Here is a 115,343-nt window from a genome sequence, read left to right as displayed (position 1 = left end):
GGCAACTTTACATGACGGCGACCTACAAGTTCGGCATCCGCGAGGCAGCCATCCGCCAGCCGCAGGATACGATCGCATTCGGTGAGAAGGAGACAGATTCTCCGCATTTTTACATGGATTTCTATGAGGGGAACGGGAATGACATCGAAGAATCCGAGCAGAGCCGACATATGACCGGGGGCACGGTGAAAAACCGGAACGGCGGATCAAACTACGCGATGGTGGATGGCAGTGTGCAATATATGAAATACGGTCAAGCACTGTCTCCCGTGAACCAGTGGGCGGTGATGGCAAGCTGGCGGACGAATGCGGCGAATCTGGCTCCGTGAGGAGACAGGTCAAAGACTCAATTCCACGGTGTTAGTAAGTCCTTCGATCTCCAGTATCACGCTGCGGTCTTCGATCTTCAGGCACTTGACCTGATAAATGATGCCTTCCGCCTTGATGGAGGTGGCTTGGCCTTCACCCAAGACGGCGTTGTTAATCAACGCAGTGCGCCGATTGCTCGCACCAATTACGGATTTAAGAACCAGACCGGACGTAGTGGCGTTTGTGTGGGCGATTTCGGCAAATGACTGGATGGCGGGAATTTCTTTGACGGGTTCAGTAGCTGTTTTTTCTATCCCTTTAACCACTTTCACGGCGTGTTTACCTTCAGCCAAAGCTTCATTGGCTTCGTCTTCCGCCTTCTGCTGATCCGCATTATCGATCGCAAAAATACCACCCGTCGCGAGGCCGCTGATCATCGAGACTGAAACGATGAGAATGATGACATAGGCGGAGTAGCCTTTACGCAACGTCTCGAGATATTCATCCTCGTTGTGTTCTTCCAAGGCGCGGAAATGACCTCGTATGGCGATGCCGCCACCGATCAAAAGAGGGATAGCCAAAGCATCAACCCAACTTAAGGCAGGTGTGTAATAGATAGCGGTCACCACCGCATGGCCGATGATGACCCCGGCGATGACCGTGATGGCGAAAAGGTAGATCGCCGGCAGTATGCGTGCCGTCAATGCTCCTGAATTTGCTGAAGGTTGGCCCTCCATTCACCGCAGATTTAACCGCCAGACGGCTCTGGGTCAAATGGAAGGATAACTCAATTTTTGTCCTGATAGACTCCAACCACCTTGGCATCCCACACATTTTGAGTTGCAGAAGTCTGGAGGGAGAACTCAACGGAGGCGCCGGGAGCGAGGTTGCTGACAGATGTGGAAACCTTGCCCGATGAAGCTCCAGAGTTGTCCAAAGTCTCGAATTCTATCCGGGCTTTTTCAATCGCTTTGGAAGTGCTGTTGGAGACTACGCCAGTAAGAAAGAAGGTGCGATATTCGCCTGGCTCCAGTTTCCAATCCATCACTTGCACGCCATCCAAGGCTTTGCCGGATGAGCTTCCCGAACGGAAAAGATAGGCGACGCCAATGATTGCATTGATCCCGATCAGGATTGCGACAGCGTAGATGATGTTCCATCTGGCTTTATGGCCCTTGGCGACATCTTCCGGGGTGAAGGTGGACGGATCAGGGTATTCGTAAGTATTCGCTGTAGGGTCGGCTGGCGGAGCCTTTAACTCCACCAATGTCTGGCAATGCGGACAGGGGATGGTTTGCCCGGCGTATTCTGCCGGGAACTCAATCTTTCCGGCGCATTTGCTGCACAGGATTTTATGGAACGTCTGGCCGCTCATCAGCTTACTTCATTTGGAACGACCATAGCTCCTGGATAGGAGCATGACGGGTGAACTTGAAGATCACCCATCCCAATACGATCAACGTCAGGATGAGGCACACCTTCAAAACTTCTATGATCCGTTCGCGCTTTTTGACGAGCCTGGCCAGTTCTTCATTCGAATGTTCCAGCCATTGCTTGTCGGTGCCCCGCTGATATTCATCTGCCATGACCGCATCCTAGCACGTTCACAGAACCGGTTTCCACGCATTTAGCAGCACGCCCAGTTCCTTGACTTCCTCTGGAGTGAGGTCAGGCAAGGGCGGACGGCAGGGCCCCCCGTTCAAGCCGATGATGTCCATGGCGCACTTCATGGCGGAGACTTCGTAGCCTTTACGGCGGGAACGGAAAGCGTAGAGCGGAGTGACGTATTTGCTCATCAACTCGGCCAGTTCTTCACGGCGTCCAGCAGCGGCGGCCTCGTGGAGCATGATGGAGAGCTTCGGCGAGATGGTCGCGATGCTGGAGGTGTAGGTACGCACACCGATGGAGTAGTAGGCGGGGACGGCGTCATCACCAGCGCCACCGATCCACAGCAGGCGATCACCGACACGCTGTTGGATCATCTGATACTTGCGAATGTCTGCCGTGCCGTCTTTCCAAGCGATAAGGTTCGGAACGTCTTTCGCGAGTTGCTCGACAAACTTCGGGCCGGGGTTAACCCAGTCACGGCTGTAAACGAGGAAACCGAGCTTCGTCGCCTTGCCGATGGCCTTGTAATAGTCCAAGAGCGATGCTTCATCTGCATGCGGGAAATAAGGCGGCAACGCGAGGATGCCATCCACACCGGCAGCGGCAGATTGCTTCGTGAGCTGCAGCGCGATGGGGTAATTGAAACCCACACCGGTCAGCACCGGCACGCGACCGTTCACTTCCTCCAACGTGGCTTTCACCACTTCCAGATGTTCTTCCGGCGAGAGCGAATACATCTCGCCAGTACCAGCAGGTGCCACCACGGCGGCCACCTTGTGCTTCATGATGAAGCGCACATTTTTACGGTGACCGGCGATATCGAGGCCAAGGTTCTTCTTGAACGGGGTAACGGGGAAAGAGATGACGCCGCTAGAAAGTTTCTCGCGGAGTTCAGCAGGCTTAAGAGACATATGATTTCTTAAAAAGGTTAAAATTGATTACCAGCGCGGCAGTTGGCGAGTCCACGTCGGATCCACGTGCTTGCGCATTTCGGCTTCGTCATCGCGTTTGCGATACGGGCATTTCTTGTAGCGTTCTTCACCACGGGCGAGTGCGTCGTAATCGAGTTCCACGCCGAGGCCGGGTTTGTTCGGGATCTTCACGCAGCCGTTCACGATCGGCACGCGTCCACCCACGACGATCTCGTCCTTTAACTGCGACCACGGATAATGCGTATCGCAAGCATAAGTGAGATGTGGTGTGGCGGCGGCCACATGAGTCATCGCCAGCATGGAAATGCCGAGATGGCTGTTCGAGTGCATCGAGAGGCCGATGTTAAAAGTCTTCGAGATCTTCGCCAAATGCTGCACCTGGCGCATGCCGCCCCAGTAATGGTGATCGCAGAGGATGATCTGCACGGCGTCGTGCTTCACGGATTCCGGGATGTCGGCGAAACTCGTCACAGCGACGTTGCTGGCGAGCGGCGTATCCACACCTGCTGCGAGCAAGCGCTTGCGCACTTCACCCATGCCTGCGATGGAAGCAGTCGGGTCTTCGAGATAACCACCACGACCTAATTCCTCAGCGAGAGCCAAGCCGACTTTCACAGAAGTGTCCACAGACCATGCGCAGTTCGGGTCTATGCGCAGAGGGACGGTCGGGCCGAGGTCGCGGTAGAGAGCCTTGATGGTCTCGATCTCCACTTCCGGTGGCAACACGCCGGCTTTGAACTTGATGGAGCCGAAGCCGTATTGGGCGCGCATCTGGCGCACTTGCTTCACGATGCCTTCAGGGGAAAGCGCTTCGCCGTATTCGTCTTCGCGGGCGTCATCACCTTCACCACCACCACCCTTGTGCTTGTAGAAGGGATAGGCAGAGAAGGGGACTTCGTCGCGAACACGGCCACCGATGAGATCGCACACTGGTTGCCCTACGGTCTTGCCGATGAGGTCCAAGCACGCAGTTTCAATAGCGGCGAAAGTGCGGGCGGTAGCGTCGAGAGGGTTCTCGCCGGGGACCAAATATGTCTGTGAGCGTTCGAGGCTGCTATCGCTCTTCGGTTGGCCCTCGATCATCGGATTGAGGAAGCCGAGCAGGCGATAAGGATTCGCTCCGATGATCTGGGCGCGAACTTCTTCGAGCGCTTTGGCCGGGGCTTCGCCACCGTAAGTTTCAGCGATGCCCGTGATGCCATCATCACTTTTCAATACCAGAACGTTGCGGAGGGCATAGGGGGCGTGGAGACCATACGAACTGCGGATCGGCGGATCGGCGATCGCGATCGAGTGGACCTTCATTTCAACAATACGCATAGGCAAAAATCAGACAATGCTTAGACCGGGATGTTCATCTCCCGCAGACTTAGCAGGTTGAGATGTTCAGGATAAAGATGAGTGATGTTGAGTCAACAGGCTTTGCAGCCACTGCTCAATGTCCCGGAGGACCTTGGTGTTCTTGGATGTATTCCTGCTTCAAGCCGAGTTTCTCCGGAGCGTGCAGCACCAGCATCTTCATGCGGATGTCCGCCGGGATGTCCTTGGCGGTGGCCTTGGAGATGATGATCATCAGGATGATGGCCAACGGCACAGCCCAGATGGCCGGTTGCTCGCAGAGAATGCGGATGAGCGGATTGGCCAACCAGAATTCGTTCAAGCCTTTAAAGGCAGAGAACAGTTCACCAGTCTTGCCGGGAGCTAAGGCCAAGGCGCTGAAGCTGGTGAGCGAGATGGCGATCATGGCGGTGCAGCCACCGATCAGCATGCCCGCAGCCGCGCCCTTCATTGTCAAGCCACGCCACCAGACGCTCATGAACAGCAACGGGAAGTAGCTGGCGGCAGCGATAGCGAAGGCCTGGCCGACCATGAAGTTGATCTCCAAGGGTTCGACGAAGCAACCAAGGATGACGGCCACACCACCGATGAGGACGGCGCAATATTTGAACATCTTCATGCGCTCATCCGCCGTGGATTGCGGGCGCAAGATGCGGCCATAGACATCGTGAGCGAGCGCACCAGTCATGGAAACCAGCAGTCCGGAGAAGGTGGACATGAAAGCCGCGAACGCACCAGCGCAGGTGATGCCGCTGAGGATGGAGCCTACGACGCCATACTTGGCCGAGATGATCATGGGGAGTTCCAAGACGATCTTGTCCGTGCCCTTGGAACCGATGCCTTCATAGAGTTCAGGCAATAGATTTCGGCCCATGGCACCGAACACAGGAGGGAACACGTAGAAGACGCCGATGAGGATCATGACCCACATAGTGGTCTTCTTGGCAGCAACGCCGTCCGGGTTCGTATAGAAACGCACCAAGATGTGCGGCAGACCAGCAGTGCCGCAGACGATGGCGATGATGAGGGAGTAGGTGTAGAGCAGGGAGAAAGGTTTCTGGTTCTTCTCGAGATACGCTTTCTTTTCCTCTTCTGGCATCTTGGCCGCCGTGGCTTTTACAGCCTTGGTCGTCAGCGGACCGAAAGGAGCGATCCATTCGCTATCCACGGGAGCTTTGGCGGGAAGTGTTTTGCGCTCGGCTTCAGTGATGAATGGCACGATAGCATTCGTCGCTGCACCGACTTTTTGATAGAGCGCGCCAGGGGGCATTTGAGCGACATCATTGCTGGCGACATGACGACCATAATGTCCGTAAACCGCCATGAGCACGAAGATCGGCACAGAGATGGCGAACATCTTGGCCCAATATTGAAAGGCTTGCACGAGCGTGATACCTTTCATGCCGCCCAAGGCGACGTTCAAGGTGATCACAGCACCGACAACAGCTACACCGACCCAATAAGGCAGGCCCGGGAAGATGTAAGAGAGAGTCACGCCGGCACCTTTCATCTGCGGCATGGTGTAGAAGAAACCTATGAAGAGCACGAAAACCACGGCGATCTTGCGGAACAGCGGTGAATCAAAACGTCCTTCAGCGAAGTCAGGGATCGTGTAAGCACCGAAGCGACGCAACGGTCCAGCGATGAACAATAGCAGAAACAGATAACCGCACGCGTAACAGACCGGATACCAGAGTGCATCGTAACCGGAGGACATCACCATGCCCGCGATGCCCATGAAGCTGGCGGCGCTGAGATATTCACCGGAAATGGCAGATGCATTCCAGCCAACACTCACCGAGCGACCGGCAACGAAGAAGTCAGAGGCCGTCTTGGAAGTCTTCGCGGAACGGAACCCCATCCAGATGGTAACAGCGACCGTGATGGCGCTGAATGCGAGGATCCAAGGATTGACTCCACCTTCGGCCGCCGCGAGGAAAAGAGAGTAGAACATTACTTCTCTCCTTTCACCGATTTGACTTCATCTTCTTCTAGGGACATGGAGCGTTTGATGAAATAAAACGAGATGACCCAGACATAGGGGAAGAAGGCGATGCCCAAGATGAACCAGCTCAGGGTAAAGCCAAAGATGCGCTTGGCCATGAATTCCGGTGCGAAATAGTTCAAAAGCGGCATGCCCAGAAGCGCGATCATAAAAGTCGCAGCGCAGGCGATGGACAGCTTCAACTGCTTGCGCATCAACGAGTGCAAAAATGACTCGCTATGCATATCAAATTTTTCACCGGGCTTTTCACCAGACGGGGATGACATGCCGAGGGTTTTACCCGCTTGGCTGACTAAGGGCAACGGTGGAATGACGCAAACAGCCAGTTTTTCTGCCGGGAGAAATAGACTGCCAAAGAGATTGTCACCTAGGATTCATAGCCTAGATTGGCGGCGTGAAATTCTCGGTGAAGAGCGATTATGCGATGCGGGCTGTCTTCGGCCTGGCGCGGCACTATGCGTCCGGTAAGGCGCAGCGCGTGGAATCGCTGGCGGCGGAGCAGGGCATCCCGGCGAACTTCCTCACGCAAATTCTCATCGAGCTGAAATCCCAGCAGATCGTGAAAAGTGTGCGCGGCAAGATGGGCGGTTACTTGCTGGCGAAGGCGCCTTCCGAGATCACGGTGGGCGATGTGTTGCGTTGCATCCATGGAACACTGCTGGACACCCCGGCGATGAGTGATCCGCAGTGCGCCCCGGAGCTGCGTGGCGTGTGGCAGGAACTGGGCAAGGTGATGAACGATACGGTGAACCGGATCACTTTCCAGAAGCTGACCGAAAGTGGATCGGAGTATTCCATCTGATCTCATTGTGAACAGTTGGCCGCAGATACTGTGGTGGGTGGCCTTCGGGTTGGTGGCTTTTGTCTTCTTGGGCTGGCGGCTTTCGCGAGGTTTCTTCTCCGAACTTCAAGGATGGCGCAGGCTTTTCTTGCGAGGGACAATAGCTTTGGTGGTGGGCGGATTGCTCACGACAGGGGTGACGCTGGGTTGGTATTACCTGCGCCCGCAACCGGCATCGGTGATGCAGGAGCTGTTTCCTGGTGTTACGTATGTGAGGGAAGCGAGGAGGGGGCCACGCCCTGTGGTAATTCATGTGGTGACGATAGATTTGAAGGCGAACGGGGTGGGCTTTCTGGTGACGCCGGGAAAGCCTGGTGAGAAGCATCCGTTGACGGCGCGGACGACGGGTGAGTTCGCGCGTGAGTTCAAGACGCAGATCGCGCTGAACGGGGATTTTTTCTCGCCATGGTTCTCGAATGCGCCGTGGGATTATTACCCCCGCTCGGGCGATCCGGTCACGGTGCATGGCATCGCGGCATCGCAGGGGACAATCTATACCGAAGGGGAGCGTAAGTGGGACGCGCCGACTTTGTATATCAGCAGGGATAACAAGCTGTCACTTATCCGTCCTCCAGCGAGCGAGGTTTACAATGCCATCTCTGGAAATATTTTTCTCGTGCGTGAGGGAAAGAGGGGGCCGGAGCCGGTGCCGACAAGCAATACGCTGGAGCCGCGCACGGCGATTGGTTTCGATAAAGAGGGAACGAAGCTGATTCTCGTGGCAGTGGATGGGCGGCAGCCAAGGTATAGTGAAGGGATGAATTACGATGAGTTGATCCAGGTGATGGTGGATCAGGGGGCGCATTCGGCGATCAATCTCGATGGGGGTGGTTCAACGGCGTTGGTGGTGGAGCGTAGTCCGGGGAAGTGGGAGTTGCTGAATTGCCCGATCCATACACGGATACCGGGAAGGGAGAGGCCGTCAGGAAATCATCTAGGGGTGTTTGTGGAAAAACGCTAGGTTTTATTGTAGAGCCGTTGGCGCTCTCACTCCTCACCCCGGCCCTCTCCTCATTGAGAAGAGAGGGAGAACGTTTGTGGCCTGCTAATGCAGTTTATCCCTTTTTACGGTCGATCCATTTGTAGCCTTTGCTCAAGGCACCGAGAGTTTCTTTAAGGCGTTTTGCTTGAGTTTCAGGACGCTTGGCAGTGGCGAGCCAGACGATGTATTCTCGCTGGCAGGAGGGGGCGAGCTTTTGAAAATGGTCGTTCGCCTTTTTGTTTTTCTTTAAACCGGCGGCGAAGTAATCGGGTATGGGCCATGGAGCGCGCGTGCCGGGTTTGAGCTTGGGAACCGGGACAGCTTCAGGATCAGCATCCAGGGCGACGGCGGCGTGGACGAGTTCACGGAAGGCCTCGCGATTGAAGCCTTCCAGTGTGGTCACGCGGATGCTGCGGATGTTCGTATTGTTCGCTTCTGGAGTGAAGAGCTTGGCGGGGTCAGGTAATTCGGTGCCGCGAAAGAAAGTGATGCCGAGATGTTTCTTGCACGCGCTGATGCCGCAGACGAGTTTGCGTCCGGTGAAACAGAGCATGTTCCACTTGATGGATTCGGTGAGGTCCGGTTCCCACGTGAGGATCCATTCGTGAATCTTTTCTGCGAGTGGCCAGGAGAATTCCGGGCATGTCTCGAGCCATTCAGCGGGGTCGTGAGTGCGGGCGCGGCTGCAGTCCATGGGGTTAAGCGTTAAACATCAATCGTCGCCGGCAATTTCAACGTGCCGATCGGTTCATCGTAGTAATGCAGCCAGGCAGTGGTGGTGGCGGGTTTCACAGCGAAGGTGATCAGGAGGCGTTGTGTGCCCGGATACTTGCCTTCGTCATCGGGACCGAAGGCGGTTTCTTTCCAGATCTGCACTTCATGGGTGGTGCCGAGTTCCTTGCTGCCGTCTTCGAGTTCCTCAAGGCTTTTGATTTTATCGGAAGTGAGGATGAATTCGCCGGGTTCCCACACGCGGTCCTCGCCTTTCGGCGTGATGGTCATGTCCACTTGGTAATAGAGCTGCGGATCTTCGGGTTCATCGTCGTGATCGTCATCTTCTTCGGCATGTTCATGATCGTCTGCGGGTTCCATTTTTGGCATGGGAACGGCGGTGACGGAATGAACGGTCATGGTGGCCTCGCGCAATACGCGAGACTTCATAGAAAACATGCTGAGCAGGAATTTTTTGAACAGCTTGCCCGCTATGATTTTGCCAATCCAGAGCAAGGCGATGAGCAGAAACGGAAAAGCGACGAGCCCTTTCCAGCCGAAGTAATGGTGCAGTGCAACGGCGGTGCCGCCCACAAGTGCCAAGCCTAGCAATAGAACGATCAAGATGAGCCGGATCATAGAATTCCCTTTTTTGTTATCTCCCGAACGGCTAAAGGGATATTGGCAGGGGCAGGGGAAATGTCGAGAGCGGGGAGGGCTAGGCTTTGCGCCGCAGCCGTAAGAACTCTCGGATATGCAGGATGTGCAATTCATCCTTATCGCGCCGGATGGTTTCTTTGCTTTTCAATATCCGTTCCAGCTTAAGCACAGGCAGGGCATGGCCATGCAGAGAAGTTTTAACGGTATGTTTCCATTCGCTGGAAAATTTGCCCAATCCGGTGACTTCATAGACAAAGTTCACAGGAACGCCGTCTTCGAGATAGACCACTGTTTTGGCTGCGGGTGTGGCACCGAGTTTTTGGGCGAGATTGATCAGCCGCATGTATTGTCGGGTGGGAAGGTCAACCCACAGATCGATATCGAGGGTATTTGCCATCACCCCTTGGGCAACGGCGGCAGACATGCCGATCAGGATGTAGCGGATTTTTTCCGCTTCAAGGGCTTCCAATAACCGAACGAGCGGACGTTTTGTTCCCAAATGTCCCAACGTTCCTGCGGAGTTGCCGCGAGTCCGAGGGCGTGCAGCGACTTTTGTCCTTCGTCCAGCCAGCGAACGTTTTCCAGACGCTTTAACATCCGGGCGGCGCGAACGGGTAGCGGTAACTGTTTTCTTTTTGCTTCCTTCATGCGGCACACCCCTAAAGTAACAGACCGCACGTGAAAGTCACGTGCGGTCTGTGCAGAGGGAATTTTAGCAAGGGCTCGACAGAGTCTCGCCCTACCAAGTTAGACCAGCAGCGTCTTCACCTTCTCCAATGCCTCGTTGATCTTGCTGCCGTCTTTGCCGCCGCCGCGGGCATTGTCGGGTTTACCGCCGCCTTTGCCGCCGACGATGGGGGCGATGGTCTGGATGATCTTACCGGCTTGCACCTTGGCGGTGAAGTCAGGGGTCACGGCGGCGATGAGGGCCACGGCGCCGTTGTTCACGCCGCCGAGGACGATCACGCCTTTGAACTCGCTCTTGAGCGAGTCCACGATGGTCTGGACGGTGTCGCCGTCCGCATTGCCGACGTTCGCGGCGATGAGCGGGGTGCCGTTGATGGTTTCTACCTTGGCAAGCAGACTCTTGGCGGTCTGTGCGGCTTCGCGTTGGGCGGCGGCTTTCAGGGCTTTCTCCAAGTCCTTCTGATGCGCGAGCAGGGCGTCGAGCTTCTTCTCGATCTCGCCGAGCGGGGCGTTCATTTTGCCAGCAAGAGTCTTGAGGAGTTCGGCCTGTTCTCGGGCGATCTGGTAGGCGCTGAGACCGGCGACGGCTTCGATACGGCGTACGCCAGCGGAGACGGCGGATTCGCTGTTGATGCGGAACAAACCGATCTCGCCGGTGCCGCGCACGTGGGTGCCGCCACAGAGTTCCATGGAGTAACCGTTCAAAGCTTTCGCTTCGCCGCCGATCTGCACTACGCGCACGATGTCGCCATACTTGTCACCGAAGAACTGCATGATGCCCGCGTTCTTCTTCACCTCGGCGTAAGGCACTTCCGTCCAAGAGACGGCGGCGTTTTCGAGGATGCGTTCATTCACCAGCTTCTCGATGTCTGTGACTTGCTGCGCAGTGAGCGGGGCGCTGTTGAAGTCGAAGGTCAGCTTGTCTGGTCCCACGGCGGAACCTTTCTGCGAGGCTTCTTTGCTGGCGACTTCGTGCAAGGCCCAGTGGAGCAAGTGTGTGACGCTGTGATGACGCTCGACAGCGTGACGACGCGCGGGATCCACGGACAAGGTCACGCTCGCACCGACGGCGGGAGCATCACCTTGTTCGAGGAAATGCAAGAACGTGTTGCCGGTCTTCTTCGTATCCGATACGCGCCAGAGCTGGCCGGAGCCGGTGAGTTCACCGGTGTCACCGACCTGACCACCCATCTCGGCGTAGCAGGAAGTGGTGTCCAAAACGACCGCCGTCTTGTCCTTCAACTCGACGACTTCGACGACCTTTGCTTCGGTGTTCAAGGCGTCGAAGCCGATGAACTTCGTGGGTGTTTGCGTTTCGATCTGGGAAAGCTCGATGACGGTTTTCTTTTGAGCAGCACGGGCCATTGCCTTCTGCTCTTCCATGAACTTGTCGAAGCCAGCCTTATCGACAGACAACCCGCGTTCGCGAGCCATAAGCTCAGTGAGGTCGAGCGGAAAACCGTAAGTGTCATACAGAGTGAAAGCGAAGTTGCCTGACACTTGGCCTGAGATTTTTGCCGTGTTCTCGTTGAAGAGAGCGATACCACGATCCAATGTCTTGTTGAATGCTTCCTCTTCACGTTTTAGCACTTCCTGCACGTGTGCTTTGCGGGTGCGGATTTCCGGGAAGACATCGCCGAAGTGAACGGCTAGGACATCCACGAGCTTGTAGAAGAACGGTTCGTGGAAGCCGAGGGTGCGGCCATAGCGCACGGCGCGGCGTAGGATGCGGCGGAGGACGTAGTTGCGGTCGTTGTTGCCCGGTTGGATACCGTCGGCAATCGCGAAGCTGAGCGTGCGGATGTGATCGGCGATGACGCGGAAGGCCACGTCGATCTTCTCCTGCTCGGTGTCGCCGGTGGAGCCAGCTTTCGGGAGCGTGGAGCCATATTTCTTGCCGCTCAACTTTTCGATCTCGTCGAAGATCGGGCGGAAGATGTCCGTCTCGTAGTTGGAGATCTTGGCGTTCTGGAAATCCGTGAGGAACTTCGTGCCTTGGATGATGCTGGTCACGCGTTCGAAGCCCATGCCGGTGTCCACATGCTTCGCGGGCAGCGGTGAGAACGTGCCGTCCGGGTTCGCATTGTATTGGATGAAGACGTTGTTCCAGATCTCGATGCAGCGGGCATCGGAGCCATTCACGAGCTTCGCACCGGAGATTTGAGCGTCGAGGTCCGTGGCGATGGGGCCGGGGCGGAGATCCACGTGGATCTCGGTGCAGGGACCGCAGGGACCAGTCTCGCCCATCATCCAGAAGTTATCCTTCTTGTTGCCATTGACGATGTGGATGGCGGGATCGAGGCCCACGGATTGAAACTTCTCGGCCCAATAGCCCCACGCTTCTTCATCGCGATCAGCAGGATCGTTCTTCGATTTGTCCGGTTGATAGATGGTGGCGTAGAGGCGTTGTGGCGGGAATTTCCAGACTTGCACCACAAGTTCCCACGCCCAGTCGATGGCTTCTTTCTTGAAGTAATCGCCGAAGGACCAGTTGCCGAGCATCTCGAAGAACGTGTGGTGATAGGTGTCCAAACCGACGTCATCGAGATCGTTATGCTTGCCACCGGCGCGGATGCATTTCTGCGTGTCTGCGGCGCGCGTGTCGCTACCGGGGACTGCACCAGCCCACTGGGAGACGTCGGCCTTACGTTCACCGAGGAAGATAGGCACGAACTGGTTCATGCCGGCGTTCGTGAAGAGCAGGTTCGGGCTGTCCGGCATGAGGCTGGACGAGGGGACGATGGTGTGCTGCTTCGATTTGAAGAAATCGAGGAACGACTGACGGATCTCGGTGCTCGTCTTGGGAGAGTGGCTGCTCATGGACTGAATAATTCTAAGTTTTAAATTTTAAGTTTTGAATTCCCGGAAGCTGCAATCATTTCGCTGCTTTTGACTTTTCGCGTTCAAGGGAGGCTTCGGTGATAAAGTTTACGATGGCGAGGCGGGCGGGGTCTTCGGCATTCGCAATGTTACGGGCGATGCTGCCGTGATCGCGGTCTTTCACCAGGACGCCTTGCACGCGCTTGTTTCCAGCGGCTTTCATGGTGGAGACGAAATAGACATTCTCTTCCTCGCGGGTGGCCATGTCCTTGTCCGCATAGAGAACGAGCATGGGCGGAGTTACTTTACGCACGTGATAAATGGGCGCGGCTTCATCTGCGATGACATTATATTTTTCCAAACCGCGCTCCTCACGGATGGTGTAGTGCGTCATCATCTGGCCGCTGACGGGGATGATACCGGCGACGCTCTCCAGCGGGAGGCCGAACTCTTTCAGTCGTTTGGCATCCAAGCCCACGATGGCGGCGAGGTAACCACCGGCCGAATGACCGCCCAGGAAAACTTTCTCGGGGTTACCGCCGTGTTTCGCGATGTTCGTGACAGTCCACGCGAAGGATGCAGCGGCATCTTGTAAATACGCGGGATAGGTCACTTTTGGGCTGTAACGGTAATGAACAATCACGAAGCCGATTTCGGCATCCACGAGCGATCGGGCGATCTTCTGGGTGAATTCCATGTCAGCATCGCCGGTCTTCAAGGCGCCTCCGTGGAACCAAACGAGGGTGGGGAAGCCGGGTTTGGCAGGCAGATACAGGTCCAGCTTGCAGCGTTCTTGCTCGTAAGCAGTGAGGTCGCTGCCGGGTTTGTAGGGGATGTATTTGAGGACTTTGGGTTCAGCGGCGAAAGCTGAGAGCGAGATGAAAAAGGCGAGGGCGAGGCACAGCGACAGGTAACAGCGATTCGTTGACCGGTTGAGGCCGGTGATCAGGCGCGTTGTGCGTTCGTTTTTCATATGTTCAGTCAGGGACGGGGTAATACCTGTCCTTACCGGGTAAATGGCTGAACCGTTAAGTCCGACCAATTTAGGGCGGGAAGGATAGGGAAAAGGGGGAGAAACGCTAGGGGGAAGTTTCAGGGGGAAATACGAAGGGAGAAGGGCGAAGGACGAGCGTTCTAAAGCATCGAACATCGAACGCCCAACTTTCAACATCAAGAGGAGGAAGGTTAGAGCCTCCTTTGTCGGCTAATGTGGGCTCAGCCTCCATAACTCGGCGGCTACGGGTGTTTTTTGAAGACGTAGAGTTTGGCGTTTTCGGCTATGTTGAATTTGGGGCCGGTGTAGCCGTGTTTGAGGAGTTCTTTGCGGAGGAAGGCCATCATGCCAGCGTGGCTGACGATGAGGGTGTCCTCCTGAGTCTTGGCGAGGACTTCGGTGGAGAGGAAGTTTAGACGACTCATGAAAGCGGTCTTGGCGGTGTGCTGGGATTTATGGGAGCTAAGCCAGGCGAGGCGGAGCATCAGGCGCCAGGCGAGCAGGGGCATGCGGAGTTGGCCAGTGGCGAAGGGGAGGAATTCGGCTTCGCGCAGTTCGGGCATCTGCTGGACGGTGCCGGAGAAGGCGGCTTGGGCAGTGGTGTAGGCACGCGGGAGATCGCTGGAGAGGCATTTGCGCCAAGTGATGCCGCCGAGGTCGAGTGGTTTGCGGATGACCTCAGCGCGGTTGTAATCGTCTAGCCAGCGGGACAGGTCCGCGGAAGTCAACCAGCCGGAGGGCATGGGCGTGGCGACTTCGAAATGGCGGATAAGGCCGATGCGGGCTGATTTCATCAGAGTTTCAAGTTTTCAGTGTTCAGTTTTCAGCCGGGAAGGAACCACAGAAAACGCAGAATATACGGACGAAGAAGAGGTTTAAGGTTTTCGTTTCTGAAATGTCTTTTGGTCGAGCACACGACCGTCCATAGCTTTTAAGGCGACGGTCATCTCGCCGGTTTCTTTTTTGAAGGTGAGGAGGATGTAGCTGTGTTCGCTGGCGAAGAAGGCGGATTTGGGGTCGGGGTATTTATCGCCGTTGCCTTTGAGGGCGGTGTTGTAGTAGCTGAAGCCATCCACTTCGGCACGTTCGGCGAAGTAACCGAAGCCGGTGATGGCAAGGGAGCCTTTCTGGATGAACTGGCCCCATTTGCCTTTGGCTTGGAATCGGATAGAGGAATTCTTTTCGTTGTAGATGGTGATGACGTGGCCCGCTTTGGTGGAGTTCATCGTGTCTTCATACCACTTCAATTGCTCGGAGCCTTCGGCGAGGGCGTGGCAGGTTTGCCAAGTGGTGCCGATGTCTTGGATATGATTCAGATCGAGGGCGATGAAGCGGGCATCGAAGCCGGGGATGTCGAAGGTCCATTTCCATTCATCACCGGGCAATTCGAAGAAGGTGCGGTAGGCGAGGGCGTTGGTATCGTAAACATTCTCTGCGGGTGGTTTGGGACCGCGTGGACGGATCTCGCGGTCGTGATTTCCGAGGGCGGGCAGGAAAGGTGTGCTGCGGAAAAGGTCAAGCTGGGAGTCGATTAGAGTGCTGAAAGCTTTGGTGCAGTTGGTGACGCCCGCACCGCAGAATTGATGAAGGCTGGGGACGTTATCGCCAGAGGTGAGGAGGAGGTGGATATCGTCTTTCTTCAGCGCGGTGAAGTCGGGTTTCGCGAAGCCCCAATCGGCGACGAGGGCGACGCGGAGTTCTTTGGTGGGATAGCCTTTGAACGTGGCGATCTCAGAAACTTGAGTGCCGGTTTTGACGCGGTAGTGGTAGGTGGCGTCGGTTTGCTTTAGCGGAATCTCGACGTGATGGAGGGTTTGTGAGCCGGAGACTTTTACGGTTTCACCGAGTTGGTCGGAGGTGCCGAATTCGACGATGGAGTCGCCGGGATGTTTAGTTTGCCAACTGATGACGATATGCGAAGGCGTGGCGGATTTGTGCGTCAACCAGATGCGCTCCACCTGCGCCGTGGCGGGGATGGCGAATGCCAAAAGAAAAAGGCTCAACAAGCGATGCATGATGAGCCAGTTTCAATTTTGATCAGCGGATGGTCAAGCTAGGGCTTGTATGAACCTGATCCTGGAAATGCTAAAAGGTGTGAAGTGTAGCTTCTCCTGCTAAAGGCTATAGGCAATCATATCCTGAGGATGGGTGGATAAATCTGCAGTTGAAAAACTTGACTTTATCTATAGTGTGGACTAGCCACTAGTCCACAATGACAGTTGCGCGAGAAACAGAGCTGGTAAGGGACCCGGTCTATCATCAGTTGCATGACCGGTTGCGGGTGTTGTTGAGCAAGGGTGAGTATGGGCCGGGGGCGAAGTTTCTGACGGAGCGGGAGATCTCCACGAAGTATCGGGTGAGCCGGGTGACGGCGAACAAGGCGTTATCGCATCTGGTGGTTTCAGGGGCGTTGGAGTTTCGCAAGGGTGTGGGGACCTTTGTGCGGGCCGGTGGTTTGCAGAATGATTTGAGGCAGTTGGTGAGTTTCACGGAGAAGGCGGAGGCTTGTGGATTGAAGCCGGCGACGAAGGTGTTGAGTCATCAGATCACAAAGGCGGGTGAGGTGCGGGCGGAGGTGGGTGAGGCGCTGAAGATCGAGACGGAAGAGGCGCTGCATTATTTCGAGCGGTTGCGGTTGGCGGATGAGGAGCCAGTGATCCTTGAGCGGCGGTTTGTGGTGGCGCGGTTTTGTCCACGGCTGACGAAGGCGCAGTTGAAGGGTTCGCTGTATGCATTGTTGGAGGATGAGTTGGGTATACGACTGGGTGGCGCGGAACAGACCATCCGGGCCTTGAGCTTGCCCGCAGCAGATGCGAAGCTGCTGGGCGTCTCCACTGGAACGGCTGCACTATGGGTGCGGGCCACTGGTTTCACGGCACTTGGCGAACCGCTGTGGTTAGAAGATACGCTATACCGGGCGGATCGGTATGAGTTTCAGAACGTTTTGGGGGCACGACAGCAGAGCGGGCCAGCGCGTCCGAAGCTGGGTGCGCAACCGGAATTTTTCGCTTTTGGGAAGTAACAACACATGAGCAAACCATTGCATCAACTGCGCGTGGGCGTCATCGGCACGGGATTCATCGGGCCGGTGCATATCGAGGCGCTGAAACGGCTGGGCGTGCAGGTCACGGCGATCTGCGGTTCCACGAAGAACGCGAAAGCGACGGCGGAGAAGTGGGGCATCCCGGAGGTGTATGGGGATTACGATTACGAGGCGATGTATCGTTCGCCGAATGTGGATGTCATCCATATCACATCGCCGAACAAGGTGCATGTGGAGCAATCGCTCGCGGCGTTGAAAGCGGGCAAGCATGTGGTGTGTGAGAAGCCGCTGGGCATGACAGCGAAGGAGACGGTGAAGGTGGTCAAGGCGGTGCAGAAGGCGAATGCGCCAGTGTTCGCGGTGAATTACATGTGCCGGTTTTTCCCGGCGGTATTGCAGATGCGGGCGATGGTGGCTCGGGGTGATCTGGGCGAGATCATCCATGTGCAGGGGCATTTTTTCCAGGACTGGTTGTTACAGGCGACGGATTACAACTGGCGTTTGCTGGCGAGTGAGGGTGGCAAGCTGCGCGCGGTGGGTGACATAGGCACGCACTGGATCGATGCGGTGTCGTTCATGTTGGGGACGAAGGCGGAGGCGGTGTTCGCGCATCTGGAGACGTTTCACAAGACGCGTTACCGGCCGAAGGGTGAGGTGCAGACGTTCGCAAAGATTGATCCGAAGACGATGGTGCCTTACGCTGTGGACACGGAAGATTTTGGAACGGTGCTGCTGAAGTTCGGCCAGGCGAAGCATGGTTTCGTGAATGGCACGCATGCGAATGCGAGCATCTCGCAGGTGGCGGCGGGGTGGAAGTGCAGTCTGGCGCTGGGCATCTACGGAACCAAGGGAAGTGTGCGGTGGGATTTGCAGCAGCCGAATGAGATTTTGGTGGGACGCCGCGATGAGCCGAACCAGATCCTCCAACGGGCTACGGCCGGGTTCAGTGAAGATGTTGCGGGTTTCACGGATTATCCGGGCGGGCATCCGGAAGGGTTTCCGGACAGTCACAAGATGCATTATCGCGCGGTGTATGAGCACATCGCGAGCGGGCGCAAGACGGCGGTGCTGTTTGCGACGGCGGCGGATGGGCACCATGAGGTGCAGTTGTGCGAGGCGATTCTCAAGAGCAGTGAGGGAAAAAAGTGGGTCAAATTGAAGTGAGTTTTATGAAAATCACCTGGTTACGATTACTGCTGCTGAGCTTGAGTCTTTGCGTTCTTGCGCCAAGTGAAACTATCGCGTCGGAGGTGAAGGCCAAACCCGCATTGGGAATCAATCTGGCGGGGCCGGCGGATTGGAATACGGAGTTGCCGTTTGTGGATGTATTCCGGTTATCGCGGCAGTGGATCAGCCAGAGGCAAGGAGAGGGCTGGGGCAAGGGGCCGAAGCTGGAGCTGGATGAGCGTGGGTGGATCAAGCGATTAGAGGCGGGGTGTTTTGCGGAGACGCCTTTGTGCACGATTGAGGGCGGGCATTATCCGAGTGGTGAGTGGACAGTGTTATGGGAGGGTGAAGGAAAGATCGAGCTGTCGAAGGGAAAGGTGGTTTCCAGTGCGCCGGGCAAGATGGTGGTGAACATCGACGCGAAGGGTGGCGGTTTTTTCCTGCGCTTGAAAGAGACGAAGGCGGAAAATCCGATCCGCAATATCAAGGTGTTGATGCCGGGCTTCAGCGCGGAGCAGGCGGCGAAGAATCCTTGGAATCCGAGTTTTCTGAAGCGCTGGCAGGGCATGGCGAGTTTGCGGTTCATGGATTTTCAGGAGACGAACAATTCCAAGCAGAAGAAGTGGTCGGACCGGCCCAAGCCGGAGGATGCGACTTATACGCGCGAGGGTGTTCCGGTGGAGTTGTTGTGTGATCTGGCGAACCGGTTGGAATCGGACCCGTGGTTCTGCCTGCCGCATGAGGCGGATGATGAGTATGTGCGGGAGTTCGCGAAGCTGGTGAAGGAGAGGCTGAATGCGCAGCGGCGGGTGTATGTGGAGTATTCCAATGAGGTGTGGAACGGGCAATTCCAGCAGAGCAAGTATGCGGGTGAGCAGGGTGTGAAACTGGGTTTTGCCACGAAGACGTGGGAGGGGGCATGGCGTTACACGGCGCACCGGTCGCAGGAGATATTTCGTATCTGGGAAGAGGTGTTCGGCGGAAAAGAACGATTGGTGCGAGTATTGCCATCACAAGCAGCGAACAGTCACGTGAGCAAGGAGGTGACGGGGTGGAAAGACGCGGGGAAGAACGCGGATGTGCTGGCGATCGCGCCGTATATCTCGATGAATATTCCGAAGGAGGGGAAGCGATTGACGGCGGCGGATGTAGCGGCGTGGTCCGTGGATAAATTCTTGGATTATGTGGAGACGAATGCGTTGCCGGAGTGCATCCGGTGGATGCAGGAGAATCGGAAGGTGGCGGCACAGCATGGATTGAAGCTGGTGTGTTATGAGGCGGGGCAACATTTTGTGGGCGTGGCCGGGGGCGAGAATGACGCGGCGTTGACGAAGTTGTTGCACGCGGCGAATGCGCACCCGAGGATGCAGGGTATCTATCAGAAGTATTATGCGGCGTGGGAGGCGGTGGGTGGGGATCTGCTGTGCCATTTCTCCAGCGTGAGCCAGTGGAGCAAGTGGGGAAGTTGGGGGCTGCTGCAGTATGCGGATGATGAGGTGAAGCAATCGCCGAAGTTCAAGGCGACGATGGAGTGGGGGAAGAAACTCAGGCAGAGGGTGGTGGAGCCGTGAGGCGAATTAACGATACGGGGCACCCCTCACCCCGGCCCTCTCCCCTCCGAGGGGCGAGGGTGGTGGAGCGTTTGGGTGTTTTTCACAGGTGCGGTGAGGTTGTGAGGGCAGATGCTTCGGCGGCGGCGCGGTAAGAATACCGCGCCCTACCATCCCGAGTGCGCTGAGGGTGGGTACAAATTGTACGCACCCTGTGAAAGAGTTCTTAATAATTCTTAAAATTAAAAATTTATGAAACTGGGATTTGTGTCGGCGATTTTGCCGGAATTGGATTTAGATCAGGTGCTGGCGTTTGCGGCGCAAGAGAGGTTTTCATGCGTGGAGGTGATGTGCTGGCCGCAGGGGAAGGCGGAGCGGAAATATGCGGGGATCACGCATATCGACGTAGAGGGGTTCAATAAATCCAAGGCGGAGGAGGTGCGGGCGCTGAGTGCGAAGCATGGAGTGGGTATCACGGCGTTGGGGTATTATCCGAATCCGCTGGACCCGAATGCGGAGGTGTCGCGGGTGGCGGTGAATCATCTCAAGAAGGTGATCAAGGCGGCGGCGGTGTTGGGGTTGAAGAATGTGAACACCTTTGTGGGGCGGGATTGGACGAAGAGTGTGGATGAGAATTGGCCGCGTTTCTTGAAGGTGTGGCGGCCGATCATCGAGCTGGCGGAGGATCATGATATCAAGATCGGCATCGAGAATTGTCCGATGTTTTTCACGAAGGATGAGTGGCCGGGCGGGAAGAATCTGCTGACGACGCCGGTGATCTGGCGGCGGGCTTTTAGCGACATTGATTCAAAGCATTTCGGGCTGAATTATGATCCGTCGCATTTCATTTTGCAGCAGATGGATCCGATGGGGCCGTTGAAGGAGTTTCAGGACAAGCTATTTCATCTGCATGCGAAGGATATGAAGATGAAGCGGGATCGCCTGCAACAGGTGGGGATTTTTGCGCATCCGCTGGAGTGGCATCAGCCGCGTATCCCGGGGTATGGGGATATCGATTGGGGCAGGTTCATGAGTGCGGTGATGGAGACGACGTATCGCGGGCCGGTGTGCATCGAGGTGGAGGATGACACGTTCGGGAAGACGTTGGAGGGACGGCAGGAGGCGTTGAAGGTGGCGAGGAATGTGTTGGCGCCGTATTTTGCAGATTAATTTTCAATGAGCGTTCAGAAAACAAAGAAGGCACCCCTCACCCCGGCCCTCTCCCCTCCGAGGGGAGAGGGGTGAGAGCGCTTACGTTTTCAATACGGTTTTGATGGTTCGAATATATAAATTTTTATGAAATATACTTACGAAGAATTGGCGAAGATGATTGACCACTCACTGCTGCATCCGACGATGACGGATCAGGAATTGGAAGACGGGTGCAAGCTGGCGGCGAAGTATGGGGTGGCTTCGGTGTGCATCAAACCTTACGCGGTGAAGCAGGCGGTGCAATGGTTGAAGGGCTCGGATGTGATCGTGGGGGCGGTGATCGGGTTTCCGCATGGGAATGCGTGTACGGAGTCCAAGCGGTATGAGACGGAGCTGGCGTGCAAAGATGGCGCGAAGGAGATCGACATGGTGATCAATATCGGCAAGGCGCTGAGCGGTGATTGGGCGTACGTGGAGAAGGACATCAAGGCGGTCTGTGATGAGGCGAAGAAGCACGGGGCCAGGGTGAAGGTGATCTTTGAGAATGATTATCTGACGAAGGGTGGCGCGGGCTTGAGCAGCGATGAGTTCAAGCAGAAGTTGTGTCAGCTCAGCGAGCGCGCCGGGGTGGCATGGGTGAAGACTTCGAGCGGGTATGGTTTTGTGAAGCAGGCGGATGGGAGCTACAATTATAAGGGCGCGACGGAGCATGATCTGGCGTTGATGCGGGCGAATGTGTCGGCGGCAGTGCAAGTAAAGGCCGCAGGTGGGGTGCGCGATCTGGATGGCTTGATTAAGGTGCGTGACTTGGGCGGCTCGCGTTGTGGCGCGACGGCGACGGCGGCGATGATGGATGATTATCGGAAGCGCGAAGCGGCGGAGAAGGCGGGGCAGGTGGTGGAGGGGAAGAGTGGTGGGATTGGGGCGGGTGGGTATTGAGACGTGCGAGGTGGGAATCGGTTTGGAATTCTCACGCGCTGCGGCTGGTTCCGCTAAGGCGGAACACAGCCGCGGTCCAATGAAAAGGCAGCTCCGACTGATGTCGTCGGCTACGCTGGGGTAACGCGGCAGGATGCCGCTTTAACCCATCCACAGGATGCGGGCGCTACGCTACGAGGGCGGCTATGTTATGCTATGGGCGCAGGGATTTGCCCTTCAACTTTTCGACGAAGGTGGTGAAGCCTTCGGCTTGTTGCTTGAAGCGTTCGCGGAGTTCGGGGTCTTTGAGTTTGCCGGTGGCATCGAGCTGGTTCATGACGCCGGGCACGAAGACGCGGGCGGGGTAGATGTGGGCGTTCCGATAGCCGAAGATCTGTTGCAGGTGTTCCACGGGACGGAGAGCACCGAACATTCCGGCAGCGACGCCGACGAAGCAGACGGGGCGGTGCTCGAAGGCTTCCGGGAATTTCAGCATGTCGATGAAGTATTTCAGGACGCCGGGCATGCCGCCGTTGTACTCAGGGGTGATGACGACGAGGCCATCAGAGTTCAGGATGGCATCGCTGAACTTGGTGAAGCCGACAGGCTTGATGCTGTAGGCAGCAGGGGTGAAGAGGTCAGCAGGGAGATCAACGAGATCAAGGGTTTGCGTGGGGACTTTGAGGTCGCGGTAGATGGCTTCGATCTCAGCGGTGACTTTGCGGGTGTTGCTGTCAGCGCGGTTGGTGCCGGAGATGAGGGTGATCATACTTTTAGGGGTGGATGTAAAATTTGTTTCAGGCAAATTGATGTCGCTTCGTAATATTTTAACGAAATTATTTATCCAGTGGAGCCATGGAGAATGCTTCATCCGATTCTGTAAGGTGCATTTTCATCGTGTGCCGAAACGTGCAGGAGAGTCGAAATGTTTCATGCATTGAATGTTTGGTCACTGGTTGTTACTCCACCCTATGATTCCCTAGCCAGTTCAGGCGCAGGCCTTCGAGTGTGAGAGTAGGACGGACTTCAGTGATCTCTTTCAGGCCTTTAGCCATCAATGGAGCGTAGCCACCGGTGGCGATGACGGGGAGTTTCGGAGATTTGAGTTCGCGGGTGAGTTCGTGGATAAGTTTTTGCACGAGGCCGCGATAGCCTTGCACGGCACCGATGAGCATGGCTTCCTCGGTGTTCTTGCCGACGACGCTTTTCACATCGCGAATCTTGATGCGCGGGAGGAGGGCGGTTTTTTCGTGGAGGTAATCGGTCATGGCGGAGAGGCCGGGAGCGATGATACCGCCGATGTAGTTTTTGTTCCGGTCAACAACGTCGAAGGTCACGGCGGTGCCGAAGTCCACGACGACGACGGGTGATTTGTAGAAATGGCTCGCAGCGATGGCGTTCGCGAGACGGTCGGGACCGATGGTGGCGGGGCGGGGATACTTGATGCCGACGCCGGTGACGTTTTTGTGGTTGAGGACGATGGTGGGGACTTTGCCGTAACCGGCAGCGGCTCTGAGGACATTGGCGGTGGCGCGCGGGACGACGCTGCAGACGGATACGCCGGTGATATCGCGAGTGCCGACGAAGGACTGGAGCTTTACCTGCACGGTGCGGTGCGACCATTCGGCGGTGGGGATGTTCGTTTGACGCAGGACCTTGGAATTGGTCGCGAGGCCCACGTGCGTGTGAGTGTTGCCGATGTCGAACAGGAGCAGCATGCGGGAAGGGAGCATGAGGCAGAAGGGAGTCGGAGGGAAGAGAGAAAGGTGGTGTGAAAATCGAGGACGACGACGAGAACGAGGACGACGACGAAAGGGGGCACCCCTCATCCCGGCCTTCTCCCCTGCCGAGGGGAGAAGGAGATGGGAGTTCTTAGTCGTCAGTGATAGCTGCTGAGTAAGAAAGACCAGATGCTTCGGCGACGGCCGGCTGAGGACAGCCAGCCCTACCATGGTCGGGTGCTTCGACGCTTACTTCAATGAATAGAGGAATTCTACGAGGTCGGCGGCTTCTTGGGCGGTCAATGATTGGAGGAGCATTTCGGGCATGGCGGAGAGTTTTTGTTCCTGCACTTTATCCACGTCTTTGGCGGCGAGCTTGATGATTTGGGCGTTGGCATCTTTGAGTTGAATCTCAGTCGAGGTGCGGCTGAGGAGGAAGCCGGTGTAGGCGAGGTCATCCTTGGTTTCGACGTTGTAGCTCTTGAAGGCGGGGTCGATGTTGCGTGAGGGTTCGAGGATGTTCTCGAGGATTTTGGCGCGGTCGTATTTACGTCCGATGGTGCTGAGGTCAGGGCCGAAGTTGCGACCGGTACCGTTCATCTGATGGCATTGGGTGCATTGCAGGCCGCTGGCGTTCATGAAGAGGGTACGACCGCGTTCGATGTTGCCTTTGAGTGAGAGGATGTCGCCGGGGCGGATGTTTGTGCCGAGGGTGCGGCTGCGCTTATCGGGTGGTAGGAAACGTTCGAAGAGTTCGCGGATTTCTGGACGGGTGGAGGCGAGGCCGCGTTGGATGAGGTCGTCGCGTTCTTGGGTGCTCCATTTCTTTGGCTCGCCTTCGAGAGAGCAGATGGCGGCGAGGGTTTGGGAGGTGGTGTCGAGCTTCGCCGGTTGAGTGAAAGAAACGGGAGCGAGGTTGTTTGTGGATTTGAGTTCGCGGACCCAGCGTTCGAGAAGTTTCAGAGCGGTGGTATCGACTTCTTGCGCGCCGAGGTAGGGCATGTGGCCGCGACCAAGCTTGGCGAAGCGGTAGAGCAGCACGGATTCATGCGGGCGACCGGCGGTGATGACGTGCGGATTATCGAGGCCAAAGGTGCCTTGCGAGGGGGCGGCGTCGATGGCGAGCATTTTGTCATTGGCCATTTCCCAACGGAAATCCACGGTGGAGGCGCCGCTGCCGCCGAAGCGGTGGCAGTGCGAGCAATTGACGTGCAAATAAGCGCGGGCGCGCTCATTCACAGTGGCGGTCTCGTCCTTGAGCGAGGCCATGCGCTGATATTTCGGCACGGGATATTGGAAGAGGCCGAGTTGTTTCAGCACGTCCATCTGATTGCGTTTGCTGCCAGCGTGGGTGATTTCGCGGTCCAATTGAAAAGCAGCAAAGCTGTGGATGGTGCCGGTGCGGGTGAGGTGGCAAACCATGCATTCGGTGCGATTCGAGTAGCGCCAAGTCCACGGGTGCGGTTTGGCATTCGCAGAGTCTTTGACTTGATAGGTTTCCTCTTTGCCGTCGCCATCGTAGAGCACGGCGTCTTTTTGATCTTTCGTCCAATGGTAGCTGTAGGCTTTCCAATCATCGCCGGTGTTGTGGAGGATTTGGGTTTCGAGACGGCGACGGGTGGCGGGGTTGCCTTTCTCCAGTTCCACGTAAACGGTGCGGGCGAAGACGGTGTTCGTGGGGAAGCGCCACGCATCTTTCGTTTCACCTTTGCTGAAATCACCTTTCAGGAATTTGCTGATGACGTTGGTGCCGGGCAGGGCGATGAAGCGTTCGGCGCTGGTGCCATCAGACCACATTTCGGTATTGATGTCGTAAGGCAAGACGCCTTTGGCGACTTGATGCTTGGCGGTAGAGTAGAAGAGGCCGGTGTCGCTGAGTTTCTTGGGGAAACTGGTGGCGACGGCGGTTGTTCTATTCGGAAGCAGTTCGAAGATGCCGCCATCGTAGCTGACGACGTAGAGCTCGCGGTTATGATCTTCACCGAAGCAGATGATGGGGATGGGAGAGCTGGCGATCTCCTGCACCTCGGGCTTGCCATCTTTCACTTCGCGCAAGGCCCAGATCTTGCCGGTGACCCAATCGCCGTGAATGTATTTGCCCACGAGGTCGGGATATTTCTTCCCGCGATAGACGTAGCCGCCGGTGATAGAGCGGGCGACGGAATGAGAGTGAACGTAAGTGGGCGGTGTGACGGGTGTAGGGCCGAGCGGTTCATTTGGGTGAACGAGTTGCGGGCCTTCCATGACGCTCCAGCCGTAGTTCGCGCCGCGTTGCACTTTGTAGATGAGTTCCCAAATCTCCCAACCGACATCGCCGACCCAAAGCGCGCCGGTGACGGGGTCGAAACTCATCTTCCACGGATTGCGGAAACCGTAGGCCCAGATCTCCGGGCAGGCGCCGGGTGTTTTGACGAAAGGATTATCAGCGGGGACGGAATAGAGTTTATCACCAACGGGTTTGTTGACGTCGATGCGCAGGACGCAGCACATGAGGTCGTTCAGGTTCTGGCCGGTCTTGTAGAGATCGGGAGGGCTGGCGGGGCCGCCATCGCCGGAGGAGATGTAGAGCATGCCATCGGGGCCGAACTGGAGTGAGCCGCCGTTGTGGCCGCCGGAGCGCCACGTGATGATGATGCGTTCGCTCTTGGGATCGATGCGGAGCGGTTGGGTATCGGGCAGGGTGAACTCGGAGACGTGTGTGCCGTTCTCGACGTCAGGCTTAGTGATGTAGCAGATGTAAACTTTGCGGTTCTTTTTGAAATCAGGGTGGAAAATCATCCCGTAGCTTTCGTGGTGTTGCTTCAACTCTTTTTTGAGATCGAGGATGACTTGGGTGTTCGTGGCTTGGCCGTCGTTCTTGAAGACATGGACTGGTCCACGTTGTTCGAGCAACACCATTTGATCGGTGCCGGGCAGGGCGACCATTTCCACGGGGTTCTTGAATTGGAGCTTAGGAAAGGTGCGTTCGGCGCGGTAAGGCGGTGGTGCTTCCGCAGTGCCGATGATGCGGGAGGTGGTCCAGGGCTGTCGCTTCTCGGGGAGTTCAGCGGCGCAAATGAATCGTGTAGCGAGAAATAGTAAGGGAAAAATTAGTAGCCAAGTGGATGCACGCTTGCCAAGGCTTGGGCGAATGGTGTCAGTTTGGGACATGTGTGATGGCCCAGACGATAACGAGTCTGTCGCATAAGGCAATCGCAGAGGGGCCAAATGCGGCATATCTGTAGATGCGAGGATGCGCTAGAGAAACTTTTTAGCGTGGGACCAGACTTTCAAGAATGAGATGGCGAAGTCTTGGGGGCGCGTCGCGGTCCATTCGTCGAGGTGCTTAGCGGTAAACCAATCGCCAGTTTCGATCTCTTCGGGGTGCAGGACGAAGGGACCTTCGGAGACGGTGTGATAGACCCAGACGAATTCCTGGCCGGTTTCTTTGCAAGCTGTGATGTAGCAGAGGCGGCGTGGGGTTTTTACGATGGAGATGCCGATCTCTTCGCGGAGTTCGCGGATGGAGCAGGTGTCGTAGTCTTCGCCGCTATCCACATGGCCGGCGGCGGAGGTGTCCCAGAGGCCGGGTGAGGAGTCCTTGCTCATGGAGCGTTTCTGCATGAAGACGTCGCCTTTCGCATTCGTGACGATGATGTGCACGGCACGGTGTTTCAGGCCGAGGCGATGAACTTCACGACGGGGCTTTTGATCGATCACTTCGTCGCGGTCATTGACGACATCAAAAATTTCTTCGGCCATAAAGATTAATTAAGCGAGGGCTTTGGTAAGGGCAGCGAATTGTTCCAGAGAGATTTTCTCCGCGCGAATCTGCAATGGGAGGCCAACGGTGTTGAAGGCGGCTTCAAGTTGTTCGGTGGGCCAGTTTTGTTTGAGGAGTTTGATGGCCATTTTGCGACGTTGACCGAAGGCGGTTTTCACAATGCGCTCGAACTTGGGGACAAGTTCGACGGGCAGTAAAGGTTGTTCGCGACGGATCAGGCTGATGCAGGCGGAATCGACATCGGGTGCCGGGAAGAAACAGCCGGGCGGAATCTTGAACAGCCCCATCGGGCGGTAATGCAATTGCACGAGCAAAGTCAGAATGCCGTAGTCATCGCTGTCAGTTTCGGCCATTAGGCGCTGGGCGACTTCGAGTTGCAGCGTGGCGATGAGGCGTTCGGGCTTGCGAGGATTGTGCGCGAGTTCGACGAGAATGGGTGAGGCAACGGAGTAAGGGAGATTGGCTACGAGCTTCCAGTCCTGCCAATCGCGCTCCTGATCTTCGACGACGCGCAAGGCGTCAGCGTGTAGCAGGGTAAAGTTCTTATTCTCGGCGAAGCGTGATTGGAGTAACGGGATGAGGCGTTGGTCTTTTTCGATGGCGAGGACTTCGTTGCCGTTCTCCAAAAGCAATTCGGTGAGCGGGCCGAGGCCGGGACCGATCTCCAGAAGTTTGTCCCCGGGCTTGATCTCACCGGCGCCTGCGATGCGACGGAGTTGATTGCCATCGTGCAGGAAGTTTTGCCCGAGAGATTTGGTGAGCATGATGCCGTGCTGGGTGAGCAGGGCGCGCATTTCGGTGAGGTTCACTTGGTCACCTCCGTGAGGCATTCGCCGAGGGCTTTCACTGTGCGGCGCAATCCGGCTTCGGTGATGGTGAGCGGTGGTGTCAAAGAAATGACGTCGGCGAATTCGCCTTCGGGCAACAGGATGAAGCCGCGTTGGAGCAGGCGGTTGATAGTTTTCAAAACGGTATGAGTGGCGGGCTGGTTGTCTTGCGTGCGGATTTCGAGGCCAGCCATGAGACCACTGACGCGAACTTCAAATTTCAGACCGGTGGGTGGCTTGAGGGTCTTCAGCAATTTCTCCAAGACAAGGCCGAGTTTACGGCTGCGCTCGGGTAATTTCTTTTTCTGCAATTCATCGATCTGGGCGAGGGCCATGGCGCAGCCAACGGGATGGCCTAGGAAGGTGGAGGTATGGATGGCTTCGCCGTTCGAGGGCGGCCAAGCCTTATCCATCACGGCAGCGGAGCCGACGCAGGCGGAGAGCGGGAAGCCGCCGGTGAGAGCTTTTCCGAGGCAGATGAGGTCTGGCATTACACCGCTGTGTTCGCAGGCGAACCATTGGCCGGTGCGGCCGAAGCCGGTGTAGATCTCATCGAGGATGAGCAGGGCTTGGTGCTCATCGCAGAGGCGGCGCAGGAGTTTGAGGAAACTCTCGGGTGGAAGATTGATGCCGCCACGGGCTTGCATGGGCTCCAGCAGGAGCGCGCCGATTTTTTGCTTTTTGAAGAGTGCGCGAATCTGCTGCTCGATGGATTTCAGGTCGTCATAGGTCTTGGGGAAGGAGACAAAATGGCCGAACGACTTGAGTTGTTTGCGGAAGGGGCCGTGAAAGTGTTTTCGATGCGTCGCGTTCAACGCGCCATAGCCGACGCCGTGATAGGCTCCCTGAAAGGCGATGATGCCGGGCTTGCCGGTGGCGAGGTGAGCGGTCTTCAGGGCGGTTTCCACGGCTTCGAAGCCGGAGTTGCAGAAGATGGTTTTGCCTTGGGCACTTTTCTTCCAACGACCGAAGGTGATATCGCTGAGTTTTTGGGCGAGGGCGGCTTTGAGCGGGTGCGGATGCACATCGCCCATGGCGTGCAGGAGCTTGCCCATTTGCTTTTGGCCAGCTTTGACGACTCGGGGATTCGCATGGCCGGCGGCGGCGACGCCGAAGGCGGCGGTGAGGTCGAGGTATTTGCGGCCTTCGATATCCCAGACGTAGTTGCCTTGGGCGCGTTCCCAGACGATGGGCCAGCTACCATCCGGTTCGGTGAACAGGATGTTGCGTGACTCGTAGGTCTGCAACGTGCGCAGGACGATTTGTGTTTTCGTGGGCATCAGTGGCTCAACGGTGGGGAGAGTCTAATGAAGGGCGGGCGTGGTGCCACGAGAATTGTTTTAGCCACGGATAAGGAAGAAATGACCAATGACGAAATCCAAATGACGAAGGAATGACAAAATGTCAAAATGGATCTACAAACATACAAAGAGTGATGGCTATGACATGCTTGGCGAGCGAGGTTAGGCTGATTAGAATTTAAGCATGAAACCGAAGGTTTATGTTTATCGTGGGTGTGATACTTGCCGGAAGGCGATGAAGTTTCTTGAAGGCAAGAAGGTGGAGTTTCAAGAAGTGGCGATACGGGAGCAGCCGCCGACGAAGGCGGAGTTGAAGCGGATGTTGGAGATTTATGGTGGGGATTTGCGGAAGCTCTTCAATACTTCAGGGATGGATTATAAGGCTATGAATATGAAGGAGAAGCTGCCGACGTTATCAGTGGAGGAGGCGCTGAAGTTGCTCAGTGAGAATGGGAATCTGGTGAAGCGGCCGTTTGCGTTGACGGATAAGGCGGGGTTGGTGGGGTTTAAGGAGGAGGATTGGGGGAAGGTTTTTTAGCCACTGATTAAACACAGATCACGCGGATTTGGAAACGTCGAAGGAGAAAATGGGAGAACTGACGAGGGTTAAGGGGCGGTGAGGGATGAATGACCGGTTGCGGAAAGAGTTTGGGACTGGGTGGAACTCCGATAAATAGCCGTGAGCAGGCCGGTTCTTACGAAGTTTGATTCAAGGACGACGACGAGGACGATTACAATCGGGCTATGTGAAGCGGAGGTAGATGCACTTTAGGTACATGGCTTCCGGGAAGGTGGCGGGGTGGTCGGGGGCGTGGCCGGTGCGGTCCATTTCGGTGAAGGGGCGGCGGCTCAGTTGGGCGGCTTTCAGGACGGCGTTGTAGAATTCCTGAGGGCTGACGTGAGCGGAGCAGGAGGCGGCGACGAGGATGCCGCCTCGATTCAATAAGCGGATGCCGTTGGCTGCGAGGCTCTCATAGGCAGCGATGGCACCGGTGCGTTCGGTTTCGCGTTTGGCTAGGGAAGGTGGGTCAAGGATGACGAGGTCGAAGCGTTCTCGCGTACTGGCGACCCATTTGAAGGCATCGGCTTGCACGCACTTATGTTCGCATTGCTTTACGGTGGGCAGATGTTCGTTCAGGGCGAAATTGCGATTGGCGGCATCGAGGGCGTGGGAGCTGATGTCGAGGTCGGTGACGCTTTTGGCTCCGCCACAGGCAGCGTAGAGGGAGAAGCCACCGGAAAAGCTGAAGGCGTTGAGGACGGATTTGCCTTGGGCGAGATCACCGACGCGTTGGCGGTTATCGCGCTGATCAAGGAAGAAGCCGGTTTTTTGGCCGCGCAGGACATCAGACTCGAAGCGGATGCCGTTTTCTTGGAAGACGACGATGCCTTCGAGCGGTTCGCCGCGAAGGATCTGGCCATCGGTGACGGAGAATTTTTCTTGGGCGAGTGTTTGGATGTTTCGACTCAGGCGCAGGATGATGCGCTGTGGTTTAATGGTTTGCTGTAGTCGGTCGGTGATCTCGTTCAGGCGCGGGAGCCAGACGCCGGAGTAGAGTTTAAGGACGAGGGTGTTGTCGTAACGGTCCACGACGAGGCCGGGCCAGCCATCGTTTTCGCCGGAGATGAGACGATATCCGGTGGTGTGGTTGCCGCCGAGGCCTTCGCGGAGGGCGAGAGCGGTGTGCAGGCGATTGGTCCACCAGGCGTCGTCAATGGTCGTGGGCGAACCGGCGTGAATCATGCGCAGGCGGATGGGGGAATCGGGGTCAAAGAGACCAACGCCCATGAAGGTGTTGTTGCGATCGTAAACGACGGCGAGTTCGCCGAGTTCGCCGGGGCGGTTCTGGGATTTGATGCGCTCGGCGTAAACCCATGGGTGGCCGGAACGGGCCGCTTTTTCAGCGGCGGGTGTCAGACGCAGTTTGAGTTTGCCGGGGGCGGTTGAGTTGCTCACGTCGGGGAGAGATTAAAGGAAGGCGACAGGTTGGGAAACATCGAACATCGAACGCCCAACATCCAACATCGAGAGCAGGAAGAGTTAGAGCCTCCTGCTGTCGGCTGAGATGAGGGCGGCCGGGTGAGGACACCCAGCCCTACCACTCTGATCGAGGACGAAGGACGACGACGAGAACGAGGACGATTTAAGGTGGATAAAGGCTTGACGGTGGAGGGGGTTCCGTCTTGCATAACCGGCAGAATGAAAAAGAACTGGATGATTTTGTTGGCGGCGGTCGCGATGGCGATATCTTTTACGGGCTGCGTAAGCACGGTGGATGGTCATAAGAAGGCCGGTGTACCTTTCATCAAGGACAAGATCATCAGCAGCTATGAGCGTCCGGTGGCGCAGATTTTTGCAGCTTCGAAGGAAGTTCTGGCGGCCAACGGTGTGTTGAACCGTGAAGACACGATCAACAAGACGATCGAAGCCAAGGTCAATCAGCGCACGGTCTATGTGAAGGTTTCCGAAGTGGATCCGAATGTGACGCAGGTGATCGTGCAAGTGCGCACGAAGGCTGGTGCCTCGGATATCGACCTGGCGGCGGAGATCGACAAACAAATCGCACTTCGTTTGAAGTAAGATTTTAGTAATGCATTTTAGAAGGCCGGACCTGAGAGGGTTCGGCCTTTTTGTTTACATGGTCAATGTTTGGTAAGAGAAACCGAAGGATGCAACCCGGTTGGGTAATATTCTCTTTGGACGTTTACCCAAGGTAGCTCGTTCCTCGCAATCCTGGGCTGATAGATGGAACTCCTTTGTAGTTCGGAGCAAGGCTTACGCAAGGGGTAGGAGACGGGACGGGCGGTGGCGCCTGTTCGACTATGGCAGGCGAGGCGCCTGCCCCACTAACACGTCAAGCGAATCGTTGGGTTAGGCGTTCGGGGTGGCGGGCTCGGCTCACGGCGGTGTCGTAGGTGATGAGGCACTTGCAGTAGAGCTGGTGGAGGCAGGTGTCCATGAGAACCATGCCATCGCGGGCCCCGGTCTGGATCACGTTATCCAGCATGTGCAGGTGGTTTTCGCGGATGAGATTTCTGACAGCCCCGGAGGCGACGAGCATCTCGTAGGCTAGGACGCGTTTGGCACGGTCCGCTGAGGGGACGAGTTCCTGGGCGATGATGGCCTGCAACGCATTGGCGAGTTGCATGATGACCTGACGTTGCGTGCTGCCTTCGTAGAGGCCGATGATGCGTTCCATGGCGTGGGAGACATCGGGCGAGTGCATGGTGGCAAGCACGAGGTGGCCGGTTTCAGCGGCGGTGAGTGCGGTGCTGATGGCTTCGTGATCGCGCATCTCGCCGACGACAATCACATCGGGGTCTTGGCGCAATGCGTGAATCAGGGCGCGACTGTAGGAACGGGTATCCGTCTGGACTTCTTGCTGGACGATGATGGCGCGCTGGTTCTGGTGAACGAATTCTATGGGGTCCTCGATGGTGATGATCTTGCAGCGGCGTTCGCTGTTGATGAGGTTCACCAGGTAGTTGAGCGTGGTGGTTTTGCCTGCGCCAGTCGGGCCGGTGATAAGAATGAGGCCGTGCGGGCGACGGGCGAAGTCATCTATCTTTTCCGGCAGGCCGAGTTCTTCGCGGGAGGAGACGCGGTCGCCGCAGAAGCGCACGCTTAGTTCGGGATTGCCGTTGCGTTTGTAGAAGGTGATGCGGATACGGCCAGCGTGATCGTGCAGGCGGGCGACGCATAGCTCCCATTCCTGGTCGAAGCGGTTGGCCTGTGCGGGTGTAAGGATGCTGGCGGTGATCTCGGCCAGTTCGGTTTCGGTCAAGACATCGCTGTTGGTGATGACGATCTCCCCATTGATGCGGAAAGCGGGCGAAACATTGGCGATGAGGTGAAGATCGGAGGCTTGCAACTCAACGGCCTTGGCCAGCAACCAATCAAACTTCGATTTACTCATGAGGAAAAGAGGCGTCGCATATTAAGCCAAAAACGTCCGAATAGTCCCATCTGGGCGAGCTGTTTGGTGCCTTCAAAGGCAGCGGGGCATTGAGGGTCGAGTTCGCGGGCCCGGTGAAATGATTTTTCAGCCAGATGGGCGAGGCTCAGGGCCATCTGGCAATGGCCGAGCTGGGCCCAGATCACGGCGCGGGTGGTGTCCAGTTCCAAGGCTTTCTGAGCGTGTTTCAGGGCGAGGGCGAATTTTTTATAGAATGCACAGATGCGGGCGGCAAACCAAGGAACGATCCAGTCTGCGGGAGAAAGCTGGAAGGCGCGGTCGAAGCAATCGGTAAAGCGCGGCTCTTTAGTGCTGAGGAAAACATCACCACGGGAGAGCCAGACGTAGGCGGATTCACCAGGGACGGCCATGGCGTTGTCTGAATAGGTCAGGGCACCCGAGGTATCGCCGAGCCGGGCGAGGGCGACGGCCTTGGCGGCGAGAAGATGAGCGGCAGAGGGGAGTTTTTCGAGTCCTTTGTCTGCCCAGAGATTGGCTTCGTGGTATTCACCCAGCTCGATCAGCATACGGATTTGACCGGACCATGCCTCGGTATTCATAGGGTTAAATTCGAGGACTTTGGAGAACTCACGGAGAGCGGGCTCGAAGTGTCCTTTCCCAGCGGCTTCCCAAGCGCGGTGGAGATGGCGGCTTTCGTCCGAGGCTTGGGTGATCGCAGGGCTTGCTGAGGCTTTGCGGCCCAGGCCGTCGAATTCGAGATGTTCAAATCTGCCCACGGGTAAAATCAGGTGATTTGGTCAAGGTGTTAAAGGTAGAATATATGAAAAACATAGGGAAGGAAAGGGTTTCGTGAGGTTGCAGATAGAAAATGAAAGGATATGTCTCATAAGCCTAAGGGGAATGGAAGATGACGAGAGCGCGAAGAATTTCGAAGGGAATCAAGGCGGCGAAGGATCCCCCAATCCTTCGCCGCCAGAACGTCTCGGATAATGACCCGACTGCGACGTCCGATGGTTCCCCACCTGTCCTGCGTCTGCCTAGCCGATTATACGCGCAGTCGGAACAACTCCGTCGCGCTCCCCTGGCAATCCTTAAGCGGCTATGGAGTTTTGACAGGGCTGTCGCAAAATCGTCACGGAGAATGTTTAAATAATTTTTCAACCAGCAGATGGGCGGGGAGCTGGTCGCAAAAAGGCGCTAAGGGTGATTTTTGACAGTATGAAAATGGGGGCAGGATCGGAGTGGATGCTCTTTTGGTTTCTGGTTAGCGAACCAACCCCGCTGCGCGGGGAGCAATGACGTGAGAAACAAGAATAGGGCGCTGTGTTGCATATCAATGAGTTACGCCTCTAGTTTCTCAGGAGGCTGATGGGCAACTGGGAGACGCCGCTATAACTCACAGGTGATGACGCCCGGGCTACCAGTGGGGGGAAGTTCCGCTTTATCATCTCTAACTTGGGATGGTCACGGGGTGTTTATGGTTTCTTGGGCCAGCGGCGGAGGCCGTTTTGGAAGAGGAGGCGCCAGACCATGAAGACGGCTTCGTAAACGATTTTGCGCGAGATCTTGGAGGTGCCTTGAAAGCGGTCGGTGAAGATGATGGGGACTTCGACGACGCGCATGCCTTGTCGCCAGAGTTTGTGGGTAAGCTCAATTTGGAAGCTGTAGCCGTTTGATCTGACGTTATCAAGGTCGATGGATTTCAGCGCGTGGCGGCGGAAGCATTTGAAGCCGCCGGTCGGATCGCTGAAGGGCATGCCGGTGATGATGCGGACATACATGCCAGCGCCCATGCTGAGCATGAGACGGGTGAGGGGCCAGTTGATGACGCGGATGCCGTTGCAGTAGCGGGAGCCGATGACGAGGTCGGCATCTTTCGCGGCTTCGAGGAACTTGGCGATGTCATCGGGGTTGTGCGAGAAATCGCCGTCCATCTCCATGATGTATTCGTAGCCACGTTCCAAGGCCCAGGCGAATCCGGCACAGTAAGCGCGGCCGAGGCCGTTCTTCTCGGCGCGATGGAGAACCTTCACTTGCGGGTGCTTGGCGGCGAGGTCATCGGCGATCTGGCCGGTGCCATCGGGGGAATTGTCATCGACGACGAGGAGATCAATCTGGATGGGCAGGGAAAGGAGCTTGGCTACAAGTGGCGGGAGGTTGTCCCGTTCGTTGTAGGTCGGCACGATGACTAGGGCCTTTGCTTCCATACAGAATGAATAACGGGCTCTTAGCTATCTGACATGAGGGCAGGGAGCAAGGTTCAAAAAGCGCGGTATGCTGCGTCGCATGTCTGCTAACTGCCGGCTGGAATCCGGCAGCACGTAGCATTGTGCTACGCCGCTCGGTGTGGAACATCATGAGGGCCGTGCGTTTCTGGGTGGTATGGGGGAAAAGGTTTTGGCATAAAGGGGGCGTGAGAAAACTCATTCGCTTCAGTCTGGTGTTTCTGGCGGGTATCCAATGTGTCACTGCGGCTGAGTTCGATTGGTTGATCAAGGGCGGACGTATCGCCGATGGCACGGGGAACCCGGCGTATTTCGCGGATGTGGGGATCAAGGATGGACGCATTGCGGCGATCGGGAAGGAGTTGAAGGGCGAGGCGAAGCACACGTTGGATGCGAAGGGATTGGTGGTAGCTCCGGGGTTCATCGATGTGCATACGCACGCAGAAGGGGTGGAGAAGCAGCCGTTGGCGGAGAACTTCGTGCGGATGGGGGTGACGACGATCGTGCTGGGGAATTGTGGCTCGTCACGGTTGGATGTGGGCAAGTATTTTAAAGAATTGGAGGATGCGCTGGTGTCGCCGAATGTAGCGACTCTCATCGGGCATGGAACAGTGCGTGGGCAGGTGATGGGTGGTTCTTTCAAACGTCCGCCGACGGCAGCGGAGATTGCGAAGATGCAGGGGCTGGTGAAGAAAGCGATGGAGGATGGTGCGGTGGGTATGTCCACTGGGCTCATTTATTTGCCGGGAACTTTTTCGGAGACGGAAGAGTTGGTGGAAGTGACGAAGGCGATCGCGCCGTTTGATGGCATCTATGTGAGTCATATGCGGAGTGAGAGCGGTGGGATTTTGAAAGCGCTGGATGAATTGTTTCGCATCGCTCGTGAAGCAGGGGTGAGGGCGGAGGTGTCGCACATCAAGCTGGCGGGGAAATCGGCTTGGGGACAAACGGACAAAGTATTAGCGGCGATTGAAGCGGCACGGGCTGAGGGGCTAGACATCACGCAGGATCAATACATGTATCCGGCCTCAAGCACGAGTGTCTCGACGCGTGTGCCGGAATGGGCTCGTGAAGGTGGCGATGACAAATTCCGTGAACGGATAGCAAAGCCGGAAACGAGGGCGAAGATTGTGGCGGAGATCAAAGAAGGGATCGCAAAGAGTGGCTATGAGGACATGGGCTACATATTCATCGCGGAGTATCGGAAGAACCGGAAATTGAATGGACTGACGATGGCGCAAGCGGCGCAGCAGGAAAAAGGGAACACGTCATTGGATGCGCAGATCGATCTGTTGCTGGAGATCACGGCGAATGGCGGTGCTTCGGGCGTGTTTCACAGCATCAGCGAGGATGACATGAAGAAGTATATGGCGCATCCGAACACGATGATAGCATCGGACAGCGGTGTGCGGGTGTTCGGTGAAGGTGTGCCGCATCCGCGTGGGTATGGGAACAGCGCGCGGGCGCTCAGCGAGTATGTGCGGGAGCAGAAGACGATGCGGCTGGAAGATGCGGTGCGGCGGATGACATCGCTGCCGGCGACGACGTTTCAACTGAAAGATCGCGGGCAGATCCGTGAGGGGATGTGGGCAGATATCGCGGTGTTCGATTTGGCAAAGGTGAAAGATAATGCGACCTTCACGGAGCCGCACCAGTATGCGACGGGGTATCGGTTGGTGTTGGTGAACGGCGAAGCGGTGGTGGAGAACGATCATCACACGCAGGCGAGACCAGGAAAAATGCTGCGGCATGAGGGGAAGAAATAGAATGGGAAATTGGACATGAAGAAACATCCAACACCGGTTGCACCGGCTGGCGATAACATCGAACTCCGAACGTCGATAGGGGGATGGGTGCTCATGGTTTTGATCTGCGCGCTGAATTTGAACGGGGCAGACATCAAAAGGGTGGATGAGGATATCGCGAAGGGCAGGGCGGGGGCGGTGGTGGTAAGTGGTGCGACATTGGCGCATACGGCGCAGTTGTTGCCGATGGATTTGCAGGGGAAAGTTTTGCACGTGGGTGATCCTTATAAGCAGACGGAAGCGGTGTTTGATCTGTTGGATAAGGTGCTTGCAGCAGCGCAATCGAAGCGCGAATCCGTTGTGAAGTTGAATGTGTATGTGGCGGATGATGAGGTGAGTGGTGAAGTGAGGACGGAGGTTCGCCGGAGGTTTGGAAAGAATCTGCCAGCGGTTTCCTATGTGCGCGGGCAATTATTGAAGGATGGGGCGTTGTTATCTTTGGATGCGGTGGTGGTTTCATTGAAGAATGTCGGGAAGGTAGAGTCGGTGCAGTTGACGGATGTGCACGCGGTTCCGGGAGGCAGTCATGTGACGTTCATGCCTGCGGGAAGCAAAGCGTATGTGTCAGGAATGGCGGGGAAGGGAACGATGACGACCGCTACGGATGAGACAATGAAGCAGTTGTGGGGGGTGCTGGATTTTCTGAAAGCGCAACCGGCGCAAGTGGTGCAGATCAAAGCGTTTTTGAATCCGATGACCGATCAGGGCGTGGTGATGGAGGAAATGCGAAAGCGTTATCCTCAGGGGCAGATGCCCGTGGTGAGTCTGGTGGAGTGGACTTCTACGCTGCCGGTGGAGATCGAGATGATCGTGGCGTTGCCGAAGGCGGAGAGCCAATTGCCGGTGGTGGAATATCTGACGCCGCCGGAGGTGAAAGCATCGCCAGTTTACAGCCGTATCGCGCGGGTCAATGGAGGCAAGGACGTTTACATCAGCGGACTGTATGGTGAAGTGGCGACCACGGGTGATGCGCAGTTGAAGGCAGTCTTCGGTGAATTACGGCGATTGAGTGAATCTGCGGGGAGCGATTTGCGTCATTTGGTGAAGGCGACATATTATGTGGCCAGCGATGATACGAATCGTCGCCTGAACGAAGTGCGTCCGGATTACTACGATCCGGCGCGACCGCCAGCGGCTTCCAAAGCGGCTGTGCGGGGAGCGGGAATGTCAGGGCGGACAGTGACTTTGGACATGTTAGCGGTAACGAAAGAGTAGGAAATTGGCCTTGGTGGGCTGGACAAATTTTGGCATCTTTTTATTTATGCGAGTCGTACTTAAGCAAACTGGAATTCTGCTGCTGGCATTGATGCTCGGCGGCGTGGTGAATGTGCAGGCGAAATCGGAGAAGGGCTTTGTGAGCCTGTTCGATGGGCAATCGCTCAAGGGCTGGACGCGCTTGGGTGGAAAAGAGAGCGACTACGGCGTGAAGGATGGCGTGATTTTCGCCGCCAAGGGAGTGGCGGGCAATCTCGTCACGGACAAGCAATACGAGGATTTCACGCTGCGGCTGGAGTTCAAACTGCAAGCGGCGGGTAACAATGGTGTGGGCATCCGTGCCCCTTACGCGGAGAAGAACATTTCTTATGACGGGATGGAGATACAGATATTGGATGACACGGATCCGAAGTACAAGGATTTGAAGCCTTGGCAGGTGCATGGCTCGGTTTATGGAGTGATCCCGGCGAAGCGCACGACGTTGAAGCCTCTCGGCGAGTGGAATGAGCAGGAGATCACTTGCATCGGACGCAAGATCCAGGTGAAGGTGAATGGCAAGGTGGTGGTGGATGGCGACCTGAATGATGTGACGGACACGGAGGTGATCCAGAAACATCCAGGCATCTTCCGTGAGAAAGGCCACATCGCCTTGCTAGGTCACACGGATTATGTGGAGTTCCGTAACATCCGTGTGAAGGAGTTTGTGAAGCCGGAGATCGCGAACCGTGTGCCAGCTGGTTTCAAGCGGTTGTTCAGCGGATTCGATCTCAAGGGTTGGCAGGGATTGGTGGAAGATCCGGTGAAGCGCAAGGCGTTGCCGATCGATGAATGGGCGCGCAAGCAGGTGGAAGCTGATAAGTTGATGGAGAAGAACTGGGTGGTGAATCGCGGTGTGTTGAGCTACGTGGGCGATGGCTTCGATAATCTTTGCACAGTGCGTGAGTATGGTAACTTCGAAATGGTGCTGGATTGGAAGATTCAGGAAAAAGGCGACAGCGGCGTATATGTGCGGGGAACGCCGCAAATCCAGATATGGGATGAGCCGGTGGGCTCGGGCGGACTTTTTAACAACAAGGTGAATGCGGACAAGCCGCTGAAACGGGCAGATTATTTTGTGGGTGAGTGGAATCGCATGCGCATGGTGATGATCGGGGACAAGGTGATGGTGTTCCTGAATGATGAACTGGTGACTTACGACGCGAAGAAGAAAACGGGCACTGCTGTGGAAAATTATTGGGAACGTGACAAACCTCTGTATCCATGGGGGCCGATCGAATTGCAGGCACACAAGACGCCGGTGCATTTCAAGAACGTATTCATCCGGGAGCTGCCATAGGCAATGAAGTGATCGTTCCAGCCATCTCGTGACAGGAATCAGAGGTGTGGGATGTCGGTCAATTCTGTCAAAGTGTCCTGATATAGACGGAACGCGGCGGGGCCGAAGCAGCAGAAGATAACTTTCTCAAAGTCTGGATTGACGGCGAGAAATGCGATGGCCTCGCGAATGGCGATCTTGGTGGCGCGGTCCATGGGGAAGCCGTAGGCACCGGTACTGATCGCGGGGAAGGCGATTGTCTTAAGTCCGTTTTGCAATGCGACATTCAGGCTGTTGCGGTAACAGCGGGCGAGTTTTTCATCCTCATTGCGTTCGCCGCCATTCCAGATTGGACCCACCGTGTGGATGACATGCTTTGCCGGCAGATTGTAACCTAAAGTGATTTTGGCTTCCCCTGTCGGACAGCCTTTCAGTTTTTTGCACTCCTCATAAAGTTCCGGTCCCGCACCGCGATGAATGGCTCCATCTACCCCACCACCACCCAGCAAAGAACTGTTCGCCGCATTGACGATTGCGTCAATTGCCAGCTTCGTCAAATCACCGGAAACTATTTCAATGCGCGGGTGCATCCTGGTAAAACCTTTAACCTCCAATCGCATTCAGGGCCAACGGAATTTTTGCAAGCGCATTAAATTCAAGTGATTATCCTTAGAAAGGTCGCCTTGGGGCAATTTATGCAATATTTTTCGCAATAAATGGTAACTAACCTGTTTTCAATGGGTTATAGATGTAAATGTGTTGCGTTTTACGGTGGACTCCTGTTTGTTACTTATATCGCACGTTAGGAGACACAAGTGGAGTGGAGGCAGAGAGCAAACGATTATGGTGTTTGGCTGGGCTGACTGGGTTAGCCTTGCTCACCGTTTTACTCTTGCAGGATGGAAGCCGTTGTACAGAGTGGAAGAACGGGCCGATTATAGGGCCATTCCATTCTGATCCTGACGTGGTTAAGGCGTGAGTTGTGCGGCACCGTATAGGTATGTTCAGGCGTTTGCCATTTCAATGGAAGGTGACGGCGGTCAACATGCTGACCAGTGTCATCACTTTGCTTATCGCATGTGGTGCCATCGTCGGTTATGAGGAATATACCTTCCGTCAGGCCCAGGTGCAAAAACTTACATCGCTGGCGGAGCATGCCAAGGTGAACAGCACGCTCGTGCTGTTGCAAAAAAGTGCCGACCAGAAGGTGCGTGATCCATTCGACTATTTGAAGAATGAGCCGAGTGTGATGGCCGCCTGTCTTTATGGTGAGACCAATGATCTGGTGGCAAAATATCTGCCTTTGCAAGGTGGTGAATTCATTCCCCGGGAGCCATCCAAGGTCCGTGTCCGGTTTGATGACAGGACGCTTACTCTGTTTGAGCCGGTGCTGCATAACGGCAAGCAATTGGGCACGGTTTACCTCAAGGCGGATCTCGCAGAGAAGTTCGCCGACCGTGTGGTGCAGTATGCTCAGATTGTCATCATCTCCTCCTTGATCGCATGCCTGATGGCCTTGTTGTTCTCCTTCCGGTTGCAGCGCATCATCACTGATCCGATTCTGGAGCTGGCCCGGACGGCCAAATCTGTCTCGGAAAATAATGATTACTCGGTGCGCGCACGCAAGATCAGCGAAGATGAGATCGGCCAGATGATAGAGGCGTTCAATCACATGCTGGCGGATATCCAGCAGCGGGACGCAGCATTGCAGGCTGCGAACAAACGCACGGAGGATGCAAATGCGCAGCTGGAGCAGCGCGTGGAAGAGCGCACATCCGCCTTGCGACAGGCAACCCGTGAAGCTCAGGACGCGAAGGAAGCAGCCGAGGTGGCCAACCAGACCAAGAGCGCGTTTCTGGCGAACATGAGCCATGAGCTTCGCACGCCGTTGAATGCGATCATCGGATACAGTGAAATGCTGAAGGAGGAGGCCGAGGATTTGGGTGAGCAATCGTTTGTGGAGGACCTCAACAAGGTCCACTCCGCCGGCAAACATCTGCTGGGATTGATCAATGATGTGCTGGACATCTCCAAGATCGAGTCCGGCAAAATGGATCTTTATTTGGAGACGTTTGGCATCGGCCAGCTTGTCCGCGAGGTCTCCAATACCATCACGCCGTTGGTCGCCAAGAATTCCAACCGCCTGGAGATGGTATTCCCGGATGACATCGGGACGATGTATGCGGACATGACGAAAGTCCGGCAAGGATTGTTCAATCTCTTGAGCAATGCTTCCAAATTCACGAACAATGGATTGATCAAGCTCGAGGCTGCGAGAGTGGTGGAGATCGATGGCCGGGAATGGATCCATTTCAAAGTCATTGATACAGGCATCGGCATGACGCAGGAACAAATGGACCGTTTGTTCCAGGCATTTGTGCAAGCTGATGCGGGGACGACGAAGAAGTTTGGCGGAACGGGATTGGGACTGGCCATCACACGACATTTTTCACGGATGATGGGCGGCGATACGACGGTGGCGAGCGTGTTCAAGAAAGGCTCTACGTTCACCTTCAAGATACCTTCAAAGGTGGCTTCACCCACTGCGCCGGAGGTGTCGACAATAGAACCAGCCAAAACAGCGCCTCTGACGAGTGTGGAGCCTTCTGTCGGCAGTGTGCTGGTGATCGATGATGATCCGACGATTCACGATCTGTTGAAGCGCCTGTTGCAGCGCCAGGGCTTCAAAGTAAATGGCGTGCAGTCAGGACGTGAAGGTTTGAAGAAAGCCCGGGAGATCAAACCAGATGTCATCATACTGGATGTGATGATGCCGGAGATGGACGGTTGGAATGTGCTTTCGTCCCTGAAGAATGACCCGATTCTAAGCGAAATACCGGTAGTGATGCTTTCTATGATCGAGGACAAGCACATGGGCTTTGCCTTGGGGGCGGCGGATTACCTGACGAAGCCGATCGACCGGGACAAACTTTCGAACCTGCTGCGGAAATACCGGCGAACCTCGGATGATTCTCTGGTGTTGATAGTGGAGGACGAGGAAGGCGTGCGGCAATTCATGCGCGTGCTGCTGGAACGCGACGGATGGACGGTGATGGAAGCGGGGAATGGCCAGCAAGCCTTGGCGCGGGTGAATGAAAAGCGTCCATCCCTCATCCTGTTGGATTTGATGATGCCGGAGATGGATGGGTTTGAGTTTGTAGCGCAACTGCGTGAAGTGACGGAATGGAAGGACATCCCGGTGGTGGTGATCACGGCGATGGAACTTACGGCTAAGGATTATCAACGGCTCAATGGCAACGTGACCAAGATCATGCGCAAAGGCAGTTATCAACAGGAGCAATTGATGTCGGATGTGCGGCAGTTGGTGAGTTCCTTTGTGGAATCCAGCGCCAATGGGGCTAAGAAAGATATGAAAAAGGCGACCGCGAACGAATAAATTTTATGGCGAAGATATTGCTGGTGGAAGACAACGAGATGAACCGGGACATGTTATCCCGCCGCCTGGAACGTCGCGGCTATGCGGTGGTGATGGCCGTGGATGGCAACGAAGGCGTAGCCAAGGCGCAGAGCGAGAATCCCGACCTGATCCTCATGGACATGAGCCTGCCCGTGCTGGACGGCTGGGAAGCCACGAAACTTATCAAATCGTTTCCGGTGACGAGCAAGATACCTGTCATCGCATTGACCGCGCACGCCATGGCCGGTGATCGTGAGAAGGCTTTGGAAGCCGGTTGCGATGATTACGATACGAAGCCGATCGAGCTGCCTCGCCTACTGGAAAAGGTGGAGGCACTGCTGAAGAAGCACGGAGCTGCCTGAGCCGGAATTTTAAATCCCAATCGCTATGTCCGATCCAGCATCGATACCCGGTCAGCTTGAGGTTGATCATCAGATGGGTGAGACTGATGAGCTGTCTGGTGTGCGGCATAGTTTGCGCACGCCGTTGAACCAGATCATCGGCTACTGTGAGATGTTGCAGGAGGATCTTTCCGATCTGGGACAGGAACATCTGCTGCCGGATTTGCAGAAGATCCATACGGCGGGCGGACAGTTGCTGGCGTTGATCAATGAAGGATTGGCCCCGTGGAAGATCGAGACGGGCAGGGTGGATCTCGACAGCATGCGGCTGGAGATGCGCACGCCGTTGAACCTCATCATCGGCTATGCGGAGTTGAGCCAGGAGATGATGGAAGATTCTGGCAACCAACGCATCACCTCGGATCTGCAAAAGATCACTGCGGCGGCGCACAACCTGTTGACGATGTTCAACAGCCAGAGTTTCCCTGCGCAAATCAATACCACCACCCGGAAATCCCTCCCCGGTGCTTCAGCAGCAGCCACTCTGGGAAGCGGGACCACATTCATTCGCAAAGCCGATGTGGCAGCAGCCGATGGACGTATTCTGCTGATCGATGATAATGAGATGAACCGCAACATGCTCGGGAGACGTTTGGAGCGTTTGGGGTATAAGGTCACCGAGGCGGAAAACGGTCTGGATGGCTTGACAATGCTCAAGATCAGCGAATTCGATCTCATCTTGCTTGATGTGCTCATGCCGGTGATGAACGGGTTTGAGACGCTTCAGCAGCTCAAGTCAGACATGGAGCTGCGTCATCTGCCGGTGATCATGATCTCCGCGATGGATGAGATCGATGCGGCGGTGAATTGCATCGAGGCGGGCGCGGAGGATTATTTGCCGAAGCCGTTCAATCCCGTTCTGCTCAAAGCGCGTATCTCAGCTTCACTGGAAAAGAAACGTCTGCGGGATCGTGAACAGGCTTACACAGCGGAGTTGCGGGTAGAACGTGAGAAATCAGATCGTTTGCTCCATTGCATCCTGCCGAAAGCGATCGCCGAGCGCTTGAAGAACGGCGAGACGACCATCGCGGATACGTTTGATGAGGCGACGGTGCTCTTTGCGGACATCGTGGATTTTGAGCATCTGTCCAAGCAGTATCCGCCGGAGCGCATGGTGCAGTTGCTGAACGATATTTTCTCCGGGTTCGACTGGCTGGTGGATATGCATGCGATGGAGCGCATCCGCACGGTGGGTGATTCCTACATGGCGGTGGCGGGTGTGCCTTCACCTCGCGAAGATCATGCGCAAGCGGCGGTGGAAGTGGCGATGGAGATGCTGCGCATCACGAACCGCTTCAACAGCCGCAATGGTGTGGATTTCAAGGTGCGTGTAGGTATCTGCACTGGGCCGGTGATGGCTGGTATCGTGGGCCGGAAGAAGTTCCTCTATTACCTCTGGGGCCAGACGGTCAATATCGCACGTGAGTTGGAAAATACGGCTCCGGCCACAGGCATTCAGGTGAACCAGGTGATCCATGACAGCCTGGCGGACAAGTTCGTTTTTAAGGAAGGCAAAACGCTTACGGTGGGCAAGGACAAGGTGGCCACGTACTTTGTGACGGGGCGTCCGATCAAGACGTCGTAATGCAGCAGACGGTGGTGTGATTGGGAATGGCTGATTTTATCACGGTTCCTTTCCCCTCATTCCGGCCTTCTCCCCGAGGAGAAGGAGGTAACATTTCCATCTGGTTTGATTATTTGATGTCCCTTTTTTTAGATGCTTTGATGGCAAAAAGCCCGGTCTGACGAGGTCAGACCGGGCTTTTGAATTGTTGAGCCGGACTTACTTCTGGTTCACCAGGTATTCGACCAGATCGCGGATCTCGCGCTTGGTCAGCATGTCCTTGATGGTGTCTGGCATGCCGGAGAGGCCCTTGGCGCGGGAGGCGATGTCTGCCTGCTTGAACTTCATCACCTTCATCTCGCCGTCTTCATTGACGAGCAGGCCGAGGGTTTCCTTGGTGTCTTCCTTCACCACGCCTACGAAGTTGCGACCGTCTTTCAGACTGACAGTGACGTTCTCGAAACCGGCAGCCACAACCTTGTTCGGGAAGATGACGGATTCAAGGATGTAGCGGCGGTCTTGGCGTTTGCCTATGTCGCCGAGGTTCGGACCGGCATCGCCACCTTCAGCACCTTGCACGCGATGGCAGCGGATGCAGGAGACTTCGAGTTTCTCCACGAAGATCTTGCGGCCAGCGTCCTTGTCGCCACCGCTGAAGCATTCAGCGTAAGCACCCAAGCCACCGTCATCTTGACGGGCTTTGTCGAACTTCGCCAAGCGTTCCTTCACATCCGTTTCAGGACGTTTGCTGGCAGCTTCGATGAGATCCAGTTGCAGTTCCTTGGCCACTTTGCCGGCGATGAGTTCATCCAGCCACTGATTGAGCAGGGTGGCAGCATCTTTGCCTGCAACCGTCGCAACCGTGGTGAATGCAGCCTGTTTCTCACGGGTGCCACCGCTCTTCAATACATTCGCCAGAGTAGCTACGGCACCGGTACCACCGCCGACGGAGGCAGCGAGCTTGGTGGCGGCGGTTCGGAGTTCTTCAGCCTTGTCCTGGCTGGCGACGTGCACGGCGTCAGTGAGCTTGGGTGACTTGCTGGCACCCATGTATTGCAGAGCGGCTACGCGAAGCTTTTTATCGGCCTTCTCATCGCTAACCAAGGTGAAGGCGGCATCGCTCAAGGTCTTCCAGTTAAGCTTCTGAGCGGTTTCCAGCAAGGCGATCTTGGTGGTGGCTGAGGATTGGCTGGTGATGAGTTTCACAGCCATCGGTTCGAGATGAGTAGCATCCGGGGCAGCGCGCTTTTGCAAAGGGCGCCAGAGGCCGCTGACTTGATCGCGACCGCTCGGAGCAGACCATTCACCCAGTTGCGTGAGGGCTTCCACACGGATGTTTTCCGGCACGCGTTCATCATCGGCGAGGGCGCTGACGGCGTCGGCATTGGTCGTGGTGCCGAGGCGGAAGTTCGCGTTGATAACGCGGCGCAGGATCGCATCACGGGGAGTCGGTTCGGTATTGCTGCCGCTTGGCAGGCTGGAGAATTCGCTCACACGAGCCGTGAGGCTGGCGAGGGCGGGCAGGGCGGCGACGACCGGGATGTCATTGATGGCGCGTGCGGCTTCGGCTACGACGCGAGGATCTTTATCCGCGAGGAAGCGGCTGAGTTCGGGAGATTCCAGACGACGCAAAGCGACGGTGGCTGCGAGGCGCACGGCGGCGGAGGCATCGTTCGAGAGTTTGGCCAGGTCAGCGGCCTTGGCGCAACCGGTCAGACCGACGACGCATGCATTGCGCAGCCACGGGTCTTTGTCGTCGTTATCTTTGATGACGGCGAGCAGATCGGGGACGCTGGATTTATCACCGAGTTTGCCAGCAGCGAGAGCGGCGAAGTAGCGCACGCGGACTTGATTATCCGCAAGACCGGCGAGCACTTGCTTCTGATACTTCGAGAGCTTGGCGTCCGCGATGATCTTGAGCGTCTGCGCGCGGACTTCGGTTTCTTTGTCTTTCAACAAGGCGTTGAGGTCCACAGAGCGGCCTTGGCGGGCGAGCTGGCCGAGGCCCCAGATGGCGTGCAGGCGGGAGTGAAGCGTCGGGCCAGAGGCGGCCACGTTGCTGAGTTCTTTCTCAGCCTTTTTGTCCACGAGAGCGAACTGCGCTTCCTGACGGACGCGCTGATCGGCGTGGGCGATGAGCTTCACGAGCTCCGTGGTGGAACGTTTATCGAAACCTTCTGCGAAGATTTGTTTCACTTCGGCGGCGGCTGGTTTGCTGCGCTCATCCGGATGCGAGAGGCGGTAGATGCGGCCTTTGCCCAAGCCGCTCCAGCCGTTCACCCAGTCGGTGGCGTAGATGGCGCCGTCATAGCCGAACTCGATGTCTGTCGGCAGGAAGTTCCACCAGAATTTCTTGTTATCCTTGAGAGCAAAGCCGGAACCGAGGGGTTCCACGGCGAAGCTGTAGATACCGCTGTTCGGGTTACCGCTGAAGTTCGCGAGGAAGAAACGTCCGCGCCATTCTTCCGTGAGGGCGATGCCGGGATCGTACGTCAGACCGCTGGGGCCGTTACCGACCTTGCTGGACACGGGAGGGACGGTGTAAGCGGCGCGGTCCTTGAAGTATTCGTAGCAAAGGCGTTCGCCGAGCCAAGAACCACGGCGCATGGGGCGCTCGATGAACTGCCAGCCGATGCGCCAGCCGCTGTCACCATCTTGAGCGGCATACACCACACGGGCGGGATCGCCAGCATCAGAGTTGTTATCGCAGGTCCAGAGATTGCCGAGGTCATCGAACACGAGTTCCTGCGGATTGCGCAGGCCGCGATAGAAGATCTCCAGATTGGAACCATCCTGTTCGCAGCGGTAGATAGCGCCTTCTTCGAGATTTTCCACGACTTTGCCATTGGGCAACTCAATGTGTGCGCCACGATCGCCGATGGAGTAGTAGAGGCGGCCATCGGGTCCGATGCGCAAGCCGTGGCTGTCATGGCCGAGGAAGCCGAAGCGCACGCCGTAGCCGTAGCTCAGGCTTTTCTTCACGTCGGCCTTGCCGTCGCCGTTCTTGTCTTCGAGCTGCCAGAGGTGAGGGATGTTCGTGTACCAGACCTTGCCTTTGCGCGTGAGAACGCCGGAGCCGATGCCATCGGCCTCTTCGCTAAAGGTGGAAAGCACGGAGGAGGTTTCGGCGACGCCATCGCCATTGCTGTCCCAGACGATGGAGATGCGGTCTTCGTTATCAGTGAACCAGTTCAACGGTTTCTCACCTTTTTGACCGGCATGACGGCGGGTGTAGGCGATGCGTTCGGCGACGGACTTGGAGGCGAGCTCTTCATCCAGCCAGTGCATGATGCCGCGGATATCCAACACGCCCGCGCTGAAGCGGAACGTCTCGGCTACGTAGAAGCGGCCCTGTTCGTCGATGGTGAAAGAGACGGGGTTCGCGAAGAGTGGTTCAGCAGCGGCGAGCTCCACCTTGTAACCCGTGGGAAGCTGGAAGCCTTTCATGGCGTTCACACCTTCCTCGGAGGCGGGCATGACTTTAGGACCAGAGCGGGCGGCTTGATTCTCGGCAGCACGAACGGACGTCGCGGCGGGAGCTAGCGACGCCAAAACAGCAGTTAAGGCAACGAATTTACGGAGCATGAGGGGGGAGGATAATGAGGAACCAGAGGGATTCTAGTTCAAAGTTTGCAGTTCGAAGGTCATTCAAAGTTATGGTTCGGCGAAAGCTTGGACGCTCAAGGTGCTTCCAATGCTCAAACTTTGAACATGAAACTTCGGGCTTGGATCACACCAGCTTCTTGAGCTTGGCATCTTCACTCAGCTTCTTGACCAGTTCTTTGATCTTCTGCGACTGGGATTTGTGGGCGACGAGTGTGGCGTCATCCGTTTGCACGACGATAGAATCTTTCAGGCCCACGAGGCAGATTGGGGTACGGTTTTTCGTGCGGGCATCGTAGACAACGTTACGAGCGGCATCCACGTGGATGAAGTCGCCTACGGCGCAGTTGCCTTCCGCATCCGGCTTGATGTGATGGGCCAGAGCGGGCCAGGCACCGAGGTCATCCCAAGCGAACGCGCCATCCGCCACGACGACGTTGTGCGCCTTTTCCATGAGCGCGAAGTCGATGGAGATTTTCTTGATCTCAGGATATTCCTTAGCCAGCACCTTCCTGAGTTTGGCAGGAGACTTGGCGGCATCGAACCAACGATGGCAGGCAGCGAGCATCTCCGGTTGATGCTTTTGCAACGCTTCCGTGATGGTCACAAAGGACCAGATGAACATGCCGGCATTCCAGCGATATTGACCGCTCTGGAGATATTCCAGCGCCTTCTCGTAGTAAGGCTTCTCGACGAACTTCTCGGCACGGGCGAAACCGGTCTTGTAAGACTTCACACCATGCGGTGGCGGGAGCTGCTCGCCGACATGGATGTAGCCGTAGCCGGTGGCGGGTTCAGTGGGCTTGATGCCGATGGTGACGATGGCTTGGCCGCGTGAGGCGAGATCAAAGCAATCGCTGAGCACTTGTTGAAATTTCTTTTCGTCCGGGATGACGTGATCCGCAGGCAGCACTGCCATGGTGGCGGTGGTGGAACGAGCACCCACGATGGCGGCACCTAGAGTCACAGCGGCGCAGGTATCACGGCCGACGGGTTCGGCGACGATGTTTTCTTTCGGCAGCTTGGGCAGTTGCTTCTGGACTGCCGGAGCCTGCACCTCGTTCGTGATGATGATGATGTTCTTCAGCGGCACGAGCGGAAGGACGCGGTCGACGGCTTGTTGCAGGAAGGAGCGCTTGCCGAGCAAAGTGATGAGTTGCTTCGGCGTCTTTTCACGGCTGACCGGCCAGAAACGTTCGCCGCGACCGCCCGCCATGATGATGACGTAACGGTCGGATTGAGAGGATACAGGTTTCTTCGAGGTAGCCATAAAGTTAAAGATTGGGAATCACCCCTCATCCTCAATCTTTCTCTTCTCCGAGGGGAGGAGGAAGATGGGAAATGTTGGGCGTCACTGAATCTATTGATGATTGAACATTGAAATGCTTCGGCGGCGGCCCGCTGAGGACAGCGAGCCCTACCATTAAAGCCATGTCGATGTCGTTATTTGATCGCATCTACCAAGGTCTTCACGAACCCGGCAACTTTCGGCGCAAGGTTCACCTCTTTTCCGTTTTGTGCAATCTGGTTCACGATGGCGCTTCCCACAACGATGGCTTCCGCATTGCTGGCCACGAGGCGCGCCTGATCGGGGGTGGAGATGCCGAAACCGACGGCAATAGGGAGTTTCGTGTATTTACGGATCTTCGCCGTCATGCTGGCGATGTTATCCGCCACGGTCTCTTGCATGCCGGTGACGCCTTCGCGTGAGATGTAATAGATGAAGCCTTTCGCGCGCTTGGCGATGATCTCCATACGGCTCTCAGGCGTGGTGGGTGCGATGAGGTAAATGTTGTTCAAGCCCGCGGCAGACATGAGTTGCTCGTAGTTGTCAGACTCCTCAGGCGGGAGATCGAGAACGAGCAGGCCGTCTACCCCAGCTTGCGCGCAGTCATCGATGAACTGTTTCAAGCCGCGTTTGTGGAGCAGGTTGTAATAGACGTAGAGGACGATGGGGATTTGCGATTCTTTGCGGATCGCGGCGATGGTCGTGAGAAGCTTCGCAGGAGTGGTGCCGGATTCGAGGCCGCGCTGGGCGGCCATCTGGTTCACGATGCCATCGGCCAAGGGGTCGCTGAAAGGAACGCCGAGTTCCAAGACATCCACGCCCGCCTGGTCAAAAGCGATGGCGAGCTGGCGGGTGGCCTCCAGATGAGGATCGCCTGAGCCGATGTATGCGACAAAACCTTTTTTACCGCTCTCGCGCAAACTGGCGAAGCGTGCTTCAATCCGATTCATTGGTGGGGAGTGTTGTGAGATGGCGGGGAAGTTTCAAGCCGGAGTTGTGAATCCAGATAGACCACGGCGGAACGAATAGCTGCCCTGTTCACGGTTGAAAGTTCAAAATCGGACTTCTAAAGGCGAAGTTTTTTGGAGCATGGGTGAGTGTCCTGTTCCCCTCGTTTTTATTGCAGGCGTGGAAATAAAAACGACTTGAATGCGGTATCCTGACATGGTCTTGGTCGGGTGTTGAATTGTAAAGCATGGGTGATTGCGGGGCTCGAGAGGAGGGGTTTACCTAGGAAGCGTGGAAGTCCAGATGGCTTATCCTACGCACATGTCAGGCTGCCGCTTTGCTGGTTGTGTGACGGTCCTGGTGGCGGGACTGTTGTGTGCGATGTCGAATCTGAGCCAATGTGCCGGAGCCAATCTGCCTTCGGGTTTCACGAAACAGACCGTTGGTGGTACGTGGACGGATGCGATCGGGCTAACGTTTGATGCGAATGGGCGCATGTTTGTCTGGGAGAAGGCGGGAAAGGTCTGGGTGGTGGAGAATGGAGTGAAGCTGTCCACGCCGTTGTTGGATATTAGTGATGAGGTGGGGAACTGGCGGGATCACGGTTTGATGAGTGTGGTGCTGCATCCAAACTTTCTGAACAATGGATATTTCTATCTGCTATACGTGGCAGATTTTCATCATGTCGCGCAATATGGAACGGCGAATTATGTGCCGACAGCGAGCCAATATTTCCGGGCTACAATCGGACGAGTCACCCGTTACACGGCACGGTCCAGCGATGGTTATCGTACGGCAGATCCGAACAGCCGGTTGGTCTTGATCGGCGAAAGTATCACAACGGGATTGCCGATCTTGGACGTGACACACGCGGTGGGTTCGCTGGCGTTCGGTGTGGATGGGAGTTTGCTGGTCTCTTGTGGAGATGCGGCCGGTACGACGGGCGGGGCACCAGGAGCATTGAACACCTCGGCATATGTGTCCCAAGCGGTGGCGGATGGGATCATTACGCCGGAGGAGAATGTGGATTCGTTCCGCTCGCAGATGGTGGATTCTCTAGCTGGCAAGGTGCTGCGGATCGATCCGGTGACAGGCAACGGGATGGTGGGGAATCCTTATTTCAATGCGGCCTCGCCGCGTTCCGCAAGATCGCGCGTATGGGCGTTGGGATTGAGAAATCCGTTTCGCATCTCGTTGAGACCTGGCACCGGGAGTCATGAACCAGCGGATGCAAATCCGGGTGTGATCTATATTGGTGATGTAGGTTGGGACAATTGGGAGGAGCTGGATGTGGCGAGGAGCGGCGGTGTGAATTTCGGCTGGCCGCTTTACGAGGGAATGGAGGCGATGACGGATTATCATGAGTCCGGGATACAGAATCTGAAGGCTCCGAATCCATTATCGGGTGGAAGTTGTTCCCCGTATTTCCAATTCGTGGATCTGCTGAAGCAAGATACGACGCAGCCGGTTTCATTTCCGAATCCGTGCAATATTTCGCAGCAGATTCCGCCATCGATCCCGAAGTTCGAGCACACGCGGCCGGTGCTGGATTGGGGGCGCAATGGAAATGGTCCGGCGCGAACGGGCACTTATAATGGAGCGGGTACTGCGACGGTGGTCACGGTAGGAGCGGCCGGTTCGCCGGTGGCGGGCAGCACGTTCAAAGGAAACTGTGCCATCGGCGGGGTATGGTATACGGGTACGGAGTTTCCACCACCTTATGCGAACACTTACATGATGGCAGACTACGGTGAAGGCTGGGTGAAGAGCATAGTGTTCGATGCGAATGACCGGCCTACGGCAGTGCAGGATTTCATCACAGGCGAAGAGAATATATTCAGCCTGGCGACAAATCCCAAGGACGGAAGTCTTTACTATGTGGTAAATGGTTCGACGATAGCAAAAGTGACCTACATAGGCGAAGGAAACAGGCCGCCGGTGGCGGAAGCATCGGCAAACAAGTATTACGGTTCCGGACCATTAACGGTGGTGTTTAGCAGTGTTGATTCTATCGATCCAGAAGGCCATGCGCTGACGTATCACTGGAATTTCGGTGATGGCACGCCGACGTCTGCAGCAGCAAATCCGACCCATACATTCACGGCACCGAATAGTTCACCAAAGAGTTACGTGGTGACGCTGACGGTTACGGATAACAATGGCGCGACGTCGCAAACAACGGTTTTGATCTCTGTGAATAACACGCCGCCCATAGTGAATATAACGAGTCCGAATGATGGCGGAAGCTATTCGATGACGCAGTCGACATCTTACAATCTGACGGCGGCAGTGAGTGACGGGCAGACGGCAGCGGGAAGTCTCACGTATGCGTGGCAGGTGTTCCTGCATCATAATGAGCATTACCACCCGGAGCCAGTGATGACGAGTGCCTCGGCCTCGACGGTGATCTCACCGATCGGGTGTGATGGAAATGCGTACTACTACCGCATCCGGTTGACGGTGACAGACCCGCAGGGGCTTACCGCATGGGATGAGGTGTATCTGTATCCTGAGTGTGATCTGCCGATGGCACCCAATGCGCTGACGGCAACGCCGATCACGAGCACGCGGGTGCAACTGGCATGGCACGACAACTCGAATGATGAGACAGGCTTTCATATCGAGCGTTCCCAGAATGAAGGGCCATTCCTGAACATCGGAACTGTGGGACCGAATGTCACGACGTTTGTGAACAGCGATCTGGCGGTGGGGCCAACTTATGCATATCGGGTGGCGGCATTCAGTGGAGTGGGGCAATCGCCTTACTCAAACACAGCGGAGATCAGCGGGCAATCACTGCCCGAGGTGCCGTCACCATGGATGAGTTCGGACATAGGCAGTGTGGGGTTGGGAGGTGAGGCAGGATATAGTGAGGGCACATTCATCGTGAGCGGATCAGGGGCGGATATCAGTGATCCGAACGACGCGTTTCACTTCGTTTACCGGACATGGACGGGTGATGGTGTGATCATTGCGCGTCTAAGCGGGGTGGAGAACACGGACACGTGGGCGAAGGCGGGATTGATGTTTCGCAGGTCACTTGCAGCGAATTCGGCGCACGCTCTGATGCTGCTGAGACCGTTGAATGGAGCGGCGTTTCAGACACGCGTGAGCAACGGTGGCGCATCGAGTGCGGTGGCGGGGCAGCAAGTCACGGCACCATGCTGGTTGAAGCTGGAGCGGGTGGGGAACCGTTTCACGGGGTATGTATCGCTTGATGGCGTGGAATGGTTCAGCACAGGGTTCACAGACATCACGATGGAATCCACAGCGTATGTGGGGATGGCGTTGACGAGCCATAACAATTCGGTGCTCAACACGTCCACGTTCACAAATGTGCAACTTGGTTCGCAGAATGTGCCAACCGTGAGTTTGAATCAGATGCAGAACGGCATGTGGGAACTGACGGTGGAAGGGCAGGTGGGGATGCAATACCGGAGCGAGTACTCCACGAATCTGTCAACCTGGATACCCTTTGCGACGAATATGAATTCTACAGGTGAGATCAAGGTGTATGATTCTGGCAGCGCTGGTTCGCAGAAGCGGTTCTACCGGACGGTTCCGTTGCCGTAGGCCGGCCAAGGATTCTTGAAACCGGAGGACGGATCCAGACGTCATTAAGACGTATGAAGATATCGCGCCGCAGTTTCCTGACATTGCTGTTGCTGGTGTTGCTGGTTCATCAAAGGGGGTCGGCAGCAGAAGACTTGGTGCGACGTGAATGGAAGGTGGATGAGGTGGTGCGTGAAGCGCTGGTGTATGTGCCTGAAAGGGCGAAAACGAATACTGCGCCGGTGGTGTTTGTGTTCCACGGTCACGCTGGCAGCATGCAGAATACTGTCCGCACATTTCGCATTCACACGCTTTGGCCTGAGGCTATCGTGGTATATCCGCAAGGGTTGAACACGCCGGGACGTCTGACCGATCCTGAAGGAAAGAAACCGGGTTGGCAGCATGGGGCTGGAGCCCAAGGGGATCGTGACCTGAAATTCTTTGATGCCATGCTTACGAGCCTGAAGAAGGATTACAAGGTGGATGGGAAACGGATGTATTCCACGGGACATTCCAATGGCGGCGGTTTCACCTATCTTCTCTGGGCTACGCGCGGTGAACACTTCGCGGCCTATGCTCCATCTGCTGCCGCGGCGAGTGCCATTGGGCGTGAATTGAGTCTGGATCAAAAATCAACGGCCTACTCAGTTCCCAAGGACGAAGCTGCACGTTCCAATCCAGCTGACAAAGCCTCTGCAGTTGAGAAATCTGCTAGTGCCGTAGCCAATATGGCACCCAAGCCACAACCCTTCTTGCATTTGGGTGCGGAGAATGACCCCTTGGTAAAGTTCGCCTGGCAGAAGTCCACGATTGACCGCTTGCGCGAATTCAACCAATGCGGAGATGGCAAGCCGTGGAAGGATGAAAATGGAGCCACGCAATATCTTTCCAAAATAGGTGCCCCCGTCGTCGTTTACCTACACGACGGTGGACACAAGTTTCCGGACAAGGGGCCTGAGCTCATAGTGAAATTTTTCAAAGAAAACGCACAACCGTGAGATGAGAATGGTCAGGGGGTTCTACGGAGACGGTAGAACTTCATGTCAGACTGATCACTGGTGGTGTGTTCCAGTGCGAACCCGCTGGCTTTGCCGGGCCATGAGATGGTGATTCTGCCTTGATTGACGGTCATGCCCAGTCCCTCCTTGCACGGATGGTAACTGCGCCGAATCTAGGACAAGAATTTTCTACGACATCCTATTTGCCTGCGGATTATCCCTGATTGCGCGTCGATCCGGTCGGCAGGTGGTTTTTCCGCAAAGCGGTCGGCAACGTTTTTGGTCGATCGGCTGTCGGTTTCTCTCTCGGTGCGATGGGCGGGACACCTTTATCATTCAGCAACACGGCATCCTTGATCAACCGGCAGAATTCTTTCTTGGTCAGTTTGTGGTGTGTTCCCAGATGAGTCTTGGGGGAGGGCATGTCCTTGTATTCCACGGACAGGCGCTCCAGCTTGACGATGCGGAGGTAGCTGTTGCCGAGTTTCCAGACCTGACTTTGTTTTAATTTAAGTGCCATCTATATGATTTCTTTGCGGTCTATGCTTAGCCATAGACGCGAAACTTACGAGCTAATTCCCCCCGGCCCTTCATCACTCTATATACTTGGCCATGCCGCTCTTCTTGAGTCCAGAGATGAAGAACAGTTGACCTTCCGTCCATAGATAATACTCATCCGCATACCCTACATACGCACCGTACAGGTTTTTGGCATTCACCTGTATGGGAATGATGTAGCCAAGCCGCTTCTTGCCGCCCACGGCGAAACCATCTTGAGAGAACCCACGTCGAGGGGTGCCGAATTCATACACGGCGGAATACGGGTCGTTCAGGCGGGTGCCCATGTCCTGCTTGATCAACGTCTCGATGTTGGCCGGCACCGGGTCGAAACGCGCTTGCTCGATCTCCGTTTTACTGACGCTGGCACACCCGCACAGCAGGGCGGTGGAAAGGCTTAGTAAGAGGATTAGCAGCAGATTCTTGAGGGTCATGATTCTCTTGATGTCTTAGTTCCTTTGATTTGGGAGATATCCAGGAAAACTTCGCGGACCTTCCTTGAGGGAAAACATGTCCTTCTATTCTTATACCGTCAAGTCTGTATGCTGCTTCAATACTTCTTGGTCCCTTTGAAAGCGCCGCCATTCAAGGCGGAACGCACGAAAGCACCCCAAAATGGTGTGGGGTTGTAATCCCAGTCCTGGATGACTCGTGGGGTGGCGCTTGGATGAAAACTCCAGGCCGTCCAGTGCAGCTTGTGCTCCTGTATGCACGCGAGCATGTTTGGCGCCCAGGCATAAGGATCCTTGTGTTGCTCCGGCGGGATGAAAGACATGGGCTTGCTGTCGCAACCGACCTCACCCAGCAAGACGGGATGTTTTTCAGCCACGTTGAGGAACTTCTCCTGCCAGCCGGATTTCCACGGGTAGACGTGGGTGTCGTAGATGATGCCGTGGCCGGATTTATCGGTGAGGGCGAAACCTTTCAAGATGCCGGAGAGGTCGTAAGCCCAATCGAGCCCGCCCGCGAGCAGGACGTTATTCGCACCTGTTTCACGAATGGCATCAACGAGTTTCTGCATGCCTGGTGAAGTGAAGGTGGTATGCTTCTCATTGTTCTCAGTGGGTGCGGCCGATTTGGCTTTTTCTTCCACCACCCCGCCATTCTTCCAGATTTCCCAGGAGATGCCGTGTGGTTCATTCAGGAGGCCGAAGAGAACCGTGGGACGATTCTTGTATCTGACCGCGGCATCACGCCAGAAGGCGAGGCATTCTTCCTTTGGCGCGCGGTAATGGTGCAGGTCGAGGATGAGATATGCCGAGCGTGTCTCGGCGGCTTCGATGGCTTGATCCACGAGTTCACGGTAGGCTTTGCCCTCGTCTTTTTGATCGCTGCCTTTGCCGAACCAGCGATCGGCTTTGACGGGCAGGCGGATGACATTGGCCTTCCAGTCGTCGAGGGCCACGGTGATGGAGCGCAGCACGTTCTCACCGCGCGTGGACCATTCGAGGCTGGGCACGTTCACGCCCTGAAGCTGGATGACCTTGCCGCTGACGGTCTGCACCTGATTGCCCACGACTTTCAATGGCTCGGGCGGTTTGCTGCCGCCTTGCACCTTAACTGGAGCGAGTGCAGGTGCCACCGCCGTGGTGGCGGCAACTGTGGCGATGGGGATGATCTGGATGTCATCCAAGTCAAAGACACCGCTCTGGGCTTGGAAGAGTGAGGGCATGAATTCCAGCATCTTCGCACCTTCGGGCACATCCAACTCTACTTTCACATCGCGCCAGTCTTTCGAGGTGCCGTTGAAGTAAGGGGCCTTGGCGGTGGATTTCATCTTCTTGCCGGCGGCATCCTTGAAATCGAGCAGGATGCGGGCATCGTGCCAGGAATCCTTGCCGCGTTTCACATCGGTGTAACGGGCACGGAAGGTCAGTTGCAGGCGCTTGTGCTCGGGCTTCAAATTGACCGGGCGATAGACCATGACGAGCTTGAGCGGTTCGCCCACTTTCAGGCGCAGGAAGTGATTGCCATCTTCCACCTCCCAAGTGGCTTCCTTGGATTGCGGCCAGTCATCAGGCCAGCCTTTGGATTTACGGTCGGATTCGAAATTGCCGTTGGAGAGCAGGGACGTGGTGGAGTCAGCTGCCTTGAGCTGGCTGCCCATCATCATGAGGGCGAACAACGCCGTGAAAATCGCTTTCATCGCTTTAGTGTGGATAATGAAAGTGTTGGCAGGCATTGGCGGCAGTGCAAGCTTGGATGTTGCTTGAATGAACAGCACGTGGCATCATCCTGCCATCATTCACACGATGAAAAGCCTGAAAGCCCTTTCCTTTGTGCCGCTGCTGGCGGCGATGCTTACTTTCCAATCCGGCGCGGTTGCCGCCGATAAGAACATCGGCCTCGGTGCGAAGCCGATTGAAGGTGCGGAAGTCATCATCGATGGCTCACGCAAGATGTTGGATGAGAAGTGGACGTATTGGGAAGGGCCGCGGTTTGGTTCTTCGCTGCCCATCAAATGGAAGATCGTGGATGATCCGGTGGACAAGGGTACGGTGGTGATGACGGATGACCCTGCTGCCGCTGGTGGCAAGTATGGTGCGGCAGATATCCTGACGAAGAAGGCGTATCGCGATTTCCGTCTGCACATCGAATTCCTCGTGGTGAATCCTAAAGGCAACAGCGGCGTGTATCTGCAGAATCGTTATGAGATCCAGATCCAAGAAGGCGACAAGACCAAGCATGGCATGGGCGCAGTGATCAATGAGACGGATTCGCCGTATGACAGCTTCGCCGGACTTGGCAAGTGGAACTCCTATGACATCGTGTTCCGTGCTGCCCGTTTCAAGGATGGCAAGCTGGTGGAGAAGGCGATGGTGACGATGTATTTTAACGGCAAGAAAGTGCATGACAACGTGCAGATCCAGAAAGTCTGGGGCGGAGCGAACTCGGGCGTGGATGGCGGCAATGACGGGGGCAAGGGGATCACGGACACGCCGCAGGGATTGAAGCTGCAAGCGGAGGGCCATGATGTGCGGTATAGAAATGCGTGGATCAAGGAACTGGATCTGAAGGATGCGGATACGAATTTCTAAGCTTTGATTGCATTCGTCCTTCGAAGTTCTTTGGGATGTCAGTATGTTATGGCAGCGGCCCGCTGGGGACAGCGGGCCCTACCGTTTTAACGGATTCACGCACTTAACCAATCACTGTGTTTTTAGGTTCCAATACTGAACTGCAAAAGGTCGTCATCCATTCCGATGGCGGCTGTCAGGGTAATCCGGGGCCGGGTGGTTGGGCGGCGGTGCTGGTATGGGGCAAACATACGCGTGAAGTGAGCGGGGGCGTGCCGGCCACGACGAACAATCGCATGGAGTTGACGGGAGCCATCGAAGCGTTGAATGCCTTGAACCGGCCCTGTGAGGTGGAGTTTCACACGGATTCCCAATATGTGAAGAATGGCGTGACGGCGTGGATGCATGGCTGGAAGCGCAACGGTTGGAAGACGAAGACGAAAGAGCCGGTGAAGAATGCCGATCTGTGGCGGATGCTGGATGAAGCCGTGGCCCGTCACAAGGTGAGCTGGCACTGGGTCAAAGGTCACGCCGGTCACGCAGAGAACGAACGCTGTGACCAACTGGCGACCAAGGCGATGGAGGATATCCGGAGGCGCTACACCAAGGCGCAGTTGCAAGCTTGTCTTAAGGAATTTAATGAGCAGACAAGCCCTTCGGTAGAGTTGTCAGAATTGATTTAGGAACAGTTACGAACTCTGTTGCGAGCTGGCAAAGCGTTTAGCTTCTTTCGTCCCTCCGAGTCTGGGAAACTTCCAGGCTATTAAACCACGGTTGAAAACGGTGGGCCATCTTCGGATGTCCCTGCCGTGACAAAGAGAGAATTAAGAAGACCCACAAATTTCACGCAAAGCATTGTCATGTCTGGTTGACCTCATTAGGCTTTTTGAAATTAGCCATTTGATATACACGCTTGAGCACGACTACTTCCCCGGCCGCCGAGCCGGCCATTATTCCGGAAAAGAAGCCTTGGTATAAAGTCCTGTACGTCCAAGTGCTGATCGCGGTCGCGCTGGGCATTGTGATCGGCCATTTCTGGCCTGATTTCGGTAAGAAACTAGAACCCCTCGGGCTTGGCTTCATCAAACTCATCAAGATGATGATCGCTCCCATCATCTTCTGCACCGTCGTCCATGGCATCGCTTCCATGACCGATATGAAGAAACTTGGGCGTGTGGGTTTCAAGACGCTTTTGTATTTTGAGGTGGTTTCGACATTGGCTTTGGTGATCGGTCTGGTAGTGGTCAATGTTTTGCAACCTGGTGCAGGTTTCAACGTGGACCCCAAGACGTTGGATGCCTCCAAGACACAAGACTACGTCCATCGCGCGGAAGACCAGACTACGGTGAAATTCCTGCTGAACATCATCCCGAACACGATGGTGGATGCGTTTGCGAAAGGAGATCTCCTGCAAGTCTTGCTGGTGTCCGGCCTGGTCGCTTTCGCGATTGGTGCCATGGGTGAAAAACGGATACCCGTATTAAACGCGATCGAGACGGCTTCCCATGTATTTTTTGGTGTCATGCGCATCGTGGTGAAAGCTGCGCCGATCGGCGCCTTCGGAGCGATGGCGTATACTGTGGGGCAGCATGGCGTCAAATCATTGGGCAATCTGATCGAGTTGATGATCGGTTTTTACGCTACGGCGGGCGTTTTTGTGGTGGTCGTGCTGGGTGGCATCGCAGCGATGGCGGGGTTTTCCGTATTCAAGTTTCTCACGTATATCAAAGAAGAGTTGCTCTTGGTCCTGGGCACCAGTTCTTCGGAGACCGCACTCCCGGGGATGCTGCAGAAGATGCAGAAACTCGGTTGTTCCAAATCTACCGTCGGCCTCGTCATTCCCACGGGTTACAGCTTCAACCTTGACGGCACAAACATCTATATGTCCATGGCCGCCGTGTTTCTGGCGCAAGCTACGAACACACCCTTGGATCTGAAACAGCAGATCGCCTTGCTGCTGGTCGCGATGGTTTCTTCCAAGGGTGCCAGTGGTGTGACGGGAGCGGGCTTTGTGACGCTGGCCGCGACACTCGCAGTCGTGCCCACCATACCCATCGCCTCGCTAGGACTATTGGTTGGCATTGACCGTTTCATGAGCGAATGCCGGGCGATCACGAATCTCATCGGCAACGGAGTGGCGACGGTGGTGATCAGCCGGTGGGAAGGGGAAGTGTCCGCCGAGACGTTGCGCGCCAATCTGGAGAAAGATCCGAAGCTTTGATGGCGTTATGAATTTTTGCTGGCATGTCTGTTGGCTGTTCCTCTCCGGTCTGCTGACTGGCTGGACGGCTGAATTCACCTTGCCACCGCGCGCGGCGGATGCGCTTAAAGGCAGTGAGATCGTGTCACGCATCGAAGGGCTGGACCTCGCTGCGCGCGAGCAATTCATTGAAGCCCAGGTACAGCTTGGCAATGTGCCGGATTATTGGCGGCGCTTTGCGACGGTGGAGATCGTGAAACAGTTGGGCGGTCAGGAGCGGCGCGTGGCCTATCAGGTCGCCCCGGATTACCTCGCTCTCGGGAGTGACGCGGATTATTTCCTCGCGCCCATCTCACCGCAGTTGGCGCAGACACTGGCTGATGAATTTGGCTGGATGTTACCCACGCGCCAGATGGTGAATGACATCTACACTGCCGCCCCGCTCAAACTGGTGCCCACGTCGATAGCTCCCAGTGAAGCGATGACCACGGTGCCGGTCTTTCAACAGTACAATGAAACCGTGCGCTCACAACGGCTCAAGCTCATGGTCCAGTACCCTTTGGGTTCACTCGTGGCCGGTCATAAGAAAGATGTGGTCATCACCCCGCGATTGGCGGCGTCTCCGGGCAAGGTGGCCATTTACGGTTGGCACCAAGCGGTCGGCAAACCCATCCAGCCGCTTTACCTCGGCCATGCGGATGTGTGGATTGACTACAGCCACGGCATCCGTTTCGTGCAACGCACGATGCTCTTGGATGGCGTGAAGACTATGGCGGAAAGCGTGCTGGCAGATGCTGGTTTGGCCGCTTTGCTCAGTGATGAAGGAGTGTTCAAGACGACCCGCTATGAAGTGTTGGCGAAAGTAAAAGAGGTTTCCGCCCCGCAGACTGCTGTCGCTGAGAAAAATGAGACGATCACCTTCGATCCTGGTGTTCGAGTGGTGATCAATTCACCGGCTCTTCTGGCTACGAATAAACCCGTGCGACTGATCTTCTACGCGCTGCCCAACGGCAACACCATCGAACAGACCATCGGGCGCAAACTGAAGCCGGGGGATGACTGGCATTTCGATATCCAGCACATTGGTGCGCAGATGCGGTGGTTGCGGGCGCAGGAGACCAATGTGAATTGGGTCATCGCTTACTTCGAGAATGCCGATAAATCATGGCCGACGTGGCGGAGGAAAAACGATCCAGATAACAAACGCATTCGTGGCTTTGTGGAGTCGGTGCAGGCGCGATATCCGAAGGCGCGATTGGTGCTGACTGGTCATAGCGGGGGTGGAAGTTTCATGTTTGGCTACCTGAACGGCCTTGAACGCATCCCGGATGAGGTGGAGCGGATCGCGTTTCTGGACAGTAATTACGCCTATAACGCCGCACAAGACCATGCGGGCAAACTCACGGCGTGGCTGAAGGGTGGCACCCGACGCTATCTCTGCGTGCTGGCATATCACGACAGCATCGCTTTGTTGAACGGCAAGACATTCGTGAGTGAGTCTGGCGGCACTTGGGGGCGGAGCCACGCGATGCTCAAGGATTTGGGGACGAGTCTGTCGTTCGAGAAGGAGTTGACGGCGAACTGGCAGCGGCACACGGCATTGGATGGCCGGGTGAAATTTATCCTGCGGGAGAATCCCGAGAAGGCGGTTCTGCACACCCGCCAGGTGGAGTGGAACGGGTTCATCCATGCCATGCTGATGGGCACGGCCTTGGAATCCAAAGGATACGAGTACTTTGGGCCGCGGGCGTATGGTGAGCTGATCGCGGAGGAGTGAGGCTTACTGCATGGGCAGGTTCAGTTCCACTCTTTGCGCGCCACGCAATACGGTGGCTTTGACTTTCTGGCCTTCCGTATGCCGTTGCAGGAGGTAGCCGATCAATTCGCCTTCCGTCAGGCGGGTGGTGATGCCGGCGATCTGGAGGATGACGTCTTCCGGCTGGAAACCGTTGTTTTTGGCGGCGGCGTGTTTGCCGAACTTGCCCACACTCTTGACGCGAAGTGCCATGCCGGTCTTGGGCAGACCGCGGGAGGTGCGATCCGCATCGGCCAGATCTTCCAGGACCATGCCACCGGTGGCCATGCCGCGCATGGGCCAGGTGCCGACACGACGGGCGATGTCGGTCTTGCGACGCCAGTCGACGGGCAAGGTGAGAGTGAGGGATTGTTCCGCGCCGCCTCGTTTGACCACGGCAGTGATGTTGCCCGCATCAGGTGCGCGATGCAGTGCCCAACTGAAGTCCGCGATGGAGATGAGCGGCTGGCCGGCCAGTGAAACGATTTCATCACCCGCCTTGAAACCGGCTTTCGCGGCGTAGGAACCGGCGATGACAGCTTCGACTTTGGCGGTGCTGTCCGGGGCGATGGTGAGGCCGACCGTTTCCGTCTGGGGCATCGGGTAGATGAGGTTGGTGGGCAGGGGTTGTTTTTTATCGCGATAGTAGAGGCGGTAGGAATCGCCGATCTGATGGCAATGCACACAACTGCCGACGACCTTGCCGTTCCAGTTCAGGTCCAGGGTGTATTTCTGCATGAGCGCAGGCATCTCCACGGGGGTCTTGAACGGGGTAGGAGCGCCTTGTTTGCCCGCGAGGGAAGCCTTGTTGGCAGGATAACCTTTATGGATCTCCAAGGCGGCTTCGAGAGCGCGCTGGTAACCGATGGTGGCTTTTTCCTGCGGGTTTTTCTGGTGCGTCCAGGAGCCGTAACGACCATAGACGGTGCCGTCGGCATTGAAGAAGAGGGTGGAGAAGGAGAGATCGTAGTCGAATTGGAAGCGGGCGAGGTCCAGCGCATTGGCATTGATGACGCGCACGCAGACGAACTGGCCGAGGAGCGGTTTTAATTCGGCGGATTGCAACACTTCGGCATCGAGGCCCATGCAGGAGAGGCAGGGGACGCAACGGAGCACGACGAGCAGGGGTTTGCCGGTCTTTTTGGCCTCGGCGAAGCCTTTCTCGAAATCGTTGTAGATCCAGAGCGCGTCGTTCTCCATGGTGGCCTTGTCGTTGCGGACCGCGCCTTCGCGGTCTTTGACGGTTTCGGCATGGGCGGTGGAAAGGCAGGCAGCGACGAGCAAAGGCAATGCAACGTGCAGGAGTTTCATGGCGGAAGGTATGGCAGAATTGCAGACGGCTGTAAATCTCCCGAATGGCCCTAAAGCATGGATTTTTGTGCCTGAAGCATCGGCGAAAGTGTTTGTCTGGCGGTGATGGGCAAGTAGTCTGGAGCGCGTTCTAAAAACCAGACCCATCGGCAACCCATTCAGCTTATGATCCAGCGTTACCTTGCGGTGCTGTGCCTTGGCCTGTTGTTCGCCACGGAATCCATTTTACCGGCTGCCCAAGCCCTGCCGGAAGGCGTCAAGGCGGTGCTCGACCGACCGGAGTACCGGCACGCGCATTGGGGTATCCTCTTTGCCGATGTGGCCACGGGGGAGACGGTGTATGAGGTGAATGCGGAAAAGCTCTTTGGTCCGGCGTCGGTGACCAAGGTGTTTTCCACGGCTTCGGCGTGGGAGTATTTGGGCGAAGGACATCAGTTCAAGACACATGTCCGTCGTCGGGGCGAGGTGGAGGGGGATGGGGTTTTGAAGGGGGATCTGATCCTGGTGGCGAGTGGTGATCCGACGATGGGCGGGCGCACGGATGAGCAGGGACGCATCGCGTTCAAGGACGTGGATCATATCTATTCGAACTGGACACCGGCGAATGAGTTGACGCCGCAAGACCCCTTGGCGGGATTGAAGGAATTGGCGCGGCAGATCGCGAAGGCCGGTATCAAGCGGGTGAGCGGGGATGTGGTGGTGGATGACCGTTTGTTTGACAAGGCGGAGGGGTCGGGGAGCGGGCCGAGTCTGCTCACGCCGATCGTGGTGAATGATAACGTGGTGGATTTTATCATCGCACCGGGGAAGGAGGGCGAGAAGGCCAAGGTGACGTGGCGGCCGCATTCGATGGGCATCCAGGTGGATGCGCAGGTGGAGACAATTGCGGAAGGGAAACCTGTCATCACCGTACGCAGCGAGGGAGGTGGATATTATTCATTGCGCGGGCAGATTCCGGCGACGAATGCGCCGCTGGTGCGGATTGCGGATGTGGCTGATCCGGCGGCTTACGCGCGGATGCTGTTCGTGGAGGCGCTGCAGGCGGCGGGTGTCATGGTGATGGCTTCGCCTTTGGCGACGAATAATCTGAGTGCATTGCCGCCGAGTGAGGCGGTGGCAAAGTTGGCGCCGGTGGCGACCTTGGTTTCGCCGCCGTTCCGGGAGAATGCGAAGCTTATCTTGAAAGTGAGTCATAATCAGCATGCGGGGATGCTGCCACTTTTGGTGGCGGTGCAGCAGGGGCAGCGAACAGTGAATGAGGGGTTGCAGTGGCAGCGGAAGTTTTTGCTGAAGGCGGGGGTGGAGGCGGATGCAATCTCGTTCGGTGGCGCAGCGGGCGGTTCGCGGGCGGATCTGGTGACGCCGAAGGCAACGGTGCAGTTGCTGCGTTATATGAGCACACGGAAAGATTTTGCGGAGTTTGAGGCGGCGTTGCCGGTCTTGGGGAAGGATGGTACGCTGGCGGCAATCTCTAAGAATCATGCGGCGGCGGGGAAGGTGATGGCAAAGACGGGAACGTATGTGGTGGATAATTCTCTGAACGGTACGGGGTTGCTGACGAGCAAGGCATTAGCGGGGTATATGACGACGCAGAAGGGGCGGAAACTGGCGTTTGCGGTGTTCGTGAACATGACGCATCTGCGGGAGGGGGAGAAGAGCAGCCGGGAGGGGGAGGCGTTGGGCCGCATATGCGAAGTGGTGTTTGAGATGAATTAGGGCAGAGAAAAAGTTCAAAGCGCAAAACTCAAAGTTCAAAAGAAGTTCCAATTTTTCAGCTCCAATGCTTTGGATTTGGATTCGGATCTTTCTCTGAAACCATAAAACTTTTGTATGGGAATTTTCTTTGAGTTTTGAGTTTTGAACTTTGAGCTTGGGCCTGTCATTTTATTGTGAACGGGGAGGGCCTCTGTATGGTCTGAGGGGTGGTTGTTTTTTGTTTCACGTATGAAGAATCCGGTTTCATTTTTGCGGAAGATCGCCTTGGTGGAGGCGGTGTCGTATCTGGTTTTGTTGGGGATCGCGATGCCGTTGAAGTATGCGGCGGATATGCCGATGGCGGTGCGGGTGGTGGGTTCCGTTCATGGGCTGTTATTTGTGATCTTTTGTGTGTCGCTGGCGCAGACGATGTGGGTGGCGCGGTGGCCGATGGGGCGAGGGGCGTTGGTGTTCGTGGCGTCGCTGATCCCGGTGGCGACGTTTTTGATCGATGGGAAGATGAAGGGGTATATTGAAGAATTCCAGCAGCGACGTTCCTGATGTTGCTTGCACTGTAGTCTTCTCAAGTTTCTTGGATGCTGTAGCATCTGCACATCCATGAAGCATCTTGTTCTGATTCTATCACTATTGATGACTTGGTTTACGGTCCACGCCCGGGCTGCGACAAAAGCTGAAGTATTGGAGCGCATCGTGGTGTCGCCGGAGGGGCGGGGATTCATCACGGCAAAGTCGAAGCAACCGTTCAAGCCGTGGGGAATGAATTATGGGAACAATCATCGGTTGATGGAGGATTTTTGGGATAAGGAGTGGGAGACGTTCGCCGGGGATTTTCGCGAGATGAAGGCGTTGGGGGCAAATGTGGTGCGGGTGCACTTGCAGTATGGGAAGTTCATGGAGTCGCCGGAGAAGCCGAATGCGAAGGCGATCAGGCAGTATCAACGGATGGTGAAGCTGGCGGAGGAGGTGGGCATCTATCTGGATGTGACGGGGCTGGCGTGTTACCGGCCGACGGATGTGCCGAAGTGGTATGATGCGATGGACGAGAAAGAGAGATGGGAGGCACAGGCGAAGTTCTGGAGCATCATCGCGCAGGCGGGCAAGGGGAGTGACGCGATATTCTGCTATAACTTGATCAATGAGCCATTGTCACCGGGCGGCAAGCGGGAGGCGGGCAAGTGGTCGTCTGGTTCGCTCTTTGGCGGGTTTGATTTCCTGCAATACATCGCGCTGGATCCGGCGGGTCGGAAACGTGAGGACATCGCGGCGGCTTGGATCAGGCAGTTGTCGGCAGGCATCCGCAAGCAGGATAAAAAGACGTTGATCACGGTGGGGTTGTTGCCGTGGTCGCGGGATTGGAAGCATATGTCGGGTTTCCTGCCGGGAACGGTCGGGCCTGAGTTGGATTTCATCAGTGTGCACATCTATCCGGACAGTAAGAAGCCGGGCGAGGAGATGGAGTGCTTGAAGCAGTTCGATATCGGCAAGCCGATCGTGATCGAGGAGACGTTTCCGCTGAGTTGCACGGTGGCGGAGTTGGAGATGTTTTTATTGGCTTCGCGGGAGCATGCGTGCGGCTGGGTGGGGCATTATGACGGGGCGACCATTGAGGAGATAGATGGTTTGGAAAAGGCGGGCAAGATGACGATGCCGCAGGGTGTTTATCGGGGGTGGCAGAAACTGTTCCTAAAACTGACGCCGGAGATGGTGGGCAAAAATTGAACTGGCAAGAGGTGGCGGCTGTGGCTGAAATGTATCGTCGCTTATGCGCAAAGAAGAGATGCAGGCCGCCGTGGCCGAAGTGCGGGCAGTGTATGCCGAACTGGCCAAACGGCCGATCGAGCGCCAGTGCACTGTGCGCACTGAATGCTGCCAGTTCAAACTGACAGGCCTGACGCCCATGCTCACCAAAGGGGAAGCGCTGCTGGCAGCCCGGGCATTCAAGGCAACCGGGCGAAAGGAATTGCCCGAACCAAAAGATGGTTCATGCCCGCTGCTAAAGGCGGAAACCGGCAAATGCATGATCTACGCGGACCGGCCTTTTGGCTGCCGGACACACTTTTGTGATGCCGCCGGGGGGCCGTATGCGCGCAAAGAAGTGGTGGATTTGATACGGCGTTTGGAAGCCGTGGACCAGCGACTAGGCGGTGATGGGCCGAGGAAAATCCAGGCAGCCGTCGGAAACCTGCTTTAAACCGGCTCCAAGTATTTTGAAAAAGCTGTTGAAATCAGGAAATCACGACCTACTATTTCGCCACCTCGCAGGTTTTTGACCTGAGAGAAAATGGCCGGGACGTAGCGTAGCTTGGTAGCGCGTCTGAATGGGGTTCAGAAGGTCGTGAGTTCAAATCTCACCGTCCCGACCATCTCTTCCAGTTCCGTGGTAATCCACCAAATCTCACAGTTCGGAGATGAACCATGATTCCACTTTGGCACGGGCCCAAGGCGTTTTGCGCAAGAAGGTGAGGCTGGATTTCACACTGGGATTAAACTTGAAACACCGGATCGGAATGCGCCGCGCCATCTCATCCCACCCGTGACGTTCGGCAAGTTGGGTGACGATGTGTTCCAAAGTGATCCCGTGAAGGGGGTCGCGTGGATGGTTCGTCGGGGCGGATTGCGGGTCACTCATGACGATGAGCCAAACAACGAGGATGAGTGCTGTCAACGTTCATCCGGCTACGCTGCTCCGTCGAAGCCACTTTATGGCACTGCGAGCGGCCCGCGTGCCGGTGGCGAAGCAACCTTGCATCAGGTAGCCGCCGGTCGGCGCGTCCCAGTCGATCATCTCGCCCGCCACGAATACTCCCGGTAAGCGACGTATCATGAGCGTGGCATCCAGTTCACTCCAGCGGACGCCACCTGCGGAGGAGATCGCTTCCGGCAGAGGACGCGGTCCGGTGAGTGGCAATGAGCAAGCCTTCGCAGTGGCTGCGAGTGATTCGGCGGAGGTGAATGGTTCGCGCTGGGAAAGGTCTTCCAAAATGGCAAAGGCGCCATCGCTCAAAGACCATCGGGAACGCGCCTCGTTGAGGAAATTGCGATGGCAGGTGCCAAGTTTTCGGATGAGTTGGTCTACGGTGTGGGCCGGTTTGAAATCGATCACGATAGCCGGCTGTTTCATCGCCCGTAGCGCCGGGCCGAGTTGATAGATGATCCCGCCTTCAAGTCCGTAGCGAGTCACCATCAGTTCGCCTTTGGCGGTCAGCTCGCCCACCCGGGCCGTGATGTTTTTGAGCGGCTTGCCTTCAGCCAATGCCAGTAATGCGGGAGACCAGGGAAGTTCCCAGCCGCAATTTGATGAGACTAAAGGAGCGACGGATACACCCATTTGTTCGAGCCCGGCAACCCAGCCGCCGTCAGAACCGGTCTCCGGCCACGAGCCTCCTCCCAGTGCGAGGATGACCGCATCCGCATGATAAGTTCGTTGACCGTCCGGGGTCTGAAAATCAACCTGCCAATCCGTGCCTGCCTGCAGACTTGTCCAACGGTGGCGCAACGAGAAAACTACTCCTGCAGCACGCAATCTCTCGACCCAGCGCCGCAGCAATGGAGCGGCCTTTAGTTCACGCGGATAGACGCGCCCGGTCTTTGCAGCAAAAGTTTCGATCCCTAATTCTGCCGCCCATTGCCGCAAGTCTGCCGGACTGAATTCCTCCAATAGCTCAGGCCAGAAATCTTGCGGTTGATCAACTCCCGAGTAGCGGGTCTGGAAGCGTTCTGCCGGTTCTGCATGAGTGAGATTCAAGCCGCCGCGGCCGGCTACAAGCAGTTTGCGGCCGACGGATGGCTTGGCTTCGAAGAGGGATACGGATGCGCCTTCCGCCGCTGCAACTTCTGCTGCGCGCAAGCCCGCTGGTCCACCGCCGATGATCAAGATTTTGATGCCGAATCGAAACAGAGTCTCGGGCTTGCTGCAACGATGTTTGCTGAAGAGCCCGCCAAAGGAATCAGTATGTGAATCAGCCCGCTCGGAATGAACGGACTTGGCGTTTATTGAGAAGTCTCAGGAGAGGCGGTTGACTTGCCATCCTTAGCTTCCTTTTCCTTGCGCTCCAGCGTGGCTCGCACCCGTTCCTTCAAGTCAGTGTAATTGGGATGATTGACCAGGGAGAGATGAGTGCGTGCCTCATCGAACTTGCTGGCATTGATCTTAAACCGTGCCAGATGGATCTGTACACCCTGACGCTCGAAGTCATCCCGGGCCTTGCTCAGCGTATACTCCCAGGCCTTGACCGCTTCATCATGACGTGGCGGTTTGATGCCGTAATAGGTCTGCGCGATGTCTTGGGCGAGGAGGAAATTATCTGGGTCGAGTTTGAGTGATTTCTGATAAAGCTCCAATGCCTTGGTGAAGACCTCGTTCTCTTCGATGCCGTAGTATTCTTTCGCATCCTTGCGGAAGAGGTAAACGGTGGTGCCGAAATTGTGATAATAGACCGGCTCGTTCGGATTCAGTTCGATCGCCTTGGCATAATACTCGAACGCCTTCTTCACGGGGCTTTTGTGGCCGTAGTAGTTGGCCAGATTGTTCCAGGGTGCGGGATTCGTGGGATCCAGTTCGCGCGCTTTTTCCCATTTGCCTGCTGCATCAGTTTCTTCACCGATCTCATTCAGGAAAGAGCCGTAGGCCAGCCAGCCTTTCACATGTTTGGGGTTCTTCTCGAGAAATTTGTCGTAGGCCGTTTTGACGGCAAGGAGCCGCTCCCTGATTTTTGCGTTGAGGGTGACGTTGGGCGCTGTCGCCCCGGCTTTTTCATTCATCGCCTGGGCGTCCCGGATCCACTTGTCGATCTCCTCGGTCGTGCTTTCGTCCAGTTCCAACAGTTGCCGGTATGCCTTCTCTGCCGGATCATTGGCATCTACCGCTTTTTCCACGGAGATGCCTGTGGTCTGCGTGACGAAATTGCTGACCGCCACCGGTTGATTGGTGGACATCAGCGCGCTTAAAAGACCTACGATTAACTGACTCACAAGGTTATTGTAGCATGGTTGGATGTAGTTTCACAATCGCCAATCAAGCTGTTTATTTTGCTTCCCGGATCAGCACCCAGGCCGGTCCTTTGCCCGTGAGATAAAAGTTGAGAGGCTTCAAAGCACCGCTGTCACGATCAATGCGGTAGGTAGCCAGTTGATGGGATGCCTGTCCTGCAGCGATCAGGAAATCACCACCGGGATCGATATCGAATTCACGCGGCGTCTTCTCCGTTGGAGTTTGTCCCAATGGTTTCAGTTTCCCGTTTGTTTGATCTATGGCATAAGCGGCGAGGCTGTCATGACCGCGGTTGGAGGCGTAAACAAATTTCCCGTCCGGAGTCACATGGATGTCTGCCGTAGTGTTCTTTCCGCTGAAATCAGAGGGCAGGGTGGGCTGGCGATCCAACACCTTCATGCTGCCGTGTTCGGTAGAGTATTCGTAGCTGGTCACAGTGCTGGCTTTTTCATTTACCACCAAGACCCAGGGCTTGCTCGGGTGGAACGTGAAGTGACGTGGACCTTCGTTCGCGGGCGTGGTCACCGCGGCCAGACGCAGCGGTGACAAGGCACCAGTTTTGGCATCGAAGGAATACTGCTGCACTTGATCACTGCCACAGTTAGGTATGTAAACAAACTTGTTCGAGGGATCGGTGAGGATGGAGTGCGGGTTCTTGCCGGTGGCGATGATGGTGGAAGGCGCATTCGTGACGGTGCGGTCTTCGTTCAAGCGATAAGTGGCTGCCTGGTCACCGTTGTAGGAGGCCATGAGGAGATGGCTGCCGGTGCGGTCAATCGCCAGATAGACGGGATTGTTAACCACTGGGGTGATGGCTTTCAGCTTGAGAGAGCCATCAGCCGGATTGATCTCATAGGTGGCGACGGACTTGATCGTGCGCAGGGCGGCGTAGAGATGCTTACCATCCGGATGAAATGCTAACGCGCCCGGTCCGCCTTCGGTTGCGACATTGCCTTTCTCGGTCAGTTTACCCGTCTTGGTATCGAGATGATAAAGGATGATGCGATTGTCAGTGCCCGCCGAGACGTAGACATGCGAGGTGGCCGCAGAGACTCGCGAACAGGCGATGGAAAGGCACAAGAGAAGGAGTATGCGAATCATACGGTTATTGGATGCTAATGGGATGCGATGTGTTCAAGAAATCGGGAAGCCAAGATAGGCGTGTAACGTTCTCGTTGCAATCACTGGCTGGACGCTTCAGGCGAGCGACACTATCCTGACCGCATGCAATTGGAAGATCATGCGGGAGATGTGCTGGCGAAGGCGCGCAGCTTTACCGGGACTGCTCCTGAAGCTTTGGCCCAGGCTGCTGGGCTTACCTTGGCGGAATATGCCCAGATCGAGGATTCAGGGCAGTGCGGAAAGGCTCCGAATTACGCTGCTTTGGGAAAACTTCTGCAAATCGATGCGAGCAAGCTGGAAGGTATTGCCAAAGGGTGGAAACCGGAAGCGGTGGATACATCCACATGGCGTGAGATACGGCAGATCACTTCGCCGGCCAAGAGCATGAAGGTGCATTGCTATCTGGTTTGGGATGAGGTGACACGCGATGCTGCGCTGTTTGATACGGGGACGGATGCGGAGGCGATTTTTAAGATCATCGAGGAAGAGCAACTGGCGCTGCGTTACATTTTTATCACGCATTCGCACTGGGATCATGTAGAGGTTTTAGGGGCCATTCGGGAGAAGTATCCGAAGGTGCGGGTGCGGTGCGGTTCGAAGAATGCGCCGGTGGAACAGCGCAACAAGCCGAGTGAGTGCGTGCAGATTGGCAGCTTGCGTGTGAATCATCGTGAGACGCCGGGTCATTGTGAGGATGGCGTGACGTATATCATCGGCAACTGGCCGGAGGATGCACCGTATGTGGCCATTGTGGGTGACGCTATTTTTGCGGGTTCAATGGGCGGGGCGAGACAGTTGCTGGACTTGGCGAGGCAAAAGGTGCGGGAGCAGATTTTGAGTTTGCCAGCGGATACGTTGTTGTGCCCGGGGCATGGGCCACTGACCACCGTTGCGCAGGAGAAGGCGCATAATCCCTTCTTCTGATTGGAAGCGGTTTCTACTTCCGTTTCATGCTTAACGCGAGACTGCGGCGCAGGTTCTCGCGGTTGACGGCGTCGTGGAATTCTACGGGATTGTAATTGTCTGTCAGGACAATGCCACGATCTGGGTTGGGCACATCGCGGTCATTGCCGTAGGCGTATTCTGCTTCGCTCTTCTTCCATTCGTGAACGCGAGCCAGATCTGGTTCGCGGACACGCTGCAACTCTTGGGCGTCGGAGGCTACAAAGAAGATGTTGCCGTGGCCTGAGTGATGGATTTTCACACTCTTGAAGACCGCCTTCAACGTCTTGTCGAGCGAGGCTACGAAGAAATCTTTTCCGGGGGCGAAGTCGCCGAAGCTGTTGATGACGAGGACGCCGTTTGGATTCAGGCGGTTTTTGATGGAAGCAAAGGCTTCACGGGTCATCAGATGAGAGGGAGAGGAGTCGCCGAGGAAAGCGTCGAGGATGACGGCGTCGTAGGTCTTGGAGGTGGCGTTGAGGAACTGGCGACCGTCACCGATGGTGAGGGCCATCTTTTGCGGCTCAAGATCGAAATACTGCTGTCCCAAGGGCACGACGTCAGGATTGATCTCCACGACATCGACATTGCAGCCGTCGCGTACGAACTCCATAGGAACAACTCCGACACCCAGGCCGATGCACAGGACATCTTTTAATGGATCGCGGTAGATTTGGGCGAGTCCGTGCAGCATGTAAGTGAAGAGAGAGATGCTTTTCTTTTCTTTCGGGTCGTAGGTGTTCTGCGTGAGGAAATCATTCAGGTAATAGAGATTGCCAAGATTTTTGTCGCTCATGACTTGCAACTGGCCGAAATCAGAATTCTTACGCAGCAATTCTTCCATGCCATGGAACTCACGGCGGTTGTCAGCATGAACGCCCAGTGATCCAAAGCCGATGGCTAGAACTGCGGCAACTACGGGCAGGACGGGCGCACTGGTTTTTCTGCCCCACACAAAAAAATAAGTGAGTGACAGCATGATGAGCACGACGGCGGAAGCGAGCATGGTCACTGAGTTCGGGAGCAGGGGGATAAGGACATAGCCGATCAAGACGGTGCCTGCGACGCTGCCGAAGGTGCTTACCGCGGAGAGGCGTCCGGCGAGCCCGCCGACGCCTTGCACAGATTGGCTCAAAGCACGAATGAGAAATGGGCCGACTGCGGCGAGAAGCGTCAACGGTACGAAGAACAGGAAGGCCGATGCGAGGATGGAGCCGGTGGCGAGTTTGAACTTGAGGCAGGCATAGGCCACGTCTTCGGTGAAGAGGATGGTTCCGCTCAGATAGACTGCCGCGCCGAGGATGCAGGAATAGAGGTTCTTGAGATTCTGCGAGCGCTCGACCATCCAGCCGCCGAACCAGTAGCCGGTGGCAAGGGAGAGCAAGGTGACGCCGATCTGGGCGGTCCAGACAAAGTGCGAGGTGCCCAGATAGGGTGCAAGCATCTTGGCACCCAAGATCTCCACGATGAGGATGATGGCACCGGTCATCGCTGCCGTGAAGAAAAGGTAGCGGCGCAGCCCTGCACTGGGGGCCGCAGGCGGGGCGATTGTCGATGTCGGCTTTTGAGTCACGCGGTTGTTCTAAACGTTGCGTGGCTTGGGGACAAGCGGGAGGAGAAGTTATTTCAAAGTGTCTTTGCCGGGACGGGGGCGGACCCGGTTGGGTAATGGCAATCCTGTCTCGCGATCGAATTCATCCGGTGAACGTTTTGCGGGCATGACATCGTTCGTTTCTTTGGTCCATGCATTCAAGGCGCTGCGATGTTGTCGCAACTTGCTAGTGTAACGAGGGTCGGAGGCGAGATTGCGCAGTTCATTTGGATCGTTCGTCAGATCATAGAACTCTTCGGCTGCCCTTGGTGTGAAGCAGGTCATTTTGTCTGAGGTCAGAAAACCTTTGTCGCGCAATCGCTGCATCGCTTGATAGGTCAAGCTGCGGACGCCGTCAGCGGGTGGTGTGTTCGGCAATTCTGGATAGTCATTGCGGATATACTTAAATCTCTCGGAACGCACAGCACGGGCGCGATCCGCGTAGTCATGCCAATTATCTTCCGCATAGATGAACTCGCGGAATCGGGTGTTGGGTATTTTCAGTAAAGCGCTGAAATCTTTGCCTTGGACAGTTTCTCCAGGTTTAACACCTGCCAGCGCAAGGAAAGTTGGGGCGATGTCCACGCTGCTCACCAATCGTTCGCAGGTGTTACCGGGCTTCACTCCATTGGGCCAGCGGATGAGCCATGGGGTTTTGATTCCGCCATCGTAGAGAGTCGTCTTGTCACGTGGGAAGGGACGGCCGTTGTCGGAAAGGAACAGGATGAGTGTATTGTCTGCCACGCCTTGACGGTCCAATTCTGCGAGCACTTGTCCGACAAATCCATCCAACCGGGTGATCTCGTCGTAATACTGAGTGAAGTCTTTTCTCACTTCGGCCACATCTGGCAGATAGGGCGGCACGATGACATCTTCAGGGCGGTAAGGCTTGTCTGAGATGTTCTCTTCATAGTCACGATGAGGGTCGAGTGCGGCCAGCCAGAGAAAGAAAGGTTTTTCTTTCGGGCGGGCTTGCAAGGTGGGCACCCAATCTGCGCAGCCGCTTTGGTCGCCTTTGGCTTTGATGACTGTAGCAGATTTGGCGCTCGCGCCAGTTGGCAATTGAAAGCCTGAAGGGTCTGCTTCCTTGACCAGATCGAAGCGCTCTTTCATCGCCGATCCCAAATGCCATTTGCCAGCGGCGGCAGTCCAGTAACCTGCTTTCCGCAACTCCTCAACAAACGTGATCTGTTCCTTCGGCACAGACCAATGCAACTCCTCCGCATCTGTGTTATGAGGGTAACGACCGGTGAGCATGCTGGCCCGGCTCGGGCTGCATGAGGCGGCCGTGACGAATCCGCGTGTGAATTTCATCCCTTCACGTGCCAGGCGATCGAGATTTGGTGTGCGAATGGTCGGATGACCGTAGCAGCCGACATCATTCCACGCCAAGTCATCAGCGATGATCAATACCAAGTTAGGACGTGATGCTTTCTCAGTCTGGGCTGCTTGCGCCGTTATTATTCCGGCACAAATTCCCCACAGGAGCAGAGTCCATCTTGATACCAAGCGCATCGGCATCCTCCCAATTATTGTTCGGAAATCCATGTCAGCAGTGCCAAGTCATCGAAGCGGTTGCGCTCGATGCGCAGTGATTTTGCACCGGGGCCGTAGACGAGTTCGGTGGTCTTGGTGTTGAACTGGCCGCCGGTGTTGTGGATGAGGACGGGATTGGGGGCGGCGAGGGCGATGATGCCATCGAGACCGCCGAGGCGTTGCAGATTGGGGGAGAAGAGGTCGTCGGCGAGCAGCAGGTGTTCATTCTGGGAGTTGAAGGATTGGGCATCGAGCACGACGGCATCTGCGGCGGGAGCGGCCATCATGGCCCAGAGGCCGGCGCGATCCAGTCCGCAGAGGGTCACTTTTTTTCCGAGGGAACGCGCATAGGCGATGGTGGTCACGAGGTCTTGGGCGCGTTCTTGAGCATCTGTCCGGTTGTAGGTGGTGAAGAAGTTGGTGAAGTAATTGCGTTTCTCGGCGAGGTCACGCTGATAGAGGCCGCCAGTTTGAAACAGTTCGGGAATCACCACGGTGAAGCCGCGTTGCAACAGGGCTGCTGCCAAGCCACTTGGGCGGCCTTGGGTGTCCGCGAGATTGCGTGGGCCATTGGGAGAGGCGAGCACAGCGACCTTGCCACTGGCTTTGGTATGGGGTGTGAAGACAAGAACGGGAACGCGATCGCCTTCGCCACTGCGACCGATGAGCATCTTTTTACCGAGGCCGGGGGCGTGGCCTTCTTCACTCACGATGTCCTTGGTGTCGCAGAGGTCCAATTGCAGGCTGTGTTTCCAGACCGGTTCGTAGGCTTTCTGATACACGCCTGATTTTCCGCCTGCATAGTTGGCGAGAGTGGTCTTGGCGATCTCTCGCAACTCTTCGAGGAAGTTCACATAGCTCAGGGCATTGGTTGGTCCTTTGCCTTCTGCCCAGAGGAGCAGGTCATTGGTGCCGAGTTTCTGGTAAGGTTTCTCGATGTAGGAATTCGTGTCTGGTTTCTTTAGCAGGTGTTGGCCGAGCCAGGGGTAAACGGCCTGGCGGCTGGTGAGGTTGTAGTTGTGAGGGTAATCGAAGATGACGTAGCGGATGGACTTGTCCGCACTGAGCAGTTTGTAAACGGATTCGACGGCGGGGCCTTCTACCTCCATCGTTTTCTTGGTCCAGTCACCGGTGGCGGCGACGAGTAGTTGCGGACGTGGAGCGGCACTGGCAGCAATCTCCATGTTGGAATAATCCACGCGCAGGCCGGGAGCATTCTCGCAGGTGCAGCCGCCTTGCATGGAGTGAGAGACCATCACGCAGGGGGCGGAGACTTTCACGCGGTCATCCACGGCGGTGAGCATGAACGTCTGGGTGCCGCCGCCGGATTCACCGGTGCAACCGATTCGCTTAGGATCGACATCAGGCAAGGCGCTGAGGAAGTCCACGACGCGGATGCTGTTCCAGAGTTGCAAGCCCATCATGCTGATGCCCCAGAGCTGATCCTCGGGCTTCATGCCATAGACGCGATGCTTGCCCATGTCGCCCTTGGCGGTGCTGAACTGCATGGTGTCGCAATACCCGACCATGTCGTAGGCAAAAGCGACCATGCCCATCCGCGCCTGCGTGATGCATCGTGCCTGGATGCTGCCGAGTTCCTCGTCAGCCAGGCGTCCTTGTGTCCAATGACCGTGAGGATTTAGCACGGCGGGGAAAGGGCCTTTTCCTTGGTTCAACGGTCGAAAAAGATTTCCAGCGAGAAAGAAGCCCGGATACGTCTCGATGCTGACCTTTTCGAGGATGTAGCCATCCATCTCGCGGCTGTCGGTGACTTTGGCGTTCAGCGGCGTTTTCGGGGGCAGGGGATAGAGTCCGCAGCTGACGAGAATATGGGTACGGATCTCGGCTGATTCTTTCTGCCAGTCGGCACGGGACTTCACATCGATGAAGGTGCGGAGCGTGTTCAGGGTTTTGGGTGCCTGATACCTTTGATCTTTTTCTGCCAACTGGGCGGAGGCAGTGAAAGAACTGATGCCGAGCAATGTGCTGGTCGTAAGTGCTACCAGCCCGCCGAAACGGAACACGCTATGGGTCATGCCGGGAGGGTAATGCAAATATGGGCGGTGGCAATGTTACATCAGCGGTTTATGCAATTGGGGAGCATCTTGAGGCACGGGTCACGACAGAGCAGAAGAAGAGCTAAAAGAGCAAAAGGGGGCACCCTTCACCCCTCCGAGGGGCGAGAGAGATGCGGTGTTATCTTACTAACAGTTTTGACGCTGCGCGCATTCAAATCAAACCTCCATACATCATCATCAGCCAAAGAAGTATGCTTATGACGACCACTCCTAAAGCAACTAGAGGCATGAATGCAGCGCAGCGGTTGCAGATTCCTTGATAATCGCCTGGTTCAGATGTTGCGCGTTTCCAAGTTCCTGAGGGATCTCGTAACCAGGGTACAATACCTATGATTGCGATTCCGATCATCGAACAGACCAATATCTGGATTTTGAAAATCTCGAGTTTTTCCGGGATCAAGTCTGGAGCTAAGTTGTCTGTAATCCAAAAGCCCAACATCAGGCCGAAAAATGTCTTAACCGCGAAGCGTTGAAGTTGTCCGTTCAGCCGATAGAGGTCGCGAGTGGATTTGAACTGATCCAACTCATCAAGACGGTTTTTATCCAAGGACATATCCTGTCTCTTTCCAAAGGTATTACGAGTGCATGGGGAGACTGCTCTCATATTTTGCTCGCTCCATCCCGGCTACACTTAAAGTGCCTTTCACGACATTTCCGGTCAACCGGCAAAAGGCAGGTCTTTTTGTCCCGGTAAATGCCCTTGGCATCAGGCCGCAGTTTTGTTTAGCCTCCCGGCCTGAATGAGAAAGCTCCTGTGGCTGGTTTTGACGGTTTTGGCATTGGGCATGGTCCAAGTGGGCTATGCCGCTGAATCCGCCACGACTAATTGGGAATTTGAATCACTGACGGACAAAGGCGAGTTCAGCTATGATCTCGCCAACGGCATCGCGTCCACCGAAAAGGGCGGACGGGTGAAACGTGGGCCTACGATCCTCACGGCCAACCGTCTTTCCCTCAATCAGAAAACCGGGTGGGCTACGGCTGAGGGGGCAGTGGTGCTGGAGCATGAAGGTGCCATGTGGCGTGGTGAGAAGCTGGAATACAACTTCCTCACCAAGCAGTTGAAGGCGGAGGAATTTCGCACAGGTTACAATCCGTTTTACGCGAGCGGATTCTCTCTCGCAGGTGATGGCACGAATGAAGTTTACACGGCCTACTACGGAACGCTGACCACAGACGACGTCGAAGATCCGGGATACAAGATCAAGGCCAAGTCGCTCACGATCGTTCCGGGCAAATATATCGAGGCGAAAAGCGCGACAGTTTATCTCGGAGACGTGCCGGTGTTTTACTGGCCGTACTACAAACGGCATCTGGACCGGCATCCGAACAACATCGTGCTCACTCCGGGTTACCGCAGTCTCTATGGTCCGTACATGCTGACGACTTACAACTGGTATGGTAACACGAATCTGGATGGTTCAGTCCACGTCGATTATCGCCAGAAACGCGGCGTGGGTGGCGGACCTGATTTCAAGTATAACCTCGGCAAGTTCGGTATCGGTGAATTCAAATATTACGCGACCCGTGACGAGGATGCCCGCCTCAATGCCATCAACCAGCCGCTGAGCGATTTCCGCGACCGCATCTCTTTCAATCATCAGCTCAACCTGCGGACCAATTTCTTTGCCCAGGCGAGTGTCCGTTATCAGAGCGATGAGTTCATGATCCGCGATTTCTTCGAGGAAGAATACGAGAAGAACATCCAGCCGATCACGTTCCTGGAGACGGGTTACTTCTGGCGTAACTTCAGCCTCAGCGCTTATGCCCAGCCGCAGGTGAATGATTTCTTTGATACGGTCGAGCGCCTGCCGGAGATCAAACTGGCGGGAATGCGCCAGCAACTTGGCGATCTGCCTTTGTATTATGAGACGGAGAGCACGGCGGGATATTACCGCCGTCAGTTCGGACATAATCTCTTCAACGAGTTCCAGGCCTCCCGCGCGGACACGTATCACCAAATCACCCTGCCGCAGACTTATTTCGGCTGGTTGAATTTCACGCCTCGTGCGGGCGGTCGCTTCACCCACTATAGCGAGACGGATGGTTTTGGTTCTACTTTGGAAGAGGAGAACCGTGGCGTGTTCAATACGGGGGCGGAGGTGTCCTTCAAAGTTTCCCGCTTGTGGAAGGAATCGCAGAACAAGTTTTTCCAAGTGGATGGTTTGCGTCACATCATGGAGCCATCGATCAACTATGTGTACGTGCCCACGCCTAATGCCGAACCGCGTGAGCTTCCGCAGTTCGACTATCTGCAACCGAGCTTTGAACTGACGCCGATCGATTTCCCGGATTTCAATTCTGTGGATTCAATCGATGCGCAAAATGTTTTCCGCTTTGGCTGGCGGAACAAACTGCAGACCAAGCGCGAAGGACAATTGGAGAATCTCGTGAACTGGGCGCTGTATACCGACTGGCGTTTGAATCCGCGCAACGGGCAGGGGACGTTTGCCGATCTGTTTTCTGACTTGGATCTCAAGCCGCGCAACTGGCTGGTGTTAAATTCTGAATTGCGCTACTCGCTGGATAACGGCTGGTTCCGGCAGGCGTATCACACGGCGACGTTCAAGCCCGGCAGCCGCTGGAGTTTGAGCTTGGGGCACCGCTACTTGCGTGATGATCCGGTTTTGTTCGGGCCGAACAGTGGTCACAATCTGCTGAGCAGCGTGCTCTACTATCGTTTGAACGAGAACTGGGCGGCGCGTATCTCGCATCATTTCGAGGCGCGTGATGGCCAGCTCGAAGAGCAATATTACACGCTGTATCGCGATATGCGGAGCTGGACGACGGCGCTCACGTTCCGGGTGCGCCAAGGCCGCTTCGGGCAGGAGGATGATTATACGATCGCGGTCACGTTCTCGCTAAAGGCATTTCCTCGGTTTGGTCTGGGCAGTGATGATGTGTCGCCTTCTTATCTGATCGGTGGTTGATAAAGAGAATAAGTGCCCAGTTTTCAGTGTTCAGCTTTCAGCGCGAACGGTGCAAAGTTTTAACTTAGTTTAAAACCGGAGAATTGCTGGCCGGGTAAAAACGGGGAAAAGAGGGAAATGTTTGATTGGATTTTCCTCTTATTGAACGGGTTGGGAGAAATGTCGCTGTGGGATAATAGATTTCGGTGGTTTGAGTGGTTGGGGTGGTGGATAGTGGGATTGCTGACAACTCGTTGTTGGTAAAGGAAGGGCTTGAGGTAATTTTAAGTTCTCAGTTTTAAGTTTTGAATTGGGAACAAGGAAAGAGCCAAAAATCCCCGCTGAATGGTTCGATGGAATCGTTTTGGCAATTCCTTATGGAACCGTCAGGAAAGGGGCGAGGTGAGAAGTGGGAAGTGCGAAAAGCGCTTTTAGCTTCGAAGTCTCTGCTCTGAAGTTCGGTGGGGCAGTTGTGTGAAATAGTCAGGGCTCGTCGGGAGCCTCGCCCTACCATGTTTCAGGATCTGTGGGTGTATCGGGCGTGTGGATTGGGGCTCGTAAGCTGGAGGGGGAAAGGGACGCCGGTCGAGAATGGGACCGGGGAATCCTGAAGTCGGACTGAAGTTTAGTCTGACTATCGTACTCACTGCGGAACCAGCCGGGTTTCAAGCGCTCGCTGAATTTGAACTCTCAATCGTAGAGGGGGAGAAGTCGGTATGGCACAGGGGTCGGGTGGTTTCATTGCTCTTTGACATAGGTTCTCTGTTTAACCACAGATGGACACAGATAAACACAGATGGGAAAAGAGGTGTTAAGCGCCTCCTCTCCCTGACCCTCTCCTCCATTCCGAATGGAGGAGAGGGAAATGTGAGTCTTTGTTCGTTTTGATAGGTTAACGTGAAGTGGCTGGCGAGGGTTTCGATCTGATTGGTGTGGACTGGTGGCTACAGTGCCGCAGGACAGGATGCTATCGGGGAGTGTCACATTGATCGGATCGGGCGGGAAGGCGACTTCGGGGAATGAAGAATTAAGAAGAGTGAATGAAGAAATGGTGAGCCCGTGGTAGCCGGGGTCACTTTCGGACGTTGATTGGTCCGGGGTGAAACCGGCTAGCCGGGGCGCACCCTGACATTGTCATCAAGAGGGAGACGGGCAAGAGCCGCAGCGGCGACTGAAACTGCCGGCAGGATTCCGGCAGTACATGGGGATAGTGTCAGGATGCGTCCGGTTGATCTGCTGGCAGGTTGCACTTGGCATTCGATGTCGCGTGGCGCACATTTCGAGTGTGAGTCCCAAGACATCATCGTGGGCAGTGTTGTTCGTTTTTACGATTCATCTGTTCGGTTTCAATGCGGTCAAAGCCGCCGTCTATGAAGTGGGTCCCGGCAAAACCTTGGCCGATCCAGATGCGGTGCCGTGGGAATCCTTGATGCCCGGTGATATGGTGAAGATTTACTGGCGTCCAGAGCCGTATCGGAACAAGTGGGTGATCTGCCGTCAGGGGGAGAAAGACAAGCCAATCACGGTGCAAGGAGTGCCGAATGAATATGGCAAGTTGCCGATCATTGATGGTCGGAATGCCACGACGCGCAAGGATCTGAATTTCTGGAGTGAAGGCAGATCGGTCATCAAGATCGGTGGAGCGAACATACCTAAAGACACCACGCCGCAATATATCGTGGTTGAGAATCTAGAGATACGCAGCGCCCGTCCACCCTATGAATTCACCGGAAGGGAAGGTAAAGCCGTTTACGAGAAGAAGGCTTCGCCCATTTTCATTGAGAAGGGCGAATACATCACCATCCGCAACTGCACCATGCATGATAGCGGCAATGGGTTCTTCACCAGTCATCAGTGCAAGAATATCGTGCTCGAGAAAAGCTACATCTACTACAACGGTATCGAAGGCAGCATCTATGAGCACAACAGTTACACAGCGGCGCAAGGTCTGACATTTCAATTCAATCGATTTGGTCCGTTACGGGCGGGTTGCTTGGGGAACAATCTGAAAGACCGGTCGGCTGGATTGGTCGTAAGGCACAACTGGCTGGAGGGTGGCAATCGCCAATTGGATCTCGTGGATGCTTCAGATAGCGAAATTCTGCGCAATGATCCGGCATATCGTGAAACGTGGGTGTATGGAAACATTTTGATCGAGCGCGAAGGGGATGGAAACAGCCAGATCGTTCATTATGGTGGAGATAGCGGGAAGACGGCATGGTATCGGCAAGGCACGCTCCGCTTCTACAACAACACCGTGGTTTCCAGTCGCACAAGTCCCACGATGCTATTCCGTCTTTCCTCAGGCGAAGAGACAGTCGATTGCCGCAACAACATCGTGTATGTGGCCGGTAGCGGAAATAACCTGGCGATTTTGGATGGTAGGGGGACTGCGAAGTTGCAAAATTGCTGGTTCAAGACAGGGTGGGTTCCTGCGCGTGGGTTGCTGAAGGGCGACCTGAGCGGCCAGGAAACTTGCATGACCGGAAATAATCCGGGCTTTGCAAATCTCACACGGGAGAATTATCGATTGAAGGCTGGTTCACTTTTGCTGAAAGGGGGCGCAGCGTGGTCAAAGAGTGATCAGGTGCTGGCGCACGAGTATGTGCCTCATCAGCGAAGTCGAGAGCTTTCCACCAAAGAGCCGTTATTCTTGGGAGCTTTTGGTGATCCAGAATGATTGGATGGTTTGCGGATTTCTTTTTGCTTTTTTGCAACTGGCTACTAGGTTGCCCGCGTGTCACGACTGCCCTTTGAGTTAATGCTGGCGTTGCGCTACCTGCGTCCCAAGCGGACGTATGTGTCGGCGATCACGCTGCTTTCGACGATAGGCATCACGCTCGGTGTGGCCATCCTCATCATCGTCATCAGTGTGATGAGCGGGTTCGACAAGGAGTGGCACGAGAAGATCATCGGCTTCAGTGCGCATCTCAAGGTGTTCAAATATGAGGACACGATGGAAGATTGGGCGCTGGTGCGGAGCAAGGTGGAGAAGAATCCGCACATCGCCGGGGTCGCGCCTTTTGTGATGGGCAAGGTGATGATCCGGACGGAACGACAAAGCGGCAAGCAGGCCATTGATGCGCCTTATCTGCGGGGCATCGATCCGCAGATGGAGACTTCAGTCAGCGTGCTTTCCAACAGCATCGTGCGTGGAAGCTATGATTTTAGCGGGTACGGACTGGTGATCGGCATCGATCTCGCGCGCACCTTGCAATTGGATGTAGGTGACAGGCTGGCGGTCTACTCGCCGGTGGTTTTGCAGGATGCATTTGAAAAGAGGAAGGAAGGCGATGAGCTGCCCCTGCCGGAAGACTATGAGATCAAAGGGATTTTCGATGTGGGTTTTGCAGACTTCAACTCACAATTCATCGTCTCGTCTTTGGAGAATGCTCAGGACCTGTATGCACTGAAGGACAGCATCCATGGCCTGATGATCAAGTTGAAAGATCCACTCGATGCACGTGCTGCCCAGGATGAATTGATGGCTGAATTGGGTTCCAACTATGGCGTGGTGACATGGATGGAGGAGAACGAGACGCTTTTTTCTGCGTTAGTCGTAGAGAAGAACATGATCCGCTTCTTGCTGTTCTTCATCGTGATCGTCGCATCGTTCTGCATCACGTGTTCACTCATCACCTTTGTGGTGCAGAAGACTCATGAGATCGGCATCTTAAAAGCTTTGGGTGCTTCCAGAAGCCAGATCATGAGCCTGTTTCTGATTCAGAGCACTTTTGTGGGTGCGCTCGGTGTGGGGACCGGATTTGCACTCGGATTCACGGCTCTGCATTGGCGGAATGAATTCTTGGGGCTGATGAACAAGATCACGGGTTCAAACTTGTTAGATGCCGGTATCTATCAACTCTACAACTTGCCCGTGCTTATCATCCCGAGTGACTTGGTGATCATCGGTTTTGGTTCCTTGTTGATCTCTCTAGGGGCGGGGGTTATTCCGGCATACATCGCGGCAAGAATGAAACCTGTGGAGGCCTTGCGCCATGAGTAACGCCACGCCACAGCAGTTGCTCTCCGCCGTAAATGTGCGGAAGAGCTATCAGATCGGCAAACGGCAGATCGAGGTGTTGAAAGGCGTCTCGCTGACAGTTCAACGTGGCGAGTTCGTGGCGCTGCAAGGTGCTTCCGGCGCCGGTAAGAGCACGCTCTTGCATTTGCTGGGCGGGCTGGACCAGGCTGATGCAGGTGACATCCACTTTGAAAATCTAGAACTGACGAAGATGTCCGGCAGTTCGCTGGCGAATTTGCGGGGTAAGCGGATGGGATTCATTTTTCAATCTTACCATTTGCTCCCGGAGCTGGATGCGTTGGAGAATGTTTGCGTGCCGGGGCGGCTCATGCGCATGTCAGCCGATGAAGCAGAGAAGCGTGGTCGGGCCGTGTTGACACGAGTGGGGTTGGCGCATCGTTTGGATCATCGACCTACGGAGCTTTCCGGTGGCGAACAGCAGCGGGTGGCGATTGCGCGGGCTTTGATGAATCAACCCACGCTTCTGTTGGCGGATGAACCTACGGGCAATCTGGATTCTAAGACCGGCGGCGAGATCATGGATTTGCTCCGTGAATTGCAAAAAGAGCAGGGCACCACGATGGTCATCGCCACTCATGATGACAAAGTAGCCGAACGAGCGGAGCGTGTGGTGCGGTTGGTAGATGGTCAAATCGTTGTCCAATAGGAGATTGGCAACGGAGAGGGAGGGTTTTCTTTCTTCCAATTCCTGTTGCGCATCCATGAAAATTTCCCTTAACGTCAGTTCGTTTTTGACATGAAAATATATATCGACGGCAAGTACTACAGCGAGAAGAACGCGACTGTGTCCGTGTTTGATCACGGCCTGCTCTATGGCGATGGCATTTTCGAGGGCATCCGTGCCTATCATGGCCGCGTATTCAAGCTGAAGGAACACATTGACCGTCTGTATTATTCGGCCAAGGCCATCTTGCTGGACATCCCCATCTCTCACGCCGAGATGATGAAGGCCGTCGTGGATACCTGCCGCGCGAATAAGTTGCGTGATGGTTACATCCGCCTCGTGGTGACTCGTGGTCCGGGCGGTTTGGGGCTGAACCCGAAGCGTTGCAAGAAGCCGGTCATTATCATCATCGCGGATAAGATCCAGCTTTACCCGCCGGAGTTTTATCAGAAGGGCTTGGACATCATCACGGTGCCCACGACGCGTAATCTGCACAGCGCGGTGAACCCGGCGATCAAGTCCTTGAACTATCTGAACAACATCCTGGCCAAGATCGAAGCCAACAATGGCGGCGTGGAAGAGGCCATCATGTTGAATGCTGAGGGATATGTGGCAGAGTGTACAGGCGATAATATCTTCCTCGTGAAGGGGAACAATCTGCTGACGCCGCCGCTGTCCGCTGGCGCGCTCTACGGCATCACGCGTGGCGTGGTGATGGAATTGGCGAAGGAAATGGGCCTGACCGTGTCTGAGCCGAACCTGACGCGGTATGATGTATTCAACGCTGACGAGGTCTTCCTCACGGGCACTGGCGCGGAACTCATCCCGGTGGTGAAGGTGGATGGACGCGTGATCGGCGAAGGCACACCGGGACCTGTCACAAAGCAATTGGTGGAGCGCTACCATGCTTTGACGAAAGTGTCAGGTGAGCCCATATTCAAGAAGTAGCCGAATATGCTCTGTAACATCTGTAAGCAAAACGAAGCGACCGTGCATCTGACCCAGATCGTAGGGGACAAGATGCAGAAGGTGGACTTGTGCGAAGCCTGCTCGAAGGAAAAGGGTGTCAGTGACCCGAGCACCTTCTCGCTGGCCGACCTTCTTCTTGGCTTGGGCAGCGCTCAAGAACTGGAGCAGGCGGGCGGCGGTGCGGACATCAAGTGCCCGCAATGCGGCTTCACGCAAGCTGACTTCAAGAAGAACGGCCGTTTCGGTTGTGCAGATTGTTACCAGACCTTTGCTGAAGGGCTCGATAGCATGCTCAAGTCCATGCACAAGGGCGTGCAGCATAAGGGCAAGGTTCCGAAGGCGATCGCCCAGACACGCGATGTCTCCGAGAAGCTGAAGAAGATGCAGAAGGAACTTGATAAGGCTATCACCGAGGAAGACTTCGAGCGCGCAGCGCAGTTGCGTGACGAGATCAAAGAAACCAAGAAACGTCTGGAGCAATTGGAGTCCGTATGAGCCAAGACAGCATCCACCAGTTTCTCCTGCCGCTCACCGAAGCAAGCAAGCGCAAGGGGCCGAACGACAAGATCGTTGTATCGAGCCGTGTGCGACTGGCTCGTAATGTTCGTGGTCTCGCATTTCCCGGTTGGGCCAAGAAGCCTGAACGTGTGAAGGCATTGGAGACCATTCAGCCGGCAGTCGAAAGCCTGCCGCAGATGAAGAAACATTATGCGGCTTCCATGGATCAGCTCAGTTCGCTGGACAAGCAGATCCTCATGGAGCGGCATCTCATCAGCCGTGAACATGCGGCCAAGAATGCGGGCAGCGGTCTGGTGGTGAATAAGGAAGAGTCCGTGTGTGTGATGATCAATGAAGAGGATCACATGCGCATGCAGGCGTTGCGCCCCGGATTCCAGATCAAAGAAGCGTGGGAGGATATTGATCGTGCGGATTCATTCTTGGAGACGAAGCTGGATTATGCTTTCACGCCGAAGCTTGGTTACCTTACGGCCTGCCCGACGAATCTCGGCACGGGCATTCGCGTAAGTGCCATGTTGCATCTGCCGGGCCTCGTGCTCGCGGATCAGATCAATCAGATCATCCAGGCGGTCAGCAAGTTGGGCTTGGCGGTTCGCGGTCTGCACGGTGAAGGCACGAGTGCTGATGGTAACGTGTTCCAAGTGTCGAATCAGATGACGTTGGGACAATCCGAGCCGGAGATCGTGGAGCGTCTGACGAAGGTGCTTTTCCAGATCATCGAGCATGAGGAGAACGCCCGCACGAAGTTGATGGAAGACAAACCCAAGGTGGTGCTGAACCAGATCGGTCGCGCCTACGGCGTGCTGGCGAACTCTCACAGTATCTCCTCGAAAGAGACTATGAATCTTCTCTCGCTCATGCATCTGGGTGTGGATCTGCAGCTCTTTCCGAATCTGGAACGTCCGCTGGTCGATGAGCTTTTCATCATGACGCAGCCGGGGCATTTGCAGAGCTTGGTGACGGATAAGCCATCCACTGAGAAGTTAGGTGCGGAAGAGCGCGATGTGTTGCGTGCTGACATGTTGCGCGAACGCTTGGCCAAGGTGAGCCGGCCTGTCGCTCCTCCCGCACCGCCTGCCGATAGCAAGGCCGACTAAGCGGCCTGCGCTTTATCGCTTACGATCACATCGCAACCGGCTTCGTCTGGGCTATCCAGCACGAGGCTGTCCTGTTTCATACCGTTAAGCTTATGGAAGATCAGGAGATCACCCATGCAACCGGACAATGAAAAGGCTGTCAGTATCGCGGACCAAACAGCCGGATGATGGGAGAGAAACCAAACGAACAAAGGCACGGTGAGCAGCAATGGCATGATGAGCACCCGCCGATAAGTCCGCACCGAGACGGGTTCAAGGCAGTGGCAGTAGGGCATCAGGCAGTGCCAGAAGACGCCGAACTTAAAGGACTCAAGCTTGAGTTTGCCAAAGAACATTCCAGCCAGAGCGTGAACGGCTTCATGGATCAATACCAAGACGGGAATTCCCACCGCGAAGAACAAGATGTGAAACCAGCGGAACGGAATGTAATCCGCCTGATCCTTGGCTAACCAGATGGCGATGATGCTGCCTGTGACCAAGGTGCCAATGCTGGCTAAGTTGGCTTGAGCCAAGTCCAGGCGTACCGCAATCCGTTTTGATTGCGATACGGTTGTCATCGCGTCAGATAGAATTTTGCCGCATTGCCTCCGAACACCCTGGCTTGATTGGCTTCGCTTTCCCGGGAGAAATACTTCTGCGCCATGCTGTAAACTTGCGGATAAGAACCCGCAAGCAAGCAGACCGGCCAATCGGAACCATACATCAAGCGATTTGTTCCGAAAGCTTCTGCCACCACGTCCATATAGGGAACAAAGTGGTCATAGCGCCAGCCTTGCCACTTGGCTTCCGTGATCATGCCGGAGACTTTGCACATCAAGTTCGGTGCTTTCGCCAGTTCCTGTATCTGTTCACGCCATGGTGACAGGCTGCCGTCCTTGATGTGCGGCTTGGCGATGTGATCCAGCACGAAAGGTTGCTCGGGGAATTGTTGAGTCAGCTTGATAGCCGCAGGCAATTGTTTCGGATAGATGAGGATATCGTAGCGCAAGTTGAACTGCTTTAACTTGCTGAGGCCGCGAAGAAATTCCGGTCGCAGCATGAAATCATCATCCGGTTCATCCTGTACGACATGACGGACTCCAACGAATTTCGGATGCTTGGCAAATTGTGCGAGCTGTTCCTCAACTTTGTCTGAACGCAGATCCACCCAGCCAACGACACCTTTGATGACGGGAGACTGGTCAGCGAGCTCCAGCAACCAACGAGATTCTTCCAGCGTCTGACGTGCTTGCACGGCGATACAGCCATCGAGGTTGGCTTGCGCAAGCAGTGGTGCCAAATCGTTTGGTAAGAATGTGCGCTTAATTGGCCACGACGGCTGGATCCATGGATACTGCTCGCTGCTGTAGTTCCAAAAATGCTGATGGCTATCCAAACGCATAGACGTGAGTGTTATACGGCGACAATAGCTTTGATCACACCTGTTTCAGGTTTCACCCAGCTTGGGAATGCATCAATCATGCCTTCGAAGGATGAGTTGTGTGTGATCCAAGTGTTCGTATTGATCTGGCCATCTTCAATCAACTTGATGATACGAGTGAAATCACCCGGCAGTGCATTGCGGCTCGCGAGAATGGTCAGTTCGCGGCGATGCAGGGCAGGTGCATGGAGGAAAGATATTTCCTGCTGCGTAATGCCCACGTAAACAAGTCGGCCAAGGAAAGCGCAGTAGTTCAGCGCATGAGCCATGGAATTATTGCTGCCTGTGGCATCGACCACCACATCCGCAAGTTGTCCATTGGTAAGTTCAGCAAGGCGTTTCAATTCTTCACCATCATTCTTGGTCAGAATCGTATCCGGCACGCCCATCTTCTCGCGGACAAAAGCGAGGCGTTGCTCGTTCATGTCCATGACTATGGTCTTGGCACCGGAGAGCTTGGCGAATTCGATGGCACTCAAACCAATCGGGCCAGCACCGATGACCAGAACGTGCTCGCCCGCCTTGGGATTACCACGATTCACTGCATGGCAGCCGATGGCGAGTGTCTCTACCAATGCCAATTGATCGAAAGTGAGCTTACGCGAGACATGGAGCTTTCGTGCGGGAAGAATCATGCGCTCAGTCAGGCCGCCGTCGCACATCACGCCCAACGTCTTGTTGCTCTCGCAGCAATTCGTATGGCCACGGCGGCAGGAATAGCATTGGCCGCAATTGATATACGGCTCCACGGAACAGCGATCACCAATTTTAACATTCGTGACTCCATCGCCGATCGCGATGACTTCCACGCCTAGTTCATGACCGGGAATGCGCGGGTAGCTGAAGAAAGGCATCTTGCCGAGGTAACCGGATAGATCGGTGCCACAAATGCCTACGCGATGAATGCGCACGAGCACTTCACCCGCAGCGGGCTGAGGCGCTTCAGGGATTTCGATGTGACGGAAGGAAAGAGGCTTCTCGAGTTGGATGGCTTTCATGGTATCCGGAAATTCGGCTAAGTTATTTGAGCTCTTCCGCCTTCCAAGGTGTTTCACGACCTGTGGTGGCAGCGCGAACGGCTTTGACTTCAGCAGCAGTGACTGCCTGCTGCGATTGATTGAACTCCGTACGGATGTAGGTCAATACGTCTGCAATCTGCTGATCTTCGAGGCCGGCCATGGAAGGCATAGGGATCGGATTCTGCATCACGAACGGCTGGCCATTCAGCGTGATCGGTCCTTCGAGGCCGTGCAGCACCACTTTGATAAGTCGGGATGTATCGCCCTTCAGCCAATCGCTGCTGACAAGGGATGGATAGACACCGGCCAAACCTTTGCCATCCGGTTGATGGCAGGGCAGGCAGGCCATCTCATAAATGATGCGACCCGGCGAAGGCGCAGCAACAGCAGTGGAGAGTTTTAATAGATACTCACGATGCGGCGCATCCAGTTTGAGCTGATTGGCGGCAAGAGCAGGTTCCCAAACGGGTTTGAGCGAGCGAGCGCTTTGGGCCAAGGCGTAATCCAAGAAGCGATCGCGTGGTGTATCGAGAGCCTTGGTGATGATCTCTGCGGCTGCGGCATTGGTGACGTAGCTGGCGGCAACAACTGCTTCTAGGCGAACACGTGCATTTTCGTCACGGATGCGGTCGTTCAACAGAGCTTCAGCATTGGGTAATTTCGTGGCCCAATTGCCAATCACGCGTGTGCCATAGGCGCGCACGCGCGGGTCTTTGGCGGCGAGAAGTTTACCGAGCAGTTCGCGTTGCGTCGTTTCATGAGCCTCGTAGATGCCGATGGCTTCGAGCAGCAAACGTTCATAACCGGGAGTAGCAGGAGTAAGTTTGGCAACCCAGTTATCAACTGCGCGAAGTGTTTCAGCGGTGGGTGTGTAGAAGAGCAATCGCTTGGCTTGATAACGAGTCCAGCGTTCGGGAGAAGCGAGTTGCGCCACGAGTTCCTCAGCCTTCATCGCGGCGAGGTTTGGTTGTTTCACTGTCGGGCGTCCCTTAGCAGTGATGCGCCAGATACGGCCATGCGTTTTATCACGACGAGGATCAGCATAGCTGGCTTGATAATGGCCGATAACAGGATTGAACCAATCTGCAAGATAGATGGCGCCATCTGGACCAACACTCACATCAACAGGGCGGAATGAAGTGTCCGATGACTTCATCAGCTTGGGCAACTGAGTGGTTTTAAATCCCGAGCCACTGTCCTCAAAGCGATGCAATTCCACGACGCTACCAAAGTAGCCGCCGATGACTGCGCAGCCTTGGATGTCTTCCGGCAATGCCTTCGTGCCGATGATGTCGAGCGAGGTCGTCTTGGGTGATGTATCAAAAAGATTACCCACACCATGATACTCGTCCGGCGCTGCATTCTTTGTAAGACCAGGCACGGACCAGTAGCCAACCGGACGATCGCCGGTTTTGTGGAAGAGCTGATTGAAATCATCAAAGGCAACACCCCAGCAGTTGTGACCGGCTTTGCCGCCGTTGAAGAAGCCTTGCAGTTGCAGACGTTTCGGATGGAAGCGCCAAACACCGGCTTTATCGAGCTTGGTGAGGCCCCACGGCGTCTCTACGCGTGAGAAGGCGTGCAAACCTTGCGTGAACCAGAGCGTGCCATCGGGACCGTGACTAATGGAGTTCACCAGCTGATGTGTATCCCCAATGCCGAAGCCAGAGAAGAGCACTTTACGCTCATCGGCTTTGCCGTCGTTATTGGTATCCTTCAGGAAAAGGATTTGATCAAAGTCGCAGACGTAGAGGCCACCGGGGCCAGTTTCCAAACCTTGAATCATCGTAAGGCCTTCAGCGAAGCGCCATGACTTGTCGGCCTTGCCATCGCCATCGGTGTCCTCCAACACGACGATGTAGTCAGCGGGCTTGGCAGCGGCATACGTTTGCGGGTACGTCGGTGAGCAAGCGACGTAGAGGCGACCACGTTCATCCCAGGTGAACTGTGTGGGCTTGGCAATGCCTTCAATTTCGGAAGCGAACAAATTCACCTCATAACCATCAGCCACCGTGAATGTGGCTTTCTGTGCGTCAGCGGAGAGGACGGGGATCTCAGCAGGTGCAGCAGGTTTGGGAACAACTAGAGGAGGAGCTTTTTCGCCACGAGCTAAAGCGTGTATACGGCTGTCAGCATTGGCGATGAGTGGGCGATAGCGCTCAAAGGTTTCGCGCAGAGAAGGCGAGTTGCCGCCCGCTTTGCCGAACATCTGCGAAACGCGATCGCCATATACAAAGGACCAGTTGGCTGGACGCCAGACATCGAACCAAAGCTGGTTCTTCTCGATGATGGCTTCGCGCAGGCTTGGTGGAACGCTTTGCCGTCCGGTCAAGGAGCCGAGTTCCGCCGCCATCACTTGTGCGACAATTCTCAGACCGTCGGGAGTGAGATGAATGCCGTCCTCAGTCAGGCGCTCAGCTTTATTAGGACGCTTAGATAGAGCAGTGTTGAGATCTACATAAACTGCGCCGCGTTGCTTGGCGATGGCTTGGATGGCGGCGGCGTATGCATTCACGTCAGCATTACGCAGAGAGATATCAGGTGCATGCGAAGCAAGGGGCTTCTCGAATGGCATGGGCGAGACGAGGACAAGGCGCTTGGTACGCGCGTTGAACTGGTCGAGCAGGCGGTGGTAGGCGATGGTGAATTCGGTCAGGCGATTGGTGCCATCGAGTGATTCCATCTGCCCATACTGCACAATCACGGTGGTGGCTCCGGCGGCATTGAGTTGGGCGGCCCATGAGCCGAAGTTTAGGTCACGCCACTGTTCGTAAACGGTGTCGCCCTCCCAAGACATGAAACGAAAGCGAGGAGCCTTGGTGTTGAAACCAGCAGCGAGCAGGGATTCCAACTCGGCAGCTTTCTGCTCTCGGACGAAATTTTCCTGTCCGATGAAAACGATGGTTTCGTTGGTGCCGAGTTCGAACTTGCCATTGGTCCACCCGGGCATTGGTGCGCCGGGCTGACCTTCACCAAAACGGCCAAGAATTTCGGGCTCGGACGGAACAAGCGCGTCGGGGAGGGTTTCAATGTTGATATTACGGAAGGCAATCTCCGCTTTGCAGTTACCGTGGATTTGCAGGGCAATGACGCCATCTTGCTCGATGCCGGACTCGCGTTCGGTGTAATCTGCGGTTTGTCGCCCATTGAGCAGTATGCGGACACGTTGGCCTTCGGCGATGATCTGATAGGTGTTCCAATCGTTAGTCTTTTCCAGTTTTAAAATCAGCTCTTTATCCGCCACATAGAGCATCTTTTTGCGGCGAGACTCATCGTAGAGAGAGCCGGTATGGGTGGCACCGATGTCGGCTTGGTAACCGGACATCTCATTCGGTGGAGCAGGGATACGTTTGCTGCGGAACTGGACGCCGCCATTCACGAAACCTTCGGTGCCGACCAACTTGTATTCCAGCGTGAGGTTGAAATTGCGGTAAGTTTTCTTCGTGGTTAAGAACTCGTTCTGCGGGTTGCCATTCAGTGTACCACCCACGATGGTGCCATCCTGCACACGCCAGACCTTGTTCGTTTCGCCTTCCCAGCCGTTGAAGGTCTTGCCATCGAACAAGGGAACAGGCGCAGCGGCACAAAGCGAATTGCCGGTAAAAACGGCGAGCGCCAGGACAAGGAGGAAACGCAGATGCATGAGGGGATTTTGCGTCGGCTAGTTGTTTTTCAGCAAGCCTTCTGTGTGGCCGATATTTTTGACGGGAGCAAAAATCTTCAATACTTCGGCGAGCAATTCCTCGTCAATGGGTTCAGCAGCCCACTTCGCCCAGTTGCGGATGTTCTCGGGGTTGGCACTGCCGGCGACGGTGGTGGTGATATCGGGATTGGCCAGAGAGAATTGCAAGGCGAGCTTGGCGATGTCAGAGCCTTTCTGGGCGCAGACCTCAGCAGCTTTTCGGGCGGCGGCTTTCACTTCTTCGGGTTCTTTGAGCCATTTGGGCAGCGGTGCATTCGTCAGCAAGCGAGCGCTAAAAGGACCGGCGTTCATGATACCCACGCCTTTAGCTTTCAGATAAGGAATGGATTCATCGGCGAAGCGGGTGTTTTGAAGGGTGTATTGATTGTAGCTGAGAGCGCAATCCACATCAGTTTGATCGCAGATGAATTTGAAAATCTTTTGCGGATAGCCGCTGAAGCCGATGTGCTTCACCTTGCCTTGTTGCTGGATCTTGCGGAGCGCGGGGATGGTTTCATCGACGATTTGTTGCATCTCTACGAACTCGATGTCATGGCACAGGATGATGTCAAGGTGGTCGGTGCCGAGACGATGGAGGGAGACGTCGACGCTTTCAGCAACGCGTTTGGCACTGAAATCGAAGTGCTGGAGATCGTAACGACCCAGTTTGGTGCAAAGGGTGTAGCTATCGCGAGGGACGCCACGCAAGGCGACGCCGAGCAACACCTCGCTCATGCCGCGACCGTAGAAGGGAGATGTGTCGATGAAGTTCAGTCCGCAGTCCAAGGCCACGCGCACGGATTTAAGCGCTTCATCCATGGAGACGCTCCGGAACTCCTGACCGAGCGAAGAAGCACCGAAGCTGAGGATGGGAAGGTTCAGGCCGGTTTTACCAAGGGTGCGTGTTTGCATGTGCGTCAAAATTATTGGCGACAAGCTAGTCGAGAATAGCGGAATCAGAAATGGCGCTTATTGACTGCTGCATGTCACAAATTGACTTCATTGGTGTAAGGTAATCTGATATTTTGCTCTGCATGAGCAAACGGCAGAAGCTGTTGAAGCCAGATTTTGTTTCCAATCAGGTAACAGACGCCCAGCGGTATTTCTTGGACCTGAATCCGAGCAGGACGGCGAAGCTGGTGGCGGTGTGTGGCGGGAGAGAACGGTGTCTGCCGGATTATGTAGTGCAGCGGGAGGATTTCCGATTTCACTGTGTGGAGTTTGTCGCGGAGGGAGAGGGGATGGTTTGGTTGGATGGGAGAGAGTTTGAACTTAAGCCGGGGACGGCTTTTCATTACGCACCGGGGATCAAACATCGCATCACCACCTCAACGGCACAGCCGATGCTGAAGTATTATGTCGATTTCGCGGGGACGATGGCGAAGAAGCAGATCGAGCTGGGAGCGCTTGGACAAAAGCGGCCAGTCATGGTGGCAGATGTGCCGGAAGTGTTAGAATTGTTTGAACTGCTGCAACGAAACGGAATCGGCGGGCGCAAGCATGCACATGAGGTTTGTGCGGCTTTGGTGGAGGCGTTGCTTTATCGTCTGGCAGAATCGGCTTTGCCTTCGGGTGATGCGGATACGAGGGCGTTGAACACATTCCAGAAACTTAAGCGGCATCTGGAGGAGAACTTTCTTGCGATTCGAAAGCTGACTGAGGCGACAGATTCGGTGCATGTGAATGAGGCGTATGCATGCCGGTTGTTTCAGAGGTTTCATTATTGCAGTCCGTATCAGTATTTGATGCGGCTGAAGATGAATCATGCGGCGAATCAGTTGCTGGAAGGAAATCGATTGGTGAAGGAGGTGGCGGAGGAATTAGGATTTTCGGATCCGTATAATTTTTCGCGGGCGTTTAAGACGGTGTATGGTTTGTCGCCGGAGAAGTTTTTGAGGCAGAGCAGGGGGTGAGGGAGTTGGAGAGGCTGGCTCAGCAGCTTCCTGCTGGTTGGGACAACCCGCGCTCCAAATGAAAAAGGCGGACCTTGCGGTCCGCCTTTGATTGCTGATGAAAACAGATTACTTCGCGGAGGCGACTTTACTGCCGATGTCTACGCAGACGCCTTCTTTGGTGCTGCGCAGGTAGACTTTGCCGTCTGCCAGAGCAGGGGTGCTCCAGCATTTGCCAGAGATCACTTTGGCATTCGCCACTTCGGTGTAAGCTTTCGGAGAGGCTTCGACGAGGACGAGTTGACCAGCGTCACCCAAGACCAAGAGATGTCCATCAACGAGCAGAACGTTACCGGGGCCGAAACCGGCCTTGCTCCACATCTCTTTGCCAGTGGCGAGTTCCACGCACTTGAGCGGGCCGGTGCCGTATTCTTTGAACTGGAACATGCCGTAGAGGTAGCCGTCCTTCAGAACAGGCGTACTCCAATGGTTCGGCAGTTCGTTGTTCTTGCGCCAGAGTTCAGCGGCGCTGAATGCGGAACCGTTCTTGCTGACTTTGCAAGCACCAGCACCCACGCCGTAACCGGCTGACACGTAAACGATGTCTCCGGAAACAACGGGCGAAATGGCCGTGGAGACGTTGAATTTATAATCCCAGCGCCAAAGCACGGAACCGTTTTTAACATCGCAGGAAACCAAGCCCTTCTGGGTGAAGAAAATCACCTGGCGGACACCATGGATGTCACGTACGACGGGAGTCGAGTGCGTCATCTTGTCGTCCTGAGTCTTCCAGACGGTTTTGCCGTCGTTCTTGTTGAAGGCGAGGAGCGCTTGTCCCGGGCCACCACCGGCTACAAAGATCAAATCACCATCGATCACGGGAGACGCTGCATTCTTCCAAGTGATATTGACACCGGCATGCTCCTTCATGATGTCGCGCTGCCACTTCTTGGTGCCTTTATCGGCATCGAAGCAGACGAGTACAAGATCGGCAGAGAGAGCGTAAACGTTTTTGCCGTCCACCGTGGGGGTGGTGCGAGGGCCGTCTCCGCCTTTGTTATCAGCGGTGCCAGCGTTGCCGCCATCATGACCATACTTGGCGATGCCGATGGGGACAGCCCACAGCGCATTGCCAGTGTTCACATCCAATGCGGCAACGGTTTCCTGAATCACACCACCTTCATTCTTGCCGACGATGGTGAATGCTTTTCCGCCGGAGACAGCGAAAGAACTGAAACCATCCGTCAAAGGACGCTTCCACAAAACCTTGGGACCATTGGCAGGCCACGTCTTGCTCACGAGCTTCTCGGTGGAGATGCCATCAGCACTGGGGCCGCGGTATTGAGGCCAGTCGGCTGCCTGAACGAGTGTCGCGCAGGTCAGCAATGAAGCCAGCCCGAGCGTCCAAGATTGGAATGGATTGGTGTGTTTCATGTTCGGTTATCGGATTTGGTAAATAATAGACGAATTCTATCTGCTAAACATTCGCAATACCAAGTGGAAAACTCAGGCCGAAATGTAATGCGGTTAAATGCCAAGCCGTTTGGCGACTTCCTCGGACAAAACCTCATAGGCGGCGGCACCGGCACTATATTTGTCATAGTGGATGATCGGCTTGCCGAAGCTGGGGGCTTCCGCCAGACGGGTGGCGCGAGGTATGACGGTGTCGAAAACTTTGTCACCGAAATGCTGGCGCACTTCTGTGACCACTTGATTGGAAAGATTCGTGCGACCATCGAACATGGTCATGACGACGCCGAGCAGTTCGAGGTTAGGATTGATGCCGCCATCGCGCAACTGGTTGTGCAGGCGAGTGATCATCGAGATGCCCTCGAGCGCGTAGTATTCGCATTGGAGCGGCACGAGCAGGTAATCGGCTGCAGAGAAAGCGTTCAGGGTCATGATGCCCAAGGAAGGCGGGCAATCGAGGATGATGGCCTGATAGCGGTCACTGGCGCGGATGGCTTCGGCGATGGATTTAAGGCGCAGCAGGTGACCATCCATACGGGCGAGTTCGATATCCACGCCACAGAGATCCACTTCGCTGGGGATCAGGTCGAGATTCTCGAAAGCAGTCTGCTGGATCTTTTCTTCCAACGTGCCTTCGCCAAGGACGGGGCGATAGAGGCTGGCGCCTTCGATCTTTTCAAAGCCGAGGCCGCTAGTGGCATTAGCTTGGGGGTCGATATCTACGAGCAATACGCGCTTACCACTGGCGGCAAGGCAGGCGGAGAGATTGACGGACGTCGTGGTCTTGCCGACGCCGCCCTTCTGATTGGCCACAGCTATGATCTTTGCAGGCACGCGTTGGATTAAAGAGAGGGCGAGGAGCGAGTGCAAGAACTTCAAGGCAGAAGCTTAAAATGACAAAAGGAGTTTTAAGTTTTTCAGTGTTCAGTTTTCAGAGGGGAAGGGCGCAGGCAGGACATGGGTAACACAAGTGGTTCAGCATATGGAGTGTTCCTAGTCATAAGGATAGTTACTGCCAGCGACTTTTGACAGGGGATGACTTGCGGTGGATACTGGCGCCAGTTACCTTCCGGGCAACCGAAGGGATTTTTCCAATGAGTGAAGTTTTGGTGATAGGGCATCGCAATCCGGACACGGACGCCATCTGCTCGGCAATCGGATACGCCGAGTTCAAGCGGCGGACGGGCATGCGACAGGTGGTTCCGGCACGATGCGGGGATCTGAATGACCGCATCAATTTCGTGCTGAAATCCTTCGGTGTGCCGGCACCCAAGTTCGTGGCGGATGTCTCACCCAAGGTCCGTGACGTGATGCAATCCAACGTGGTCAGCGTTTCCTCACGCACGACCGTGGCGGAAGCACTGGGGATGATGGATGACCGTAACATCCGTGTGCTGCCTATCCTGAATGAAGATCGGAGCTGCAAAGGCTTGGTGTCCGTCTTCAAAATGAGCAAATTTTTCTTCCCGGCACCGAATCGTGTTTTTGATTCACGACGAGTGCTGGCTTCTTTGCGCAATCTGGCCCGGACGGTCAATGGTCGCATGCTCCATGTGGAGGATGCGGACAAGGAAGAGGATCTCGTGCTGATGATCGGTGCGATGAGCCTGGAGGCTTTTGCACAACGTCTTCCCAATTATAAGCCGGAGCGAATCTTGGTGGTGGTGGGTGATCGTCAGGATGTGCAAGAACTGGCGATCCGCGAGAAGGTAAAGGTGATGATTGTCACGGGCGGTTTGCCAGTGGCTCCGGAAATCTTGGCTAAGGCCAAGGAGAATGGAGTGAGCATCATCGTATCTCCGCATGATTCGGCGACAACGGCGATGCTTTGCCGTGCGGCCATCAATGTGACGCACATGTCGCACGAGCATTTCCTGACGTTCCGGGAAGATGAACCGTTGCTGGGCATCCAGAAGCTGGCGGCAGAGTCGAGCTTCCTGGCATTCCCGGTGGTGAATGATGAAAATGAGGTAGTGGGTATCCTCTCCAAATCTGACTTCCTAAAGAAGGTGGAGAGACAGCTCATTCTCGTGGATCACAATGAGCTTTCTCAGGCGGTGATGGGAGCAGATCAGGTGGATATCATTGAAGTGGTGGATCATCATCGTATCGGCACGTTCACAACACAGCAGCCGATCCTTTTCCGCAATGAGCCAGTGGGTTCCACGAGTACGATCGTGGCTGATTGCTTCTTCCGCTATCAGGTGGAGATGCCAACGCAGGTCGCCGGGTTATTGTTGGCGGGCTTGGTGTCGGACACGCTGAATCTAACCTCACCGACGACGACGGAGCGGGATGCCCAGATCTTGGCGGAACTGGAAGTCATCGCCGGAGTGAATGCTGCTGAATTCACCGAAAAGCTGTTCGCTTCAGGCTCGGTGCTTATCTCGCGGACTCCGGATCAGGCTATCACCACGGATTGCAAAGAGTATGTGGAGAACGGACAGAAGTTTTCGGTGGCGCAAATCGAGGAGATCGGTTTCGACCAGTTCTGGAAACGCAAGGATGCAGTGGTGGCGGCTCTGGATAGTTACCGGCTTAAAAACGGGTACCTCTTTGCAGCACTGTTAGTCACGGATGTTGTCTGCCAAACCTCATTGCTGATGGTGGCGAGTGATAAGGGCTTCAAGGACACCATTGACTATCCTGAAGTGCAGCCTGGCATCTATGAGTTGAAGGATGTGGTGTCGCGCAAGAAGCAGTTGCTGCCGTATCTGACTGGTTGTTTGCTGCGGATACGGAATTGAGATTGGTTCGATCCGTCTAACATCCCCGTAAAAGCAGAACCCCGACACGTTGGTGCCGGGGTTTTTGTTGATCCGTTGAATGGACTGTTACTTGGTCTGAACAGCTGGTTTTTCCGGTTCGTTATTGGCCAAAGCCGTGCGGGCATTGATCAGTTTCACGAAATCCAGAAGAATGTTTTCAGCTTCAAGCAGGGCTACATCGGGAATCTCGACAGCTTCTTCTTCGTCAGCCTTTTCATCATCCAGCTTGGCGCGTTCAGGTTTTTCTTCCTTAGCTTTGGCCGGATCGAAGGGAGCAGGCAGGCCGGGTTGGGTGGCTTGCTTGAGTGAAATCTTATAAGTAGTAGGCAGCGGTGTCTTGCGATCTTTGCGCTCCTGTTTGCGAGCGGTCTCGACCTTCTTGAGATCCTCTTTTTCTTTCACACGCTGTGCTTCGTTCATGGAGACGGTCTTGTCCGCACGGATCTTGTCGAAGCGTTCGATATCTTCCTTCACGTAAGCGTAATCTTTGCTGGCTTCAATGCGGCTGGTGGATTTCTGCTTCAAATCCTCCAAGTAAGGAGCCACGCGGTTGACGGGACGGAATTCAGCGGCCTCAATGGTATCCCAAGGCAAGGCGTTCTCCAAAGCACCTTCACCGACTTCAGCGTGATTATTCACGGAAGGCAGGACGATGTCCGGCACGACGCCACGACGTTGGGTGGAAGCACCGCTTGGGCGATAGAATTTACGGATGGTAACTTTGACTGCGCCCGGATTGAACTCAGGGGTCCGCAGGAAGCGTGAGAGTTCCATCAAGGTTTGCACGGTGCCTTTGCCGTGAGTGGAGGAATCGCCCACGATCAACGAGCGGCCATAGTCCTGCAATGCACCCGCCAGAATTTCAGAAGCGGAGGCACTGAAACGGCTGGTAAGAACAATCATTGGACCATCGTATTCCACCTTGGGATCGTTATCCTTATCCACAGTCACTTCGCCGGAAGGATCTTTGACTTGCACAACAGGTCCTTGGCGGATGAAGAGGCCAGTAAGTTTGATGGCTTCTTCCAAAGAGCCGCCACCATTACGACGCAGATCCAAGATAAGACCGCTGATGTTTTCCTCTTTCAGTTTGGTGAGCAGTCGGCTGACATCGCGGGTCGTGCTCTTTCGTTCCCCGTCAGGTTTCTTGTCGTCGAGGTTGAAATCCGCATAAAATGAAGGCAGATCGATGACGCCCAGGCGGTTGGTTTTCCCTTTGCCATCCGGGAACTCGATGATCTGGGCTTTGGCTTCCTGGTCTTCCAGTTTGATCTCCTCGCGGATCAGGCTGACGACGTTACGGACGGAGGAGTCCGCTGCATCAGCCGGAATGACGGTAAGCCTGACTTCGGTGCCTTTGGTGCCGCGGATCTTTTCCACTATCTTATTGAGCGGCATATCGATCACATCCATAGCCTCGCCGTTACCTTGGGCGACAGCTACGATGCGATCGTTCGGTTTGAGCTTTTTGCTGCGGGCTGCAGGACCACCGGGAACGAGTTCCATGATCTTGCAATAACCATCATCACTGGTGAGTTGAGCCCCGATGCCGACCAGCGAGAGACGCATGCCGATGGAGAAGTTATCCAGCTCGGACTTGCTCATGTAATCCGAGTGCGGATCGTAAATGGTGCCCAAGACGGTGAGGTATTCGGAAAGAACCTGTTCGGCATCAAAGCCTTCCACCATCTTGTAAATGCGGTCGTAGCGTTTCTTGATGGATTTCACGATCTCTTCGTGAGTCTTTTTGTTTAGCTTTTCGGTGAGGTATTCAAACCGGACGCGATCGCGCCAGAGCTGCTTTGCTTCCTTCAGGTCAGCCGGACGGGGGGCATCCTTGCGGTTCAGGAGATAACGATCATCGGTGTTGAATTCAAAAGTCTCAGTATCCAGGAGGTTTTGGATGAAGGTCTGCTGCAGCCGGAGGCGTTCATAGAAGCGGTTGAAAATAAGGTAGGCAGGAGAAGTGTCACCTGAGTTGATGGTCATCTCATCCAGCTTGGTGCGCCATTTCTCGAATTCTTCCAAATCTGTCTTGAAGAAAAAGATGTGCTGCGGATCCCAGCGGTCCAGATAGTGGTCCAGAAACTTGGATGATACTTCATCGTTGAAGGCCATCTGGGAGTAGTGGGCGCGCTCCAGCATGCGAGCGGTCAGGATAGCTGTCGTGTTATCATTGGCACCGGCTTCCAAGGGCTTCCACTCTACAAGGGCGAACCCGCGGAGCGGCAGCAGAACGACGGCCAAGAGTGCCGCGATGGCAGAGAGTTTGCGAAACATCATGTTATTAAAAGCTGGGCTGACAACGTTGTTACCGTAACACAAAGGACTGTGTTTGCACGGAGAACTTTCGGCACGGTACGCATGTCATTCCGGTAATATGGACTGTTCGGGTATGTGTTGTGTTAGAAAATATTACAAGGCGTCCTGATATGCCAGCCAAAGTCCCCTAAAATACCGCATCACCCTTAGAGCGTCAGGGCTTTCCGGGATTTCTGCAAGGCAGAACCCGGCGTATTCGATATCGTTCAAGCGTTGGAAGAGGCGGCGGAAGGGGTAGGTATCCAGATATAGGTCGCGGAGATGGACGAGCTTGATGCGGTCTTTAACGAGATCGAAGTTCTTTTCGAAGCCATCGCCGTCGAGATCCGTGTCATTGGAGTTCCAGCAGACGCCGACTTGGGGGTGGTTGGCGAAATCCATCATCTTGCGGATGTTCGGAAGCAGGGAAGTGTCCTTGCCGTGAACTTCCACGCGGATCTCCTGACCATAGCCGGAGGCGAATTCGCCAAGTTCGCGGAGGGATTTACCGATCTGCTCCAAAGTCTTTTCGGGGGGGACTTCTTTGGGGAAGGCGTTCGGACGGACTTTGATGCCTTTGGCGCCGACATCGTGAGCGAGGATGATGTATTCCTTGGTGGCTTCGATGTCTTTGCGGAGCTTGGCCTGGTCGGGCGTGTGGTAATCGAAGGCGCTGCCGAGGCTGTGAAGTTCCACGGGGGAATCTTGGAAGCGCTGCATGACGTCGCCGCGTTCGGCTTTGCTCAAGGAGACTTCCACACTGTGCTTGTGCGTGGTGCGGAGTTCGACGCCTTGGAATTTTGTGTCAGTGCAATTCTTGATAATAGTAGGGACGTCCCAGTCTTTGCCGAGATTGTAAGTGACCATGCCGAGACGCATGGCGCGGAGGGGTGGTAACTTCTGCTTCGTCTCGGGCTTGGCGTCAGCAGCGGTGAGTTGGCCGGTGGTCAGGCTGGCGGCGGCTAGGACGGAGGTTTTGAGAAAGTCCCGGGTGTTCATGCGTCTTGTTCGCGAGCTTTGAGGCGTTTGGCGCGTTGACCGAGGGCATCGTAGGTCGCGTATTTATACATCTCGGAAAGGGTGGGGTAATTGAAACAGGTCTGGATAAAGAGATCGGCTCCGGACTTGGTTTGGAGGGCCATGAGGCCGATGTGGATCAATTCACTGGCTTGCTCGCCGATGACGTGGACGCCGAGGAGTTTCATATCTTCCTCAGCGAATATGAGTTTCAGGAAGCCTTCTTTGTCACCGATGATCTGGCCGCGGGCATTGTGGGCATAACGGGTGCGGCCGACGACATAGGGAATGTTCTTTTGCTGAAGAGTTTCCTCGGTTTCACCGGCCATGGAGCATTCGGGAATCGTGTAAATGCCGTATGGCAGGATGTGCGCGACGCCGGATTTGTATTTGAGATCGAAGGCGTGGACCATGGCAACGCGGGCTTGCTCCATGGAGGTGGAGGCGAGCGCGGGGAAGCCGATGACATCGCCGACGGCGTAGATGTGGGGAAGCAGGCTTTGATAGTTTGCGTTCACATCCAAGGTGCCGCGTTTGCTGGGCTGGATGCCGATGCCTTCGAGGTTCATGCCTTCCGTATTCCCAGTGCGACCAGTGGCGGCGAGGACGCTTTGGACGGCGAGGCGCTTGCTAGATTTGAGAGTGACGATGATTTCGTCTTCCGCTTGTACGGTCTCAATGGAGTCGGGCATATGGAGGTCCACGCCCATGGTGGTCATGCTGGCGGCGAAGGCGTGGGAGACTTCGGCATCGAGAAAACCGAGGAGACGATCGCGGCCTTCGACGAGAGAAACCTTCACGCCAAGGGCGGAGAAGAGGCAGGCGTATTCGCAGCCGATGACGCCGCCACCGGCGATGAGCATGGTGGCGGGGATCTCGCGGAGGTTCAGGATAGTGTCGGAGTCATAGACGCGCGCATCGTGGAAAGGGAATTGCGGCGGATGATGCGGGTGTGAACCGGTGGCGATAAGGATGATGTCGCCCCGGATGTGAGCTGCTGGTGAGTGCGCCGGTTTGACGGAGATGGTGTGGGCGTCTTCGAAGGCGGCGAAGCCTTTGTAGAGATCGACTTTGTGGCGCTTGAGATTTTCGGCGATGCGGGCGCGTTCGGTCTGGACGACTTGCTGCTCGCGGTAGAGGAAGTCGCGGGCAGTGACTTTATCTTTCAGGGAGAAATTGATGCCGTAGAGGCCGCGTTGATGGAAACCGGAGAGGTAGAGGGCGGTCTCGCGTAACGTCTTGGAGGGCAGGGTGCCGGTATTGGCGGCGGCTCCACCGAGGACGTGCTCCTTCTCGATGAGAGCGACGCGTTTACCGAAGTAGGCCGCCTGGGCGGCACCTTTTTCACCAGCCGGACCGGAGCCGATGACCACGAGGTCGTAGTGTTTGGTCTCCATGCGTGGAGCTTTCGCTTTTTGGCCGAACGGGGTTTAAATGGATAGTAGCGATAAGTAAGACAAGGGAGAAGGAAATATTTAGCCACTGATTAAACACGGAATCACACAGATCGGTATGGGAAGAAGAAAAATGCTGTGTGATTGCACCCTTAGGGTGTCTTAGCAGAGAAAATTGTGGGCTTTGGGGAAAAATTCGTTGACCCTGCGCGAATAAATCCGTTTGGTGGTGCGTCTGCCTGCCAGTCTCGTCTCACCAAGGGACGAATTGTGCCGGAATTTCAGTTTTTGCTGTATGTCTACTAAGAACGCTAAATCTAATACGGGTAAATGGATGGCACTGCTGGCTGCCATCCTTGGCTGGCTTTTCGATGGGTTTGAGATGGGCTTGTTCCCATTGATCGGCCAACCGGCGTTGAAGGAGCTTCTCGGTGAGGCGGCGGCGGGGGATGCGGGCAAGTGGTTCTCCATCATCATCGCTGTCTTTCTGATCGGTGCGGCGACGGGCGGCGTGTTGTTCGGCTGGTTGGGTGATCGCATTGGCCGGGTGAAGGCGATGTCTTTGAGCATCTTCACTTACGCGATCTTCACGGGTTTGTGCGGTTTTGCTACGGAGGCGTGGCATATCGCGGCCTTGCGTTTCATCGCTTCGTTGGGCATGGGTGGTGAGTGGTCGCTCGGTGTGGCATTGGTGAACGAGATCTGGCCGGGCAAGTCCCGGGCAATCGTGGCGGGGTTGATCGGTGCGGCAGCGAATGTCGGGTTCTTGATGGTGGCGTTTTTGAGCATGGGCTTGATAGGGATGATCGAAAGCATCCAAAGCGGCATGTTGTCTTTGGGGCTTTCGCAGAAGACGGTGGAGTATCTGCTGCATAATTCGGCATGGCGCTTTCTGATGATTTCAGGCGCATTCCCGGCACTGCTGATTTTTATGATCCGGTTGTTCGTGCCGGAATCAGAGAAGTGGGAGGAAGAGAAGGAGAAGGGTGGAACTTCGCATTGGGCGACGCAGGATCTGATCGGGGTGCTGATCGGGTGCGTGGGTGCGTTGGTCATCATTTATGTGTGGTCACCGGCAGGTCCGGGCGGATGGATCGCTGGATTGGTCACGTTAATCGGTCTGGCGATCGCCCTGGTGGGTTATCTCTATCCTGTGAAACGCTATTTGGAACGTGCGATGGCGGCGGGCTCAATGACGGAGGGAGGCAAGTCACATATCATCAAGATGATGGTTTTTGGTGCGGCTCTGGCGGGTGTAGCGCTGCTGGGGACATGGGGTGCGTTACAATGGGCACCGCGCTGGGCGATCGATCTTGCAGGACCGAATGCGAGTTTTGCCAAGGAGTGGACACAGGTGTGGAGTTCCTTGGGGGCGATCGTGGGTACGATTCTGGCGGCGGTATTGTGTGATTATTTTGGTCGTCGGCCGGTGTATGCCTTCCTGTGCGCGGCATCATTGGCGGCGGCTTATTTCCTATATCGGGATACTATGGTGTATGGGAACACGTTCCTGTTCGCCGTGTTCTTGGCAGGCAGTGTTTCGGCAGCGTTTTATGGTTGGTTCCCGCTGTATCTGCCGGAGCTTTATCCGACGAGTGTGCGCGCTACAGGGCAAGGGTTTGCATTTAACTTCGGGCGTATTTTGGCAGCTGTGGGTGGTTTGCAGACGGCCACGCTGATGAAGCATTTTGATGGCAGTTTCCCGGCGGCAGCGAAGACGATGGCACTCATCTATGTGGTGGGTGTGATCGTGGTGTGGTTCGGGCCGGAAACGAAGGGTAAGCCACTTCCTGAATAAGGATGAGATGAGAGGGGCGAAGGGCGATGTCCCCACACTCCTAATACGTCTGTTACTTTGGCGTTTACCATAGTGATTTTCTACGGTATTTGCTAAGGACATGACTTCCCTGGCGGATGTGTCGCAGGAGGATAGCCGTAGGGGGCACAGTGAAAAATGTGACGATTCGCTGATCATCTGGGCGGAATTTAGAGCGTGATTGATTACGTGCGTAAAAACCCGTCCCCTCACTTTACCAGTGGTGAGAGGGAACGGGCGTTTGTTTTTAACGTTCTATGATGCCTGATCAGGGACGGCCTTTGCCTTTATTGTCTTCGTCTTTCGGCGGTTTCTGAGGTTTCGGTTGAGACGGAGCCTTGGGTTGCGGGTTCACTTTGGGTGGAGCCGCAGGTTTTTGTACTTCGGGTGCGGGCTTTACCGGAGCCGCTTGAGGTGGTTTCGGCTTGTTCGGTGCTGGCTCGTTCGGGAACGGGCGGGGGCGTGGGGTTTCCGGTGTGGGCTTGGGCTTAGGAAGCTCGTCCACGACGGGAGGGGCGAAGGGGCGTTCTTTAGCAGGTCTCGGTTTTGGGACTTCTGAAGGAGGGATCGGCTTTGGCTTCTCCGGACCCGGAGGCTTTGGAGTTTCTGGAGGCGGCACAGGCTTAGGCACCTCAGGTGTCGGAGGCAGCGGCTTTACCGGCGGTTTGGGATCTTTAGGCTCGGAACGATCCGGTGTGTTTGGTTTTTCTGGCGCAGGACCTTTGCGGTTTGGGCCGTTTTTATCAGGATCGTTTTCCGGTGTTTTGGTCGGAGCAGGCACTGGGACGGAACCGGGGCCTTTCTTATCGGGCAAGGTCCTGGGTTCTTGCGGGCGTGCTGGTTCCGCTTTGCTGTCTGGATCAGATTTCGTTGGCTCGGTTTTTGTGGGGGGGGCGTTCTTCCCCGCGTTCGGGGCGTCTTTGGACTTTGTATTGTTTTGATCGGCTTTGGCCGGTGCAGCGGCAGCTTTGGCTTTCACTGCTTCGGGCACAGCTGTGCGGGCGGCGACTTGCTGGATGGGAACAGGTTCAGTCTTGCGGCCAGTTTCTTTTTCCACTTCCTGGGGTTGGGGGCCTTTGTTCACATATACCTGTTTTTGAGAGCCATCAACTGTGCGTGTTTCACGGGTGGGAGATTGCGCGATGACGGTGGTGTTATTGATGATCGTGGTGTTGTTCACGATGACGGTGTTGGGGCGCACAGGCTGATGGAAACTGGCCGTACGAACGAAGACGAAATCAGGACCGCCGATCGAGTGGCGATGACGGAAGCTGATCGTGGGAGCCAACGGGGCCCAGCCGATGTGGCCGCCGCCATGTCGCCAGCTCACCCATGCGGGAGCCCATTCGCGACCGGGAACCCATATCCAGTGATGCTGTGGATGATAGGTCCAGCGGCCATAATGGTAGGTGGCCCATGCCCATGGTTCATCGCTTACCCAATACCAACCGTAATCCGTCCACACCCATTCACCGGTGGTGTAAGGACGCCAACTGACCGCGACCCCTGAAGGACGCCAGCAGCGGTGAGAATCAACTTCGATCCAAGCACCATGGGGGGTGAGCGGTTCGTAAAAATCGGCTTCAGCGGAGATGTGCACCGAGGCGGAGATCTCGAGATCTGCGGAGGCGCGCGGTGGTGCGACTAAAATCAACCCCGTCACGCCGAGGACGAGGCATTTCAGCAATGTTTTCATACCCGAGTGTGTCGCACTAAGTGTGCGGGGTGCCCACAGGTGCGGCAGATGCTGATGTAAGAGGTTTAAAGAGAAAGAGTTCCCGAGATGAAGAAAATTCATTAGGGAGGTTCCGCCCTAGGCTGGATGGGGAGGTAATTCTTTGCAGAATGCGTGGAGCGCAAAGACGGGTGGGTAAAATGCAAAGTGATCAAGTATCAACTACTCATGGCAAAGCTTTCAGAGGGGAAGGCGTAAGGGACGGGTTTTAAAAACGTTTCTTGTGTGGCTTTTGAGAGAACGAAAGGTATCACTCGGGCAGAGTGCCTTTATGTTCGTTACTGTAGGGCAGTGGTAACGTTGTTCGCTTCGCGTAGTTTAGCCTGAGCGCTGTCACGACGTTTCTTCAACTCATTATCTTTTGGGTTTTGTTCGACGAGCCAGTTCAGGTGGAAGAGGGCGGCGAACCAGGATTGGGTCTGTTCGCAGAGGTCGGCTTCTTCGCTGTGCCAAGCAACAATCTCTTCAGGCTTGATGGAGAATTGTTGCGGATATTTCTGACGTAGAGTTTCCCAGTTCTCGGCGAGCTTGGTGGCGGAGACGGGGACGAGGCTGCCGGTGTTATCCAGGCGGCGACCGGAGAGGAGTTGCGCGAGGGGCGCGATGTCATCGATGGGGCGGGCATCCGGCGTGAAATCCCAGAGGCGCGTGGTGCCGTCCGCACTGGCGGTGAAGAGGATGCGGCCATCTTGGGTGAAAGAAGCGTGATCCACGCGATCACGATGGACGAGCGGCGGGGAGACAGGCGCGCCGGTGTAGGTATCCCAGATGCGCGCGGTGTTATCCCAACTGGCGGTGACGACGCGCGTGCTGTCTGGGCTGAACGCGGCGGCAACGACCCAGCCGTTGTGTTGGAGGAAGGGCGTGACGGGTTCGCCGGTGGCCGCGTTCCAGATGCGCGCGGTATTGTCCGCACTGGCGGTCACGACGAAGCGGCCATCCGGGCTGAAGGACGCGAGCGTGAGTTCGGCAGTGTGTTCGAGCGGAGGTGAGAGGGGCTTGCCGGTGGATGCATCCCAGATGCGGGCGGTGTTGTCCCAGCTTGCGGTGATGACCTTGGTGCCGTCCGGGCTGAAGGTGGCGAGGACGACGCGGTCTTGGTGTTCGAGTGGTGGCGTGAGAGCTTGGCCGGTGGCGGTGTCCCACACGCGGGCGGTGTTATCCCAACTGGCGGTCACGAGCTTGGTACTGTCTGCACTGAATTGCGCGTAAGCGATGCGGCTCTTGTGTTCGATGCCTTTGGCGTTCTCATTCATCTGACGGATGCCGCCTTGTCCCTGACCTTGGATGCGAGGAGACATTTCACCGGCGAAGGGTGGAGCATTGGTGCCATCGCGGCGTTTGCCTTTGAAATTACCAGCGCCACCTTGTGGTTGCGTTGGTTCAATGGTGGGGATGGTGCGTAACTGGCCTTTGCGATCCATGTCCGCGGTGAAGAGAATTTTGTTATCCGGGCTGAAAGCGGCAAAGCTTACGGAGAAAGGCAGACGCATGTTGCGGTTCTCCTTGCTGCTTTTGATGTCCCAGGAGCGTACGGTTTGATCGCTGCTGATGGCGTTGATCGCGGTGTCGTTGTTCACGAAACGAGCGGCAAGGATCTCGGCACTGGAGGTGAGTAATTGCGAAACGGGTTCACCGCTCATCACGTCCCAGACGCGCATGGCATTATCCGTGACGGCGAGCATGAGACGGTTGTCCTTCGAGAAAATGGTCTGGCGCAGCTCACCTTTAATGGGGAGTTCACGCGAGTTCTGCTGCGCGGCGGGCGTATCCCAAACGCGCACCGTGCGGTCCTTGCTGGCAATCATCACGCTGCGGCCATCGGGATTGAACAATGCGTGGAGGATTTCCGCGCTGTGGGCGAGCGGTGGGGTGATGGGCTTGCCGGTGGTGGCATCCCAGACGCGGGCGGATTTTTCGGCGACGGTCAGGACGCGGCGGCCATCGGGCGAGAAACGGGCGCGAGCCACGCGAGTGCTGTGGGCGAGGGGCGGGGTGACGGGCTCACCGGTATTCGCATCCCACACGCGGCCGGTGTTGTCTTTGTTCGCGGTGGCGACGCGTGAACCATCCGGACTGAACTCGGCGTAGGTCACGATGTCGTTGTGCTGCATGGGCGGCGTGATGGGTTCGCCGGTCAACACATCCCAGACACGGGCGGTACGGTCTTCACTGGCGGTGACGAGGCGCAGACCATCCGGGCTGAAGGAAACGTGACGGACGATGCCGCCGTGGCGAAGTGTCTTGCCGATGGAGTTACCGGTTTTCGTATTCCAAACGGTGGCGCTACGATCGCGGGAAGCGACGGCGAGCTTGGTGCCATCGGCGCTGAAGGCGATGGACTCGACATCGTCGGAGATACGGATGGGCTTGGAGACGGCTTCGCCGTTAGCGGTGTTCCAGACGCGGGCGGTGCCGTTCTTGTTTTGTCCACCCCCGATGGCGACGAGCGAGCCATCTGCACTGAAGGTGGCGATGTTCACGGGGAAATCGTGCGCGAGCTTGATCGGAGTGGATTGATCCTTACGCCAGTTCCAGAGGAAAGCGGTGCGATTGTCATTCAGCAGGACGAGTTGCTGGCCATCAGGACTGACGGCGGCGGAGCGGACATTATCGGGTAACGAAACGGGCTGGCCCAAGGCGACGCCGGTGGAGACATCCCAGAGGCGGGCGCGTTTGCTGGTGAAGGTAACGAGGAAACGGCCATTCACGCTGGCGGCGGAGGCGACGATGGGTTGATCTTCTGTCCAAAACTGGATGAGGCGCGGTGATTGGCGCAAGGCGGAGGCGATGCGGGTACGCTGGATCTCGGAATTTTCTTTGTTGCCTTCATCAAGGCGGAGAGCATCCACAAAACTGAGCAAGGCGCCGGAGGCATCGCCTTCATCAATTAGACGGAGGCCATCGCCGATGTTCAGGCGCACGAGGCGTTGGCGGCTTTGCTCGGCGAGGGCTTCGGCTTTGAGGCGCTCTTGGGTTGCGGTTTTTTCCAATCCGAGCGCGATGTCGCGCTCCTTCTGCAGGCGTTGCTCGTTGATGAGGATAACGCCGAACAATGTACACAAACCGAAGAAGGTGGTGATGGCGAGAAGGGCCACCGCAGGGCGACGCACGGCCCATTTGCCTGCACGATAAAAATAACCGGCGGGACGGGCACGGATGGGTTCCTTGCGCAGCCAGCGTTCGATGTCCTCGGCCACGGCTTCGGCAGAACCATAACGGCGTTGCGGGTCCTTCTCCATGCACTTGAGGCAGATGGTCTCAAGGTCGCGGTCGACACGGCGATTGATGCTGGAGGGGCGTTGCGGTTCGCGGTCGATGACGAGGCGGAGGGTCTCCAGCGGCGAATCGGCGCGGAAAGGGGGATTGCCGGTGAGCAATTGGTAGAGCACGGCACCGAGGCCATAGACATCCACGGCGGTGGTGAGCTTGAAGCCTTTGCCCTCGGCTTGCTCGGGGGACATGTAGTTCGGTGTGCCGATGATCTCGCCAGTGACGGTGAGGTTTTCACCGGCATCGACGCGCTTGGCGAGGCCGAAGTCGGTGATGTGCGGTTCGCCTTGGGCATCGAGGAGAATGTTATCTGGCTTGAGATCGCGATGGAGGATGCCGTGCTGGTGTGCGAAATGGATGGCGCGGGCGACTTTGGCCATCAAATGAGCTGAAGCGTGCGGGTCTTGCACGAAGCGCTTCATGTGGTCATCGAGGCTGCCGCCTTCGATGTAGCGCATGCTGAAGAACAACTGGCCCTCATGCTCGCCGACCTCGTAGATGGGGACGATGTTCGGGTGGTCGAGATTCGCGACGGCTTCAGCTTCGGCACGGAAGCGCTTCATCTGGTCCTCACCGGCGAGCATGCCCGCGAGAATCGTTTTGAGCGCGACGGTGCGGTTGAGTTTGAGCTGGCGGGCCTTGTAGATGGCACCCATGCCGCCTTGAGCGATGCCTTCGAGGAGTTCGTAATCACCGAAGCGGCGGACCTGATTGCTCTTCACCCCAGCTTCGGCGACGATTTCGCGCATCTTGTCGAGGTCGAGCTGGATGGTGGGATGCGGCGTGCGGGGCGGTGTGGGTGAAGACGATGATCCAGCAGCCGGATTATTCTGAGAATCCGGTGGCGTTGACTCATCGCGTTCGGCCATGGTTTTGTTGCTGCGCACTGTATTGTGTGTGTTGACCGATGTCAGCAAAAAGGACGTTTATCCCAGCGCAGGTATTCGCCCGCTCTGGAAGATAAGACGCCGGAAACGGGAGAAAGTTGCGCGGGAGGAAATAAAGAATTTTTTGGTGAACGAAAAGGGAGTGAGGGACGTCTAACTGGTGTTTAGAGAGGAGAGACTTTGGCTTTCTTTGAATGCGCTTATGTTTTCTCACTCCTCACCCTCGGTCCCTCTCCGCCGAAGCTCGGCCTGCCTATGAGAGGAGAGGGATGAACTGTGGACGCCTTAAAGTTTATTGGAGCTATTGGTGTTTGGATGTTGAAGCGACTTAAAAACCGCGCTCCTTTACCTTTAGCGGGGGAGAGGTTCAGGTGAATTGGCGAGGGACCAGACCATGATGGCGAGGGCGGCGGTGCAGTCGTTTAGGTCTTTGGGCAATACTTTGTCAACGGTGTCGGCGGCGGTGTGGTGGTAGTTGAAGTAGGGTTTGCGATCGACTTCGAGGTGCATGGCAGGGACGCCGCCGACGAGGAGTTGGAGGACATCGGTGCCGCGGCAGCCGAATTCCATCTGAGTTGCGCCAACGGGTTCGAGCAAGGGGGCGATGCCTTTTAATACGGTCATGGCTTTCTCACTGCCGGTGAGGCCGAAGCCGGTGGGCTTGTAAATGCCGCTGTCGCTTTCGATGGCGGCGACGTGTTTGGCGAGGGAGTTGGTGTGAGCGGCGACGTAGGATTTAGCACCGCGCACGCCGTTTTCTTCATTGGTCCAAAGGACGACGCGGATGGTGCGGCGGGGTTTGAGGCCGGATATCATGATGAGGCGGGCGGCTTCCCACGCGGCGATGCAACCACCGCCATCGTCTTGTGCACCTTGGCCGATGTCCCACGAATCGATGTGGCCGCTGACGAGGACGATCTCATCTGGCTTCTCTGTGCCGGGAATCTCGGCGACGACGTTGCGGGACAGGCCATCGGGGAGCGTGGTGGCTTCCATCTTCAGGCGCACGACGGGTTTCTCGCCGCGGTCTTGGAGGCGCTGGAGCAGTTCGGCGTCTTCAATGGTGATGGCGGCGTGAGGGATCTTCGGCACGGCATCATCGTAGGCCATGTTGCCAGTGTGGGGTGTCTGGAGGGAAACAGGAGTGATTGAGCGGACGAGGCTGGCGAGGGCTCCGGCGCGTCCGGCTTCGATGGCGCCTTTCGTGCGGACGGCGACGGTCTTGTGGTAGTCATCGTAAGGGACATTGAAGACGACGATTTTGCCGATGGCTTCGACTTTGCGTTGGGCGAGTTCTTCAAAGCTCTTCACAACAAAGACGGGGGCGGTGAGGCCTTCTTTCTTGGTGGCGATGCTGCCGCCGAGGCCGAGCATGGGCAGGGATTGGCGGCGCGGGCCGACGAGTTCCAATGATTCATTGCCACGAATCCAACGAGGAATGGTGACGGGTTCGCCACGGATGTTGGAGAAGCCGTCGCGCTTCATCTCGGCGAGAATCCAGTCGATGGCGTGATCGAGATTCGTGGAGCCGCTGAAGCGGGGGCCGAAGGTATCGCACAGGTAGGCGAGACGGGCGTAGGCGTTGGTGGAAGTGGTGGCGGCGGTGAGGAGAGTTTTCGCAGCGGCTTGATCGGGGTGATCAGCGGCGCGGGTGGTAAATGTGAGCGCGAGGGTGATCAGGGCGAGGAGGAGAATGCGCGCGTGTAGCATGGGGGGATTGAACAGGAGTAGGGGATGGTGGGCAAGCGGGAGATGGAAAACATTGAGCGATGAGGAAAGAAAGTTGACCGCGAGTGACGCGAAATACGCGAACAAAGGAAAGAAAGTTTCTAACAGAAGATCACGAAGGAAGCGAAGAGGGGGAAAGAATGCCCGAGGCCTTGGAGAAAAATCGGTTCTTCGCTGTTTTCAGTGGAATGGGGATTTGGTAGGAGGAGGAGATGACACCAGAGCGACTGTTTCATGAGTTATTGGGCTTGGGGATGAACTGGGAGGTGAAGGCGAGCCGGTTTGACCGGGACGACGGATTGGT

At 55.8% G+C, this 115,343-nt stretch carries 90 protein-coding genes and 1 tRNA gene (1 of these 91 running past the window's edge); 38 read left to right on the top strand and 53 right to left on the bottom strand.

Going from position 1 to position 115,343, the window contains the following annotated elements; all coding sequences use genetic code 11:
* Positions 1 to 329 carry the 3' portion of a type II secretion system protein gene (locus VGH19_19755; protein ID HEY1173610.1) on the top strand. The gene continues 490 nt to the left of window position 1, outside the view, so 329 of the gene's 819 nt are visible here — the last part of the coding sequence; its start codon lies beyond the left edge, outside the window; its stop codon occupies positions 327 to 329.
* A 9-nt stretch (positions 330 to 338) separates the two neighbouring features.
* Here VGH19_19755 and VGH19_19750 read toward each other — a convergent pair whose 3' ends face one another.
* From VGH19_19750 to VGH19_19720, 7 genes are all read right to left on the bottom strand, one after another.
* Entirely contained in the window at positions 339 to 1,013 is a 675-nt protein-coding gene (locus tag VGH19_19750; GenBank protein ID HEY1173609.1) for a hypothetical protein, read from the bottom strand.
* 83 nt (positions 1,014 to 1,096) lie between these two features.
* Entirely contained in the window at positions 1,097 to 1,684 is a 588-nt protein-coding gene (locus VGH19_19745) for an FxLYD domain-containing protein (GenBank protein HEY1173608.1), read from the bottom strand.
* 4 nt (positions 1,685 to 1,688) lie between these two features.
* Positions 1,689 to 1,895, bottom strand: a complete 207-nt coding sequence (locus VGH19_19740) for a hypothetical protein (GenBank protein HEY1173607.1) — start codon at positions 1,893 to 1,895, stop codon at positions 1,689 to 1,691.
* An 18-nt stretch (positions 1,896 to 1,913) separates the two neighbouring features.
* A complete protein-coding gene (locus VGH19_19735) occupies positions 1,914 to 2,828 on the bottom strand; it encodes a dihydrodipicolinate synthase family protein (GenBank protein HEY1173606.1) in 915 nt (304 codons plus the stop codon).
* Positions 2,829 to 2,855: 27 nt separating this feature from the next.
* Positions 2,856 to 4,169, bottom strand: coding sequence for an enolase C-terminal domain-like protein (locus VGH19_19730; protein HEY1173605.1), 1,314 nt, complete (start codon positions 4,167 to 4,169; stop codon positions 2,856 to 2,858).
* Positions 4,170 to 4,284: 115 nt separating this feature from the next.
* Positions 4,285 to 6,141, bottom strand: coding sequence for a cation acetate symporter (locus VGH19_19725; GenBank protein HEY1173604.1), 1,857 nt, complete (start codon positions 6,139 to 6,141; stop codon positions 4,285 to 4,287).
* Complete coding sequence (locus VGH19_19720; GenBank protein ID HEY1173603.1) at positions 6,141 to 6,458, bottom strand: DUF485 domain-containing protein; 318 nt, start codon at positions 6,456 to 6,458, stop codon at positions 6,141 to 6,143. The genes VGH19_19725 and VGH19_19720 overlap by 1 nt, the downstream gene beginning before the upstream one ends.
* A 128-nt stretch (positions 6,459 to 6,586) precedes the next feature.
* Here VGH19_19720 and VGH19_19715 point away from each other — a divergent pair, with 128 nt between their 5' ends.
* Positions 6,587 to 6,994: an Rrf2 family transcriptional regulator gene (locus tag VGH19_19715; GenBank protein HEY1173602.1), complete on the top strand. Its 408-nt coding sequence runs from the start codon at positions 6,587 to 6,589 to the stop codon at positions 6,992 to 6,994.
* A gap of 7 nt (positions 6,995 to 7,001) precedes the next feature.
* Positions 7,002 to 7,994, top strand: coding sequence for a phosphodiester glycosidase family protein (locus VGH19_19710; protein ID HEY1173601.1), 993 nt, complete (start codon positions 7,002 to 7,004; stop codon positions 7,992 to 7,994).
* A 94-nt stretch (positions 7,995 to 8,088) separates the two neighbouring features.
* Here VGH19_19710 and VGH19_19705 read toward each other — a convergent pair whose 3' ends face one another.
* From VGH19_19705 to VGH19_19675, 7 genes are all read right to left on the bottom strand, one after another.
* Positions 8,089 to 8,709, bottom strand: a complete 621-nt coding sequence (locus tag VGH19_19705) for a YdeI/OmpD-associated family protein (GenBank protein HEY1173600.1) — start codon at positions 8,707 to 8,709, stop codon at positions 8,089 to 8,091.
* 11 nt (positions 8,710 to 8,720) lie between these two features.
* On the bottom strand, positions 8,721 to 9,365 hold the full coding sequence (locus tag VGH19_19700) for a hypothetical protein (protein ID HEY1173599.1): 645 nt from the start codon (positions 9,363 to 9,365) through the stop codon (positions 8,721 to 8,723).
* A 79-nt stretch (positions 9,366 to 9,444) separates the two neighbouring features.
* Complete coding sequence (locus VGH19_19695; protein HEY1173598.1) at positions 9,445 to 10,041, bottom strand: hypothetical protein; 597 nt, start codon at positions 10,039 to 10,041, stop codon at positions 9,445 to 9,447.
* A gap of 92 nt (positions 10,042 to 10,133) precedes the next feature.
* Positions 10,134 to 12,893, bottom strand: coding sequence for an alanine--tRNA ligase (gene alaS, locus VGH19_19690; protein HEY1173597.1), 2,760 nt, complete (start codon positions 12,891 to 12,893; stop codon positions 10,134 to 10,136).
* A gap of 55 nt (positions 12,894 to 12,948) precedes the next feature.
* Positions 12,949 to 13,866: an alpha/beta hydrolase gene (locus tag VGH19_19685; GenBank protein ID HEY1173596.1), complete on the bottom strand. Its 918-nt coding sequence runs from the start codon at positions 13,864 to 13,866 to the stop codon at positions 12,949 to 12,951.
* Positions 13,867 to 14,129: 263 nt separating this feature from the next.
* Positions 14,130 to 14,681 (bottom strand): histidine phosphatase family protein, encoded by a 552-nt coding sequence (locus tag VGH19_19680; protein ID HEY1173595.1) that lies wholly within the window; start codon positions 14,679 to 14,681, stop codon positions 14,130 to 14,132.
* Between the two features lie 81 nt (positions 14,682 to 14,762).
* A complete protein-coding gene (locus tag VGH19_19675; GenBank protein ID HEY1173594.1) occupies positions 14,763 to 15,902 on the bottom strand; it encodes a fibronectin type III domain-containing protein in 1,140 nt (379 codons plus the stop codon).
* A gap of 197 nt (positions 15,903 to 16,099) precedes the next feature.
* Here VGH19_19675 and VGH19_19670 point away from each other — a divergent pair, with 197 nt between their 5' ends.
* The 5 genes from VGH19_19670 to deoC all read left to right on the top strand — a co-directional run bounded on the left by VGH19_19670 (position 16,100) and on the right by deoC (position 21,738).
* Complete coding sequence (locus tag VGH19_19670) at positions 16,100 to 16,909, top strand: GntR family transcriptional regulator (GenBank protein HEY1173593.1); 810 nt, start codon at positions 16,100 to 16,102, stop codon at positions 16,907 to 16,909.
* Positions 16,910 to 16,915: 6 nt separating this feature from the next.
* Positions 16,916 to 18,094 carry a Gfo/Idh/MocA family oxidoreductase gene (locus tag VGH19_19665; protein HEY1173592.1) on the top strand — a complete coding sequence of 393 codons (1,179 nt, stop codon included), beginning with the start codon at positions 16,916 to 16,918 and terminating at the stop codon, positions 18,092 to 18,094.
* Between the two features lie 5 nt (positions 18,095 to 18,099).
* Positions 18,100 to 19,668, top strand: a complete 1,569-nt coding sequence (locus tag VGH19_19660; GenBank protein HEY1173591.1) for a hypothetical protein — start codon at positions 18,100 to 18,102, stop codon at positions 19,666 to 19,668.
* A gap of 231 nt (positions 19,669 to 19,899) precedes the next feature.
* Positions 19,900 to 20,817 (top strand): sugar phosphate isomerase/epimerase, encoded by a 918-nt coding sequence (locus tag VGH19_19655; protein HEY1173590.1) that lies wholly within the window; start codon positions 19,900 to 19,902, stop codon positions 20,815 to 20,817.
* A 126-nt stretch (positions 20,818 to 20,943) separates the two neighbouring features.
* Complete coding sequence (gene deoC / locus VGH19_19650) at positions 20,944 to 21,738, top strand: deoxyribose-phosphate aldolase (protein HEY1173589.1); 795 nt, start codon at positions 20,944 to 20,946, stop codon at positions 21,736 to 21,738.
* Between the two features lie 193 nt (positions 21,739 to 21,931).
* On the opposite strand, the gene VGH19_19645 is transcribed toward deoC, so the two are convergent.
* From VGH19_19645 to VGH19_19620, 6 genes are all read right to left on the bottom strand, one after another.
* Positions 21,932 to 22,486, bottom strand: a complete 555-nt coding sequence (locus VGH19_19645; protein ID HEY1173588.1) for an NADPH-dependent FMN reductase — start codon at positions 22,484 to 22,486, stop codon at positions 21,932 to 21,934.
* 190 nt (positions 22,487 to 22,676) lie between these two features.
* Entirely contained in the window at positions 22,677 to 23,435 is a 759-nt protein-coding gene (locus tag VGH19_19640) for a type III pantothenate kinase (protein HEY1173587.1), read from the bottom strand.
* A 252-nt stretch (positions 23,436 to 23,687) separates the two neighbouring features.
* Entirely contained in the window at positions 23,688 to 26,588 is a 2,901-nt protein-coding gene (locus tag VGH19_19635) for a PQQ-dependent sugar dehydrogenase (protein ID HEY1173586.1), read from the bottom strand.
* Between the two features lie 87 nt (positions 26,589 to 26,675).
* The gene (locus VGH19_19630; protein ID HEY1173585.1) at positions 26,676 to 27,179 is read right to left on the bottom strand and encodes an NUDIX domain-containing protein; all 504 of its coding nucleotides are present in this window, start codon (positions 27,177 to 27,179) and stop codon (positions 26,676 to 26,678) included.
* Between the two features lie 9 nt (positions 27,180 to 27,188).
* Positions 27,189 to 28,010 carry a 16S rRNA (adenine(1518)-N(6)/adenine(1519)-N(6))-dimethyltransferase RsmA gene (gene rsmA, locus VGH19_19625; GenBank protein ID HEY1173584.1) on the bottom strand — a complete coding sequence of 274 codons (822 nt, stop codon included), beginning with the start codon at positions 28,008 to 28,010 and terminating at the stop codon, positions 27,189 to 27,191.
* Entirely contained in the window at positions 28,007 to 29,308 is a 1,302-nt protein-coding gene (locus VGH19_19620; protein ID HEY1173583.1) for an aspartate aminotransferase family protein, read from the bottom strand. The genes rsmA and VGH19_19620 overlap by 4 nt, the downstream gene beginning before the upstream one ends.
* Before the next feature lie 205 nt (positions 29,309 to 29,513).
* Here VGH19_19620 and VGH19_19615 point away from each other — a divergent pair, with 205 nt between their 5' ends.
* On the top strand, positions 29,514 to 29,867 hold the full coding sequence (locus tag VGH19_19615) for an arsenate reductase family protein (GenBank protein ID HEY1173582.1): 354 nt from the start codon (positions 29,514 to 29,516) through the stop codon (positions 29,865 to 29,867).
* Positions 29,868 to 30,071: 204 nt separating this feature from the next.
* On the opposite strand, the gene VGH19_19610 is transcribed toward VGH19_19615, so the two are convergent.
* On the bottom strand, positions 30,072 to 31,286 hold the full coding sequence (locus tag VGH19_19610) for a class I SAM-dependent methyltransferase (protein HEY1173581.1): 1,215 nt from the start codon (positions 31,284 to 31,286) through the stop codon (positions 30,072 to 30,074).
* Positions 31,287 to 31,529: 243 nt separating this feature from the next.
* Between VGH19_19610 and VGH19_19605 the strand changes: the two genes are divergently transcribed.
* Positions 31,530 to 31,910 (top strand): DUF3568 family protein, encoded by a 381-nt coding sequence (locus VGH19_19605; GenBank protein ID HEY1173580.1) that lies wholly within the window; start codon positions 31,530 to 31,532, stop codon positions 31,908 to 31,910.
* A 274-nt stretch (positions 31,911 to 32,184) separates the two neighbouring features.
* Here VGH19_19605 and VGH19_19600 read toward each other — a convergent pair whose 3' ends face one another.
* The 3 genes from VGH19_19600 to VGH19_19590 all read right to left on the bottom strand — a co-directional run bounded on the left by VGH19_19600 (position 32,185) and on the right by VGH19_19590 (position 35,453).
* Positions 32,185 to 33,246 carry a PilT/PilU family type 4a pilus ATPase gene (locus tag VGH19_19600; protein HEY1173579.1) on the bottom strand — a complete coding sequence of 354 codons (1,062 nt, stop codon included), beginning with the start codon at positions 33,244 to 33,246 and terminating at the stop codon, positions 32,185 to 32,187.
* On the bottom strand, positions 33,243 to 34,022 hold the full coding sequence (locus VGH19_19595) for a hypothetical protein (protein HEY1173578.1): 780 nt from the start codon (positions 34,020 to 34,022) through the stop codon (positions 33,243 to 33,245). The genes VGH19_19600 and VGH19_19595 overlap by 4 nt, the downstream gene beginning before the upstream one ends.
* 699 nt (positions 34,023 to 34,721) lie before the next feature.
* Positions 34,722 to 35,453: a polyprenol monophosphomannose synthase gene (locus VGH19_19590; GenBank protein ID HEY1173577.1), complete on the bottom strand. Its 732-nt coding sequence runs from the start codon at positions 35,451 to 35,453 to the stop codon at positions 34,722 to 34,724.
* A gap of 206 nt (positions 35,454 to 35,659) precedes the next feature.
* Here VGH19_19590 and VGH19_19585 point away from each other — a divergent pair, with 206 nt between their 5' ends.
* Genes VGH19_19585 through VGH19_19575 form a run of 3 tightly spaced genes read left to right on the top strand, consistent with a single transcriptional unit; the run spans position 35,660 to position 39,827 of the window.
* The gene (locus VGH19_19585) at positions 35,660 to 37,237 is read left to right on the top strand and encodes a D-aminoacylase (protein ID HEY1173576.1); all 1,578 of its coding nucleotides are present in this window, start codon (positions 35,660 to 35,662) and stop codon (positions 37,235 to 37,237) included.
* Positions 37,238 to 37,252: 15 nt separating this feature from the next.
* Positions 37,253 to 38,491 (top strand): RidA family protein, encoded by a 1,239-nt coding sequence (locus VGH19_19580; GenBank protein HEY1173575.1) that lies wholly within the window; start codon positions 37,253 to 37,255, stop codon positions 38,489 to 38,491.
* 46 nt (positions 38,492 to 38,537) lie between these two features.
* Positions 38,538 to 39,827: a DUF1080 domain-containing protein gene (locus tag VGH19_19575; GenBank protein ID HEY1173574.1), complete on the top strand. Its 1,290-nt coding sequence runs from the start codon at positions 38,538 to 38,540 to the stop codon at positions 39,825 to 39,827.
* A gap of 38 nt (positions 39,828 to 39,865) precedes the next feature.
* On the opposite strand, the gene VGH19_19570 is transcribed toward VGH19_19575, so the two are convergent.
* Positions 39,866 to 40,396, bottom strand: a complete 531-nt coding sequence (locus VGH19_19570; GenBank protein ID HEY1173573.1) for an O-acetyl-ADP-ribose deacetylase — start codon at positions 40,394 to 40,396, stop codon at positions 39,866 to 39,868.
* A gap of 392 nt (positions 40,397 to 40,788) precedes the next feature.
* Here VGH19_19570 and VGH19_19565 point away from each other — a divergent pair, with 392 nt between their 5' ends.
* Genes VGH19_19565 through VGH19_19555 form a run of 3 tightly spaced genes read left to right on the top strand, consistent with a single transcriptional unit; the run spans position 40,789 to position 45,210 of the window.
* Complete coding sequence (locus VGH19_19565; protein HEY1173572.1) at positions 40,789 to 43,203, top strand: response regulator; 2,415 nt, start codon at positions 40,789 to 40,791, stop codon at positions 43,201 to 43,203.
* Positions 43,204 to 43,208: 5 nt separating this feature from the next.
* A complete protein-coding gene (locus VGH19_19560) occupies positions 43,209 to 43,586 on the top strand; it encodes a response regulator (GenBank protein ID HEY1173571.1) in 378 nt (125 codons plus the stop codon).
* Positions 43,587 to 43,611: 25 nt separating this feature from the next.
* Positions 43,612 to 45,210 carry an adenylate/guanylate cyclase domain-containing protein gene (locus tag VGH19_19555; GenBank protein ID HEY1173570.1) on the top strand — a complete coding sequence of 533 codons (1,599 nt, stop codon included), beginning with the start codon at positions 43,612 to 43,614 and terminating at the stop codon, positions 45,208 to 45,210.
* Positions 45,211 to 45,408: 198 nt separating this feature from the next.
* Here the strand turns inward: VGH19_19555 and VGH19_19550 are convergent, their stop codons facing one another.
* The 3 genes from VGH19_19550 to trpA all read right to left on the bottom strand — a co-directional run bounded on the left by VGH19_19550 (position 45,409) and on the right by trpA (position 51,030).
* Positions 45,409 to 48,741 carry a HEAT repeat domain-containing protein gene (locus VGH19_19550; GenBank protein ID HEY1173569.1) on the bottom strand — a complete coding sequence of 1,111 codons (3,333 nt, stop codon included), beginning with the start codon at positions 48,739 to 48,741 and terminating at the stop codon, positions 45,409 to 45,411.
* 178 nt (positions 48,742 to 48,919) lie between these two features.
* Positions 48,920 to 50,062: a sugar phosphate nucleotidyltransferase gene (locus tag VGH19_19545; protein HEY1173568.1), complete on the bottom strand. Its 1,143-nt coding sequence runs from the start codon at positions 50,060 to 50,062 to the stop codon at positions 48,920 to 48,922.
* A gap of 173 nt (positions 50,063 to 50,235) precedes the next feature.
* Positions 50,236 to 51,030, bottom strand: coding sequence for a tryptophan synthase subunit alpha (gene trpA / locus VGH19_19540; GenBank protein HEY1173567.1), 795 nt, complete (start codon positions 51,028 to 51,030; stop codon positions 50,236 to 50,238).
* A 289-nt stretch (positions 51,031 to 51,319) separates the two neighbouring features.
* On the opposite strand from trpA, the gene VGH19_19535 reads away from it, so the two are divergent.
* On the top strand, positions 51,320 to 54,601 hold the full coding sequence (locus tag VGH19_19535; protein HEY1173566.1) for a PQQ-dependent sugar dehydrogenase: 3,282 nt from the start codon (positions 51,320 to 51,322) through the stop codon (positions 54,599 to 54,601).
* Positions 54,602 to 54,654: 53 nt separating this feature from the next.
* A complete protein-coding gene (locus VGH19_19530) occupies positions 54,655 to 55,578 on the top strand; it encodes a prolyl oligopeptidase family serine peptidase (protein HEY1173565.1) in 924 nt (307 codons plus the stop codon).
* Positions 55,579 to 55,792: 214 nt separating this feature from the next.
* On the opposite strand, the gene VGH19_19525 is transcribed toward VGH19_19530, so the two are convergent.
* From VGH19_19525 to VGH19_19515, 3 genes are all read right to left on the bottom strand, one after another.
* Positions 55,793 to 56,098 (bottom strand): hypothetical protein, encoded by a 306-nt coding sequence (locus VGH19_19525; GenBank protein ID HEY1173564.1) that lies wholly within the window; start codon positions 56,096 to 56,098, stop codon positions 55,793 to 55,795.
* Positions 56,099 to 56,171: 73 nt separating this feature from the next.
* Entirely contained in the window at positions 56,172 to 56,570 is a 399-nt protein-coding gene (locus tag VGH19_19520; GenBank protein HEY1173563.1) for a hypothetical protein, read from the bottom strand.
* 116 nt (positions 56,571 to 56,686) lie between these two features.
* The gene (locus tag VGH19_19515) at positions 56,687 to 58,282 is read right to left on the bottom strand and encodes a cellulase family glycosylhydrolase (protein ID HEY1173562.1); all 1,596 of its coding nucleotides are present in this window, start codon (positions 58,280 to 58,282) and stop codon (positions 56,687 to 56,689) included.
* Between the two features lie 151 nt (positions 58,283 to 58,433).
* On the opposite strand from VGH19_19515, the gene VGH19_19510 reads away from it, so the two are divergent.
* From VGH19_19510 to VGH19_19495, 4 genes are all read left to right on the top strand, one after another.
* Complete coding sequence (locus VGH19_19510; protein ID HEY1173561.1) at positions 58,434 to 59,174, top strand: DUF1080 domain-containing protein; 741 nt, start codon at positions 58,434 to 58,436, stop codon at positions 59,172 to 59,174.
* A 116-nt stretch (positions 59,175 to 59,290) separates the two neighbouring features.
* Entirely contained in the window at positions 59,291 to 59,836 is a 546-nt protein-coding gene (gene rnhA, locus VGH19_19505; protein HEY1173560.1) for a ribonuclease HI, read from the top strand.
* A 230-nt stretch (positions 59,837 to 60,066) separates the two neighbouring features.
* Positions 60,067 to 61,374 carry a dicarboxylate/amino acid:cation symporter gene (locus tag VGH19_19500; GenBank protein HEY1173559.1) on the top strand — a complete coding sequence of 436 codons (1,308 nt, stop codon included), beginning with the start codon at positions 60,067 to 60,069 and terminating at the stop codon, positions 61,372 to 61,374.
* Positions 61,375 to 61,381: 7 nt separating this feature from the next.
* Complete coding sequence (locus VGH19_19495; protein HEY1173558.1) at positions 61,382 to 63,130, top strand: hypothetical protein; 1,749 nt, start codon at positions 61,382 to 61,384, stop codon at positions 63,128 to 63,130.
* Between the two features lie 3 nt (positions 63,131 to 63,133).
* Here the strand turns inward: VGH19_19495 and VGH19_19490 are convergent, their stop codons facing one another.
* Complete coding sequence (locus VGH19_19490; protein ID HEY1173557.1) at positions 63,134 to 64,459, bottom strand: Trx7/PDZ domain-containing (seleno)protein; 1,326 nt, start codon at positions 64,457 to 64,459, stop codon at positions 63,134 to 63,136.
* Between the two features lie 165 nt (positions 64,460 to 64,624).
* Here VGH19_19490 and dacB point away from each other — a divergent pair, with 165 nt between their 5' ends.
* The 5 genes from dacB (at position 64,625) to VGH19_19465 (ending at position 68,538) form a co-directional block, all read left to right on the top strand.
* Entirely contained in the window at positions 64,625 to 66,175 is a 1,551-nt protein-coding gene (gene dacB / locus VGH19_19485; GenBank protein ID HEY1173556.1) for a D-alanyl-D-alanine carboxypeptidase/D-alanyl-D-alanine-endopeptidase, read from the top strand.
* Positions 66,176 to 66,403: 228 nt separating this feature from the next.
* Positions 66,404 to 66,715, top strand: coding sequence for a DUF3817 domain-containing protein (locus VGH19_19480; protein HEY1173555.1), 312 nt, complete (start codon positions 66,404 to 66,406; stop codon positions 66,713 to 66,715).
* A 57-nt stretch (positions 66,716 to 66,772) separates the two neighbouring features.
* On the top strand, positions 66,773 to 67,894 hold the full coding sequence (locus VGH19_19475; protein ID HEY1173554.1) for a cellulase family glycosylhydrolase: 1,122 nt from the start codon (positions 66,773 to 66,775) through the stop codon (positions 67,892 to 67,894).
* Positions 67,895 to 67,937: 43 nt separating this feature from the next.
* A complete protein-coding gene (locus VGH19_19470) occupies positions 67,938 to 68,366 on the top strand; it encodes a YkgJ family cysteine cluster protein (GenBank protein ID HEY1173553.1) in 429 nt (142 codons plus the stop codon).
* 95 nt (positions 68,367 to 68,461) lie between these two features.
* Positions 68,462 to 68,538 (top strand) — tRNA-Pro (locus VGH19_19465).
* A gap of 32 nt (positions 68,539 to 68,570) precedes the next feature.
* Here VGH19_19465 and VGH19_19460 read toward each other — a convergent pair.
* The 4 genes from VGH19_19460 to VGH19_19445 all read right to left on the bottom strand — a co-directional run bounded on the left by VGH19_19460 (position 68,571) and on the right by VGH19_19445 (position 72,266).
* A complete protein-coding gene (locus VGH19_19460) occupies positions 68,571 to 68,804 on the bottom strand; it encodes a VF530 family protein (GenBank protein ID HEY1173552.1) in 234 nt (77 codons plus the stop codon).
* 39 nt (positions 68,805 to 68,843) lie between these two features.
* On the bottom strand, positions 68,844 to 70,049 hold the full coding sequence (locus VGH19_19455) for a TIGR03862 family flavoprotein (protein ID HEY1173551.1): 1,206 nt from the start codon (positions 70,047 to 70,049) through the stop codon (positions 68,844 to 68,846).
* Positions 70,050 to 70,165: 116 nt separating this feature from the next.
* The gene (locus VGH19_19450) at positions 70,166 to 71,146 is read right to left on the bottom strand and encodes a hypothetical protein (protein HEY1173550.1); all 981 of its coding nucleotides are present in this window, start codon (positions 71,144 to 71,146) and stop codon (positions 70,166 to 70,168) included.
* Positions 71,147 to 71,198: 52 nt separating this feature from the next.
* Positions 71,199 to 72,266 carry a lactonase family protein gene (locus VGH19_19445; protein ID HEY1173549.1) on the bottom strand — a complete coding sequence of 356 codons (1,068 nt, stop codon included), beginning with the start codon at positions 72,264 to 72,266 and terminating at the stop codon, positions 71,199 to 71,201.
* Positions 72,267 to 72,389: 123 nt separating this feature from the next.
* Here VGH19_19445 and VGH19_19440 point away from each other — a divergent pair, with 123 nt between their 5' ends.
* Positions 72,390 to 73,211 (top strand): MBL fold metallo-hydrolase, encoded by an 822-nt coding sequence (locus VGH19_19440; protein HEY1173548.1) that lies wholly within the window; start codon positions 72,390 to 72,392, stop codon positions 73,209 to 73,211.
* Between the two features lie 13 nt (positions 73,212 to 73,224).
* Here VGH19_19440 and VGH19_19435 read toward each other — a convergent pair whose 3' ends face one another.
* The 4 genes from VGH19_19435 to VGH19_19420 all read right to left on the bottom strand — a co-directional run bounded on the left by VGH19_19435 (position 73,225) and on the right by VGH19_19420 (position 78,987).
* Positions 73,225 to 74,802 (bottom strand): fused MFS/spermidine synthase, encoded by a 1,578-nt coding sequence (locus VGH19_19435; protein ID HEY1173547.1) that lies wholly within the window; start codon positions 74,800 to 74,802, stop codon positions 73,225 to 73,227.
* Positions 74,803 to 74,850: 48 nt separating this feature from the next.
* Positions 74,851 to 76,335, bottom strand: coding sequence for a sulfatase (locus VGH19_19430; protein HEY1173546.1), 1,485 nt, complete (start codon positions 76,333 to 76,335; stop codon positions 74,851 to 74,853).
* 14 nt (positions 76,336 to 76,349) lie between these two features.
* Positions 76,350 to 78,392, bottom strand: coding sequence for a dienelactone hydrolase family protein (locus VGH19_19425; GenBank protein ID HEY1173545.1), 2,043 nt, complete (start codon positions 78,390 to 78,392; stop codon positions 76,350 to 76,352).
* A 193-nt stretch (positions 78,393 to 78,585) separates the two neighbouring features.
* A complete protein-coding gene (locus VGH19_19420; protein HEY1173544.1) occupies positions 78,586 to 78,987 on the bottom strand; it encodes a hypothetical protein in 402 nt (133 codons plus the stop codon).
* Positions 78,988 to 79,174: 187 nt separating this feature from the next.
* Here VGH19_19420 and lptD point away from each other — a divergent pair, with 187 nt between their 5' ends.
* From lptD to VGH19_19385, 7 genes are all read left to right on the top strand, one after another.
* Positions 79,175 to 81,364: an LPS assembly protein LptD gene (lptD, locus tag VGH19_19415; GenBank protein HEY1173543.1), complete on the top strand. Its 2,190-nt coding sequence runs from the start codon at positions 79,175 to 79,177 to the stop codon at positions 81,362 to 81,364.
* Positions 81,365 to 82,628: 1,264 nt separating this feature from the next.
* Entirely contained in the window at positions 82,629 to 84,023 is a 1,395-nt protein-coding gene (locus VGH19_19410) for a right-handed parallel beta-helix repeat-containing protein (GenBank protein ID HEY1173542.1), read from the top strand.
* Between the two features lie 57 nt (positions 84,024 to 84,080).
* Positions 84,081 to 85,349 (top strand): ABC transporter permease, encoded by a 1,269-nt coding sequence (locus tag VGH19_19405; GenBank protein HEY1173541.1) that lies wholly within the window; start codon positions 84,081 to 84,083, stop codon positions 85,347 to 85,349.
* Positions 85,342 to 86,034 (top strand): ABC transporter ATP-binding protein, encoded by a 693-nt coding sequence (locus VGH19_19400; GenBank protein HEY1173540.1) that lies wholly within the window; start codon positions 85,342 to 85,344, stop codon positions 86,032 to 86,034. The genes VGH19_19405 and VGH19_19400 overlap by 8 nt, the downstream gene beginning before the upstream one ends.
* A gap of 90 nt (positions 86,035 to 86,124) precedes the next feature.
* Positions 86,125 to 87,000 (top strand): branched-chain-amino-acid transaminase, encoded by an 876-nt coding sequence (gene ilvE, locus VGH19_19395; protein ID HEY1173539.1) that lies wholly within the window; start codon positions 86,125 to 86,127, stop codon positions 86,998 to 87,000.
* 42 nt (positions 87,001 to 87,042) lie between these two features.
* Positions 87,043 to 87,516: a UvrB/UvrC motif-containing protein gene (locus VGH19_19390; GenBank protein ID HEY1173538.1), complete on the top strand. Its 474-nt coding sequence runs from the start codon at positions 87,043 to 87,045 to the stop codon at positions 87,514 to 87,516.
* Positions 87,513 to 88,637, top strand: a complete 1,125-nt coding sequence (locus VGH19_19385; protein HEY1173537.1) for a protein arginine kinase — start codon at positions 87,513 to 87,515, stop codon at positions 88,635 to 88,637. Before VGH19_19390 ends, VGH19_19385 begins: the two co-directional genes overlap by 4 nt.
* Here VGH19_19385 and VGH19_19380 read toward each other — a convergent pair.
* Genes VGH19_19380 through VGH19_19360 form a run of 5 tightly spaced genes read right to left on the bottom strand, consistent with a single transcriptional unit; the run spans position 88,634 to position 95,670 of the window.
* The gene (locus tag VGH19_19380; protein ID HEY1173536.1) at positions 88,634 to 89,194 is read right to left on the bottom strand and encodes a DUF3267 domain-containing protein; all 561 of its coding nucleotides are present in this window, start codon (positions 89,192 to 89,194) and stop codon (positions 88,634 to 88,636) included. The two genes, VGH19_19385 and VGH19_19380, sit on opposite strands and share 4 nt — an antisense overlap.
* Positions 89,191 to 90,018, bottom strand: a complete 828-nt coding sequence (locus VGH19_19375) for an amidohydrolase family protein (protein HEY1173535.1) — start codon at positions 90,016 to 90,018, stop codon at positions 89,191 to 89,193. The genes VGH19_19380 and VGH19_19375 overlap by 4 nt, the downstream gene beginning before the upstream one ends.
* Before the next feature lie 11 nt (positions 90,019 to 90,029).
* Positions 90,030 to 91,055, bottom strand: coding sequence for a zinc-binding alcohol dehydrogenase family protein (locus VGH19_19370; GenBank protein ID HEY1173534.1), 1,026 nt, complete (start codon positions 91,053 to 91,055; stop codon positions 90,030 to 90,032).
* A 22-nt stretch (positions 91,056 to 91,077) separates the two neighbouring features.
* Positions 91,078 to 94,719: a PVC-type heme-binding CxxCH protein gene (locus VGH19_19365; protein HEY1173533.1), complete on the bottom strand. Its 3,642-nt coding sequence runs from the start codon at positions 94,717 to 94,719 to the stop codon at positions 91,078 to 91,080.
* Between the two features lie 18 nt (positions 94,720 to 94,737).
* Positions 94,738 to 95,670, bottom strand: coding sequence for an aldo/keto reductase (locus VGH19_19360; protein HEY1173532.1), 933 nt, complete (start codon positions 95,668 to 95,670; stop codon positions 94,738 to 94,740).
* A gap of 122 nt (positions 95,671 to 95,792) precedes the next feature.
* Between VGH19_19360 and VGH19_19355 the strand changes: the two genes are divergently transcribed.
* The gene (locus VGH19_19355; GenBank protein HEY1173531.1) at positions 95,793 to 96,671 is read left to right on the top strand and encodes an AraC family transcriptional regulator; all 879 of its coding nucleotides are present in this window, start codon (positions 95,793 to 95,795) and stop codon (positions 96,669 to 96,671) included.
* 108 nt (positions 96,672 to 96,779) lie between these two features.
* Here the strand turns inward: VGH19_19355 and VGH19_19350 are convergent, their stop codons facing one another.
* Together VGH19_19350 and VGH19_19345 are read right to left on the bottom strand one after the other, a co-directional pair.
* Positions 96,780 to 98,084 (bottom strand): PQQ-binding-like beta-propeller repeat protein, encoded by a 1,305-nt coding sequence (locus VGH19_19350; GenBank protein ID HEY1173530.1) that lies wholly within the window; start codon positions 98,082 to 98,084, stop codon positions 96,780 to 96,782.
* A 93-nt stretch (positions 98,085 to 98,177) separates the two neighbouring features.
* Entirely contained in the window at positions 98,178 to 98,954 is a 777-nt protein-coding gene (locus VGH19_19345; GenBank protein HEY1173529.1) for an AAA family ATPase, read from the bottom strand.
* Positions 98,955 to 99,214: 260 nt separating this feature from the next.
* On the opposite strand from VGH19_19345, the gene VGH19_19340 reads away from it, so the two are divergent.
* On the top strand, positions 99,215 to 100,867 hold the full coding sequence (locus tag VGH19_19340; GenBank protein ID HEY1173528.1) for a putative manganese-dependent inorganic diphosphatase: 1,653 nt from the start codon (positions 99,215 to 99,217) through the stop codon (positions 100,865 to 100,867).
* 87 nt (positions 100,868 to 100,954) lie between these two features.
* Here the strand turns inward: VGH19_19340 and VGH19_19335 are convergent, their stop codons facing one another.
* From VGH19_19335 to sthA, 3 genes are all read right to left on the bottom strand, one after another.
* Positions 100,955 to 103,171 (bottom strand): carboxy terminal-processing peptidase, encoded by a 2,217-nt coding sequence (locus VGH19_19335; protein HEY1173527.1) that lies wholly within the window; start codon positions 103,169 to 103,171, stop codon positions 100,955 to 100,957.
* 132 nt (positions 103,172 to 103,303) lie between these two features.
* Positions 103,304 to 104,188 carry a TIM barrel protein gene (locus tag VGH19_19330; protein ID HEY1173526.1) on the bottom strand — a complete coding sequence of 295 codons (885 nt, stop codon included), beginning with the start codon at positions 104,186 to 104,188 and terminating at the stop codon, positions 103,304 to 103,306.
* A complete protein-coding gene (gene sthA, locus VGH19_19325) occupies positions 104,185 to 105,603 on the bottom strand; it encodes a Si-specific NAD(P)(+) transhydrogenase (protein ID HEY1173525.1) in 1,419 nt (472 codons plus the stop codon). Before sthA ends, VGH19_19330 begins: the two co-directional genes overlap by 4 nt.
* 292 nt (positions 105,604 to 105,895) lie before the next feature.
* Here sthA and VGH19_19320 point away from each other — a divergent pair, with 292 nt between their 5' ends.
* Positions 105,896 to 107,398 carry an MFS transporter gene (locus tag VGH19_19320; protein ID HEY1173524.1) on the top strand — a complete coding sequence of 501 codons (1,503 nt, stop codon included), beginning with the start codon at positions 105,896 to 105,898 and terminating at the stop codon, positions 107,396 to 107,398.
* A gap of 286 nt (positions 107,399 to 107,684) precedes the next feature.
* On the opposite strand, the gene VGH19_19315 is transcribed toward VGH19_19320, so the two are convergent.
* The 3 genes from VGH19_19315 to VGH19_19305 all read right to left on the bottom strand — a co-directional run bounded on the left by VGH19_19315 (position 107,685) and on the right by VGH19_19305 (position 115,021).
* A complete protein-coding gene (locus tag VGH19_19315; protein ID HEY1173523.1) occupies positions 107,685 to 109,112 on the bottom strand; it encodes a DUF6600 domain-containing protein in 1,428 nt (475 codons plus the stop codon).
* A 317-nt stretch (positions 109,113 to 109,429) separates the two neighbouring features.
* Positions 109,430 to 113,311 carry a protein kinase gene (locus VGH19_19310; protein ID HEY1173522.1) on the bottom strand — a complete coding sequence of 1,294 codons (3,882 nt, stop codon included), beginning with the start codon at positions 113,309 to 113,311 and terminating at the stop codon, positions 109,430 to 109,432.
* A 351-nt stretch (positions 113,312 to 113,662) separates the two neighbouring features.
* A complete protein-coding gene (locus VGH19_19305) occupies positions 113,663 to 115,021 on the bottom strand; it encodes a M20/M25/M40 family metallo-hydrolase (GenBank protein ID HEY1173521.1) in 1,359 nt (452 codons plus the stop codon).
* Between the last annotated feature and the right edge of the window lie 322 nt (positions 115,022 to 115,343).

It is taken from the genome of Verrucomicrobiia bacterium (assembly GCA_036405135.1).
GTDB lineage: Bacteria > Verrucomicrobiota > Verrucomicrobiia > Limisphaerales > JAEYXS01 > JAEYXS01.
Note: the sequence above shows the minus strand (reverse complement) of the source record. Positions and strands in the feature narration are given on the sequence as shown.

Bases quoted from the DNA above. Each gene is read 5' to 3' on its own strand.
- VGH19_19745 (HEY1173608.1), bottom strand. From the start codon at position 1,684: ATGAGCGGCCAGACGTTCCATAAAATCCTGTGCAGCAAATGCGCCGGA.
- VGH19_19740 (HEY1173607.1), bottom strand. From the start codon at position 1,895: ATGGCAGATGAATATCAGCGGGGCACCGACAAGCAATGGCTGGAACAT.
- VGH19_19735 (HEY1173606.1), bottom strand. From the start codon at position 2,828: ATGTCTCTTAAGCCTGCTGAACTCCGCGAGAAACTTTCTAGCGGCGTC.
- VGH19_19730 (HEY1173605.1), bottom strand. From the start codon at position 4,169: ATGCGTATTGTTGAAATGAAGGTCCACTCGATCGCGATCGCCGATCCG.
- VGH19_19725 (HEY1173604.1), bottom strand. From the start codon at position 6,141: ATGTTCTACTCTCTTTTCCTCGCGGCGGCCGAAGGTGGAGTCAATCCT.
- VGH19_19720 (HEY1173603.1), bottom strand. From the start codon at position 6,458: ATGTCATCCCCGTCTGGTGAAAAGCCCGGTGAAAAATTTGATATGCAT.
- VGH19_19705 (HEY1173600.1), bottom strand. From the start codon at position 8,709: ATGGACTGCAGCCGCGCCCGCACTCACGACCCCGCTGAATGGCTCGAG.
- VGH19_19700 (HEY1173599.1), bottom strand. From the start codon at position 9,365: ATGATCCGGCTCATCTTGATCGTTCTATTGCTAGGCTTGGCACTTGTG.
- alaS (HEY1173597.1), bottom strand. From the start codon at position 12,893: ATGAGCAGCCACTCTCCCAAGACGAGCACCGAGATCCGTCAGTCGTTC.
- VGH19_19685 (HEY1173596.1), bottom strand. From the start codon at position 13,866: ATGAAAAACGAACGCACAACGCGCCTGATCACCGGCCTCAACCGGTCA.
- VGH19_19680 (HEY1173595.1), bottom strand. From the start codon at position 14,681: ATGAAATCAGCCCGCATCGGCCTTATCCGCCATTTCGAAGTCGCCACG.
- VGH19_19675 (HEY1173594.1), bottom strand. From the start codon at position 15,902: ATGCATCGCTTGTTGAGCCTTTTTCTTTTGGCATTCGCCATCCCCGCC.
- VGH19_19670 (HEY1173593.1), top strand. From the start codon at position 16,100: ATGACAGTTGCGCGAGAAACAGAGCTGGTAAGGGACCCGGTCTATCAT.
- VGH19_19665 (HEY1173592.1), top strand. From the start codon at position 16,916: ATGAGCAAACCATTGCATCAACTGCGCGTGGGCGTCATCGGCACGGGA.
- VGH19_19660 (HEY1173591.1), top strand. From the start codon at position 18,100: ATGAAAATCACCTGGTTACGATTACTGCTGCTGAGCTTGAGTCTTTGC.
- VGH19_19655 (HEY1173590.1), top strand. From the start codon at position 19,900: ATGAAACTGGGATTTGTGTCGGCGATTTTGCCGGAATTGGATTTAGAT.
- deoC (HEY1173589.1), top strand. From the start codon at position 20,944: ATGAAATATACTTACGAAGAATTGGCGAAGATGATTGACCACTCACTG.
- VGH19_19645 (HEY1173588.1), bottom strand. From the start codon at position 22,486: ATGATCACCCTCATCTCCGGCACCAACCGCGCTGACAGCAACACCCGC.
- VGH19_19640 (HEY1173587.1), bottom strand. From the start codon at position 23,435: ATGCTGCTCCTGTTCGACATCGGCAACACTCACACGCACGTGGGCCTC.
- VGH19_19635 (HEY1173586.1), bottom strand. From the start codon at position 26,588: ATGTCCCAAACTGACACCATTCGCCCAAGCCTTGGCAAGCGTGCATCC.
- VGH19_19630 (HEY1173585.1), bottom strand. From the start codon at position 27,179: ATGGCCGAAGAAATTTTTGATGTCGTCAATGACCGCGACGAAGTGATC.
- VGH19_19620 (HEY1173583.1), bottom strand. From the start codon at position 29,308: ATGCCCACGAAAACACAAATCGTCCTGCGCACGTTGCAGACCTACGAG.
- VGH19_19615 (HEY1173582.1), top strand. From the start codon at position 29,514: ATGAAACCGAAGGTTTATGTTTATCGTGGGTGTGATACTTGCCGGAAG.
- VGH19_19605 (HEY1173580.1), top strand. From the start codon at position 31,530: ATGAAAAAGAACTGGATGATTTTGTTGGCGGCGGTCGCGATGGCGATA.
- VGH19_19600 (HEY1173579.1), bottom strand. From the start codon at position 33,246: ATGAGTAAATCGAAGTTTGATTGGTTGCTGGCCAAGGCCGTTGAGTTG.
- VGH19_19590 (HEY1173577.1), bottom strand. From the start codon at position 35,453: ATGGAAGCAAAGGCCCTAGTCATCGTGCCGACCTACAACGAACGGGAC.
- VGH19_19580 (HEY1173575.1), top strand. From the start codon at position 37,253: ATGAAGAAACATCCAACACCGGTTGCACCGGCTGGCGATAACATCGAA.
- VGH19_19575 (HEY1173574.1), top strand. From the start codon at position 38,538: ATGCGAGTCGTACTTAAGCAAACTGGAATTCTGCTGCTGGCATTGATG.
- VGH19_19570 (HEY1173573.1), bottom strand. From the start codon at position 40,396: ATGCACCCGCGCATTGAAATAGTTTCCGGTGATTTGACGAAGCTGGCA.
- VGH19_19560 (HEY1173571.1), top strand. From the start codon at position 43,209: ATGGCGAAGATATTGCTGGTGGAAGACAACGAGATGAACCGGGACATG.
- VGH19_19555 (HEY1173570.1), top strand. From the start codon at position 43,612: ATGTCCGATCCAGCATCGATACCCGGTCAGCTTGAGGTTGATCATCAG.
- VGH19_19545 (HEY1173568.1), bottom strand. From the start codon at position 50,062: ATGGCTACCTCGAAGAAACCTGTATCCTCTCAATCCGACCGTTACGTC.
- trpA (HEY1173567.1), bottom strand. From the start codon at position 51,030: ATGAATCGGATTGAAGCACGCTTCGCCAGTTTGCGCGAGAGCGGTAAA.
- VGH19_19530 (HEY1173565.1), top strand. From the start codon at position 54,655: ATGAAGATATCGCGCCGCAGTTTCCTGACATTGCTGTTGCTGGTGTTG.
- VGH19_19525 (HEY1173564.1), bottom strand. From the start codon at position 56,098: ATGGCACTTAAATTAAAACAAAGTCAGGTCTGGAAACTCGGCAACAGC.
- VGH19_19520 (HEY1173563.1), bottom strand. From the start codon at position 56,570: ATGACCCTCAAGAATCTGCTGCTAATCCTCTTACTAAGCCTTTCCACC.
- VGH19_19515 (HEY1173562.1), bottom strand. From the start codon at position 58,282: ATGAAAGCGATTTTCACGGCGTTGTTCGCCCTCATGATGATGGGCAGC.
- VGH19_19510 (HEY1173561.1), top strand. From the start codon at position 58,434: ATGCTTACTTTCCAATCCGGCGCGGTTGCCGCCGATAAGAACATCGGC.
- VGH19_19495 (HEY1173558.1), top strand. From the start codon at position 61,382: ATGAATTTTTGCTGGCATGTCTGTTGGCTGTTCCTCTCCGGTCTGCTG.
- VGH19_19490 (HEY1173557.1), bottom strand. From the start codon at position 64,459: ATGAAACTCCTGCACGTTGCATTGCCTTTGCTCGTCGCTGCCTGCCTT.
- dacB (HEY1173556.1), top strand. From the start codon at position 64,625: ATGATCCAGCGTTACCTTGCGGTGCTGTGCCTTGGCCTGTTGTTCGCC.
- VGH19_19480 (HEY1173555.1), top strand. From the start codon at position 66,404: ATGAAGAATCCGGTTTCATTTTTGCGGAAGATCGCCTTGGTGGAGGCG.
- VGH19_19475 (HEY1173554.1), top strand. From the start codon at position 66,773: ATGAAGCATCTTGTTCTGATTCTATCACTATTGATGACTTGGTTTACG.
- VGH19_19470 (HEY1173553.1), top strand. From the start codon at position 67,938: ATGCGCAAAGAAGAGATGCAGGCCGCCGTGGCCGAAGTGCGGGCAGTG.
- VGH19_19460 (HEY1173552.1), bottom strand. From the start codon at position 68,804: ATGAGTGACCCGCAATCCGCCCCGACGAACCATCCACGCGACCCCCTT.
- VGH19_19445 (HEY1173549.1), bottom strand. From the start codon at position 72,266: ATGATTCGCATACTCCTTCTCTTGTGCCTTTCCATCGCCTGTTCGCGA.
- VGH19_19440 (HEY1173548.1), top strand. From the start codon at position 72,390: ATGCAATTGGAAGATCATGCGGGAGATGTGCTGGCGAAGGCGCGCAGC.
- VGH19_19430 (HEY1173546.1), bottom strand. From the start codon at position 76,335: ATGCGCTTGGTATCAAGATGGACTCTGCTCCTGTGGGGAATTTGTGCC.
- VGH19_19425 (HEY1173545.1), bottom strand. From the start codon at position 78,392: ATGACCCATAGCGTGTTCCGTTTCGGCGGGCTGGTAGCACTTACGACC.
- VGH19_19420 (HEY1173544.1), bottom strand. From the start codon at position 78,987: ATGTCCTTGGATAAAAACCGTCTTGATGAGTTGGATCAGTTCAAATCC.
- lptD (HEY1173543.1), top strand. From the start codon at position 79,175: ATGAGAAAGCTCCTGTGGCTGGTTTTGACGGTTTTGGCATTGGGCATG.
- VGH19_19400 (HEY1173540.1), top strand. From the start codon at position 85,342: ATGAGTAACGCCACGCCACAGCAGTTGCTCTCCGCCGTAAATGTGCGG.
- ilvE (HEY1173539.1), top strand. From the start codon at position 86,125: ATGAAAATATATATCGACGGCAAGTACTACAGCGAGAAGAACGCGACT.
- VGH19_19385 (HEY1173537.1), top strand. From the start codon at position 87,513: ATGAGCCAAGACAGCATCCACCAGTTTCTCCTGCCGCTCACCGAAGCA.
- VGH19_19380 (HEY1173536.1), bottom strand. From the start codon at position 89,194: ATGACAACCGTATCGCAATCAAAACGGATTGCGGTACGCCTGGACTTG.
- VGH19_19375 (HEY1173535.1), bottom strand. From the start codon at position 90,018: ATGCGTTTGGATAGCCATCAGCATTTTTGGAACTACAGCAGCGAGCAG.
- VGH19_19370 (HEY1173534.1), bottom strand. From the start codon at position 91,055: ATGAAAGCCATCCAACTCGAGAAGCCTCTTTCCTTCCGTCACATCGAA.
- VGH19_19365 (HEY1173533.1), bottom strand. From the start codon at position 94,719: ATGCATCTGCGTTTCCTCCTTGTCCTGGCGCTCGCCGTTTTTACCGGC.
- VGH19_19360 (HEY1173532.1), bottom strand. From the start codon at position 95,670: ATGCAAACACGCACCCTTGGTAAAACCGGCCTGAACCTTCCCATCCTC.
- VGH19_19355 (HEY1173531.1), top strand. From the start codon at position 95,793: ATGAGCAAACGGCAGAAGCTGTTGAAGCCAGATTTTGTTTCCAATCAG.
- VGH19_19350 (HEY1173530.1), bottom strand. From the start codon at position 98,084: ATGAAACACACCAATCCATTCCAATCTTGGACGCTCGGGCTGGCTTCA.
- VGH19_19340 (HEY1173528.1), top strand. From the start codon at position 99,215: ATGAGTGAAGTTTTGGTGATAGGGCATCGCAATCCGGACACGGACGCC.
- VGH19_19335 (HEY1173527.1), bottom strand. From the start codon at position 103,171: ATGATGTTTCGCAAACTCTCTGCCATCGCGGCACTCTTGGCCGTCGTT.
- VGH19_19330 (HEY1173526.1), bottom strand. From the start codon at position 104,188: ATGAACACCCGGGACTTTCTCAAAACCTCCGTCCTAGCCGCCGCCAGC.
- sthA (HEY1173525.1), bottom strand. From the start codon at position 105,603: ATGGAGACCAAACACTACGACCTCGTGGTCATCGGCTCCGGTCCGGCT.
- VGH19_19320 (HEY1173524.1), top strand. From the start codon at position 105,896: ATGTCTACTAAGAACGCTAAATCTAATACGGGTAAATGGATGGCACTG.
- VGH19_19315 (HEY1173523.1), bottom strand. From the start codon at position 109,112: ATGAAAACATTGCTGAAATGCCTCGTCCTCGGCGTGACGGGGTTGATT.
- VGH19_19305 (HEY1173521.1), bottom strand. From the start codon at position 115,021: ATGCTACACGCGCGCATTCTCCTCCTCGCCCTGATCACCCTCGCGCTC.